This window comes from Niallia sp. WK069_GA_01, from assembly GCF_983173855.1.
In genome coordinates, this window is sequence record NZ_OZ470138.1 from 922742 (window position 1) to 1038084 (window position 115343).

Below are 115343 nucleotides of genomic sequence, written 5' to 3' on the forward strand. Positions count from 1 at the left end.
TCGATCGATTGTTTTTCCTTTAGGCGTGTGTATTGTATCGATGAGTTTTTGGGTTGCTCCGAGCACAGCAGAACTTAATGAACTTTTTGCTCTTACAGATCCGTTTTATGTTACAAGCTTTATGACTATTATCCCGTTCGTCCTTTTGATTATGGCCATAATTAGAAAAAAGAAAACAACATTAACACAAAGAATTGATAAAAAAATCTTAAACAAATAAAAAAGCGAAATGAACTTTCAATGAGTAGAAAAAACGAGGGGAAGAGAATGAATAAACAAATTAAAATTTCAGCTTTTCAGATGATGTTTCTTCTCACGATGACCATTTTGTCAACGGCTATTCTAAGTATACCGGCAGTTACTGCTAACCGTGCAGGACGTGATATGTGGATCTCTCCCTTTTTTGCGAGCATGAGTGGAATATTTACTGCCTTCATTATTTATCGACTTCACAAAAAGTATCCAAATGAAACTATTTTTCAGTACAGTAAGCATATTGTTGGTGTTTTTTTAGCTAAATGTATCGGTTTTATTTATTTGACCTATCTGCTATTAGTAACAAGTATCATTGTAAGAGAATATGCAGACTTTATTAGAGTATCTTTTTTGCACTTAACGCCGTTATTTGTCGTGGTAGGAAGCATGATTATCGTTTGTGCTTTTTCTGTACGTGCGGGATTAGAGGTTATTGCAAGAGCGGCTCAAATATTTTTTCCGATTTATATTCTTCCGTTATTAATATTGCTGCTTCTTATTTCAGACTTTAAATGGGATAATATGTTTCCCATTTTAGAGCATGGATGGCAAGTGCCATTAAAAGGAGCTATTCAGCCAGCACTTTGGTTTAATCAAATTTTTATCATGGGAATGCTGCTTCCCTATTTAACAGATAAATCAAAAGGAAAAAAGATGGGGTATGTCACGATTATTTTTAATTTAATTTGTATGGTTTTTATTAATTTTGTTTGTTTATTTGTTTTTGGTGAAGGGGTGAGTTCATATACCTATCCAGTTTTTACTGCTTTTCGCTATATTTATATACCGCCATTTTTTGAACGATTTGAGTCGGTGGTTATTGTGGTCTGGGTATTAGGAGTATTTATAAAGCTGGCACTATTTTATAATGTGCTTGTTATCGGAACAGCGCAATGGCTGGAAATAAAAAATCCTAAATCCTTTATTTTTCCATATGGATTATTCATTATTGTGCTTGCCATATGGGTTAGTCCAAATATGGCTATTTTATCTAAATTTATTGAGCAAATAGTGCCAATTCTTGAAGTCACCTTATATGTTTGTATACCAGTTGGATTATTAATAATAGCACTGTTTCGGGGGAAAAGCAGAATGGAAGAAAAATAATGGAAGGGGAAAAGGGTGGTGGCTTGAACATCCTTTTCCCCTCCATGGATAGATAGTTTTAGAATGGCTTAAATGTATATTTTCCCTCACCAATCATAATCGTTTTTTCTTGAAGGCCCTTATTATCGGTTTTAAAGATTAAGTCGGTAAACTGATTTTTAGAACCTTGTTGAAATTGAAAGCTTTTATCTCCAATGGAAAGAGTAGCAGTTGTTTCTGTTGTAGATGAGAGCGTTAATCCAAACAAGTTTTGCCAGTGTTTCGCTGCCTCTATTGGATTTTTTACGGTGAAAACAGCTTCGTTGATCACCGTTTTTCCAGCGGGATGTGATTGGATGACCCCGCTATTTAATAGGTTTTGATAACGCTCATCATCTGTTCCTTTCCATTGGATGACAAATGGATAAATAAGTCCTTGAAAATCGCCAGCAATTGTTAGCATTTTCCACTCAATTAATTGACCTTTATTATCTAGGCGCTTTCCAGCCATTATTGGAGAGATTTCCAGTCCAGCAGCTTCTAAGTTCGCTGCAACTTCTTCAATATCATCCGTTCTTAAGGCGACGCGACTAAGCGCTTCATGTTCTGGCAGAGTGGTAAGGGAATCTTTCACAACAGCATTTGGATCTTTTACCGTTGCAACTAACTCACGATCTTCAATTCCTAAAAATTCAATATAGGTTAAATCAAAATAGCTTAAGGCATTATAGGTGCCCCATTGTTTATGTGAACCACCTCTAAAAGCAATTAGACCATTCTCTTGGAAAATTTCGATTGATTTGTCTAAGTCATTTACGTAGTGAACGACATGATCCCAAATGATTTTCGTCATTATTTTTCTCCTCCTAATTCGGTTGTTCTTTTTACTGCTTTTAGCACACTTCGTTGTAATCCAGCTGCAAAGTCACTGTTGTTCAGTTCGTATAATGCATTAATGCCAACACCTGCTGGAGAATTATTAATATCTAATAATTGTCGGGGATGTAATTGCGTTTTCTGCAGCATTGCTACTGCACCTGCAGTGTTTTCTAAGGCGATTTTCCATGCCTGTTCTCGTGGTAAACCTGCCAAAACTCCTGCATCTGCTAACGATTCAATAAAATAATAGACATAGTTTGGTCCTGCAACCCCATATCCAGTAAAAATATCGATAAGTGATTCATCAATATATTCTACTTTTCCAAATCCAGTTAAAAAGGAAGCTGCTTGTTCTTTGTTTGCATATTTATTTAAGGCGACGCCACTATATCCTAGTCCTGTATCTGTTAATGTATTTGGAATCACACGGATAATAGAGCGAGTTTCGCCAAGATAGGAAGATAGTTTCTTAATGGTCACCCCTGCAACAATGGAAACGATCACTGCGTCCTGTGAAGATTCTTCTGTGATATATTGACATATTGTTTCTATATCGTCTTGAGGGCGAACAGCTAGTACAATAAGATCTGCTGAAGCTAGTTTTTCTTTCGGAGAGGTTGTTGTAATAATACTATATTTTGATTGAAGAAGTTCACAGCGAGCATTATTTACATCAAATACACTGATTTGTTCATTTATGTATACTTCATTGGTTAACAAGGCACGAATAATTGCTTCTGCCATTTGGCCTCCGCCGATAAAATGTAGATTACTCATACATCACCATTCCTTTTTATTTTTGTCTGTTTCATTTCGGTTGTTGTTATGTAACGCACCATTTTATTTTTTGAAAAGGACTGCCAGCAATCCGTTGTTTTTCTGTTCGTTAGACGATGCTAAAAAACGGAGGAGTGCTGATCATTCTGAAAAATTTCTTATTAGGATCTTTATTTATAAAGTGATTCTTCCATTAGTGGAGGATTTCGCCTCTACTGATAGAAGGTTGAACTTATCGGATTTACGGTCCGATTTTTGCCACTAGCTTCCTCGGTTTCAAAGCATCCCCAAGTTGAAGGGATGCTGCCTGTTAAGAGTGGGACAAACTAAATTATTTCCAAGAATCCAACAAAATAAATCCATCATATTTTCCTTCAGATTCAATATATGATTTAAATTTATCAGATTCATAGGCTGCTTTTAAATCTTTTGCCCATTGTGTATTTTTGTCTGCTTCATTGATGGAAACAATGATGCGATGCTGTTCAGGTGTATTTTCGATTTGAAGGGCATCGGTAATTTTTTGACCAGCATTTGCAATATAGTTTCCGTTCACAACACCAAAATCAACATCTTGCAAAGAAACTAAAATTTGTGCAGGATCTAAGATTTTAAAATCGATTTTGTATTTATCTGGTGTTACACTTTTTAAATTGAAATCAGTTGTACCAGCGTCTTTTGCTACTTTTACCCATCCAAGGTCTTCTAAAATGCGAACTGCGCGTTCTTGGTTAACAGGATCATTAGGAAGAGCAACAGTTGAACCATCTTTCACTTCATCAAGAGATGTATGTTTTTTTGAATATAGACCTTGAGGTGCACTTGGAACAAATGTAAGGCCAGTCATTTTCGTATTTAGTTCTTTATTGATTCCTTCCATATAGGCAGTACTTTGGAAGATACTTGCATCAATGGAGCCTTCTTTCATTGCTGGGTTTACTTGCATGTTTTGGCTGAATGTTTTTACAGTAACTTTGTATCCTTCATCTTCTAAAATAGGCAGGATTCCTTTGCGAAATTGATCTTCATATGTTCCGACACCAAAGCCAACGGTGATTTCTTTTTTATCCTCACCTGCTTTTTTATCATTTCCACAAGCTCCTAAAACAAAGATAAGTCCAATGATTGCTAAAAATAAGATTTTTTTCATTAGTTTGTCTCCTTTTCTAATATAGAATCATAAAATGCTTGTAATGCTTTATCTTTTACGGTAAGAGGGATAGCACAGTTTGGAGCTAAAATAAAAGGCTCGTTTTCCATTTGTTTTAATGCTTTTTCCGCCTCATTTGTGATGGTTTGAACATTATCTCCTGCAAATAGGTGATGATCGACTCCACCAACCTTTGTTGCTTTTACGTCAGCATGTAAGTCTGGATTTCCATCTGCCTTTGTATCCCAGCTGATTCCTTCTATTGGATAATCATTGAACCTTTCTGGAAGGGCATATGGACCGCAAGTATGAAGAATTCTTTTTCCGCCTTGTGCAGCATCTAAAACAATGGAATCATATGGTCGTGAAAATTCATTAAAGGCTGCTTCATCAAAAAGCTGCGGATGAGCTGTTCCAGTAACAGCATAGAAAAGTCCATCTATTCCAACCTTGTATAATTCTGCTACATAATCAGCCAAGGTCAGCGAAATAGAGTGTAAAGCATGATGGACTGCTGCTCGATTCTCTGTAAATAAGCTTTCTAAACTGACAGGGTTTTTAATGCCAAATACTGTTTCATATACATAAGCAGATCTTCCCGCTATAAAAAGCAAAACAGTTAACGGCGAGAAAATGGTTTGTGTAAGTGGGGTATCAGGCAAACCTTGGCGTATCGCTTTGGCTGCTTGCAATTGTTCCACTAATGGTGCAGAAGCAAGCGCTTTTTTTACTTCAATATTCCATATATCTGCTGGATTTGGAATAGCTGTTGTCAGCTGTTTCGGAAAAACGGTTTGATACGTTTGAAAGTCATATGAATTTCCCCAAATCTCTGCTAAATAAGTGGCTCTTGGATTAATTTTTACCCAATCCCAATTGAATTTTTTTGTAAAATTAATCGTTGTTTCTGCTAAATCTTCTGCATTTTGTTCCTTTTCAATAAAATGCCGCCATGCACTTACGATTGGACGATCAGCTTTTTCTCCAGATAATAAAGCATTAAATCTTTCTTGTTTCGTCCATGAGCCCATTTTTTTACCTCCTATTTAATCTCTATTCTATATTCTTCATGCTAAAGAGGGAAGGTTTTCCTTCTTCAGACTGCCGACAAATATCTTAAAATATTGCCTGCACTCTGAAGAAGGAAATTCCCTCTTTTAGTTCCGTCTTACTTTTCTTGCTAGATAGTTTCCAAGTGATTGCATTCCTTGGACAAAAATGATCAGAACGATGACGGTAGCTATCATGACAATGGTATCAAATCGCTGGTATCCGTATGAAATGGCTAAATCACCAACACCACCTCCACCAACTGTACCAGCCATTGCGGTAGCTCCAATTAGACCGACAGTAGCAGTTGTTAAAGTTAGGATTAACGATCCAAAAGCTTCAGGCAATAGAAAATGCCAAATGACTTGAAATGGAGTGGCACCCATTGATTCTGCTGCTTCTAATATCCCAGGATTTACATCCAATAAGGAGTTTTCTACTAATCTTCCAATATAGGGAGCTATATAAATAATAAGTGGTACGATAGCTGCTGCAGTCCCGATTGATGTTTGGACAATTAATCGTGTAAAAGGAATGATAGCAACTAATAAAATAATAAATGGAAGAGAGCGGACAATATTAATAATTGGGTTTAATAGATTGTATAAAATCTTATTTTCCAGTACGCCTCCACTTCTTGTAACTACCAATAAAATACCAAGTGGAATTCCAATTAAACTTCCTATTAAGAGGGAGAATCCCACCATGTAAATCGTATCAATAATTGCTTGGAAAAATTGATCTAATGAAATGGTTGTACTAATCATTATTCTGTAACCTCCTCAATGAAGACACCCTGTGATTTTAGATAAGCAAGTGCTTCTGTTATTGCTGAAGCATCCCCGTTAAACTGGACAATCATGTTCCCTAAAGCTGTTCCTTGAATTTCTGTCATATTGGCAAAAAGAATATTAAGCTTAATTTTATATTGGTGAATAAGTTCATAAATAATCGGCTCTGATGCAGATTCTCCAACAAACTCCAATTTATAGCGACTTCCTGAAAGCTCGTTTGCTTTTTTCTGAATCGTACTTGGAATATTAGTATTGATGACGGTTTTAACAAAATTCTTCGTTGTAGGATGCTGTGGTTTGCCGAAAACTTCTAAAACCGATCCTTGTTCAATAATTTTTCCTTGCTCCATTACAGCAACTTTATTGCATATTTCCTGAATAACGGCCATTTCATGTGTGATAATCATAACAGTAATGTTATACTCAGCATTTATTTTTTTTAACAACTGCAATATGGATTGTGTTGTTTGAGGATCCAATGCAGATGTTGCCTCATCACATAATAGAATGGACGGGTTGGAAGCAAGTGCTCTTGCAATGCCTACACGTTGTTTTTGCCCGCCTGATAATTCATTTGGATAACTGCTTGCTTTATCGCTTAAACCAACAAATTCTAATAATTCTTTTACACGTTTTTCTATTTCGTCTTTCTTTTTTCTTTGAAGGACAAGAGGAATGGCGACATTATCAAATACTTTTTTTGATTCTAATAAATTAAAGTGTTGAAAAATCATCCCTATTTTCTTTTTTGTAGCACGAAGTTGTTTCTCACTATAGCTGGCAAGGGAGACGCCGTTAACAAATACTTCCCCTTTTGTTGGTTTTTCCAGATAGTTTACTAAACGAATCAGTGTACTTTTCCCCGCTCCACTATATCCAATTACTCCGAAAATATCTCCTTCTTCTACCTTTACATTAATTCCCTTAAGTGCATCATTGGAAATGCCTTTTCGGTGATAAGTTTTGTATATGTCTCTTAGCTCAATCATTGGCATATCTTTTCCCCCTGTTTGTATACTCTATATTTAAGTGGAATATTCTACTAATTAATAATGGGTAATATACATCAATTCCTATTAAACCTATAGGTAATAAAATACCTCTCAAATCGATAGATATAAATAGGTAAAAAGAACTATTTATACATATTCGTTATTTTTTGTGGCATGGAATATGCTGTTAACGCTTGTTCAATATCATCGATAATATCTTCTGCATCCTCTAATCCTAGGGAAATACGGATTAATTCATCGGATATGTTGAATTTAATTTTTTCTTTTGTTGGGATAGAAGCATGAGTCATAGATGCTGGATGCTGAACTAGTGTTTCTGGATCTCCTAAGCTAAAGGAAATATAAGCCAGTTTCAGTGCATTCATAAAAGTTGTGGCGGTATGGTAATCTCCTTTTATTTCAAAAGATACGATACCCCCCATTAATTTCATCTGCTTTTTTGCAAGTTCATGTTGAGGGTGGGAAGGAAGACCGGGATAATAGACTTGTTTAACAGCTGGGTGGGATTCTAGGAATTGGGCAACTTTCCATGCATTGTCACAATGTCTTTGCATTCGCAATGCCATTGTTTTTAATCCTCTTAAAATTAAATAAGCGTCAAAGGCATTTAAATTTTGCCCCAAATTCCCCATTAATGTTTTTCTCATATAATGAATAGTCTGTTGATTTCCAACAATAAAGCCTGCAAGCACATCTCCATGTCCGTTGATATATTTTGTTGCACTATGGACGACAATAGTTGCCCCGTCTTCCAAAGGTTTCTGCAGGTAGGGTGTCATAAATGTGTTGTCCACAATAAGTGGAAGGTTATTAGACTTACAGATTTCAGCTATCTCCTTTATATCAAGGATGGTTAATAAAGGATTAGAAGGGGTTTCGATATAAATTGCTTTTGTATTTTGTTTAATTGCTTGTTTAATAGAATGGATGTCCGTACAATCTACATAATCAAACTGAATACCGTATCGAATGGCAATAGAAGCTAAAAAGCTGTAAGTTCCTCCATAAACATCTTTTGTAACAAGTACATGATCATCTTTTTTTACATATGCGAGAAGGGCGGTAGCAATAGCAGCCATTCCGCTTGCAACCCCTAGGGCAGCTTCTCCTCCTTCTAAAGAAGCAATTTTTTTCTCTAATTTTGCTAAAGTTGGATTTCCATAGCGCCCGTAAAATGTACCTTCTTCTTCACCAGCGACTACTGCGGCGGCAGTTTGTACATCTGGAAAAGCATAAGCAACGGCTGGTGTAATACTTGTAGAAATTGCTCTTGTTTCTGAATCTGGCATTTGGTTTTCATGAATAACTTTTGTATCAATTCTCCATGTACTATTCTTCATCTATATCCAACCTTTCTATTCTTTCCATTGCAGTTGCTAAGCTGCTAAATATATGATCTTTCATCGCATTTTCCGCTGCGTCAGGATTCTTCTCGATTATTTTTTGCAAGATTAAGCTGTGTTCCTCATCTGCTTGAGCATTCCAATCGCCATTGGCAGAAACAAGGAGGCAATAACGGAGAGAATGATCTCTAAGCATATTTAATATTTTTTCAAAAGTAGTTAGTCCACTAATTTTTCCTAAATAATCATGAAATTCAAATCCATAGGAAACAAACTCATGATTGGATTGCTGCAGAAAAGAGGATTTAATTTTTTCTAATAGATTGGTTAAATTAATAATATCGTGTTCAGTTGCAAGTAATGCTGCACTTTTAGCAATACTCCCTTCTAACATACTTCTTATTAGAAATATTTCTTTCATTTCTTTTTTATTAACAGAAGCCACTTTTAAACGGCCGTTTGTCTGTCTCACTAGAAAATCTTCTAATTCTAATCGTTGAATGGCTTCTCGTAATGGAGTTCTGCTTATTTCCAACATAGCAGCCAACTGTTCTTCTCGAACAATTTCATCTGGTTTTAAAATGCCTTCTATAATTTTTTGTTTTAACACCGAATAAGCATGATCTTTTGTTAATCGGCGGCTATGTACACTATTCATATTTTCCTCCTAATTTATACAATTGAATAACTGTATAATTGTATACAATTATGACGATAGTTTTTTCACTACCAATATAAAGTCTATTTCTTCTGCTTAAATTTGTTTAATAGATTCACGAAGAATGTCCAACTAACTATGTTATGTCAACTGTAACTGGTTTCGTTGATTGTTGTATAATTGTATACATTTATTTATTTGAAGAATTTAAATTTTCTGACTACTTTATGATAGTAGTATACTAGCTCCTTTTTTTATCGTCAATATGTTTTTTTTAAAAATACATAAATGAAGAATGCCACATCTAGCGGATCTCAGCTTACTCTGTCGATTAATAAGGGCGCTTACGCTTTTCTATTAGTAGGATGGAAAAGCGCAAAGAGGGTTTTTAAAAGTATTTTAAGGAGAGTTTATTAAATAAGAACCAATGTGTAAGCATTTCTTTTATGAAAAGGATACCAACAATACAAAATGATAGTATATTAAGTGATTATATTTCGTTTTGAAATTTAAATATTAAAATTATTTACCAATGGAAAAAATAGTTTGTTAGATTATCTGACGAGTTTCATTTTAAAAAAAACTATACATGATATGATTGTCTCAACTTTTGCGATTCCTTATACAGAAAATTATTCCTTTCTAATTGTAGGGTTATGTGTATATGGTCTTCTTGGGAAATTAGCCCTTGATCCTGTTTTAATTTCTTATATGGCTGATATTACACCGCAATCAATGTATTCTAAAGTATATGGTTTCTTCAATTTCAGTGGAATGCTTTCATCCATTTTTGCACCATATATTACAGGATATTTTGCAGATAAAACTGGTAGTCTTGAATTTGGATTCTATTTAGCAGGAGGATTATTAGTGATTGGTGCAGTATTATTCTTGTTTACTAGTGATGAAAATGAGACAGAAGGAAAACAATTAAATACTTTTGGCATAATGAAAAAGGAGGAAACAACAGTTTGAATAAAGTAATAGTTGGGACCACTTCGATGGTAGTTAGTCCACATTATTTAGCATCTCAAGCAGGGGAAAGAATATTAGAAAAAGGCGGAAATGCATTTGATGCAGCTGTTGCAGTAAGTGCTTGTTTAGCCGTGGTTTACCCACATATGACTGGACTTGGAGGTGATTCCTTTTGGTTAACATATAATGTTGCAGAAGGAAATGTCCGCTCCTATAATGGCAGTGGAAAATCTGGTGCAAATATAACACGAAATAATTATGCTGGAAAAGAGTCCATTCCATTTCGTGGGATAGAGAGTGTTATTACAGTGCCTGGCATGGTAGACAGCTGGGATGCAATCATAAAGGAATATGGGAATATGTCCCTTGCGGAGGTTTTAGCTCCGGCGTTGGAATATGCAGAAAAAGGTTTCCCTCTTTCGAATGACCAATATGAAAATACAGTGAAAAATGTAGAGCTTTTACAGGCGGTTAAAGAAACAGCAGAGATTTTTTTGCCAGAAGGAAAAATTCCAAATAAATTTTCAAGATTCGTCCAGAAGGATTTAGCTGCTACTTTAAAACGTTTAGCTGCACATGGAAGAGATGATTTTTACAAAGGTGAATTGGCAAAGGAGATAATTAATAGTCTAGAGGAACAAGGGGGCCAGTTAATCTTAGCTGATTTTGCCGCACATCAAGGAGAATGGAGCGAACCATTATCGAGCACTTATCGTGAATATACGATGTATCAAGTACCGCCAAACTCGCAAGGATTTGTTGGCTTGATGATCTTAAATATCTTGGAGAATTTTGACTTATCATCGATTCCTTATGGTTCTTATGAATATTACCATCTGTTAGTAGAAGCAGTGAAAAGAAGCTTTCAAGACCGAAATGAATATTTAACAGATCCTGACTTTAATAATATTCCGTTAGATCGATTATTAAGTAAAGACTATGCAAAGGAAATGGCAGAGTCCATTTCTTTTAAACGTACCAATGATTTAGTTTCTCGTCCTGTTGGCAATGACACAGCATATGCAGCGGTTGTTGATAAAGATGGGAATGCTGTTTCTTTTATTCAAAGCTTATATTTTGAATTTGGTTCGGGGATAGTTGCGGGGAATACAGGCATTACGATGCAAAATAGGGGATCATTTTTTTCGCTTGATCCAGACCATGTGAATACATTGGAGCCGGAGAAAAGAACTTTTCATACATTAATGCCAGCAATGGCGTTTAAATGCGACAAACCATATGTGTTATACGGAACACAAGGTGGGGAGGGACAGTCGCAAACGCAGACATTAATGGTAACACGGATGCTGGATTACGGATTTGATCCCCAGGAAGCGATAAGTGAACCAAGATTTGTATGGGGACGAACTTGGGGTGAGAAAATACAAGAGTTAAAAATCGAGGGAAGAGTGTCACAGGAAGTATTGGAAAAATTACAAAAAGCTGGTCATATAGTAAACCGTGTAGAAGCATTTGATGGGATAATGGGACACGCTAACGCTATTTTAATGGATGAACAAGGTGTTTTATATGGCGGTGTGGATCCAAGAAGTGATGGAGCAGCAGTAGGTAGATAAAAACTGTATCGGCGATATAAAGATGAAAAGTGAACTTTTTCTTTTGGAAGGTTCACTTTTTTTACTGTTTAGCAAAGGATAAATAAGAAAAGCACCAGTTTAGTGCTCCCATCCAACATCCTCACGATTTAAATTCATTTCTATATAATGTGATTAATCGATATATCTTCTGAAAATTAAAAAGTAAGCGTATACAAATAAGAGGATTGTCGTTATTATTAAGGTATATCGTATTAGTCACTGCCTAAACTAGTATTATGTACTGATTTTAAATTTGGATCTATAAGAAAAGTAGAATAGAATTTTATTGTAGTGAACAAAACGGAGGAACTCTATGAAACCAAAAATTAAAGATGTGGCAAAACTGGCCGGTGTTTCACCAACAACAGTTTCCCGTGTTCTAAATAATCGTGGCTATATTGGAGAAAAAACGAAAGAAAATGTATATAAAGCAATGAAAGAGTTAAATTATTATCCAAATGAACTTGCCAGGTCCTTATATAATAAGCGAACAAATGTAATTGGTCTTATTATCCCAACAACAACGAATCCATTTTTTGGCGAACTTACGTTTGAAATTGAAAATATATGTGCTTCCATTGATTATAAAGTGCTGCTTTGCAATAGTTTAAATGATATAGAAAAAGAAGAGAAATATTTAGATATGCTAATGCGCAATCAAGTAGATGGAATTATTGTAGGAACACATAATCAAGGAATTCTTGACTATCAAAAGCAGCACTTAGCGGTGGTAGCGATTGACCGTACCTTATCAGAAAATATTCCGATTGTCAGTTCTGATAATTATGAAGGGGGAAAACTGGCAACTGAACTGTTAATTTCAAAAGGTTGTAAACGAATCGTTCATATTAATGGACCAGTGAATTTTGCAACTCCGGCTATGCTCAGAAGAAAAGCATATGAGGATGTGATGGAAAGCAACGGGCTAGTGTCTATTACATATGAAATACATGAAACTTTTAATCCACAAAGTCAATTGGAGGTTATGAAGAAAATTTTAGAGGAGGCTCCAGATGTTGATGGGGTTTTTGCCAGCAATGATATTTTTGCTGCTTCTTTTATAAGAGAAGCAGAAGCAAGCGGGAAAAAAATCCCTCAAGATATAAAAGTTATTGGTTATGATGGAACAGAAACTACTCAAAGTTTATTTCCTAACTTAACAACGATTCAACAACCGATTAGGCTGTTGGCAGAATCAGCGATAGAGATTTTGCTCAAGCAAATGGATGGAGAATTTAGTGAAATACCGTTGCAAGTGAATCATCCTGTAAAGCTTCTTATCGGAAAAACAATTTAATAAAGAAGAGGTAATTTCAGATAAATGGAATGCAGCTGGATTATAGAAGGAATATATATTTCATCGATCCTAGCCACATTCCATTGCTGCTTTAGGAGCTTTACCTCTGTAACCCTTTTAAAAGTAGAGAAAACGAACCGGTACAAGCTTTGTTTTCTAGTGAAAAAGTATGGTTTTACAAAAATATGAAACCGGTTGACATAAAAGTGTTGACTTATGAAACCGGTTGACATAAAATAAAATTGTAAGCGATTTCAAGTGATTTAGTGAATGATAATAATCTTAAAAAAGGAGTAATCACTATGAAAAGTTCAAGGACTCTGTATTGGAAACTTAGTGCGTATTTTTTCTTTTTCTTTTTTACTTGGTCATCTAGCTATTCCTTATTTTCTATTTGGTTAGGACAGGAAATAAATTTAAATGGAGCCGAAACTGGTTTAATCTTTTCTGTAAACGCTATCTTCGCCTTGTGTATGCAACCGCTTTATGGATTTATCTCGGATAAAATTGGATTGAAAAAACATATATTATTTGCGATTAGCATCCTGCTTGTGTTGGTTGGTCCGTTTTATATTTATGTTTATGGTCCATTATTGCAATATAATGTAATATTAGGTGCCCTTGTTGGTGGGTTATATCTTGGCGTCTCCTTTTTAGCTGGAATCGGTGCAATTGAATCTTATATTGAAAAAGTAAGTCGAAAATATGAATTTGAATATGGTAAATCAAGAATGTGGGGCTCCTTAGGGTGGGCAGCAGCGACTTTTTTTGCAGGACAATTATTTAATATAAATCCAACTATTAATTTCTGGGTTGCCTCTGTCTCAGCTGTGATATTGGTAGCTATTATTCTATCGGTTAGAATTGAAATGACAGAACAAGAAATTTTGAAAGCGGATTCTATTACGTTAAAAGATGTAGGCAAGCTATTTCTTTTAAAACATTTCTGGTTTTTAATGTTATATGTTATTGGAGTAACATGTGTTTATAGTGTGTATGATCAGCAATTTCCTATCTATTATTCTTCTTTATTTCCATCAGAAGCAGTAGGAAATCAAGTGTTTGGCTATTTGAACTCTTTTCAAGTATTTTTGGAAGCAGGTATGATGTTCCTAGCGCCTTATGTGGTAAATAAAGTAGGGGCGAAAAACAGCTTAATTCTAGCAGGTATGTTAATGGCATTCCGTATTATTGGCTCAGGTATTGTCGTTGGTCCAGTTGGTATTTCTACGATGAAATTAATTCATGCATTAGAATTGCCAATTATGCTGATTGCCATTTTTAAATATTTAGCAGCAAATTTTGATACACGATTATCGTCTGTTCTTTATTTAGTAGGTTTCCAATTTGCTTCACAAGTTGGAGCATCTATTCTATCACCAATTGCCGGGGGACTTTACGATAGCATTGGTTTCCGTCATACTTATTTAGTAATGGGGATACTTGTTCTTGTCTTCACGACTATCTCTATGTTTACATTGCTTAATGAACGGAAAAATACAAAAAATGCCCGTCGAAAAGACGTTATGATAAAAACCATTTAGGGGGAAAATATATGTTGCAGACAAATAGTTTAAAAAAAGCAGAAGAAGCGATGAAAGAAACAGTAAAGAAAATGAACAAACAGTATCGACTAGGCTATCATATTATGGCCCCTGCTAATTGGATTAATGATCCAAACGGATTAGTTCAGTTTAATGGGGAGTATCATGTGTTTTTCCAGCATCATCCGTATGATGAAAATTGGGGACCGATGCATTGGGGTCATGTAAAATCGAAGGATCTTGTTCAATGGGAGCATTTACCGATTGCGTTGGCTCCAGGGGATGCTTGTGATAAAGATGGATGTTTTTCCGGAAGTGCGGTTGATAATAATGGAGAATTAACGCTGATTTATACAGGACATCATTATACAGATAAAGAGAAGGATATATTCTTTCAAAATCAAAATATCGCTGTAAGTAAGGATGGCATTTCTTTTGAAAAAGTCGGAGAAAATCCAGTTATCGCAGAGCCGCCAGCGGATAGCTCTCACCATTTTCGTGATCCAAAGGTTTGGAAGCATAATAACGAATGGTATATGATTCTCGGAAATGCTACTAGAGAAGAGACTGGCAGAGTTATTTTATATAAATCTGCTGACTTAAGAAAATGGGAGTATATTGGTGTGCTTGCCGAAAGCGATGGAACGCTTGGTTTTATGTGGGAATGTCCTGATTTCTTTGAATTAGATGGGAAGTATGTATTGCTTTTCTCTCCACAAGGAATGGAAGCGGAAGAAGAACGTTATCAAAATCTTTTCCAAACAGGCTCTTTAATCGGTGAGTACAATTATGAAAACAACGAGTTTGTTTATGGAGAGTTTACAGAGTTGGATCATGGGCATGACTTCTATGCAGTTCAAACTTTATTAGATGATAAAGGACGCCGAATAGCTATTGGCTGGATGGACATGTGGGAAGCTGATATGCCAACGAAAAAAGATGGATGGGCTGGTGCTCTTACATTGCCTAGGATTTTAACGTTAAGTGAAGATGGAAAGCTTTTGATGAATCCTGTGGAAGAACTGATCCAATTGCGTGAAACTGCTTATCCTGCTTTACAAAATAAATCAGTAGCAGATCAGTATTTTTATGAAATAAATGAAGCATTGCTAGAAGTGAAGGCTGTCTTTGACTTAAACAGCACAGCAGCTGAATCTATTTGTTTAAACCTTATGGGAAGCAGCAGTGAAGCTTTAAAAATTCGCTATAACAAAAATACTCAAAAGTTAACACTTGATTGTTCTGCTTATGGAAAAATAAAGGATGGGGTAAGAACGGTAAAATTATCTGCTTCTGAAGAACTTTCTTTGCGTATATTTATTGATCGTTCATCTATCGAACTATTTGTTAATGATGGAGAAGCAACAATGACAAGTCGGATCTATCCGAAAGAGGAAAGAGCGGGGATAGAAATTGTCGCTGAAAATGGTGTGGCTGAGGTAACAGAGTTTACTGCTTGGCAGTTGAAAGACTGCTGGGAATAGGGAAAGAATACGATTATAGGTCATCTTGAAAAACGGGGCCTGCGGGTGGAATACATTTTGCTTTCCTGTGGGACTCATCTACGAGGGCTGCAGGGGCTCGTCTATCCCGCAAATTTTGTGTATTCTGACTGTTCCCTGCTTCAAGGAAATCTGTTTCTTTTCATGTACCATGGTGTAAATTTGTTTGCAAGGCTGTCTTTTTAGTGCTTTGATAAATCAAATAAGGTCTTTCTTTCATTTAAAAATTTCTTATGTAGATCCGGTGTGTTCTATATAATTGAATTTATGATGGGGGAGGATCTTTTTTTGTATAAATAAAATCTATTTTCGTAACAGGATGTTCGTTATAATGAAATTTATTAGTATATGATTCGAAAGGATAGAATAGAATAAACCATTTTCATGCGCATAACTTTAATGTTTTAGGTGATTTTTCTCACTTTTTATTATAAAATTAAATTGACTAGATACTTTGCAAGTGATAAAATGTTCTTAAATAAGAACATTTTAGGTAGTGAACAACAATATTAATTAAGTGATTTTTTTTTTTTTTTTTGAATCATTTGTTCTTTAAAAAGAACAAGTGGTGGTCTAAAAAGAATGAAGGTTAAAAATAATCAACAAAAAATATGCGGAAGATGGTGAAGTACTTGTCGGTTGTAGCAGAACAAGAAAAAGGTAGTATTTCCTTTTTTAGTATGCCTGGTGTAAAAAAATCTTATATGAAGCCAAGAATTATCGCATTGATTCCTGCTCATAATGAAGAAAGGTCTATACGTGATTGTTTAGCAGGCTTAAATGATCAATTGCTCCCAAAAGGAGTAGAGATGGATGTTTATGTTATTGCCGATAATTGTACAGATCGCACGGAAGAAAAAGCAATCAATGCTGGTGAAGAGTTTAATTTAAACTTAAAGGTAATTGTGACAGAAAATAATAAACTTCGAAAAGTTGGCGCATTAAATTCCGGTTGGAAACTGCTATATGGGGATTTGCTGGATATTTACGATAATCATCCGTTAACAGAGCATCAGGAATTATATAAACAAAGCATTAAAGCTGTTTTAGGAATGGATGCAGATAGTCGACTTGCGCCAAATTGTTTGAAATATTTATGGGAGGGATTAATGAGCGCCCGTAATATTGGCGGAGTAATGGCAAAGTATACAATGCGTATGCCAAAAAAGAAAAGCCTTCTTTCTAAACATGATGTGTATTATGAGGAGAAAATTGAGAGTGGTGAATATGGTGGTCCTATTACACGTTGGTGGACACATCAGCAAAAACAGGATATGGCAAGCTGGCTTCTTGATCTTCAATATCATGGTGGAAGCACATACGTACTTGGCGGCCAGGCGACACTATTTAGGCCAGAAGCATTGCAGGAGGTAGTCAATCATAATAAACTAGACGGTCCATGGCAAAATGATAGTGATGTGGAAGATATGTTATTAACATGGCAGTTGCAAAAATCTGGATGGAAAACGCTGATAAGTCCTAAAGGGCGATGCTTTGTAGATGCGATGAGATCATATCATACTTTCCGAGAGCAACGTAATAAGTGGAATTCTGGAACCGTAGATTTGCTTACAAATAAAGATTTAAGTGTACAAACAAGACATAAAGGGAAAATATGGAGAAACCAAATGAAGCTGTTGTCAGATTTAGTCATACGTGTCCTGTTTTTTTCCTTGTTAACGGTGGCTCTTGCAACCAACCAATTTTTTTGGTCATGGATTTGGCTAATTCCAATAGGGCTAGCATCTGTATTAAATATAATTCTTGCTATTAAAACACCTATGCACCGAACAATTGATGTGATTTTAGCAGGACTGCTGATTAGTCCTGAATTGTATTTATGGGTTAATTTAATGACTTTCGGCCAAGTCTGGCTTGGTAAACTATCTGCAAATAAAAAAGATGGCTGGGCTAATCAATATGCCGCGGAAGCAGGTAAGACAAGAAGTAAATTAACACAAGGAATTTTATTTGCTATCATCCTTCTATTAGTAGCCGCTTATTCCAGCATTCACTTCCAAGATTTTTTAACAAGCATAAAGGTTCAGCAAGCTATTAGTCCCTATTTAATGGCTGGTTGGATTACGCTCACCTATTTAACAATTTTTAAATCGTTGATGATGGTATATCAAATATGGACATTACGCGGAAGACATACTGCTTAAGGTGTTTATCATGAATTTAGTGGAGCTGGGACATAAGTATTCCAGCCGAAGATAAACCCGAACCATGATACGAAGATGTAAAAATATTTCGTATCATGGTTTGGGTTTTTTATTTATGTAAAAAAGAAGGTTTGTGGTAATCACCCGCAGCCTGCATACACTTCGCTTTCCGTGGGGCTCGGCTTTAGCCGCTTCGGCCCTTGGCCTGCAGGGTCTCAGCTGTCTCGATAATCCCACAGGAGTCTCGCACCTTCCACTCCAATCAAGCCGTTTTGCTCCATTAGTTGCTGTCGTTGAACTGGTAAAAAAAACCACTTTATTGAATAGACTAAAAGCGACACATTTTAGTAGAATAACGCTGAATAATAACATAAAAAAAACAACGCTACTATGGTTTAGCAATCCTACCTTGTAATGAAATTCGAAGACAAGAACTTATTCTAAAACAGGTTGCTTGTAACGGAGGGTGCGAAGACTCCTGCGGGAAATGTGGGAAGGCTGAGACCCCGCAAGGCAACGCCGAGGAGGCTCAGCTCCCACCCCGCGGAAAGCGAAGCAACCCGTAGTGGAAAGCAACCCCCACACTAAAAAACGAGGCCACTGAAAAACTGATTGTTTTTGAAAAAATATCGAATTATTGTCTATATACAGCTGATAAATATCTTTGGAATTCTATATATAGTAGGTGAGTCGCTTCTTTTTCTTTCTTTATGGACTTTTTCAGTGGCCTCCTAAAAAACAAGCCTCCCATTTTGTTGTTCTTAAACCGAGTAATATCAAGACTTGCAAGCGAATTTAACGGTGCGAAGTTTGAGTTAACTAGATTAAAAAACATAAATAACCAGTATAGGGAAGTAACCATTTACGTGCTAAATTAGAGCATGTTCGTCTTTACCTATTATTTATTTAGTTATGTCTCAGCCTTTTTTTGTCTTTAAAATAATATTCTCAGATTTAATCTGATTGGTAATTGAAACTCTCTGATACAAAACTCCCATGGAGACTCGTCCCTCGTATCCACCATCTAACATGGAAAATGCAGAACCAAACCTAATAAAGGCGGTGTGAGTGGAGAAACTCCTCTATTCATTCGTATAAAAAACAAAGTATTGCATACGGAACCGTGTTTATTTCTATTTAAATCACGTAGCTCCGCCCCTTTTCCATACAAAATAAGGAGTAAAAAGGGGAAATAGTAGTTAAAGCATGAAAACTGAAGAGAAACAAAAAGTTTCATCTTGGCAGAAAAAGAGAATGATAAGAATAGTATGTTTTGCTAATAATAAGAAGAAAATAATGGAGGGATAGTATGTGGAATGCTGCTATGTGGGGAGGAATTTCCGGGTCTGCTGTTTTATTAGGTGCTATTGCAGCAATATTCCTGCCAATTAAGAAACGATTTATTGGATTTATTATGGCATTTGGAACAGGTGTTTTAATTGGTGCTTCTACATATGAGCTACTTGAAGATTCAGTAGAAAGCGGCGGTTTGTTTTCTACTGCATTAGGGTTTTTAGCAGGTGCGATTGTTTTTTCTATTTTGGATATTGTTATTTCAAAAAGAGGAGCACAAAATAGAAAAAGATCAGCAGGAAATAATGAGGGAAATCAATCCGGCCTTGCTATCTTTATAGGAACAGTAATGGATGCAATTCCAGAATCTATTATGATTGGCGCTAGCTTAATTGGAAAGCAAAGTGTTAGTATGCTGCTTGTTATTGCTATTTTTATCAGTAATATTCCTGAAGGATTATCCAGTACTTCTGGATTGATTAACAGCAATTATTCTAAAAAGAAAATTTTTTCCTTATGGATTACGGTACTAATCATCTCTACTTTAAGTTCCTTTTTGGGATATTTATTTTTAGATCATGCTTCTAATCAAATAATGGCAGCGATTGGAGCTTTTGCTGGCGGAGGAATTATAGCTATGGTTGGATCTACGATGATGCCAGAAGCATATGAAGAAGGAGGTTCCATTACAGGTCTCTTGACAGCACTTGGTTTGTTGACCTCTTTAGTGTTGGATCATTTTTCTTAAAAACGCTAATAAAAAATGAAGATGGAAACGTGCTCCTCATTTCCATCTTATAAACTATCTATTTCAATAAATGAGTAAACAAGATAAGAAGCATGGTTACAAGTTTATTACGATGTAGCATAGAATAAGCTAAGTTGAAATTATCCCCATTCTTTGAAAACATTTAGATCCTTAATAAAAATTTGTTTGTTTCCTATTAATGTTATTAATCCTAATTCGGCAAATTTACTCAGCTTGCGGCTGATTGTTTCCCTTGTTAGGCCTAAATAACTGGAAATTTCTTCTCTAGTAATAGGTAAATCAATTAATGTTCCGTTCTCTTTAGTTGACCCAAATTTTTCACAGAATTCGACTAGTAGATAGGCGATTCTAATTTCTGGATCTTTAGTAGCTAATAATTGGGCTAAATCTTCTGTATGGGATAATCTTTTTGTAATGGTTTTTAATAATTTAACGGAGATATCAGGATTTGCCATCATCATCTTGTCAATATCTTTTTTTGTCAGTAAACAAATTTTAGTGTCTTCCATTGCAAAAGCACTGAAATTATTTGCTTCTTCTTCATGAAAAAGATTCATTTCACCAAAAAAATCTCCGTTAGTTAATAAGTGAAGTATTTGTTCTTTACCATAGATGGTTAATTTGGATAATTTTACTTTTCCGCTATGAATGATAAATAATGTATCAGACTTTTCCCCTTCATGTAAAAGCGGTTGTCCCTTTTTAAAATGTTTATGTTTTACCATATTGGTTACTTTTTTAATTTCTTCTTCAGATAACGAATGGAAAATGGGAACTCTTTTTGCACAGTGATCAAGCAAGGCAGTTGTCTCCATTGTATTCACCTCTATAAATATGTTCAATTATTCACAATTAATAACATGAAAATCTATTAAAAGTATAGCATAGAAAATGAAAAAATGTGATTTGAATCCTATTTAGGTTTCTTTTCTCTCCGTATACTAAGGATATTCTAAGAAAAGGAGCTGTTATAAATGAGTATTATTTTTCATGAAATGATGAAAACCGGGGATATTGTGACCAAATTTCCAGCTGCAAGCAAGCTTTTTAAACAATATAAAATTGATTTTTGTTGTGGAGGAAACCGTCCAATCGGTGAAGTATTACAGGAGCAGCAATTGGAAAAGGAAGATGTATTAACACAAATTAACTCCTTGTATAAAATCTATAATCAAGCAGACGACACGGATTGGATGAGCAGACCGTTAACAGAACTTGTTGACCATATTACGGTAAAGTATCATCAAACGACAAGAGAAGTGTTAGATGAATTAAGCGTGTATGTAGAAAAAGTTTATCGGGTGCATGGTGAGAGAGATGCTCACCTAAAAGACGTTTATGTTAACTTCTTTCTATTAAAGGATGAGTTGGAACAGCATTTATTAGATGAGGAACGAGCAATTTTCCCAAATATTAAGGCATATGAACAAACTTCTTCAACAGAATCCTTATTAAAAGCCAAAGAGGAAATAGACCACTTAGAAGAAGAGCATGATGCAGCCGGGGAATTGTTGAAGAAAATCCGCACAGCAACAACGGATTACACGCTTCCTCCTAATGCCTGCAACACATATGCATTAACATATTTAAAATTAGAAGAACTAGAATCTATGACATTTGATCATATTCATTTAGAGAATAATATTTTATTTAAACGACTTTAATGATAAGGGATCTGTTTTAATTAGAAACAGATCCCTTTGGTGTGCCGGTCATGTTCATTAACTAAGCGGTGAAAGTTTGCTTGGGCATTAGTTGAAAGTAAAAGTGTCTGTGGTAACGTGCCTCCTATTCGATTCTAAAGGGAGACTGCATTCTTTTTTCCATTAAATGAACCAGTTTCTTCACATTATTTTAGTAGAATAATCGGAAAGGTAATTTCTATTATATATGGAACCAAATATGCTATTCTTATAGTTGGGTAATAATATAGGAAAGGATGGGATTTTAGATGAAAATAGGCTGGATTGGACTAGGAAATATGGGAAGACCAATCGCTACAAATCTGATAAAAGCTGGCTTTGCAGTGAATGTTTATAATCGCACTGCTGCTAAAGGAGAAGCGCTTGTTAAACAAGGAGCGACACAAGCAGAAAATCTGCAAGAATTAGTGAAAAAAAGCGATGTTATTTTTACAATGGTTTCAGATGATGCGGCAGTTAAAAGTTTGTATGTCGATAATAATCTTTTTGAAATGGCAGAGTCAGGAAAAATCTTTATAGATATGAGTACCGTTTCTCCTAAAACATCCAATGAATTATTTGAAGCTGCCAAAAAAGCGGATCTATCCTTTTTAGATGCCCCCGTTTCAGGCAGTGTGCAGCCTGCAAAAGAAGGGAATTTAATTGTATTGGTCGGTGGAGAAGAAGAAACCTATCAACAAGTGAAAGCTTTATTTGAACCAATGAGTAAGTTATCCCTCTATCTAGGAGAAACGGGTTCTGGAAGCAATGCGAAATTAGCGATTAATTTATTATTAGGCATTACAGTGCAGGGGATAGCAGAGTCTGTCTTATTTGCACAAAATCAAGGCATAAAAACAGAGGATATGCTAACCATTATTTCTGAGAGTGCGGTCGGAACAGCTATTTCAAAAATGAAGACACCAAGTATATTGCATAATGAATTTCCCGCTGCTTTTGCATTAAAGCATATGGCAAAAGATTTGCGTCTTGCCAGCGAAGCAGATGCATTATTACCAATCGGAGAATCCGCCAATAAAACGTTTCAAGATGCATTTGCAAACAATTTAGGTGATAAAGATGTTATGGCAGTAATAGAGCAGTTACAGAAAAAATAATAATGGAAGAGCATAAACACGCTTGCTGCCTGTTTCTGAAAAATAATGTGTAGATAAAAACGCTTGGGAAAAATGTCCAAGCGTTTTTTAGATGGGTAGAATTAGGATGAACGCTAGTTAGCCTATCATAAGCGGAAGATAAGCCAATGAAGAAATTCGACTTGTCCTTTTTACAGGATTTTTTGAACAGCTTCTATTAGAATGCTCCTGAACCTCCGCCGCCTCCACCTACACCGCCACCACCGCCACCGGTGTAAGAACTAGAGTCACCACTGCCACTGCTATTGTTCAGTGTTTTATCTACTAGTTTATTGGCATCATAAAAATTAGTGGAAGCAAGCGTACCAAAGTAATAGATTGTGAAGATATCCATACTAAAATAATTTGTAGTTGGTTGTGATAGATTTATTTTTGGAAATGCAACTGATTTACCTAATGCTTCATTTTTGCGAGTAATGTCTTTATCGTTTAAGCCAAGTCCATAAATATATATACGAATTCGCTCATCCTCTGAAAGCTTTTCCCATTCGCTTTTTGTTATTTGATTAAAATTATTTTGCAAAGCTTTCCATTGATACAAAAGTTCTAATCCCTTATAAGTTTTGGGACGATAGAAAAGGGAAAAAGCAAGAGCTACAATGATGAATAGGATTGCTGCAAATAATAAACCGAATAATTTATAACTAGGAAAATAGTATAAAAACGGTAGCACAGGAAGCAGCATGAAAACAAAAAAACAATTAATTTTTGTGTTTTTTTCATATAATGCATGTTCGGTAAGTTCCTGTTTGATTGCATGCTTCCATTTTATTTGATGGAAATGATAGTTTTGATGATTTTGCTCTTTATTAATATATAGCTTTAAATCGTTAAAGTTAAATATTCCTTTTTTACCAACCTTGAAAAACAAAAAATCGATTAATAGTTGTTCGTGTTTTTTTAAATTCTTTTGTTGATTAACTAATCGAAAGGAATTTTCTTCTGTTTTTTCGATAATCCCTTTTCTTAATAAGTCTAATAAAGCAGCTCCCATTGCTTCAGCAGGCAACTGACTTTGATTAGTATAAAAAATGGTGGCAGGGAGAGTCATGATTTGGTTGGGAACAGTGAAAGAGGTAGATATATTCCGCAAAATATCTGCTTTTTTATTTCGCTGCTTTAAAAAGAGAAGATACATGGAACCAAAAAGAATGATAAATAAAACGGAAAGTCCTATATTTCCAAACAAGGAAGTTCTCTCTTGTTCTTTTTTGTAAAGCGCTGCATCCTCTATCATTTTATTTTTTTCGGAAAGGAAACTCTCCTTCATTGATTTTTGCTGAATATTTTGTGAGGCAGGAAATAAATTAGCATCATAAGCCACACGAATATCACCGTTTTCCTCTGAAGGAACTTCTCCTAGGTTAAATAAGACAGAACCATTAGGCATTACTTTTTCTGTACCAAAAGCTTGGTCATACCCTAATGCAATCACATCGTTTGTTGCAGAAGGGGGATGAATGGTTATGGAAAGGTTATCGTAAGTGGATTGATTTCTGTTATCAAAAAATGGCCAATAAAACTCGGCAGTATCTGAATACACATCGACGCCGTTTTTTATTGTATAAAAAAGATTAATAACAATTACTTCATCAGATCCTTTTCGATAAATGCGGTACACATTTTTATCTTTTTCCACCTTTAACGATTTTCCGTTTTCTTCTGCTCGGAAATTGGCAATAGAAGTTCCGTTCTTCGCAAAAATCTCTCTTGTTATTCCATTAAAATCACCATTGAAAGAATAGGTTTGCGTTTCCTGTACTTCTACATTTCCATCTTTTTGTAAATTAGCTTTGATTTTCATATCGTTAATTGAATATTCCACGGCCAGTCCGGTCTTTGGAAAAAGAAGAAAAATCATAAGTATTGCTAATGGAATGAAGATGAATTTTTTCATTTTCTAACACCTCCTATTAACCATATACGCAAATAGACAGGAAAAGTTTCAAAATTTCCTCTGTTTTCCTTTTTCAGCTAATGGGATTTTAGAAGAAGGCAGGGCGATTATGTAGAAAGCGGTGGAAGTTAGAAGAACAAGGTAAAAAGAAAGCATGTTTACAAAAAGGAAGAAAACTCCATTGATGTAAACCATGCTTTCATCATAAAAATCTTTGTTAATCATTCTTAGAAGAGGATTCATTTTTCTCTTGGTAAGGAAAAAGGGAATGAACGATGATGCTTTTACGCCAATTGCTGCTCGGCGAATTCCCGATAAAGGTCATGTGATTGAATTAATGTGTGGTGTGTACCTATTCCTGTCACTTCGCCTTTTTCAATAAAAATAATTTTGTCCGCATCGACGATAGTTGATAAGCGATGGGCAATGACAAATGTTGTTCTACCTTGCATTAAACGACTTAACGCCTGCTGTACAATGCCTTCTGATTGACTGTCCAAGCTTGCAGTTGCTTCATCCATCATCAAAATTTTTGGATCTCGTAAAAAAGCTCGTGCAATGGCAATCCGCTGTCTTTGTCCGCCGGAAAGCTTCACACCTCTTTCGCCAACTTCTGTATCCATGCCTTTTGCAAAGGAGCGGATAAATCCATCGGCATATGCCATTTCAGCAACTTCCCATAATCTCTCATCAGTGATGGTATGCAAATTTTGCAGTCCGTAGCATAAATTTTCTCGAATAGTACCTGCCATCATGGCGCTTTCTTGTGATACATAACCGATTTGACTGCGCCAAGATGCAAGCGACAGTTGATTAATAGGAGTGTCGCCAATTTTTATTTCGCCATTAGTAGGTTCGTAAAATCTTTCTAATAATCCAAACATAGTCGTTTTTCCACCACCGCTTGGACCTGCAAATGCAATCATTTCACCAGGGTGGGCATCGAATGAAATGTTTTTTAAAACAGATTCATCCTCCTCATATCCAAAAGAAACATTTGCTACAGTAATAGGCTCATTTGCTATATTGACATCTAAGCCTTCTTGTCCTTTTTCTAACGGCAGTTCCAATATGCTGATCATACGCTCTGTAGCACCTTTTGCTTTTTGCAATTGGGTAAAAAACATGGCAAAGGATGTAATAGGAAAAATAATCTGAAATAAATACAGTAAAAACGCAATAAGGGTTCCGGTTGACATTTCTCCATTTGCGACCCGTATTCCGCCATATCCGATAATAACTACAATCACAATCATGACGACAAAATACATGGTAGGAGCAACCATCGCAAAAATTCTGGATTCTTTTAATCCGTAACCCAACAGTTTGTTAATCCCATTCATTCCTTTTGCTTCTTCAACTGATTCCGCAGTTGATGCTTTCATTAAGCGGATTTCAGAAAGGGTTTGTTGTGTATCTCCTGTGAAATTGGCTGTTTCATCCTGTAAACTACGGGAGATTTTTGCCATTTTTTTGCCGAGTGGAATCATGACCGCCATGGTAATAGGAACAGAGATTAACATGAGCAATGTCATTTTCCAATCCATAATAAATAAAATAATAAGAGCCCCAATGATAGATATCAACCCGGAAATAAACTGGGGGAAGTGTTGGGAAATTAAATCTTTTACAATGCCAGTGTCATTGACAATTCTGCTGACGGATTCTCCGCTTTGCTGTTTATCAAAGTAGCTAACTGGAAGGCGAATGAGTTTCAGCCACATTTTTTCTCGTAGATGAGCTACGATTTTTTGACCAGCGGCTGCAAGTAAATAGGTGGACACCCCACTAATAAGTGCTTGTGCAATAAAAACGGATCCAATTAGAATCATAAAGGGAATGCTTAGGGATGCTACTGAAAATCCATCAACTAGATTTTTTGTAAGCAAAGGGATGGACAGTCCAACTAATGTGGTGATAATGCTTGTGAGTAAGCCGATCGTAATTGTTAGTTTAGGAATGTTTGCTGATAATAGTAGTGCAATGAATGCTTTGAGTCCTGTTTGTTGTTTTTTCAAAAATGTAATTCTCCTTTAGTTTTTGTATTGGCTACCCTGAAAAGAGGCTTTGGCTCTTTCGAATAGTCCACAGCCGGAATACACTTCGCTTTCCATGGGGCGGGCGCCGAGCCTGTCCCGCAAATCCCATAGGAGTCTCCGGCTGCTCCCTGCTTATAAACTTAAGAAACTTGCTTGTTCTCATGGGCAATAGTGCAAATTTGTTTGCATGGGTGGCTACCCTGAAAAGAGGGTTCCTTACACTCTCAATTAGTCCGCAGTCAGAATACACTTCGCTTTCCTGCGGGCGAGCGACGAGCCTCCTCGCTGCGCTGCGGGGTCTCGTCTTTCTCGCATTCCCTATTTGTGGAATAGGGTGTATTCTCTTATCATTGTGTTATCTGAAAATAATTGTATAGGGTCTTATGTGTTGTTTCAACTGAGAGCATAGGTAAAAGGAATAATAAATTTTTTGCTTCTTTTTATGAAAGAATGTTTTTGGAAAGATATATGTCTTTACGGTTTAGATGAAGGTTGTATCTATCTTTAATAAGAGGCATTTCTACTATGTTTATAGGGTGATTTGATTCTTTTGACCGCTCTAAATTTAATTGTTACTATGAGAGCGAGGTGAAGAGAATGAATACTACATTTCAAGCTGTAGTTGTAGATAAAATAGAAGATAATTTTTCTGTAAAGCTAAAAGAGGTAACGATAGATGATTTATCGGAGGGAGAGGTGGTAATAAAAGTCCATTATTCTGGCATTAACTATAAGGATGGGCTTGCTAGTACGGAAAATGGAAGAATAGTAAGATCTTATCCACATATTCCTGGCATTGATTTAGCAGGAGTGGTTGTGTCTTCTGAAGATGAACGTTTTAAAGAAGGAGATAAAGTTCTCGCAACAAGCTATGAAATTGGCGTGTCTCATAGTGGTGGCTATAGCGAATATGCACGGATTCCTGCTGATTGGATTGTGCCATTGCCAGAGGGACTATCTTTAAAGGAAGCAATGATATTTGGAACAGCAGGATTTACAGCTGCTCTGTCTGTGCAACGACTAGAGGATAATGGGTTAACACCTGAAAAAGGAAAAGTACTTGTAACCGGATCTACTGGTGGTGTGGGCAGCTTTGGTGTTGCTATGCTTTCGAAACTAGGATTCAATGTTGTGGCAAGCACAGGAAAAAAAGATGAAGATTATTTAACAAAACTTGGGGCAAAAGAAATTATTTCAAGAGATGATGTGTATAATGGAACAGTAAAAGCGCTGGGCAAGCAGCTCTGGGCAGGGGCAATTGATCCTGTTGGAGGTAAGTCTTTGGCAGCTATAATTAGTAAAATAAACTATAAAGGATCGGTTGCAGTCAGTGGATTAACTGGTGGAGGAGAAGTGCCTACAAGTGTATTCCCATTTATATTGCGCGGGGTAAATTTGCTTGGAGTGGATTCAGTTTATTGTCCCATGGAAGATCGCAAGAAAATATGGGAACGGTTAGCTGCTGATTTGAAGCCAGCTGATTTATCTGACTTTGTATATCAAGAAGTATCACTAGTTGAATTGCCAGATGCACTGCCAGTTATTTTAACCGGTAAAGTAAGAGGCAGAACGATTGTATCTCTTTAAAAATAGTGCTGGAAATGTAAGAACCCTCTTTTTAAAAAGGGGGTATTTTCTTACGTACCTTTTTCAGGAGACAAAGTTGTTTTCTTTTTGAGTAAAGGAATATGTGAAAAGAGATTATTGTAATTAGATTTGTAGTAAGTTGGAGAAACGTTTTGAAAATAATTTGGTATACAAAAAACACTCAAAATATTATAATAAGAAAAAAATAGACTGATGGTGATAAATTGTTTAATTATTTGCTTATAGTAACTTTATTTATGTATTTGATCTCGGTTATTTGCCCTTGGCTTCCATTAGGTTTGATTTTATCTTGTATTTGTTTAGGAATTATTCTGTTTACTTTTTTTACTGTCAGCCGTTTTGTTCGCTTATTAGGAAGTATATTTTTATTATTAGGAGTAGTCATGTTATGGAGGAGCCAAGCTTCATTTTTTGAATATATCACTTCCTTTGGATCCATGCTTCAACTTCTAGCTTTATTTGGGTTAGTTCCTATTTTGGCTTTTCCTATTAAACTTGGAGATTATGCTTCTGGCATTCAAGACTTAATTCAGCGTCATGTGAAAAAATCAAAGCATCTGTATATGATGACATCAAGTATTTCCTATTTTTTAAGCATTTTTATGAATGTAGCAACAGTGCCAATGACTTATTATGCGATTAAGCCAGTTTTAGAATTTTATCCTTTACAAAATGAAAATAGATTTATAAGTAGAGCCATTACCCATGGATTTACGATGCCGCTAATGTGGTCACCTATAACACCAGTGGTGGGAGTTGCCTTAAGTCTCACAGGAGTAAGCTGGCTGTCTATTTTGCCATATGTTTTGCCATTAAGTCTTTTTGGTTTAGCACTTGATTGGTTTTTAGGAGCAAAGGTAGCAAAAAAAGCGCTTCATAAATCCAATCCAGCTGCCCTTTATAATCATGAATTAGCCGCCTCAATCGAGGAAAACAAACCAAAATCAACGAAGCGGATTTTACATATAGTGGTAGGGATTATTTTACTTAATGGTATTTTAATACTAGCAGAGCATTATTTTTCTCTCTCCTTTATTACAATCGTTTCCCTATTAGTTATTCCCTTTTCTTGTAGTTGGTGTTTATTAATTAATAAAGGAAAAGAATTTAGGAGCTCTTTAAAAGAATATGTTGGTTCTTTTTCTAACAAAATGAAAGAGCAATTTTTTATCTATTTAGCTGCCGGTTTTTTTATTTCCGCAATCCAGACTTCAAAGACGGATTTAGTTATTAATAGTTGGATGGTTAAAGCAGAAGATATGATAGGTGGAACGGCTTTTTTACTTATTATTCCTATTGTTCCTGTTATCTGTTCCTTTATCGGACTTCATCCTACGATTACCTTATCGTTAATGGCAGAGGCTTTAAATCCAAGTTTGTTAGGAATTTCAGCTAATGTTTTAACCGTTATTATGTTAATTGGTGCGGTATCTGCCTTTTTAGTTGGACCATTTAATACAACGATTGGATTAATGTCAAGCATTGTGAAAGAGAGTTCATTCAAGGTATCAAATTGGAATATTGTCTATACACTTTCCTATTTATTTTGTGGAATTATTTATATCTTCCTTATTAAAATGATTTTGCAAGCATAGTTGTATAAGTTGCAGTCTGGTTCTCGTCTTTCTCACATAGGTATTCTGTTTGTGATGTGCTGCTAAAATAGTTAGTAATTTATTGGGAAAAATAGTCTAACTAAAAGGAGAAGTTCCGCTCGCTTCTCTAATAACAGCAAAAAAAGTTGATTCAAAAAACAATTGAATCAACCGTTAAAAATAGTCATTATTGCTGTACTGAACTGCTTAATAAAGCAAGCAAGCAAGCAATCGCCAATATTAGCTTGCAGCATTCTCTGATTTTATAAGTTTTGAGAATTTGGATTCCTCACTATTGCCAGAGGCACGAACAATTTCAAATAATTCTTCTCTGGCAGCTTCAACCGTTGAAAAGCTTTCAAAAAATTTCACGCGAATAAGATTTACATACTCTTTTCCCTCGTACTCTTCATATAATTTTATTTTAATTGAATCATCCAATACTTTAGCTATTGTATACTTCGCTTTTAATTCATTAAAAAAATAAAAATTATAAGTTTCGACTGCTTCTAATCCTTTTCCCTCTATTAATGTTTGAAAGGTGTTTTTATTTGTTAGAACAATATATTGATTCATTCTCACTCACTCCTCTTTTATTATTACTGCTACATAAAAAGATTACTGAATACAGGAACTAGTAATTTCTGGTGATTGGAAAAGAATAAACAAACCTCCTTTTGTTTATTGTATACCAAATTTACTTATTAGTTTATCCTATCTGTGTAGAAAAAACAATATTTTTTCTAAATATTTAATATTTTCAGTTAACATAGGTTTTTTTAGATAATATGACTTGATTTTCAGAGAAAAAAAACCAAGTCATATTATCTGACAATTTAGAAGATTAATTGAAACTCCTGTGTATAATGAAACTTAATATTCATCATGAATATGTTGTAAACTTCGAGTAAAGCTCCAAGTAGAGAAAGGAGAGAATGTAGCAATTGTGAAAGTGTGAAAAAGCTAGAGCGAATTAGTAGAGTGCCAATCTATCCATGCGCCAGTAGAGCATCTGAAAGTCACGCTGGGAATCTTTTCTACAGATTGCGAAACATAATACGTAACAACAGGGGTGAGGATATGCCAAATGTAAAGCTTTATGTTAATGGGAAAGTGATCGAGCAAGAAGTAAAAGACAATGCTAATTTAGTTGTTTTAGCAGGGATAAGACAGCTTCCAGAATTAAAGTTTGGCTGTGGAATGGGAAGATGTACAAAGTGTGCTTGTAAAATAATTAAAGGTCAGAAACATTTAGGTGAACCTAACTGGAAAGAAAAAAAGATGCTTGGAGATAAGCTGGAGGAAGGGTTTCGTCTTGCTTGTCAAATGACGATTCAGCATGATATTGAACTATCGCAAGAAGAAACAGTTTTGGTAAAAAGGAGGAGAGAACAGGAAGTAAAGCAGGGGTAATTTTTTTGGAGAATAATGGTATACAAAAAACCTATTAAGAAGAGTACATGATAAGGGGGATAATATTTATGTCCTTATATGATTTAAATGAAATGACATGGGAAGAGGTAGGGGAAGCATTAAAAACAGTTCAGCTGGCAATCATACCAGTTGGAGCCCACGAGCAGCATGGTCCTCATATGGTGGAAAGTTGTGATGCAGTTCTAGCATCCGAGATGGCTAAAAGACTTTCGGAAAAGCTGTATCCATATGTGATAAAGACTCCTACAGTTAATTTTGGTGTTTCTCAACATCATAGCAATTTTCCCGGAACGATTACACTTCAGCCAACCACCTTACTAGCAATATTGAGAGATATGGTCGTTTCTTTAAAGCGTCATGGAATTACCCAGTTTCTTTTTCTAAATGCCCATGGAGGAAATCAATCCACATTAAATGTGGCGTCCACTACTCTTTCAGCAGAATTACATGTGAAAATCTATTATGCAAAAACAACGGCATCGGCAAAAAACGCCATTTCTACTGGCATTCACTCCACTCTTTTTGGACACAGTTGTGAAAGAGAGGTATCAGAGGCTCTTTTTTTGGCACCACAATTGATACGAACTGATCGAATAGCAAAAGGAGAAATTAATACAGGTGGGAAATGGGAGCTTCTTAGACCTGGAAAAGCGATTCAAGGGTTTTATCCCTATGAAGAAATGACAGAAAATGGATGTATTGGTGATGCTAGGATGGCAAGTAAAGAACTTGGAGAGAGGATTGTAAAAGAAGCTCTTGGAAATTTAGCTGACGATCTATGTAGATTATTGCAGATAGAGAGAGTAATCAATTGATAAGAAACTGGTGGAAATGATAACCATAAGTATTTTCCAATAGTAAAAGGTGGAATTCGGACTTAAGATAAAGGATAGGCCTTGGTTTAGCGTTACCAAAAGAGGGGGATGGGAAAATGATCGAATTAACTGCAGCACATTGGATATATGCTATTGTTACCATACTTGTAATTGTGACAATGCTTTTACAGAGGGGTGTAGTACTACCTACCATTGTTGGAACCTTTCTTGTTGCTATGATCTATAAGTCATCCTTAGTAGGAGGGTTTCAAGCAGTTTTTAATGCTAGTTTAATTGCTGCAAAAGAGCTGTTTAATATCTTTTTAATTATTACCGTGATGGTTGCCCTATTAAAATCCTTAAAGGATATTGGAGCAGATCAAAAAATGGTCGCTCCGATAGAGAGAGTAATGAAAAATGGTTATATTTCGTTTTTCTCCATTGCTATCACGACTTATGTCATCTCGCTATTTTTCTGGCCAACACCTGCTGTACCGTTAATTTGTACTTTATTGCTTCCGGCTGCTATTCGGTCTGGATTACCACCAATGTTTGTTGCCATGACGGTTTCTATTGCTGGACAAGGAATGGCATTATCTTCGGATTATATTATGAAGGTTGCCCCGATGCTTACTGCAAAAGCAGCTGGGATTGACACAAATCTAGTGGCGGATAAAGTATTAGTATTATCCTTAATTACAGGAATATCTGCTCTGACTATCGCATTTGTTGCGAATCGGAAAACATTTTACAAGCCAAAAAGTATAGAGGCATTAGAGACATTTAAACATTTCGAACGGAATCAAAGCAGCTCTAATTCCATAGAAGAGGAAGTTGCTGCAAGCTTAGAAGATGGAGTAGCGATTCCTAATAAGGAGAGATGGGGGAAAGTATTTGCCATATTGGTTCCTGCATCTTTGCTTGCTGTGATGATTTTTATGTTTACCGCCTCATCAGATGGACGCTTTGCTGGTGGAGATGGTGCTGCATTTATTGGCGGTGTAGGAGCCATTTTGCTTGCTCTTGCTTCGACTGCTTATCATCGAATGAATGCTTTGGATAAAATTAGTGAACATTTAGTAGAAGGATTTGTATTTGCTTTTAAAGCGATGGGGCCGGTTATTCCAATTGCTGGATTCTTTTTTCTAGGGAGTTCTGACTTTACAGGATCTATTCTATCACTTCCAGAGGATGCAGCAAAACCTGCTTTTTTAGTGGATCTTATCGTAAGTGCTGAATCCTATATCCCTGATAATATGGTAATCTCAGCATTCGGTTTATTATTGGTAGGAATGATTTCTGGAATTGAAGGATCAGGTTTTTCTGGGCTTCCGCTTGTAGGAGGGCTTTCAGGAGCAATGGCCCATTCTTCTGGTCTAGATGCCAGTACACTTGGGGCAATCGGACAAATGGGATCTGTATGGACTGGAGGTGGAACCATAATTGCGTGGTCGTCATTGGTTGCTGTTGCAGGATTCTGTGGTGTATCGGTTATTGAGTTAGCAAGAAAAAACTTTTTACCAGTTGTAGGCGGGTTAGTTTTATCCACTATATTGGCAATTATAATTTGGTAGAGTGAGCATATTTATATTATTAGTAATTTAAATATTTAAAAAATTAAAAATTATTAGTAAAAAACATTTACAAGTTGGAAAAGTTGTTATAATATGAGTATATGGTATACCAAATACAATATTTATTTTAGCTTAGTAGATTTTATTAGCATAAAAATTCTAGACACTCTTGCTAAAATATTTTTTTGATAATTTTTGGTATACAATGAACAATAATTAAACATATTTGAGAGGAGATCTTACTATGACTGAATTATTATCAAAGGATGAATTTCGAAAAGAACTAGAAGAGGCAATTAAAGGCAATCATAGTCAAAAAGCTCCATTCACAGTTGCTTGGGCGGAGGGGAAGCTTGAGAGAAAACATTTTGCTAGCTGGGCAGAAAACCATTACCATTATGTTGGACCATTCGCCGACTATTTAGCTTATATTTATCATAATACTCCTAATCTAGCAAAGTTTGAGTCTGCGAAAGATTTTACTTTACAAAATATGTATGAAGAAGAAATTGCGGCGGATCGACATACAGATCTATTAATACGCTTTGCTGAATCATGTGGAACAACTCGTGAAAGAATTGTTAATCCAGCAAATATGGCGCCGACTACATTAGGGTTGCAAAGCTGGTGTTATGCGGTTGCTCAAAGAGAAAATTTTGTTGTTGCAACAGCAGCATTAGTAGTTGGTCTTGAATCGCAAGTACCGGATATTTATCGTAAACAAACCCCAGTTCTTCGGGAAAAATATGGTTTTACAGATGAAGAAATTGAATTCTTTGATTTACACATTGTTTCAGATGAAATTCATGGAGAACGTGGATACAAAATTGTCTTAGATCATGCCGATACACCAGAATTACAACAAGCGTGCTTAGAAATTGTTCGAACTGGTGCAAAAATGAGACGTATGTATATGGATGGATTGTATAAAGAGTATTTGGAAAAAGATCTTGGATCTCTTGTACAAGCATAATCACAGCAAAAAAGAAGTTTAAATATTTTTGATTTAAAATTCATATGGGGACTTATCCTTCGTCTCTATTATATAAATACGCAAGAAGCAGAAACAAATGGAATAAAGGCGGCGCGAGGGAAGCTAATATCACAACATCCTATGATAAAAAAAACAAACTACTGAACAGAAAGTTTGTTTACTTCCAGACAAGCAGGCGTGTTCCGCCCCATTTTCCATAAAATGATACTCCTCACTATATAGAAAAATCAACAGCAGTTTCCTTATTTGGAAGCTGCTCTCTTTTTAAAATGGTGCTTGTCGATATTATCTTTAAAATAATAATTAGAAAAAGAAAGGATGATGGTCTTGTTAACAATGAAGGTTGATACATATAAGAACTATATTAACGGTGTTTTTATGGAATCAACAAGCAAGCAAACATTCGAAAGCAGGAACCCTTCTAATAAAGAAGATATTGTTGGAGTATTTCAATCCTCCACTCGAGTAGATGCAATGGTAGCAATTGAAGCAGCAAAAGCAGCTTTTCCAGCTTGGACAATGGTTCCACCTTCGAAAAGAGCAGCTATATTAAATAAGGCAGCGGCTATATTAGAAAGCAATATCGAACAGCTTGCGGCTGAATTAACCCGCGAAGAAGGAAAAACATTTGGAGATGCTAGAAATGAAGTGGCTAGGTCTGCACAAACGATTCGTTATTATGCAGTGGAAGGGCAAAGTCTGTCAGGGGAAACTTTCCCAAATGATGACGTGGCTATGAAGGTATCGAGTGAAAGAGAACCTTTAGGCGTTGTATCGGTAATCACACCATGGAATTTTCCATTGTCCATTCCAGTCCGAAAAATTGCACCTGCCCTAATTACTGGAAATACAGTCGTATTTAAACCATCATCTGATACACCGTTAATCGCATATCGTTTGGTGGAGGCCTTTCATTTGGCTGGTATTCCAAAGGGAGTAATTAATTTTGTAACCGGAAGTGCTTCTGCAATTGGGGATATTTTAGTAGACCATCCTGCTATTAAAGCAGTTACGTTCACAGGATCTACAAAAGCTGGTGAACATATTCATCGCCATACTTCTTTTACTACCAGAACCCAAATGGAGCTAGGCGGGAAAAACCCAATTATCATTATGGACGATGCTGATTTAGAAAAGGCTGCGACATTAACAGTAAATGGAGGATTTTCCCTTACTGGCCAAGCATGTACAGGCACAAGTCGAGTGATTGTACTAAGCCGTATAAAAGAAGCTTTTATAGAAAAGTTAATCGAAAAAACGAAAGCACTTAAAATGGGGGATGGATTTGAAGAAGGCGTGAAAATTGGTCCATTAGCGAATGAAAAGCAGTGGAACAATGTTTTACATTATATAGAGGTCGGAAAGTCAGAAGGCGCCCAGCTTCGTTTTGGAGGGGAACCTGTCATACATGACCAATATGCAAACGGCTATTTTGTCCAGCCAACGATTTTTACAGAGGTGACTACTTCTATGCGCATTGCAAAAGAAGAAATATTTGGTCCTGTCATTGCCGTGATGGAAGCCGAGGACTATGATGAAGCCATTAAAATAGCAAATGATGTGGAATATGGTTTGTCTGCTGCTATTGTGACGAATAATTTAGAAATTGCACAGAAGTTTACGAATGATATTCAAGCAGGAACGGTTAAAGTAAATCGAACCACCACTGGAAACTTAATCAATGCTCCATTTGGTGGATTGAAAAAATCAAGCACATCCACTTTTCGTGAATCTGGAAGGGTAGGATTAGAATTTTTTACACAGTTAAAAACAGTTTATATTGGTTATTAAAGGAGTGATTATTCTTGAAAAAGGTATTGAAATTGGAAATAGAAGAGTCAAAAGTGATGATCGAAGCGGCTGTTCAGAAGGCGAAGGAGATAGCAGTGTTAGAAACGATAGCCATTGTGGATGATGGGGGCTACTTAGTTGCCTTGGAGCGTATGAATGGAGCACGTATTACTGGACCAGAAATTGCAACAGCCAAGGCTTTTACTGCTGCTGGACATAAACGGTCCACTCATTTATTTAATCAGGAGCCTAATGGTCCAGCACTTCCTGGAAACGAAGCATATGGAATCCAATTAATGATGCCAGGAAAGTTTGCCGTTTTTGTTGGCGGTTTTCCGATTGTCGTAGATGGGGAAGTTATTGGAGGAATAGGCATTAGCGGTGGTAACGGAGAACAAGATACTGCGGTCGGAACAGCGGCACTAGAAGCATTAGCAGAATTTTTATTTAAAGAAGGCTTAAGCGTTCTTACTGGTCCAGATATCAAAAAGTAACGAAAGCATTTATTGTACTCTAAACGGGCTGTAAAACTCCCATTTTTAGAAGTTTACTTTATGATTTTTTGGATAAAGGGGAAATCAAGAATTCCTAGTTTATGCACCTCAAAACTCGTAATGTATTTTACGCGTTTTGAGGTTTTTTTTATGATTAGAGAATCAATTTTACCTTTTATAAAGGAAAAACAGGAAAAAGGATGTTACTTTTTGCGAAATGTTTGATAAACTCAGCAAGAGAAGCAATTTTATGAAAGAAGCAGGTGACCTTATGGAATGGAAGGAAGATTCGTTTTTATCTATTCGTGAACATGTATATAGATTTATTAAACAACTCATATTAGAAGGAGAATATAAGCCAGGAGATCGTTTGATTGAAAGAGAATTGGCAACGAAGCTTAATATAAGCCGTACACCAATCAGGGAAGCATTATTCCGTCTCGAATCACAAGGTTTTGTAAAAACGCTGCCTCGAAAAGGAGTAATTGTTTCCGATGTATCAGAAAATGATGTGATTGAAGTATTCACCATTCTATCTTCATTAGAGGTTTTAGCAGCAAAGCTGGCAGCTCAACGAATGAACGAAGAGATGATGTCGAGGTTTGATGAAAAAATAGCAGAACTGGAATCATTTGAATCACAGTCAGAGGAAGAAGTCGAAAAGAAACATTCAGAAACAAATTATTTGATTTATCAAGCAGCTAAAAGTACCAAACTATCGGATATCCTTTCTGGTTTAATCGATTATATTCATATGTCTGCAAATATGGGATACGAAACACCAGGGAGACGTGTAGAGTCGATACGTGAACATATTGATATTCTAAAAGCTATCCGGAATGGTGAAGGAGAAATGGCGGAATATTTAACAAAGATTCATATCGAAAATTCGAAAAAGGCATATATTAATTTTGTAGAGAAATTAAAAGAAAAACAAAAAAAGAGTCAAAACTAGGCAGCCTAAAGCTAGCCTAGTTTTTTTGAAACGTTGTTTTTATAATATTTGCTGTGGGGTAACCCGCAACATGACAGCACTTCGATTTGCATGGGCGAGTGCCGAGTAGCTTCTTACTTTGTAGATTTCGTCTGTCCTACATTCCCGTTGAAGTCTAGGTGAATTCAGGCTTCTTGTACGGAAAATAGTTATTATTTCGTTGAGAAAAACATATGAAAAACATATTTTTAGAAAGCGGTAGTTATTAAAATGGAATAGTTCTAAATTCCAATAATTAAAGGGGAAGTTAAATTTTTTAATACTTTACAAATACTCATGGCAACAATATAGCCTGTTTTAGGGTTATCTTCAGAGGGTCTGTTTTGGATGTTTATTTCCATTTTTCCAAAATATCCTTCTGCAATAATTTGGTGAGTATTGTTTTGGATAAAAGGATCGACATATACTTGTACCTTTGTTTGTTCCAATCCAAGTCCAGCAATGCCTACTGCTGCAGAAACATTGGTGCTTTCCGGAAATAATTGTGCAGATTCTTTCGCATTCCCTTCAAAAAGGAGAAAAGGTTCTATGAGTGAATCTAAATCTACCATTTGTTCAGATGGTGTCCCTTTCCATGCTTTAGGCGGCTTTTTTGTTAATAGAGTAACTTTCTCCAATCCGTTTACAGCAGCGGCACTAAGCCGATCTAATCCCCCAATTGCCGCAGAAGGGATGATTAATTTCTGTTTATTCTGTTTGGCGGCTTCTTTTACTCGCTGAAAAAATTCCTGATTGGAGAATGCACCTATTGAGACGACAAGGAAATCGCTGCCGGATGATAATGATTTCTCCGCATATTGATACACTGCTTGATGACCAGCGTTTTCAATAATAATATCTAAATCTTTGTTAAAAAATTCTTCTTCTTTATCAAAGAAAAGAGGTGTTTGATCTAAATCAGCATACTTTTGTTTATTTCTTACAAGAATAGCTGCTAATGTAGCTTCTCCAGCCTTTTTTTCATTAATATATGCTGCTACATCTTTCCCGATTGCACCAAATCCGATTAAACCTACTTTTACCATGATAATCCTCCTATCTGTTTTAAAAAATAACCATTATTGTATTTGGTATACAAAAAGTATATAACAAAACCAGAAAAAATAACGTTATAATATTAAAAAATAGATAAATAACGTTAAAATAGTATAAATGAGTTGTCTGAAATTTTAAAATATGGTATATTGTATACCAAGAAGATTAATTAAACAAATACATACGAAAAGAGGAGATGCGTAAAATGGCAAATATAAAATTCTTAACAAGTGGAAAGGAATTTGAAGTTCCCGACAATTCTAATATTTTACGAGTTTCCTTGAGGTATGATGGAGATTTACCGAATAGATGCGGCGGTGGAATCTGTGGTTCCTGCGTATTTAAAGCGGAAGCAGGTGGAGAATTTCTTGATAATGTGAAAATTCAAGAACGAAGAAAACTAGGAGAAGAATGGCTGGCAAAAGGGTACCGATTAGGATGCCAAGCTTTTGTTACAGAAGGAGATGTCACTATTTCCTGGGAAGAGGAAGTAATAAACGAAGTGAAGAGAAGAAAGCCAGATCGATATGAAAAAGTAAAATAGGCATACGAATAATTGTAACTTAAAATTTCAGAATATTTTAAAAAAGGAGAGATAGTGAATGTGGGTTTGTAAATCACATGTAAAGGAAGCATTAGCCAATTTTAATGCCCCCCATTTTTACCGAGCACCAAAAGACTTTGGAATCAAATGCAAATTTTGTAACAGTCCAGCCGTTGCCAACATGTATTACGCACACAAACCCATATTTAAAAGGGAGCATCAAAGGAATGAAGTGCTCCATGAATTAAACAGAGAAAGAAGGAAAGAAAGGCTGGGGTAAAAATCGAATTGCACAGAAAAATTTCACATAATAGGAAGCCATCGACCTTTCATTATAGGATGATGGCTTCCTATTAGTATAGTCTTGTAGATTTTGTCCGTTTTATGTATGGAGCAGCTATACTGGAAAAACTGAAACAACATCGGTGAAAACTGAAACAATATCGACAAAAAGGAATGGACTAGCAGTCATAAATGCTAATCAAAAGGTGAGAGGATAACGTATTCCATCATGTTTGACAAAAAACTCAAAATCACGATCATTCCTTAGATTTTCGAGTTCTTTTTCGCTGTAATTTTGATATATCGACTCGAGTGAAAGGGAATATAGATAACCACTGCTTGTTTCTTTCATGAGACGTAATGATTGGATCGGCCCTAAAGATTTTTTTAGATAAGAGTGAGGAATGATTTCAAATTCATAGGAAGAAGAAGCTTCAGTTGGAATTTTTTCATTAGAGCGTAATAAAATTTCATATCTTATTCCTTTAAGGGAAGTATTAGCGGTATCGTCAAGTTTCAATACGCTGCTATTTATTTCTTCCATTTTAAAAGGAACTGTATAACTTTCAGGTGTCTTAGTATGTATGTTTTCCGAAACTCTTTCTTTTGAACAGCCAAATAATAGTAATAATCCTCCTAATACTGCTGAATAGGTAAATATTTTTTTCATTTTAGACTCCTTATTAAGCAATAGAACTTTAAATGAATCATGATTCCTCTTTTCTAGTATAACATGGTACTATTTTTGCAACATTGATTGTTTGAAAAGCAACATCCATGCGAAAAAGGCAAACATATAAAACAACAAAATAAGAAGCTAATTTAATTTTTATAAAAAACAACGTTACATTTTCTTACAAATTAAATGTACAGGGCAGTAAAATATGGTATTCTCAAATAAATAGAATATTCTTAAAGTTACATAATGCAATATGCATTGGTGATTATATCAATTGTTCATTGGGGGTGATAATGATTATTGTCCATCAGCTGCCACGAACATTAGGAGAATTAAAGCAGGCAATTATGAAAGAAAATAATCAAGTGAACCAGGCAATATTTAAAGTTGGCTTGATTGAACAGCAAATTAGCATTGTAGATAGTAAAATTATCATTCTTGCTAAGCATAAACGAATTCCTGTTTTAGAGATTATAGAGAGTTCAAGTGATAACCTTGCGGAGATCATTGATCGTCTATTAATTGAAAAATACAAGAGTTTATTGCAAAAGAATTTAACGGAAAGATTGCATTTTACGATTGAACTAATTTTAAAAGACTATGATTCTATTAAAGAGATTAGTGGAACCATCATTATTTTAAATAAAAAAATTGAAGAGTATTTGGCTGGTTAATTGAACTCATAAGCGTGAGAGCAGGACAACCGTCAGAATGAAATAAAGAAGTGTTCTACTTCTTATTTGTTCTGGCGGTTGTTTTTTTGTTGGGAAATACGAGCGCTTATGCTTTAAAAAAGACGAAAAGGAGTGAAATTATGTACAAATTAGAGATTAAGCATACGAATAAAATTTTTAAAAAAGAGGGGAAGGAAATATTTGCTTTAAAGGATGCCAATATGCAGATAGAAGAAGGTAGATTTGTAAGCATTATAGGACCGAGCGGCTGTGGAAAGTCCACTTTATTTAATATTATTGCCGGCTTATTAACTCCTACTACTGGAAGTATATTGCTTGATGGCAATGATATTGTTGGGAAAAACGGCAATGTTGGTTATATGCTACAAAAAGATTTGCTTCTGCCGTGGCGAACGATTTTGCAAAATGTCATTTTAGGATTAGAAATAAAAGGTGTAACCCAAAAAGAAGCAGTGAAACGTGCTCTTCCATTATTACACAAGTATGGGCTTGGTGGATTCGAGCATCATTATCCTAATGAATTATCTGGAGGAATGAGGCAAAGGGCGGCTTTGCTCCGCACACTGCTTTATGATCAAGATATTATTTTATTGGATGAACCATTTGGTGCATTAGATGCTCAAACCCGGCTGTTAATGCAAACATGGTTGCTGCAAATATGGACCGATTTTAAAAAGACTGTCTTATTTGTCACACATGATATTGATGAAGCGATTTATTTATCGGATGAAATTTATGTATTGTCTCCGCGTCCAGGCAGAATAAAAGAAAAAGTCAACGTCCATTTACCTCGGCCGCGGAATGAAAATACCTTATTGCAGCCAGAATTTATTGCATTAAAGCAGAATTTATTAGCGTTGTTAAAAGAAGATGGCCATGAGATTAAAAGCAATAATTTATACGAAAACAGCCCTATTTAAAAAAGGAGATGAAAAAATGGCAGGAGAATCTAATCCTATCGTATTGCCGCAACAGCCTATTGAAACGGTTTCGGTTTTACCAATAATAGAAGATGAAGAGGCAAAGGAGAAAAGAATAAAAAGAATAACGCTAATGGGGCAGCTATTCATTGGGGTACTATTCATTGTGTTATGGGAATTGCTTACAAAGTTAAAAATTTTAGATGCTTACTATTGGAGCAGTCCATCTATTATATGGAAAACGGCTGGAACAGCTTTTCAAGAAGGCACATTACTGGATGATCTTCTGTACACATCTGGTGCGACGATTATTGGCTTTATTTTAGGTACATTTTTTGGTGCATTATTAGGTTTATCTTTTTGGTGGTCCTCCTTTTATTCAAGAATAGCAGAGCCTTATTTAATTGCTTTTAATGCGGTGCCGAAATTGGCTCTTGCTCCTGTGCTTGTCATTTTATTTGGAATCGGGTTTAGTTCAAAAATCGTGCTGGCTCTAATGATGACGATTATTGTCACAGCAATAGCTGCACATAGCGGTGTAAAGAGTGTCGATCCGGATTTGGAAAAGATGCTTTTCTCATTAGGTGCAAAACGACGCCATGTCTTCGCAAAAGTTGTCATCCCAACTGCGATGCCTTGGATTGTCAGCAGTTTGAAAATAAATATTGCATTAGCATTAGCTGGGACTATTGTTGGAGAGTTTATTAGCTCAAGGCAAGGAATCGGCAGAATGATCCTGTATGCAGGGCAGATTATGAATATTAACTTAGTATGGGTTGGTGTTGTTGTCCTGTCAATCCTATCGATCGTCATGTATTTGGGAACGGTTTGGCTTGAAAAAATTCTGCTAAAAGGAAGAAAAATGGGATAAATGAAGTGAGTTTTATGGAGAACTGAAGCAGATCGACAGTAGCGATGCCGGTTTATATAAAAAGGGGGATATTATGAAAAAAATAAAACTATTATCACTTATTTCTATTATCTTTTTACTTTTACTTTCTGCGTGTTCTACTGAAAGTGCCAAATCAAACGGTGAAGCGAAGGGGGGATTGAAAAAAATTGTGATTGCAGAGCCTGTACATTTAATTGGCTATCTTCCATTATATGTTGCAATGAAAGAGGGATATTTTAAGGACGAAGGTTTGGATGTAGAAGTGATTACTGCAACTGGCGGAGCACATGTTACCTCTGTGGTAAGTGGAGATGCCTGGGGAAATATTGGAGGACCGGAATCAAACCAAATGGCGAACAGCGGCAGTTCTGATCCAATTCAATCGGTTGTAAATGTCGTAAATCGTGCAAATGTTTATTTAATGGCGGATACAAAGCAAACATTAACAGATACTAGTAAAGAAGGCTTGGCTGCTTTTTTGAAAAATAAAACGATTGCAGCTGGCCGCTTTGGAGGAAGTCCGAACCTGCTAACTCGCTGGCTGATTATGGATTTAGGTTTAAATCCAGACAAAGATGTGAAGTTAGAGGAGCCAGCAGATGCAAGTGCGGTTGTACCGCTTGTTGAATCAGGCAAAGCTGATATGGCAAATGGAGCTGAACCGCAAATAACAGAAGGCGTTAAAAAAGGTGTTTGGGGTGAACCATTTTACAGCTTTACTAGTCTTGGTGACTATCCATATTCTGTGCTTAGTGTGAAAAAATCAACCATCGATAAAGATCCCGAAACGGTCAAAGGCTTTGTGAAAGCTATGTTGAAAGCGTTGAAAACAGTAGATGAGGATCATGAATTGGCAATGAAAGTCTTAAAAGAAGAGTTCCCTTCAACTGCGGAAGATAGTCTGAAAGCTGCCCTTGACCGTGCCTATGCTGATAATTTATGGAGTAAAGATGGGATTATTACGGAAGAGTCTGTTGCAAAGCCGATGGATGTTGTGGAGAAAACTGGTGTTTATACAAAAGGTTATAAATATGAAGATTTAATTAATATGCAATTTGTAAAGGAACTCTCTAAATAGGCTATCTTGAAAAGAGGGTCTGGTTCTCTCAATGGGTCCGCAGCCGGAATACACTTCGGCTACGCTTGTATTTGAGTGAGTGTCTTAGTGGATATGGGGGAGAAATTAAACGTTCTCGAATTTTTTAAAAGGAAGAGGTGGATGGGATGAATGCAGCTTGGAATCTGGATAAAAGTGCTTTAATTATTGTGGATGTTCAAAATGATTTTTGTCATATGGAAGGTAGCTTGGCGAGACAAGGTATGGATGTTGGCATGGTCGATCAAATGCTCCCTTCCTTAAAAAAGCTAATTATAGAGCTAAAGGAATTACATATTCCCATCATTTATATCCAAACGATACATGAAGATTGTACTGATTCTGTGACTTGGACAAAACGCTTAAAAGATAAAAGCCAAGCAAATGTTTGTCGAAAAGATACTTGGGGAGCAGACTTTTATGAAATAGCTCCAGATGATAAGGATATTGTTGTAATTAAGCATCGATATAGTGCGTTTATTCATACAAAATTAGAATCTGTGCTTCGTTCGATGAATATTGAGACCTTATTGATGGCGGGTGTCAGTACGAATGTTTGTGTGGAATCCACTGCTAGAGATGGGTTCATGCTTGATTATGATATTATTTTTTTAGCTGATTGTACTGCTGCTTTTTCGAAAGAAGCACATGATATGACGTTAAAGAATATCGATCAATTTTTCGGAATGGTGGCGGACTCCGAGGATGTAATTTTTGATGCAAAGCAGAATAAGAAGTTAAGTAATCAAGTATAGCTGCTGGCGTATAAATAGTAAGGAGTAGGCGGCGTGGATGTTGTTGAGTAAGGCTACTCTGAAAAAAGGTAGTACAGACTCTCAACGAGTCCGCAGCCGTAATACACTTTGCTACGCTTGAGCCTCTGCGGAGCAGACTTTTGCTGGGGGAATTAGCGTGATTGTCTGTATAGTTGGAATAACAACAAAGATAGTTATATACTCAAACAAATAAGGTGATGAGCATGAAAAAAGTGGATTTTTACAATTATGTATCGGCAAACAGTATGGGGAGGGGAGAAGAAGAGAAATCACATTCTCATCTCCTGCTTCTTTCTGTTTGTGCAGGCGCTTTTTTATCTCACTTTTCAGCAGGTTTTGTTAATATTGCGCTTACAGATATTTCGATTTATTTTTCTTCTTCTCTAGCAGTGACACAATGGATTATAAACGGATATTTGCTTTCTATTATGCTTTTTTTGCCTTTTATGGGGAAATTAGCAGATCAATACGGAAAAAAGAAAATACATAATATTGGCTATCTAGTTTTTGCAATCGGAGCAGGTGCTTCGGCTTTTTCTTCTTCGATTTTGTTATTAATTTTTTGCAGAATTGTGCAAGGAATCGGAGCAGCGATGCTTCAGGCCGTAAATATGGCAATTCTTACGGATGCTTATCCCGAAAAACATAGGGGAAAGGCATTAGGCATTATTAGCACAGCTGTTGGAATGGGAGCATTATTAGGACCATCTGTTGGAGGCTTTATCATTAGTGCATTTTCTTGGCATATGCTTTTCTGGACGATTGTACCGATAAGCATTAGTGCTTTTTTTCTGGCGCAGCGTTTTATTCCGATTGATCAAAAGGGAAAGCAATCCTCCTTTGATTATATTGGCAGCCTATTATTTGGGTTAAGCATTGTTTCCTTTGTTTATGTAGTAAACAGCATTGGAGAAGGAACTGTCTATACGAATTTGTTCTTTATTTTGCTTCTTAGCATAGGCAGTTTTTTCGGATTTCTCTTATGGAGTAAGCGGGTAGAGCATCCGTTTATTCATCCGAAGATTTTCTCTTCTGCCATGGTGCGGGCAGGTGGCTTTATTTTGATAATCAGCTATTGTGTGACTTTTGCTTCTATGGTGATCCTGCCATTTTATTTACGCGGTGTGCTTGGATATTCAGCCGATCATTCAGGAATATTATTAATGTGCTATCCATTATTATTAGCGTTATTTGGACCAGTTAGCGGTTCTTTATCCGATCGATATGGAAGTATTAAAGTGGTTTTAATAGGGTTAGTTTTATTGAGTGCAAGTATGTTCGGATTGTGGTTGTTATCGAAAAACACTACATTACCAATACTGCTGCTTGTTTTAAGCTTACTTGGTTTTGCGATGGGGATTTTAACGTCTCCTAACTACAGTATTATGATGTTTTATGTTCCTCTGCCGTTTTTAGGTATGATGAGCAGCACCATTGCTCTTTTAAGGAATATCGGGATGGTGCTTGGTACGGCTATCAGTATTACTTTTATGAATAATTGGTTAAGTATATCAATGGAAGAATGGATGAAAAATCCACAAACTACTGATACGCAACAAGTGATGTCAGGTATTCATTTTTTGTTTTTATTCTTATTAGGGCTAGTAATTACTGTTGGAGTGTATTTTGTTTGGAGCATATGGAAGGCAATTCGGCTTGAGAAGAGATTAGAATAGAGGCAATTGAATAAAGTCTGTTTTTTATAGCATAGATATTTAATCGGCAGCCTTAATCGACTTTGCATTCTTGGGAAGCGAAGTCGATTCGGGTTGCTTTACTGTGTCAAAAATTTGGATTGTTTAGAGCACAGTCTCTATAAATAGATTAGAAATATTATACTTTAAATCTTCCAACGAGTTCAGTAAGTTCTTCTGCCATTTTTGCGAGTGCTTCAGCTGAAGCGTTAATCTCTTGCATAGAAGCTAATTGTTCTTCTGTTGATGCAGCTACTTCATCTGTTGCGCTGGCATTTTGTTTTGACAAGGAAACAATTTCTTTGGCCGTAGAATCCACTTCTTTTATATTGTCGGTAATACTTGATAAAGTTTCGGTTACTTCGGCTAGTTTAGGCGTAACATTTTTTGTGCTGCTTAGTATTTCTGAAAAAGATTGAGCGGTTTCATTCGATAATTCGACTCCATTTTGAACAGTACTGGTTGTTTCATGAAGAATCGATACAGATTCTGCTGTTTCCTTTTGAATGGCTGCAATTAAATCGGCAATGCTTTTAGCGGATGTTTGTGATTGTTCTGCTAACTTGCGGACTTCATCTGCAACAATGGAAAATCCTTTGCCATGTTCTCCGGCTCTCGCAGCTTCAATCGCCGCATTTAATGCTAAAAGATTGGTTTGTTCTGCAATGCTGCTGATAATAGTTAAAATGGTATCAATTTCCTTTGAGCGTTCAGAAAGAGAGGTAATGACAGAATTGATACGAGCAACTGATTCTTGAATAAATTGCATTTGCGATAAATTATGCTCAACAGAAGCTGCTCCTTTTTCTGCTTTATTTGTTGCTGCTTCCGACAATTCTGAAACAATCTTAGCGTCATTTGAGATTTTTAAAATGTTTTCTAAAATACATGCAATACTTTGAGAATTTGTTTGGATGCTAGAATCGGTAAATTCATTGCTGCTTGCAATTTGTTGAATCGATGATGCAATTGTCTCGGATGCTTTACTTGATTGCTCTGCACTTGCATTTAATTGTTCCGCAGATGCAGCGACATGATCAGAGTTTGCTGCAATTCCTTGAATCATATCAATTAGATTCTCTTTCATTTGATTAAAAGATTGATTTAATTCATATAGTTCGTCTTTTTGTGTGATGGTGATAGGATCAATGTTTAAATTTCCGTTAGCTACTTTTTTGGTTCCTTCTTTTAGTTTATTTAACGTCCTTGATAGGAATAGAGATTGACTTAGACCAATAATGACGGCTAAAACAGTAGTAAAAGCACTTATAATAAGCATATACATGATGCGAGTGTCAGAATCTTTTTTTGCTTGGGCAATTGCTGGGTCCAATCTTTCTTTTTTAATCCATGTTTTAAAAGAGTCTGCTTTATTTGTTAAATTATTTGTGATTAGATTAATTTGTTCTAAGTCTTTTTGAAGCTTCTCTTTATTATTTGATGATAGATTCATACTTGAATTGGCTGCTTGGGCAAACTGAGTATTTAATTCCTCTATTTCTGTTAAGCGATCAATGGTTTCTTGAACAGTTGCCACCATTTTCCCTTTTTCTACTAAGTTCTTAATATTAGCATTTGCACCATTTAAGCGATTTTTATAGTCAGAATCGCTATATAGCAAAAATCCTCGATAATAACCTGTCTGCAACGCAATATTTTTTTCAATTTGTTCGGTAATAGAGCGCATTTCAGTAACAGTGTTAATTACATATTGGTAGGTTTCGTTTGTTTGTTTTGCATTTGTATAGGAATAATAGGAAGCAATCCCGAAAAGCAGGGAAATTAATACAAAACTTCCGATTAATTTTTGTTTAATGCTAAGATGCATCAATACTCATCTCCTTTGATAATTTAGTTTTGGGAAAATTTAGTTCGTAAATAAAGTCCAATCTATTATATCGACTGTCTTGTTGACAAATGAAGGATATAAAAAATAGTCAGAATTAATAGAAAGTAATTGTTTTTTTGTTTTTCTATAAGAAGATATGCTGATATATTATTATTTCTTTTCTATCTATCAAGAGTGCCGAGGAGCATTTACCATAAATAGTAGTGTATAGCCGAAGAATAATTTTATTAAAATGGGGGTAAGGAGAAATAGACAAGAAAGTGGGGAGTTTATATGACAAAACCAGATGTAACACTTTTATATTTCGAACAAAATGGATTTATACCGAATAATCCATACTTGCCTGTTCTACATTATAAAAAGGTATTAAAAAACAACGAAGATAAAATAGAAAAAATTTTCTTGGCGAATAAGTGGGGCAATACATGGATTAACGGTATTTTTGATTATCATCATTATCACAGTAATTCACATGAGGTTCTGGGTGTGATAAAAGGATCTGCTCTTCTTTTGTTAGGGGGAGAAACTGGAACAAAGGTAATTATTAATAGTGGAGATATCATATTGCTTCCGGCAGGAACAGGTCATAAAATGCTATCAGCATCACCAGATTTCCAAGTAGTTGGAGCATATCCAAATGGACAATCATTTAATGTGAAAAAAAATACAAAAGAAGACTTAGAAGGTGCAGAAAAAGAGATTCAAAATACTGCCTTTCCAGAAGCAGATCCTATTTACGAAGAACGAGGACCACTAGCAAAAATGTGGCGGAAAGTTGGAGAGTGAATCATGTTCTTAACATCAGTGGGGATAAGGAATTCCTAAATCTGCTGGCTGTTCAGGAAAATTGGATTGCAAATTTAGATAATACATGAAAAAAGCAGTATTCTTGAATTTATAAGCAGAGAGCAGCCAGAATACACGAAGACTCCTATGGGAATTGCGGGAAAGATAAGAGCCCACAACAAGTAGCACGAGGAGGTTCGAAGCTTGCCTACAAGTGTATTCCGGCTGCGGACTAATAGAGGGTGCAATCCTTTTTTCAGGGTAGCACAGCAGAAAAAATTTAAAGCGCTTAAAGCTTTACTTTTACGCAAGAGGAACTGCATAATAAAGCGGTTGCTTATCAACACATAGACATATCCATATGATGCAAGCAATCACTAAAAAAGCTTTACTTATATACAAAATTTAGGTAATGTTAAACTAGTTAAAATAAAAATATAAAAGGTGGGCAACCGGGAATATGGTTTATAAAAATATTGTTGAAAAATGGACTAACTTTTCAGATTTAGAACCCAACTTAAAAGCTAAATTAATAGAATTACAGCAGTCTGAGAAATTATTGGAAGATAGTTTTTATAAACATCTAGAATTTGGAACAGGCGGTATGCGTGGTGAATTAGGTCCTGGAATTAACCGTATGAATATTTATACGATTCGCAAAGCGGCAGAAGGGCTTGGAAAGTACATAGTAGAACAAGGTCAAGACGCAATGAATCGTGGTGTAGCAATTGCCTATGATTCTCGTCACCAATCTCCTGAATTTGCTTTAGAAGTAGCAAAAGTAGTAGGAAACCTTGGAGTAAAATCCTACTTATTTGAAGAATTACGTCCAACCCCATTATTATCCTTTGCTGTCCGCTATTTAAATACATTTGCAGGAGTAGTTATTACGGCAAGTCATAATCCTCCAGAGTATAATGGCTTTAAAGCATATGGAGAAGATGGTGGTCAACTTCCTCCAGAAGCGGCAGATACGATTATTAAGTATGTTAATGCAGTAGAAAATGAATTAACGATTGAAGTGCTAGAAGAGAAAGAACTGGTTGAAAAGGGCTTATTAACATATATTGGTGCAGAAGTAGATGCAGCATATGTGGAAAAAGTAAAAACGATTCAACTAAATGGCGATTTGCCAGAAGTAAAGGATTTAAAAATTGTGTTTACTCCATTACATGGAACAGCAAATAAGCCAGTTCGCGATGGTTTAAAAGCATTTGGTTTTGAAAATGTAACCGTTGTTAAAGAGCAAGAGCTTCCAGATGCTAATTTTTCCACTGTAAAATCACCGAACCCTGAAGAGCATGCGGCATTTGAAATTGCGATTCGTTATGGGAAAGAAATAGATGCAGATATCTTGCTTGGAACAGACCCTGATGCTGATCGTCTTGGAGTTGCAGTAAAGGATTTGAATGGTCAATACACTGTTCTAACAGGAAACCAGCTTGGCGCATTAATGCTTGAATACTTATTATTAGAGAAGCAAGAAAAAGGGATATTGCCTGAAAACGGTGCGGTAATCAAAACCATCGTAACGTCTGAAATTGGCAGAACGATTGCAAAAGCATATGGCATTCCAACAATAGACACATTAACTGGCTTTAAATTTATCGGTGAGAAAATTAAGGAATTCGAACAAACTGGTCAGCATACTTTTCTTTTTGGGTATGAAGAAAGCTATGGCTATTTAATCGGTGACTTTGTACGTGATAAAGATGCTGTTCAATCTGCTATATTTGCAGCAGAAGTTGCAGCTTATTATAAATCAAAAGGATTAACTTTATATGAAGGTTTAATAGAAATTTTCGGTAAATATGGTTTTTATCAAGAAGGGTTAGAATCTCTGACTTTAAAAGGGAAAGATGGAGCAGAGCAGATAACTTATATTATGGATACTTTCCGCAAAGAACCAATTACAGCAGTTAATGGCTTAAAAGTAGTTTCAGTTGAAGACTATTTAACAAGCAAAAAACTTGCTGGATTAACAGAGTCAATCATTAATCTTCCAAAATCAAATGTTATTAAATACCATTTAGAGGATGGATCTTGGTTCTGCTTACGCCCATCAGGCACAGAACCAAAAGCAAAATTCTATTTCAGTGTAACTAGTCCTTCATTAGAAGAGAGCTCTTCTAAATTAGCAGCAATTAAAGAAGATGTAATGAAGCAAGTTAACACGGTAATTGATGGTTATAACAAATAAAAAACAAAAAGATTCCCTGCAGGCAAAGGGGATCTTTTTTGTTTTTATTCACTCAAACTTCGCACCATTACATTCGTTTGCGAGTCTTGATATTACTCGGTTTAAGAACAATAAAAATGGGAGGTTTGTTTTTTATTGTGGGGATTGCTTTCCACTACGGGTTGCTACGCTTGAGCCTCCTGAAACGGAAAGCAAGCCCCTATTTATAAGGAATGAATTTCATTATTTCTCTATAATTCTAACAGAATACTTTTCCTCCTCCTTACTAGTGTTTTTTGCAGCGTGTTTAATTAGGCTGCGTTGGAAAATCAAATTTTTTTATAAAAAAATTAAAAAAGTGTTAATTTTGGCGAAATCGACGAAAAATGGCTTGAAAATTCAAAAATGGCCTAGAGAAAAATGAGAATTCAGCGTGTTAGCTATTTGAAAACTTAATTTTCGCTATTTTCCTTTAGAAATTTTTTTTAGTATCATAAAAACATCCCCATCAGAAAGGAGGAAAACATGATTAATCAAGTCACATTGGTTGGTAGATTGACCCGTGATCCCGAACTAAGGGTAACGCAAGATGGAGTATCTGTTACAAATGTAACGGTTGCTGTTGGCCGCAACTTTCGCAATCAAGCTGGTGAATACGAAACAGATTTTGTACAATGTACCTTTTGGAAAAAATCCGCAGAGAATACGGTCCATTATTGCAGAAAGGGTTCGTTAATTGGCATTGTTGGTAGAATTCAAACAAGGAATTATGAAAATCAAGAAGGAAAAAGAATCTATGTAACCGAAGTGATTGCGGAACATGTGAAATTTTTAGATTCCAAAAGAGCCGAACAGACTATTCCATAAATCAATAAAAGGGGGATGTCAATGAACACTGTACCCAATATAAATGATTTGCTTGCTGCACTCATTATTATGCAAGGGAAAAACAATGAAAAAATAGCACAATATCAAACAAGAATAACGCAATTAGAGCAGATGATTCAATCAGAAATATGGCCCTATTTACCTTCTTTGTCTTCCACATAACTTTAATCATCAAAATGAAAACAAACCCAATTATTTCTTATCCTCCCTGTTAAAAAAATCTTTTTTAAACAAAAGTCCTCCTAAAAAAAATCAATTAAAACTCCTAATATCCTTCCTTTTTTACAGCGTGAATAATTTGCGCTGTTTTTTGTCATTTAGCAAAAAGAGCAATTGCTTCACAGAAGTCAACACATCCTTCTGCAATAACGTTAATCTCATTTCATTTTTTTCTTTCTTTGTTTATTTTCTTGCTGAACTGTATGAAAAGTAGTTGTGGAATAATCATCAATATACTGGTGAAAAGTAGCAGCTGTTCAGGTGATAAAGGTTTAAAATAACCACTACTATTCATGTCTTTATTCCAATTAACAATAAAGTAGTAAGAAATAAGAATAGATAGGATATTGCCGACGATTATTGAAAAAAGGTTGTTTGTATGTTTTCCTACAAAAGCAGCAATCGAGAAAATAATAAGCATCCAAACATAACCAGCCATAGAACCATTAGTTAAATCCTTATACATGGACATATATACGTATGGATAACAGTATAAAGAAAGAAGAACTAGGCTTGTGGGAATCGTAAAAATCAATTTTTGTTTGTTATTTTGTTGAAAAAAGACAATCCACCATAATAATAAACAGAAGGAACAGGCAATAATGCTGTAAGGCCAAAGTTCTCGATTGGATAATGCCGTAATCATATAATCTAATTCGGTTCCTTCTTCTCTTGCAATGGTATGAATAAAGCTGATGATTGGGAGTAAGAGAGAGGCTATTATCGTAATAATAGAAAATTTGCTATTTTTCTTTTGAATTAGCTTAAAAATACAGAAAATTAGTGTTATTGTTATAATAAGATAATAAATAAGCCAAATCCAATGTGGTAATGTTTCGCCGCTCATAATCCATCCTCCAATAATAAAATATTCAATATAAGTGTAATTATATACTTATGTTGAATAATTACAATAATTTCCGAAAAGAAATTTTAGAATAATCACACAGTTAAGAATAATAAGGGTTGGCTTTTTTGATAATGGATAGGAGTGATGCATGGAAAAGGAAAGGGAGGATAAAGAAGAGATACAGCAATAGCAGAAAGAAAACTGTGAAAGGATATAGAAAAGAATGACTTACATAAAAGGTATATTTACTCAATTTATTAGTATTTTATTTATTTTTGTGTTGGCTGCATTTCCGCTTGTGTTTTCTCCAACTGGAGAGAATATAACATTCACTTTACATACTATATATAGTTTAATAGAACAATTTGTAACAGGATTATTTACGGGAGATTCCTATTATTACATACAAGGAGACAGAACAAATTTTTTATTTGCCGATATGGGAAGTTACTTTTTAGCTTCTTTTCTTTATTTGCTTGTTGCCGGTTTGATTATTCTGGTGCTGGGTTTTGTTTTGGGCATCTGGTTATGGAAAAATAGTGAACGTTTTTTTAATAAAATAATTGGCTTTTTAGGAATTTTGCCAGACTTTGTTTTCATTTTATTAATGCAATTATTAATAACGTTTATTTATCAGCAAACAGGTATTAAAGTAGCAAAAGTGGCATCCTTTAGCAATGATGAGCCTGCGATGCTTTTACCTTTGTTATCTCTTATTGTTATTCCGCTTCTGTATATAATAAAAATGTTAAATGAAAAAACAAAGGATGTTCTGACACAAGATTATATTCTTACTGCCATTTCAAAGGGATTAAGCAAAAAACAAATATATACATATCATGTCACTACAAATGTAACCCCGTTTTTCAAAGCAGATCTACATAAGATTGTCTCTATTATGATCAGCAATTTGTTTATAGTAGAATACTTATTTAATTTACGGGGAATGACTTCCTTGCTTTTTCAAACGGCAAAAACATTTGGTTATCAATACAATCTTGTGATTTTTTGTTTATTGGCAATATTTTTTTTGTATGGTTCGATTTTTTTTCTATTGAAAATGACAATACGTTTTGTAGAAAGGATTATCGCCCATGCTTAAAAAACTAAATTATAAACTGTTTTTAGGACTAGTACTGTTAATGTTTTTTCTTTTGATTAGTTTTTTCGGACCGTATTTGGCACCATATGCAGAAGATTTTTCACTAAAGGTGGGCTATATTCAAACAGATAAGGGCGAGGAATTAGTAGCACCTCCACTTCCTCCGTCGAAAGAATTTTTATTTGGGACAGATAAATGGGGATACGATATTTTAACCCATATGTTATACGGCGCGAAGTATACAATATTCACCATCATTATCGTCGCCGCTTTAAGGCTGATAATTGGAACGGTATTAGGAATTACACATGCTTTAACAGGAAAAAGAATTTCTCCTAAAAAAAGTAAAATAACAATCTTAAACAGCATACCACCAGTTGTAATTATTTATTTTATTATGCTGCCAATTAATATTAACTCAAGTATGTCGAGTATATCGTTAGTATGGATTCAAGCTTTTTTAATGACAGTATTAGGTGTTTCGGGAGTATATGATGTGGTATACGCTAAAACTTGTGAAACAAACAAAAGTTTATATGTAATGGCTTCAGAAACATTAGGAGGAAGAAAATGGCATATAATGAAGAAGCATATTTTTCCAGAATTAAAAGGGAATCTTTCTATATTATTTTTAAATGAAACGATTCAAGTTCTTCATCTTATCGGACAATTGGGCATATTTAGTTTATTTTTTGGAGGTACTATATTTCAACCTGATTCAAGAATCTATCTTTCCATTACACATGAATGGTCTGGTTTAATTGGCCAATCCCGATCCTTTTTTAATCATACACAATGGATTGTCCTTTTTCCGTTAATAGGTTATTTGCTGTTATTAGTTTCGTTTTACCTTATTTCAGCAGGATTTAGGGAATATGAAAGAAAAAGAATGAGAAAAAATATGTACTTATAGCAAAACGAAGCTGGGACATAAGTATTCCAGCCGAAGATAAACCCGAACCATGATACGAAGATGTAAAAAATATTTCGCATCATGGTTTGGGTTTTTTATTCATGTGAAAAAAAGGTTTATGGTAACCACCCGCATCCTGCATACACTTCGCTTTCCGTGAGGCTCGACTTTAGCCGCTTCGGCCCTCTTGCCTGCAGGGTCTCAGCTTCCTCGCTAATCCCATCGGAGTCTAGGTGTATGCAGGCTGCTCCATTTTCCAATCTATTTCATTTTTTTCTTGGTAAAAGAATTAGGTATTAGAAAATAGCCTTTAAAAACGAAGTGGAATGAAGCGGAAGACACTCTACTTCCCGCGGAAAACGAGTGTTTGTAGCGCAATGGAACAACATAGTTTTTATACTTAACTCAAACTTCGCAGTTATAAATTCCTCTTCATGTATTAGCATAACTTGGTTTAGAGTAATTAGAAAAGGATGATGGATTATGGGTGTTTTTTTGCAAACATTATTCCTTATAAATAGGGGCAAGATTCTCGTTTCAGGATGCTCGCTTTCCGTGGGGCGTGCGATGAGCCTCCTCAGCGCAAGCGCCTGCTTAGGTCTCATCTAACCCGCTAATCCCACAGGAGTCTCGCACCTTCCACTTCAATCAAGCTGTTTGATCCATTAGTTGTTGTTGAATTGGTAAAAACATCTATGTTATAGAAATAGACTCAAGCGGCACATTTTGGTAGAACAACGTTGAATAACAACATAAAAAAATCAACGCTAATATGTTTGCAATCATATCTTGTCATAAAATTCGAAGACAAGAACTTATTCTAAAACAGGTTGCTTGTAACGGAGGGTGCGAAGACTCCTGCGGGAAATGTGGGAAGGCTGAGACCCCGCAAGGCAACGCCGAGGAGGCTCAGGTCCCACCCCGCGGAAAGCGAAGCAACCCGTAGTGGAAAGCAACCCCCACAGTAAAAAACAAGCCTCCCATTTTATTGTTCTTAAACTGAGTAATATCAAGACTTGCAAACGAATTTGAAGGTGCGAAGTTTGAGTTAACTCTAATAAAAAAAATAAATAACCAGTATAGAGAAGTAACCATTTACGTGCTAAATTAGAGAATGTTTTTCTTTACCTATTATCTATTTAGATATGTCTCAGCCTCTTTTTTGTTTTATCGGAAATGATAAACGAAAGGAAGGAAGGGTTAACTTAAACTAGTACAAAAATCGATAAAACTCCCCAACAAGAACTTCATCAGATCACATATATATGGAGAAGAAAGGGGGTGTTTGTCGACAGGTAGGAGCGGAAATGCTAGAATATCTTTACATAAAATGGTTTTAGGTTAAAATAAGGTAGTCATCATCTTGTTAAATAAGTTTTGCGTTATGGAAACTGTTTTTCTAATTTTTTTCGAAAGCAGAGTTGACGGATTTTTTGCGTATTAATTTTGGATAAATTATATGGAAACATTATTTTGAATAGTTGAATAAACTAATGATTGAAGCTATTATTTAAATCATGCACGGATAAAAAGGAGGAGTTTTAGGGTGGATTTTTATGCCCAAGTAATAAGTGGATTAAAGGATATGAATACTGCTTCATATGAACTTGATCGAAAAGAAAAAATAATAGGATTAACAAAAAATATTGTTATTCTTTTTATCCTAACAACCATTCTGTATGGAATAAGCTCCTTTTTAGGTATTGGAAATGAGGTTGTTTCAAGAGAATTAGAACAGTACAATGCTCATGACTTTGAATTGAATAAATTATTATTTGCGATTGGACAAGTTAGCTGGGCATGGGTATTTTTGTCTATTAACCTATTTTTAGTGCCTTTATATTTTTATGTTTTTACTGAAATAGATTATCAAAAACTGCTGCATATTCAGCTTTTAGCTGCTTTTGTTTTGCTTTTAGAGAAGCTGTTGCTGATTCCTTTACAGCTGTTTTTTGGCTTAACATCCTTATCGTCCATTTTTTCATTTGGAATTATTGTACAAGCTTTAACAACAAAACAAATCTTCTATTATATTGGTGCGGAGATTACGTTATTTAAAATATGGATGATCTATATCCAATATAAATATTTAAGCATTCTTTCGGGGAAAAGCCGTCGATTCATCTTCTTAATTGTAATAGTTCTTTATGTATTTTTTCTTCTGATAGCGGTATTAACTCAATATTGGAAATTAGAAGAATTACTATAGAAGGGAGGGATATGTATGGGATGGAAAAAATACACACTATGTATTGTTATTCTTTTGTTTATTGCTTGTAATATTGGAGTGTTAATCAAATCGAAACATTCTTTCGACAGAAGTATATATGCACATAAATGGACAAAAGTAGCCGAAAGAGATTTGCTGCAAAAGATGAACAAAAAAGGGATAAGCACAGCCTTAGAAAAACAGACAGTATATTTGGATGATAATAAAGGGAATTTTAGTGGATTTTTAGTGCAAAAAGGAGAAATGGTACAGGCGAATACACCATTGCTTGCATATACCAATTACAATGCCAAACAAATGACGGATGGGCTGCAACTGGAAATAAATCAACTAATAAAGGAAAAAAGCAGTTTGCAAACACAAATAAATGAATTATCTCGTTTGCAAACAAATTTATCACTATCGACGAATACTGGTGAAATAAACACGAACTTTAATACAAACACAAATACAAACATAAATACAGACACAAATACAAATACAAATACAAATACAGGCACAAACACTGACCAAGTAATGAAGACATCCATTCAACAGCAAATTTTAGACAAAGAACAAGAAATGGCAAAAATAGATGCAGTAATGGAAAAGAATCAGCTGCTGATTCAGCAAAATGAAGAAGCACTGGGTAATTCAACGGAAAAAAGTACTATTTCAGGCTATGTTGCATCCATAAAAGAGGATTTAGCCAATCCTATTATAACAATCGTATCAGAGGAACAGAAGGTAGAAGGAATAGTAACGGAGTCAGAAAGAACGAAGATAAAAAAAGGAATGGAAGTAATAGTAAAAGATAAAAATAAAAAAGTATATTCAGGCACGGTAGATTTTGTCTCAGCTCTCCCAAAGGATAAGGCATCGATAAAAAAAGACAGTCTGTATCCTTTTACACTTACTTTAAATGAGCAGCCAAAAGAATTTGTTAGCGGAACACATGTTGATGTGCAGGTTATTACTGAAAAAGTGCTAAACGCTATCACAATTCCGAAAAAAAGCATTTTAAATAAAAAGGGAACAAATAAAATATACATTATTGAAAATGGAAACATACAAGAAAATGAAGTAACAACTGGGTTGGCGGTTGATGGTTATCAGCAAATTAGCGAAGGAGCCAAAAAAGGAGAGATTGCAATCATTCCATCTATAAATAAAAAGATGAATAGTCATTTTTTTATTACACCAATCAAGGTAAAGGAATTTCCTAATATAACGTTGGAGAACAGACGTAAAAAAGAGTTGCTTCGTTATTTCATAAAGGGTTTTCTATAGTTGAAAAAGACAGTACCAATTTTGGTACTGTCTTTTTTTGACCAAAAAAAAGGAAAAAGAAATAGAATGAATAAGTGGTGAAAAATTAAGACGGTTTTAATAGGTAAAGCGATTTCATAAATGTATTTAGTGAAAATTATTTTTGCAAAAGGAAAGAACGTATTTGTTCCGGTGTTAAGCCTAATCGTTTGGCCTCAACTATTAGCTGTATCCAATCAGGATCTAAATTTTTTGAAATGAGTAGATCGGTAGGAAACAAATTTATCACGGTAATAAACCTCCTTATATATATAAGGTGGCCCAGCCATCCTAGTAATGTAATATATTTACCTTAGACCTGAAGCTTTGCGTCCCATCTTTTCAGATGGTTTGCCTTTATCTTGGATAATTTGAGTACAAACATAATTAAGCATTTAGGGATGAAATATTAGTGGAATTAAAATTATTTTACCATTATAGACTATAAGAGAAAACATTTACTATTCTTTTAATTTCGACAAAAATCAGCAAATACAACGTTTTGCTTTGGGAGTAAGATTGTATCCATTTCATTTTTTTTATATAATATACCCACACAGAATTGCTTAATAGGAGAATCGATTTGTAATGGAAAAAAGATGGCTTGGAAATATTCATGTTAATATCACAAATACAGAAGAAGTAATTCATTATATTGATAATTGTTTAATGGAGAAAAAATCTACTGATTTATATTTCTTAAATGATCATTGTTATAATCTTGCTCAAGAAGATAGCAAGTATCGAGATATAATTAATAATAGTCATCTATTATTAAATGATGGAATTGGCATTGAAATTGGTGCAAAGCTTTACGGCTTTCAATTTAAAGAGAATTTAAATGGCACGGATTTTATTCCTGCACTGTTTCAGCATTTAAATAGTCAAAATCAAACATTTCGTATCTTTCTTCTAGGGGCAAAACAAGGAATTGCAAAAGCTGCACTTGAAAATTTGCAGCAGCAGTATAAACAATTAGAATTTGTTGGAGAGCATCATGGCTATTATAATCACGATGATTCTGAATCTATTATAGAGGAAATTACGAATAAAAAAACGGATATTTTATTAGTAGGTTTTGGAATGCCGCTGCAGGAAAAGTGGATTGCTGAAAATCGCTCCAAATTACATTGTACGCTTATTATGGCTGTAGGTGCTTTTATTGATTTTTCATCTGGAAATGTAAATAGAGCCCCGGCAATCTTTCGAAAACTGCGGTTAGAGTGGCTGTATCGAATGGTGAAGGAGCCAAAAAGATTATGGAAGAGAAACCTAGTTGGCCATTTTGCTTTTTTTTATTATATTCTAAAACAAAAATCGAAGAAAAAGGCTGCGGCTAATAAGTTTGGTTCTTAATGATCGTATTGAGGGGGGATGTTACTACTATTATGTGGCATCTTCTTTTTTTATGGATGAGCTACCCTGAAAAGTGGCTGCTTCTTGGTTTCTACTTTAATGTATTCTGACTGCAGACTTATCGAGAACACAATTCTTTTTTCAGGACAGACAACTATGCAAATAAAATTTGCATCATGGTACATAATTGGCTAATTTTGAAGCAAAGAGCAGCCGGAATACTATGGGATTTGCGGGACAAGCGAGACCGCGCAGGAGTTTACTCCGAGGAGGCTCGGCGCCCGCCCCATGGAAAGCGAAGTGTATTCCGGCTGCGGACACATTGAGAGAGACAACCCCTCATGTCAGGATAGACACTCATGCAAGCAAAATTAGCACCGTAGCGCGACGGGGCTATTTGAGGTTACACTATAATAAAATGCTAAGGTTTGATTTAAAAGGGAGAAATGAGGATTTAAATTGGGGAAATGGTCTAAATTATCGATTAGTATGCAACGGACGATACTTTTTCTGTTTGTTTTTAGTGTGATGCTAACTAGCTATATGCTGATTGTTGAAAAAAGGGAAACTGATAATAAAAGAGATAATATAAAAGAGGTAACAGTTGGAAATCCAGTAACAGATAATAAAGGAAAGATAGAGGATATTTCAGATACAGAAATCAATATTTCAGGTGTAAAGTATGAGTATGCAGTGACTTTACGAGCTATATTAAGAGCGGAAAATAAGATGGTTTTAAAGCAGGCTGAAGTCGAATTCACAGTAAACAATAATAAAATCGATCATATAAACCGTATTCAACTGCAATCAAGCGGTGCTTCATCTACTGTGAAGGCAGCTAATTATCTTGTTCTTAGCGGTGACAATAAGGAGTTTAATGGAGATATAGTAGTGAATGCTGATTACATAATGATTAGAGATATAAATATAAATGGAAATTTTACAAGTACGGATCAAAATAACCATTTTCTTTATTTGGACAATGTACAGGTGGAAGATCAAACATTGATTGCAAGTAAAGGGCAGGTTTTTTTAAAAGATACACATCTGAATAAAGTATCTAATGAAGCCAATCTTGTATTAAGAGCTAAGTCAGAAGTGGAAGAGTTGAAGCAAACAAAAGAGGCGACAGTTATTGTAGAGAAGCAGGCTGTGATAAACAAATATATTCCAATTGTTAATAACAGCACTTTATCTTTGTATGGAGAAATAAAGACAATAGAGGCAGATACAAGTTTTTTATTAACAGGAACCGGGACTATAAGACAGCTGCTTCTTGAAAAACACAGCTCATTATCCAGTATTTTTACAGGAGAAATAACCAATCTTTTGTTGCCAAACGGGAAAAGTCCGCAATTATTACTAGTTGATTATGATGAATTAATAGAATCTATTGAAAAAGTGAATGGGAAATTAGTAGATAATAATTCAACAGTTTCAGAATTTTATAAACACCAAAAAAGCGAAGCGCTAAAAGTACCTGAGAATAATGGGATAAAATCTCCTGATATAAAGAAGCCTGTGCAACCAAGCAAAACGGATACGGAGTAAGTAAATTTATCCATATTATCTAAAAGTATGTTAAAATATAAATGGTAAATTTTTCATTCGGTATTTGATAGTAGTTATGTTTGATTGTGATAATTAGTATAAATCCGATAGAAATAAAAATATTTATGCAAGAATGAGACAGTTCTAAAGTTATTGAATATATCATAACTTATTTCTTTTAATCGTTAGGTATAGAATGCATTAGTTGATTCGTTACTAAAGGAAGGTGCATAAGTTGTTGAAAGTGAAAAGGATTCATCATATTGCCATTATTTGTAGTGATTACGAAAAATCGAAACATTTTTATGTGGATATATTAGGATTTACGCCGTCATTAGAAGTTTTCCGTGAAGAAAGACAATCATATAAACTCGACCTTAAAGTAAACGATGTGTATCAAATTGAACTATTTTCCTTTCCTAACCCGAAAGAAAGGCCGAGTTATCCTGAAGCTGCCGGCTTGCGCCATATTGCTTTTGAAGTGGAAAATATAGACGAGACAGTAAGTTATTTAAAAGAATATTTTATTGAAGCGGAAGCAATAAGAACAGATCCTTTTACACATAAAAAATATACATTTTTTGCAGATCCAGATGGACTTCCAATTGAACTCTATGAGATGTAGGGATCTAAGAAGTGATCGAATAGGGAATGATTAATTGGTTCTTCCTTTGAATTTTGATAAGCTGCTAACAGTCTGCAGAATAAATTGTTTATCTTGAGCACTTAATAATCTCCAACTACCTGCTTTGATTTTCATTATTTATCCATCCCTTCGATTTTATTTTATTAGGAAAAGGAATAACACTAGAAGAAGTTATTGTATATATAACATATACCGCAATATGCCAAAGAAAAAACCAAAAACATATCAACAAAACACGACATATTATTTCCCGAGAAATGTCGGGGAATGTTTTAAATAAAAGTGGTAGATATATATAATGAAAAAAACCTTTCCCTGTTTAAGCTAAAAAGGGAAAGGATTTTTTTTATTCAAATCAGATTTTTGTCTAGCTCTAAAGTATAGATGCCGATGCTGTAAATCTAGTGAATCTTCCTTTATCTGTGCTTAGGATCAACTTCTTGATTGAAATTTCACTTTATTTCTAATTGTTTTTTCATTTCGTTTTGAATTTTTTCTTTTTCACTCTCAGGAACTACTAAATACCAAACTTTATTAATGGTTTGCCCGGAACCTGTAATCGTCTCTTGTGTAATGTTATTAGCTGCATTTTTGTAATGCTGTTGAATTTCTACCATTTCATCAAAGGTTAGATTCGTTTTAATATTTTTACTTAATGCATTAAATATATCACCGAAATTAGCTAGTGAATTTAAGCTTGCACCTTCTTTTATAACCGCTTGAATGATTTCTCGCTGTCTTAACTGACGGCCATAATCACCACGAGGATCATCATAACGCATACGAGAAAATTTTAGAGCCTTTTCCCCATCTAAATTGATAGATCCTTTCGGAAAGTGTACTCCTTCATATGTGAAATCTAAGTCGTTGTTAACCGTTACTCCACCAACAGAGTTGACGATATCTTTAAACCCGTCCATATTAATCTGCATATAATAGTCAATTGGGATATCAAGAAAATTTTCTACAGTGTCCATGGACATAGCAACACCACCAAATGCATAGGCATGGTTTATTTTATCCGTTGTACCATGTCCAATGATTTCCGTTCTTGTGTCACGAGGAATGCTCAGCATCTTAACAGAGTTGTTGTTTGGATTTACCGACAATACGATCATTGTATCAGAGCGTCCACTATCCCCATCTCGTTCATCTACACCTAGCATTAAAATAGAAAAAGGCTCTTTATTCTTTAATTCTATGGTTTCAACCCGTTTGCTTGTTGTTCTTTCAACAGGCTGATGCATCGTATCGACTGCATCTGTTAAAGATTTATAGACAGTAACTACATATGCTCCTACAGCAAGTATTACTAATAGTAAGATACTGAGTGTTATTCTTAGCCATACCCGTTTTTTCTTCTTTGGCTTATTAGACTCCATTCAATAAAATCCTCCACATCTTTACAAAATTTGATAAACTACATAAAGAATAGCAAAAAAAGGACTTGTTGCATAGCTGGGTTAGAAAAGGGTATTCTAGATGGTTTTCCGTCTGTTTCGATAGGGTAGCTTGAAATTCATAAGGTTTAGACACATTTTATCAACAAGTGATAAAATATTAAAAATAGTCGAATAAAAAAGGAGAATTTAATGAAAAAAACTTTATTTTTGTGGATGCCTATTCTTCTTATTCTTGCCATTATTTTTGCATTTTCTTCACAGCCATATAAGGATCAAGATATTACACCATGGCTTCAGGCCTTGGAAGAAAGTAATTTCCTGCATTCCTTTCTTTCTCCGGTATCCTTTATTTATGCTGGGAAAGAAATAAGTGTACAGGCTTTGGGGGTTGCACATTTTATTGAATTTTTTATAAGGAAGGCATCTCATTTAACGATCTTTTTTATCCTTGCATTTTTTACGATACGAGCGGTGAGAAACTATATAAATTCTACAGTTAAGGCGATAGTGATTAGTTTCTTGTTTGTGATGATCTATGCTATATTAGATGAGACGCATCAGTTATTTACAAATGGACGAACTCCCCTTAAATCGGATGTTGTTGTAGATTGTGTTGGAGGATGCTTAGGTCTGTTATTTTATAAGATCAGAAAGTATAAAATTTTTCAACTTAGATGAGTGTCTAGCTCCAGCGCCTAGCCCCTGTGAAAGATAACCTCTTGCCTCTAAAAGTAAAGAACACTTTTTGAGTCAAGAGAACATTTTTCTTCGGGGCTGAGCAAGGGCGCTTGCGCTTTTCTTATTTCGGATTGAGAAAATTACATACAAGTGCGTGTTCAAAAAGAAGTACTAAAAGGACCAAGAAGTTCAAGGAGGCTTAATTTGAGCAACTGTCTTCCACAGGGTGTGGTGCCTCACCGCTGCTCACAGGACGTGAGCGTTTTAGACATTAAATGGGTCTATTATCTTGATATGTTTAAGTTGGTTGATAATAAGTGTATAATATAAAATGGTATTTTTATGGAATGATAAAAAATAAAAGTGTAACAGAAAGACGGTGTTAAAGATTGTCTAATACTTACAATAAATCCAGTTTTGAAAAACAAAATAATATAAACTACAATAGTGATGGATACTTTATCTTTAATAAAAAAGCAAGTATCTTTAATGTTTTAAAAAAGAAAAAAAACAGAGCAGTAACGGTGGTAACACCTGTTTATAATGCAGAAAAATATTTAACAAAAACGATTGATTCGGTCGTCAATCAAACATTAAATTTTAGTGAGATTGAATACATTTTAGTAGATGACGGTTCTACTGATATGTCTCGCCCGATGCTGTTAGAGTATGCGAAGAAGTATGCGAATATTGTTGTTGTGTTTTTAGAGAAAAATACCGGGACACCTGCACAGCCAAGGAATTTAGGAATTGAATTAGCTACCTCTCCTTACATTACGTTTTTAGATGCAGATGACTGGTTGGAGCAAGATGGATTAGAAGCATTGTATCAAATATTAGAAGAGTCTAAAGATGATTACGTAGTAGGGAAAACAATTCAAGTAGAATCTAAATCAAGCAAAATTGTTGGAGAACATGAATCATGTATGGAAAGAAGAGGAGTTCTTGCCACTTCTATTCCTCATATTTTTCAACATTTAGGACCACGTTCAAGAATGATGAAAACAAGTTTATTAAAGGATAATAATATAAGATATCCAGAAATGAAATATGCGGAAGATAAACAGTTTTTTATTGATGTATTAACTAATGCTAAAACAATATCAACTACACAGAAAACGATTTATTATTTGAATAGATTAGATGATAATGATGCTTCCTTAACAAAACAAACATCTATTATGCAAAAAATGGATACGAATATTAAGGTTATTAATTACGTAAAAAGTAAAAAATTAGATGTGAAAACAGAAAAAATGATTTTAAATCGTTTATATGAATTTGATTGCATCACAAGATTTTTTAATAGACAGCATTTTTTCAAAAGTAAAGATAAACAAGCTTATTTTGATAAATTTAATGAAGTGGTTGAGACAACAAAAGATCTAGATTATTCTATTGATGATCAATTTTTTCATCCTATCAATAAGGTGATTTATCATATGTTCTTAAATGGAGAACTGGATAAAATTGCTCCTTTGTTTATGTGGGATAAAAAAGAAAAAGTCAAGAAAATTGAAGTGATCGATGATTTACCTTATATGGTTACGCCGTTTGAGGAAAATATGCATATACGTGTGTCAATGGCAGGTTTTTATAAAGAGGGAATATTTGAAGAGAATCAGTATAAATTGAATTTTTCCGTGTATGGTGATTTTATATCTGAGGTGAATGATTTGATTCTCCGTGATAGAAATGATCCGGAAAATCAATATTCATTTGAAGTTACCCAAAAAGATGATCATCTTTTTGAGTTGGTTATTCCAATGTCTGTATTAAGTGAGTTCAAAAAAGCAGGATATGCGATTTTCCTTCGATATAATGATTATCAAAAAATCAGCTTAATACGTGTGGAAAATAATCAAAAAATATTCAAAAAAAGAACGTACCAATTTTATTCTACTATTAATTCTAATTTAGGGTTTACCATTAAATGATTTATCGATAGTCAACACGAAAAAGGAGTAGGCAGAAAAACTGCCTACTCCTCTTTTATCCAATTTAATAATAAATCTACTGTATTAGAACTGGAATGTCCATCTGAATATTCGTTCCACTCTTGATGAAATTTCTTCATTTTATCTTTATCTATATGTAGAGATTGACTGTTGATAATATTAATGATTTCAGCTGTATTTGCCACGATTGGGCCAGGAACAAGCTCGGTATACTCTTCCCAAAATCCTCTTGAAGCTGTATATTCTGCTAAATCATAAGGAAAAAAGATCATCGGTTTCTCTAAAAAGGAGAATTCAAACGGAATAGATGAATAATCAGTGATTAAGTAATCCGTTATTAATAATAATTCATTTAAATTTGCAAGGTTCGTTAAGTCATATACAAAACCCTGGTAGTTATCCAAGTTTAGTGTATTGGTTATATGGGGATGAAGTTTTAATACGAGACAATACTCTTCTTGCAGCGTTTCCTTCATTAAGGAAAGATCTAACGGGAGAGTATAGCCTGTTTCACCATCCCTGTATGTAGGTGCGTATAAAATTATTTTTTTATGCTTTAATTGTGGATAAACAGCATAAAGTTGTTCTTGAATTACTTTTTTTGTATCGGTATGAAAAAAAAGATCGGTTCTGGGAATCCCTAATGGGAGCATTTGATCTGGACTCGCCCCAAAGGCTTCCTGAAAGATAATCGACATTTTTTCTGAACCAGTTAAAATATAATGGAATTGCTTGTATACTTTTTGAAATCGAATTTTTGCAGCATTTGACCTTGTTTTAATGGAAGGATCCTTCCGGCCAAATTGTTTAATGGCACCTGCTGCATGCCAAATTTGCAGGCATTTTACATTTTTTTTGAATGATATTTTTGATAAAAATCCATAATAATTATCGACGACTACTACTTTAGCAGTTGCAAGATGGTAGATGCCTGTAAAAAAAGAAAACCATTTAACTGGGGAAAATAATAAAACAATATCCCTACTTTGTTTATGATTAATTAAATTACTAAAAGTTCGCTTTTCTGTTAGAAAAATACATTTAATGTCAGGTTGTTGTTTTTTTAATTCTTTATAAAGATAGAGATTATTTTCAGCAAAAGAGACGCAAAAAACTATTTTCTTTTGCTGTGGAAATAGTTTTGCTATCCTGAACAGAAAAGAAAATAGTAATAAATAAGAAGAAATGGCTAGTTCTCTAGCCATTTACTTTAAAAAGATCTTTTTTAATTTGCGAAGTGGAAATTCCAACTGTACGAGGTAAATAAATAACTTCACAATGATCCTTTAAGAAGTCGAATTTTCCTTCCCAGTCGTCTCCCATAACAAATATATCAATATCATTATCAACTACGTCTCTTACTTTTTGATCCCAATCATTTTCAGGTATTACTTTATCTACATAGCGAATGGCTTCCAATATCATTTTGCGATTATCATAACTATGGTAGGCTTCTTTATTTTTAATGGCATTAAATTCGTCAGTAGAAATAGCAACCGTTAAATGGTCGCCTAATTCTTTAGCACGTTTCAAAATATTAATATGGCCCCAGTGCAATAAATCGAAGGTTCCATAAGTAATTACTTTTTTCATTTTTTTCCTCCAGAAAAATAATGTATTCGAATAAAGAAATCAAGCTGATTTTGTGCACATTGATTATATTTGTTTGTATATAATAGGTGTATATTCATTATACTTTCCTAATTATTTTATTTTAAAACTTTTATTTGCTTCTGACAAGTATTAGTATACACGGATAGTGCAATTGTATGAAGATTCGACATACAAAACTCAAAGGATACCTTGTTCTTCCACTCTAAATGAGCTTTTTTGTATTGTCGAGAACTTCGCTTTTCATAGAAAGGCGAGCGCGTCGGAGCGATGGATGAAAGCTTTCTACTTGTAGTCAGAAAAAATAATGACCGGATCTTAAGGTGTTTTCTCGGAATATTTGCCAATAAGTACTACATAATAAGAAGCATTTATGTGTAGTCTAAATATAGACAATTATCGAAGAAAACTTTAGAATATAGGTAGAAGAGGAATTTTTTGGAGGTAGTTATGACAAGAGTAAGAAAAGCTATTATACCTGCTGCTGGATTAGGAACAAGATTTTTGCCTGCAACAAAAGCAATGCCAAAAGAAATGCTGCCGATTGTTGATAAACCAACCATACAATATATTGTAGAAGAAGCAATTGCTTCTGGGATTGAAGATATCATTATTGTAACCGGAAAAGGCAAAAGAGCAATTGAAGATCATTTTGATCATGCTTGGGAATTGGAAGAAAATCTTGTTAGTAAAGAGAAATTTGAATTATTAGAAAAAGTCAAGGAATCATCTAATGTAGATATTCATTATATACGACAAAAAGAACCAAAAGGACTTGGTCATGCTGTATGGTGTGCACGCAAGTTTATTGGTGATGAACCTTTTGCTGTTTTATTAGGCGATGATATTGTGGATAACGATAAAAAGCCATGCTTAGGGCAGTTAATTCATGAGTATGAACAGACATTATCATCTGTTATTGGTGTTCAAGTGGTTCCAGATTCTGAAACACATCGATACGGTATTGTAGATCCTATTGAAGATTATGGAAATAGACGCTACCAAGTCAAACAGTTTGTTGAGAAGCCTGCACAAGGAACTGCGCCATCAAACTTGGCGATTATTGGACGATATATTTTCACACCAGAAATCTTTAAATATCTAAAAGAGCAGGAAGTTGGAGCTGGCGGAGAAATACAGCTAACAGATGCGATTGAAAAACTAAATAAAATTCAACGAGTATTTGCATACGAATTTGAAGGAAATCGTTATGATGTAGGCGAACAATTTGGTTTTATTCAAACAACGATTGAATTAGCGTTAAAACGCGATGATATTCGAGATTCTTTGAAACCATATTTAATAGAACTGGCTAAATCTCTTTCAGAAAAAACAGTTAAATAATAGATAATTTTGATGCTCTATACACGTTGATGTATAGAGTTTTTTTATTGTAAAAAAGAGAGGATTTTAGCTAAATATGCTATTTTTTGTTAATAATTTTGTAGAAATTTAGTGAAAATAGGAAGAAATGTCTAGTTTTTTTCTAGAAACTAGCTTAACATTTGTACTAGATTCTTCGATAATAGAAAAGAAGAGATATATTTTTGGGGGTGTAACAAATCAATAAAGAAAGTAATGCCAAGAAGTTTATTAATATTTTAATGCTTGTTATCTGTTTTTATTTTTTATTTTCTATAAATGATAGAGCAAGTGCACAAGGTCAATGGTCAGGAAGTTTTTATAATAACAAGCAATTATCAGGGAAAGCTGTTGTAAGTTCGTCTGAAGCAATTAAATTTAATTGGGGAAATCAAGCACCAATTAAAAATATTAACGCAAATAATTTTTCTGCAAAATTTGAAAAAAGCATCGATGTGAACGAGCAGAAAGATTATTTCTTAAGTGCGTTTGCTGATGATGGAATTAGAATGTTTGTAGATAACCAAGTGCAAATAAATAGCTGGAGCAATTCAGGAGGAAAGTATTTTACAAAGGCTTTGCCTAATTTAGAGACAGGCTCCCATACTGTTCGCAGTGAATATTATGAGAATACAGGTAATGCATCCTTGTTTTCTGAAATTCTGCCTTTTAATAGTTGGATAGGCTATTATTTTAATAATACAAGTTTAAAAGGTGCTCCACAAGATTCGTTAATATGGAATGAAAATAACGGTAAATTATCTTTTAATCATGGTAACAAAAGTCCTGGTGCTAAAAATATTGGGAAAGATAATTATTCAGTTAAGTTATCTACTTATAAACGATTACCTGCAGGTGATTATGTTATTCAAACGAATGTTGACGATTCTTTAAAAATTTATATAGATGGAAAAAAAATCATCGATCAACCGAAAAAAGGTTCAAATTCTATTAAAATTAAAATAGCGGATACAAAGACTGCTAAAGAAATACATGAAATCCGACTGGAATATGTAGAGAAAACAGGTAAAAGTTTTCTCGATTTTACCATTAAACCATTTCAAGAGGAATTATCATATGATCATTGGGTATCTTCCTATTATAATAATCAAAATTTAGCAGGACTAGCAAATGTAGTTGGAGGAAATAGCGCTGCTGAGAAGCAAAATGGTTTATTTTTTAACTGGGACTACTCTAGTCCGCATGCAAAAATAAATAATGACAATTTTTCAGCATCCTATTATAAGCTGTTAAAGCAAAATGATTATTTTGTACATGCGATTGCCGATGATGGAGCAAAAGCTAGCATCAATGGACAAAGCCTTTTCAGCAGATGGTCTGGTTCTGGGGGCAAGGAAAATAAAGCTTTAATAACAGGTTTAACCAATGATGATAATACAATTCAGTTCGACTATTTGGAGAAAACAAAAAAAGCATTCTTCACAGCAGATGCAGTTCCTTTTGGAAACTGGCTGGCTTATTATTATCCAAATACGACATTAACTGGCAAGCCTAAAACAAAAACAATTATCAGCGGAAATGAAAATGGAAATCTTTCTTTTGATTTAGGATATGGTGCACCAATAGAAGGTATTGCTACTAATAATTATTCTGCAAAATTTATGACGGCGATGAGATTACCAGCAGGTAAATACATGATTCAAAACGTTGCAGATGACGGTGTGAAAGTATATGTTGACGATAAATTGGTCATCAACAGATGGGGAAAAGGAAACTCTATTGAGAACAAATTACTACTAAATATTGAAGACCGCAATAATGAGGAAAATGATAAAAAAGATGTTCACTGGATCCGAATAGAATATTTAGAGAAAACAGGAAAATCTAAATTGAATTTTACGATTAAACCTATTAATGATTTAATTTCTTCTACAGATTGGTTAGGCATGTCGTTTCCAACTAGCAATCTATCAGGAGATGGATCTGTATTTCAGACAAATAGTATTCATTACAACTGGGGGAAAGAAGCAGGATTCGCCAACACAGGAAAAGACGGGTTTTCGGCTTCCTTTATTAAAAATATATCTGGGGTAAATGATTATTTTGTTTATACATTTGCAGATGATGGAATTAAAGTAAAAGTGGACGATAAAGAGCTTATTTCAAGATGGAAAAATTCAGGTGGACGCTTAAATAGTGCACTTATTAAAAACTTAAGCGATGAAGATCACAAAGTGCAAGTTGATTATTTTGAAAATACGGGCAAGGCTACATTAGCGGCAGATGTGCTGCCACTGGGAGATTGGCTTGCTTACTATTATAATAATAAAGAATTAACTGGTCATCCTGCAGCAGTCCGAACTTTTAGTACGGATAATAGCATGACATTGGAACAAGACTTTGGCTACAATGCACCTGCTGATGGAATTAATAGCGATATGTTCTCCGCAAAATATGTAACGGCTAAAAGAATAGAAGCAGGAGAATATATTTTAAGAGGCTTGTCTGATGATGGGGTGCAAGTATTAATTGATGGTAAAGTAGTTATTGATCAATGGAAAAATGGCAAATATCGTGAAAAAGCAACAAAAATAAAAATAGACGATAATAATAATGATAATATTCACTGGGTGGAAGTTCGTTATTATGATAATACGAAAGCAGCTAAATTTAAGTTATCACTTGCAAAATATGAAGAAGGAAATGAAGTCGATTCTTCAGGATGGCTTGCTCAATATTATGCCGGCAAGATTGATGTAGACAATCCTCCAACTTACAATGTATATGATGCGCATAAATCTATTATTGTTGGTGGGAAAAATTCGTATAACAAGGTAACAGATATTCAATACAATTGGCAGAATGGATCACCAGATAGTGCTATACCAAATGATCAATTTACGGCCATATATAAAAAAGTGATTCAGGTCAGTGAAAATACAAACTATAATTTTGCGATTACAGCTGACGATGGAGTTATTTTGGAAATTGACGGTAATAGAGTGATTGATTCATGGAATAATAGTGAGGGAGAAAGACGCGAACTTTTAGGACATTATTTAACAAAAGGCGATCATACCATTGTTTTGAAATACTATGAAGATACGGGAAATGCCTTCCTTCAGTTTGAAATGAACAAATCAAAGGATGTTTTTTCTAACTATTTTTATTTAAATAAAACACTGGATCAACATGTAGATAATCAAATGGTCTTAAACCCTCAAACAGATAAAAATTATCAAGCCTACATTATGGAAGACGCTGTAACATTATTAAGTAATGGTACACAGGCAGTTGTTAAGACTGCTGAAAATGGAAAGAGCGGAAAATGGAATGTTCGTGGAGGTCCTAGTGTAGACTTTTGGAGTATTGGAACATTAACAACGAACGATAAAATAGATATAATTTCAAAAACGGAGAAAGATAGTTTCGGTAAAAGTTGGTATGAGATCAACTATTCGAGATACTATGTTCCATCTAAGTATTTGGAAGGTGTTCCACTTACGTATAAGACGGCTTATCATACATGGGTAAATGCAAGTCCTTATGATGTTAAGTATTATTTGGATCCGAATAATTTTATCAATGATGCAAAGCAAAGGCTGCAGTTTTTAGATTTGTCTAGCAGCGCTAATCTAAGTGATTCAGAAGTGAATGAGAAGATTTTATGGAACAAAAACATATTCATCGGCAAAGCAGAAGCGTTTTTGCAAGCTGGTGAGATATACGGTGTTAATGAAATCTATTTAATTTCACATGCTATGCTGGAAACAGGAAATGGGAAATCACAATTGGCAACAGGGGTTCTTGTATCAAAAGTAGATGGAAAAGATGTAGAACCAAAAATGGTCTACAATATGTATGGAATTGGAGCTTATGATAGTTCTCCTCTTCAAAGTGGCTCTGAGTATGCCTACAAAGAAGGCTGGTTTACGCCTGAACAGGCTATTATTGGCGGAGCAAAATTTATAGGGGAAAAATACATTAATAATCCAACCTATAAACAAAATACTTTATATGAAATGCGCTGGAATCCTAATCTGTCTGATATAGTGCAATATGGTAGAGTTAGTTCACACCAGTATGCAACAGATATTGGCTGGGCAAGCAAGCAGGTAAGTACTATGTATAATATGTACAGTTTATTAAGTTCTTATCGCATGCAATTAGATTTACCTGCCTTTAAATAAGTAGAAGAGCTGACGCAAATGTTGTATGACAACTTTTGCTGTCAGCTTTTTTAACGTGCTGAATCTGAAAATTGGGTGTTTGGTAAACTGAATGTTGGCATTTTCCTTTTTGTGTAGTTGTGATTAAATTGAGTTTTCTTTTTCTAGATGGCATGTTTAAAAAAGAAATTTTCGCGAAAGATTAAAGTAAGAAGAGTATTTTTAGGAGAAGGCTACCCTGAAAAGAGGGTTTGGTGCTCTCGAATAGTCCGCAGTCAAAATACACTTAGCTTTCCATGGGGCGAGCGGTGAGTCTCCTCGGAATAAACTCCTGCGGGGCCTCACCTGTCTCGCAAATCCCATAGGAGTCTTCTACGTGTATTCTGACTGCTCCCTGCTAATAAATTTAAGAAACCTGCTTCTGTTCATGGGCCATGGTGCCAAATTTGTTTGCATGGGTGTCTACCCTGAAAAAAGGATTTGGCTCTCTCAATGTGTCCGCAGTCAGAATACACTTCGCTTTCCATAGTGGTCTTCGTGTATTCTACTGCTCCTTGCTTTAAACATGGAACAGATGGAATCCATAGGTAGGTTTGAAAGTGATTTGAAAAAAATAGAATGTTTGGCAAGGGTTGATATTTAGTTTGAAATACTTTTAAGTAACCGATATAATGTTTGATAGATTCAAAAAGCTGATAAGAAAGAAAATAGTTTACATGCAGCAAGTTCGTATAGCGATGAGCAAGGCGCTTGCGCTTTTCTTATGAGGTGAGAGGAGTAACAGAATGAGTGAATCTGGATTTGTACATAAACAAATACAAAAGATTGCCATTGATAATAATCAATTATATATAAAATTTTGTTTTAAACATGCTCTATTAGAAGGTCAACAAGCATCATTGGATTTCTTGCAAAGAAATACGGGGCGGCCAATAAAGTATCCGTTTGAACAAGTAGCTGTGCAGGAAGACTACGGGATGTATGAAACTACTATTCCTTTAAAAGAAAGTGATAACATTTTTAATCAAAAAGCAGTTTGGGATTTGTATGTGTCGCTTGAGTCTTCAGAAGAGGAAGAGGAAGAGGCACAAAAATATCGTTTAAAAAGTAATGGCGCAGAATTAGAATTATATTTTTGTTTATTTCCTAAAGAGGAAACGATGTTTTTTCCATATACAACGAATAAAGGAAATCTTTCTTTTAAAACAACCAAACAAAAAATAATTGCCAATATAGAAGAGGCCTATTTATCAAAAGAAGGTTCTATTCGTATTTCTGGGTATGGTCTAGATCCTGCTTGGGGAAGCAATGTACCCGTTAATCAAGTGAAGAATTTAATTATTACAAATAATTTAAATGAAGAGCAGCATAAGGTATTGTTAGAATCGAATACACGAAATGATTTAACGGAAATGTATGGTACAAGCAATCATGATTTTGATTTAATCGGCTTTGAAGGTACTATTGATTTAAGCAAGTACTTAAATAATGATCCGTTAATCTATTATCGTTTTTATTTAGAAATAATCTATATAGTTAACGGTGAGACAAAAAGGTTGCTTAGTCCACGCCTAAAGTTTCAATCTTATAATCCTAAATATAGAAAACAAAAAGTAATTGTACCTAGTATGTATGGAAAGAAAAGATATTTTCTTAAATCAACGGTTAAAAAGCAATTTTTATCGATAAGAATATCAGATTATAACGTGAAGCAAGAGCTGAAATCGAGAATTAAAGGAAAGCTACAAAGAATGAAACGAAGCAAGAAGGCAAAACTGTTATATAAAGTAGCATTTAAAGTGTTAGGTAAATTGCCTTCTAAAAAAAATACAGTTGTTTTTGAGAGCTTTTTAGGAAAACAATATAGCTGTAATCCAAGAGCGATATATGAGTATATTAAGGAAAATCATCCAGAGTATAGGCTTTATTGGAGTGTAGATAAACGGTTTATCCAAAATTTTGAAAACAGAGGGATTGATATTGTGCCAAGATTCTCTGTTCGCTGGTTGCTGACGATGTCTAGAGCGCAGTATTGGGTAAGCAACAGCCGCTTGCCATTATGGATACCAAAACCAAAGAATACAACATATTTGCAAACATGGCATGGCACACCGTTGAAAAGGCTTGCTGCTGATATGGATGAAGTGCATATGCCTGGTACGAATACGGAGAAATATAAAAGAAATTTCTTAAAGGAATCCAGCAATTGGGATTATTTAATTTCTCCTAATAACTATTCAAGTGAAATCTTCGCTCGTGCATTTGGATTTACGAAAACAATGATTGAGTCAGGTTATCCACGAAACGATGCATTGTTTAATGATAATACAAAGGAAAACATAACGGCTTTAAAGGAAAAATTCGGTTTGCCATTAGAGAAAAAAATTATCTTATATGCTCCTACATGGAGAGATGATCAATTTTATGGTAAAGGCAAATATAAATTTGATTTAGAGTTAGATTTAAAAAGATTAAAAGAAGAATTAGGCGATGAGTATATTATTGTGCTAAGAATGCATTATTTAGTGGCAGAAAATCTCGATCTGACACCATATAGTGGATTTGCCTACGATTTTTCTAATTATGAAGATATTAGAGAACTATATCTAATCTCAGACTTGTTGATAACAGACTACTCTTCTGTATTTTTTGATTATGGAAATTTGAGACGACCTATGATCTTTTTTGTTTATGATATCGACAGTTATCGAGATAAACTACGTGGTTTCTATTTTGATTTTGAGAAAATGGCTCCTGGTCCCCTTGCGAAAACAAACGATGAAGTAATTGATTATATTAAACAAGCTAGCACAATGCCGTTAAATGATCAGTTCGATCAATTTTATAATATGTTTTGTTATTTAGAAGATGGGGAAGCTTCTAAAAGGGTAGTAGAGGAAGTATTTTTGAAATAAATAGGTGTGTGAATTTTTATTAGAGTAGCCTATTGATATTCAATAGGCTAAAGGAAGGATACATGATTTATGGGTTCCGTATTTAAAGTTCTTAAAGAACAATACGATAATTTTCATTTGATTAGAAGATTATCATTTTATGAATTAAAAAGTGCTAATAATAACAATTATTTAGGTATTTTTTGGGAAATGTTTAATCCGGGGATTCAAATTGCGATTTATTGGTTCGTATTTGGGTTTGTTCAAGAGAGAAAAGATGTAACCTATCCACATGGAGGAGGACAATATCACTATTTCTCCTGGATGCTGGCAGGCATACTAATTTGGTTCTTTATTTACCCATCCATTACGCAAGGTTCGAAGTCAATCTATTCGAGATTGAAAATGGTATCGCGAATGAACTTTCCATTAAGTGCGATTCCATCTTATGTTATTTTATCTAAGCTATATCCTCAGCTTTTATTGATGATTGCAACGATTATTGCGTTTCAATTTATGGGACTTCCAATTAGCATTTATTATATTCAGCTTCCGTATTTCTTGTTTGCAACGATTATTTTTCTGTTTTCTTTATCGCTAATTACATCGACAATCGCAACAATTGTACGAGATTTTCAAATGTTAATTCAATCATTGATGAGAGTGCTGCTGTACGTCACACCTATTCTTTGGCCGTCAGACCATTTTGCACCTATGTTTCAATTTATAATGCGATTGAATCCATTTTATTATTTAGTAGAAGGATATCGATATGCGCTATTAGGAGAAGGTTGGTTTATTGTAGAACATTGGCATACTACTGTTTATTTTTGGGTGATTGTATTAATTATGCTTTCTTTAGGTTCTTATTTACATGTAAGGTTCAGAAGACACTTTATTGATTTCTTGTAATGGAAGTGATGACATGAAAAAATCAGTTATTGTTAAAAATTTAACGAAACGATACAAATTATATAATAGCAATAAAGAACGATTATTTGATATATTCTCACCTAAAAGCTATGGAGAACCCTTTTATGCATTAAGAGATGTAAGCTTTGAAGCAGATAAAGGAGATACGATTGGGTTTGTGGGCATTAACGGATCTGGTAAGTCCACTCTTTCCAATATTATCGCAGGTATTGTTCCGGAAACCTCAGGATCGGTTGAAATAGACGGACAAGCATCATTAATTGCAGTTGCAGCAGGTTTAAATAATCAGCTGACTGGACGAGAAAATATTGAATTAAAATGTTTAATGCTTGGCTTCAGCAAAGAAAAGATTTATCGTTTAGAGCCCGAAATTATTGAATTTGCGGAGTTGGGCAAGTTTATCGATCAACCTGTTAAATCCTACAGCAGTGGGATGCGATCAAGATTAGGCTTTTCCATTTCTGTTCATACAGACCCTGATGTATTGATTATTGATGAGGCGTTATCTGTTGGGGATAAAGCATTTGGTGAAAAATGTTTTGAAAAAATGCGCGAATTTAAAACAAATGGAAAAACCATGTTTTTTGTGAGTCACTCTATTGGCCAGATGAAGCAATTTTGTGAAAAGGCAATATGGTTAGAATATGGTAAAGTGAAAATGGAGGGAAGCATTAAAGAAGTAATCCCTGCATATGAAAAATTTCTGGATGATTATAAAAAAATGTCCAATAAAGAAAAGAAAAAGTATCGAGAAGAAGCTGCTAAAGGACAAAGTGAAGAAAATGTTGCAGCATTAAGTTAATCGAAAATAAAAAAATGATGCGGCGGTATTTCTCTATAAAGAAATACCGCTGTTTTTTATAAGAAAGATGACATTTGTCCATACTAAAAATGCAACTTTTTTATTTTTTATTCGTCTATATAGTATAGAACATTAAATTATGATGAAGAAAACATATTAATTTTGTAATATAAATGTAAAATAAGGAAGAGAAATTATGCACCAAGCCTGTATGGAATGTGCTATAATAAATTCCGATATATGCTTGGAGAATAGAATGTTTACAAAAAAAATATTTTAATACCTGCAGGCTGATAAAACGTATGTTGGCAGCCTAGGAAAAGACATATGCCTAGAAATGTATGTATAGTGGGGCAGAGGGAGGCTCTCAATGATTTATGTAATGCTTGTAATATGTTTTTTTGGTTCCATCTTACTTACTCCACTAGTTAAAAAACTTGCATTTAAACTAGGAGCAATGGATAAACCAGAACAAAGAAAAGTACATCAAAAAATTATGCCTCGTATGGGCGGATTAGCAATATATATTAGTTTTATTATCGGGGCTTTAATAATAAACCCTGATAAATCGTATCACTATCCAATTTTAGTAGGAAGTGTCATTATTATTATTACTGGTATGCTGGATGATATTTACAATCTTTCTGCGAAAATAAAATTTGGAGCACAAACGATTGCAGCTACTGTAGTAGTACTTTGGGGAGGAGTGCAAGTTGAGTTTATCAATCTTCCATTCGGTGGACAGCTCCAATTTGGCTTTTTAGATATCCCAATTACGATATTATGGATTGTTGGCATCACAAATGCAATTAATCTAATTGACGGTTTAGACGGATTAGCAGCAGGTGTTTCATCGATTGCATTGTTCACCATGACAGGCATGGCAATGATCATGGGAAATGGATATGTTATCGCTATTTCTTCCATCGCTTTAGCAAGCACATTAGGCTTTTTATTCTTTAATTTTTATCCGGCGAAAATTTTTATGGGAGATACGGGGGCATTGTTTCTTGGTTATATTATCGGTGTGATGTCCTTATTAGGTTTTAAAAATGTAACGTTAATTTCCTTTGTTATACCTGTTATTATATTAGGTGTACCAATTTCGGATACTTTTTTTGCTATTATACGCCGCTTAATTAATAAGCAGCCATTATCAGCACCGGATAAATCTCATCTGCATCATTGTCTTTTAAATATCGGGTTTACTCATCGTCAAACAGTGATTATCATTTATGCAATGGCTACATTTTTTGGACTTGTTGCTGTCATTTTCTCTCAAGCAAAAGTGTGGGGAGCAATTTTACTTATTGCGATTATGCTGTTAATTATTGAGTTGTTTGTTGAGAAAATCGGATTGGTTGGGAAAAATTACAAACCGATCTTGAAATTTATTAATGATTTACGCTATTCAACTGAAAAAAAATAACAGAAAGGAGCTGTTCTGAAAGGGACAGCTCCTTTATTATGTTATGGTAAAGTTGTTATTAAGTTTAATTTTTGGGGCTCTCGAATAGTCCGCAGTCAGAATACACTTCGCTTTCCATGGGGCGAGCGGTGAGCCTCCTCGGAGTAAACTCCTGCGGGGTCTCACCTGTCTCGCAAATCCCATAGGAGTCTTCGTGTATTCTGACTGCTCCCTGGTTTAAATTAAACTCAGATCATAAAAAATGGAATGCTGCTTCTATTCATGGGCTGCGGGGTCTTTGTTAAACAATGCTGGTATTCAAGAGAGTCATGATATGGCAAAATAAAAACACTTGAGAGGTCTCAAGTGTTTTTATTATTAACTGCCGCTACTTGTTGTTATTTCAGTAGTTGCATCTGATGTTGTGTCTGTTGTTGTTTCGTTATTATCTGTTGCAAGATTGTTGTTGCCGACTCCTAGATGGTTTTGCAGGATGGCTTTTGTTTCTTCTAGTGCCGTTTCATCTAGCTGATAGATGTACTTTCCATTGGCATCTGTGCCATCATTACCTGTTAACGTTAAACTATCAATTTGAAGGCCGTTTTCCGCTGTTGCATACGCCAGGAAGGATTGAATATCGCTAAAGGATAAGTCTGTTGTCATATTGTCGCCGACTGCCTCCATCAAACTAGAGTACTTTGTAATGGCTTTTGCTGAAACTGCTTTATTCATCACTGCTTTTAATATAAGCTGCTGACGTTTTCCGCGTTCAATATCATTATCAATTTTACGTGTTCTCGCAAGTGCCAATGCTTGTTCGCCGTCTAGTGTTTGCAGACCTTTTTCTAGATGGATAGCTCCTTTTTTGTCTTTGGAGTTCTGTTCCGTAAAGCTGACAGGCACATCGACTTCAATTCCATCAAGTGCTTCTACCGTATCCATAAAGGCGTCAAAATTCATTTTTACATAATAATCAACTGGTATATCCAATAATCCCTCTACTGTTTCAATCGTCGAACTGACCCCTCCAAAATAATGGGCATGTGTGATTTTGTCACTGTACCCTCTTTCTGGAATATATACATAAGAATCACGGGGAATACTTAGTAATTTAACGGATTTTTCTTTTTCATTTAAAGTTGCGAGCATTAATGCATCAGATCTTGCACGAGTTGTTCCTGATTTGGATGATCTTTTTTCGCTATCATCCACGCCGATAAATAGAATCGAAACATCATCAATATTCGGATCTACTTTTGCTTCTCGTTTTGATTCTCTATCAATCGGTTCGTAGGAATTGTTCATGACAGATTTTGCTTTTGTATAAAGAAAGGTGCCATAGCCAATCCCGCTCACAGCCAACAAAAGCAATGGGAGTAGAATGAAGGTGACAATTCTTTTCTTTCGTTTACGTTTCTTATTATCATATAAATAAGATTCTCTATTCGAAGCCATTTAGTTCTCCTTTAAAAAAAATAGATTTTTGTCGAAGGTAGTCATTATTCTATATTCTACTATTCAATAGCTAATTCGTAAATTAGTGACTTGTTTCTTTATAGGGAATATTTTGGGAATAATGTAAAATTATCATAAGAGATTTTCTAAATACACTTCTTCTTTTTCAATTATTTTTCCTTGCCCATTGGTTAAATCAGTTGCCCAATCTTTAAATGCTTGGATGTTTTCTATTTCAATAAAAGTTTCTATTTCCACTTCTTCTAAATAATGGATATTTTTTATTTGATAAGGAGAGGATCTCAACTCATTCTCCATTTTTCCTAGAAAGGTATAATCAATACTTGTTCCAATAATCTTCATTAATTTTCTTTCTACGACACCAGTAGCTCCTATTCCCTCTGAAGTGGCTTTTCCATAAGCCCGAATTAAACCGCCTGCACCTAATTTAATTCCTCCAAAGTAGCGCGTGACAACAACTGCTGTATCTTTTAATTGCTTTTTCTTTAGAACCTCCAGAATGGGCACACCAGCAGTTCCACTAGGTTCTCCGTCATCATTTGCTTTTTGAATTTGATCATGCTCGCCAATTAAATAGGCAGAACAATTATGTGTTGCAGCTTTATGCTTTTTTTTAATCTCTTGAATAAATTCCTGTGCTTCTTCTTCTGTTTCGACTCTTTGGATATGTGCAATAAAACGTGATTTTTGAATAATCAGTTCATGTTCACCGTACCCTTGTACAGTATGATAGCAAGGAAGCATCAACAATCGCTCCTTTCGGTAAGACAGGTTGTTATATTGCTTTTTGTAAAAAAAATATTGTAGAATAATAAAAACATTACTTTAGTAACGCTAGAAAAATATTTTGTTATCTATTTCACTTTACAGCCTTATTTCATTATAATTCGACAAGCACTATTGTTCAATTATTGTTGTGTTTGTAATGAAATCTTAATATTGCAGTAGATGTCTCGTGTTATAATAAAAAAAACTCCATACTCAAAAAGTCCTCATTTTACCTAAAAGAGAAAAAAACCTTTATATAAAAGAAAGCGTTTTGATGAGTATGGTTGATTATCCTGAACTCCTTAGTATTCTTATAACAAAGAGATTTTTGCACATAAAAAAATGTACTAAGCGAATATTTTTTTATAATCATTCATCATATATCCATTAAGGTTCTTTAGACATCTTTTTTATGGATAATAAAAACAAAAATCGGGATATAAGTCTTGAATAAATTGGGAAAGATATGTGAAAATATAACGATTTTTTAATATTTTTTTAATCAATTATATATATTTTTTGCTTTCACGCTAAAATAAGAATGGATACAGGAAGGGTTTTCAACCTTTTGGAGGAATTATATATGCTAATAAAGAAATTTGACACAAAAACGCTGGATTTTATTTTAGAGACAATGATCGAAACGGTCGGCTCTAGTAAGGATGAAATCTTTCGAATTGGAGAACAGTGTCGACAAGATTATGAAACCTTGACAGAAGAGTTGAAAGAGATAAGAACATTAGTATTGCAGACAATTGAACAAGGTGACAAGCTGGAGATACAATCTCGTTTTGCTCGAAAACGTTTATCGGAAGTCAGCAAACATTTTAATGAGTATTCTGAGTTGGAAGTACGAGAAGCATATGAAAAGGCTCATAGTCTGCAGATGGAATTAAGCATGAATCGCCACCTGGAGAAGCAATATCGTGATCGTCGGGATGATATTGAAAGACGACTGGTCGGATTGGATGAAACGATTGAACGGGCAGATCATCTTGTAACGCAAATTGCCGTTGTGATGAATTATTTAATAAGTGATTTAAAGCAGGTTGGTGAAGTGTTAGAGGATGCGAAGCAAAAGCAGGATTTCGGTCTGAAAATTATTGGGGCACAAGAAGAAGAAAGAAAACGGCTTTCAAGAGAAATTCATGATGGGCCGGCCCAAATGATGGCAAATGTAATGATGAGGTCTGATTTAATTGAAAGAATATATAAAGAGAACGGTGCTGACGAAGCTTTTCAGGAAATAAAAAATCTTAAAGTAATGGTGCGCAGTGCTTTGTATGAGGTACGAAGAATTATATATGATCTTCGCCCCATGGCTCTTGATGATTTAGGACTAGTTCCTACTTTAAAAAAATACTTACAAACGATTGAAGACTACCATCATTCCACAAATATTGTTTTTTCAACGATTGGGAAAGAAACAAGGCTGCCAAGTAAATATGAAGTTGCATTATTCCGACTGGTTCAAGAATCTGTACAAAATGCATTAAAGCATGCTCAAGCAGAAGTAATTAATGTTCGCTTAGAAATGTTGAGAGACCAAGTAATTGTGCTAATAAAGGATGACGGAAAAGGATTTAAAAAAGAAGAAAAAAAGCAAGAATCTTTTGGATTGATCGGGATGAGAGAAAGAGTAGAGCTGCTTAAAGGCGAGTTAACGATTGATACAAAATTGGGGAAAGGAACAATCGTCATGATAAATGTTCCTATACAAGAGTAAAGAAGAGAGATAAGGGGAGGCGAAACAATTGGCTACAAAAATTGTCATTATAGATGATCATCAATTGTTCAGAGAAGGAGTAAAACGTATTTTAGATTTTGAATCAAGTTTTGAGGTAGTTGCAGAAGGCAGTGACGGCACGCAAGCAATCGAATTGGTGGAAAAATTCCAGCCAGATGTAACCATTATGGATATCAATATGCCAACAACAAATGGTGTAGAAGCAACAAAGCTTCTTTTAGATAAATTTCCAGAAACAAAAGTAATTATTTTATCAATTCATGATGATGAAAATTACGTTACCCATGCTTTAAAAACAGGTGCGAGCGGCTACTTGTTAAAAGAAATGGATGCGGATGCATTAGTAGAAGCGGTTAAAGTAGTTGCAGATGGTGGATCTTATTTGCATCCGAAAGTAACCCATAACCTAGTAAATGAATATCGCCGTTTAGCATTAGAAGAAACGGGACATAACGAACATTATGTGCAAACAATAGAAATCAGACGCCCTCTTCATTTATTAACACGACGTGAGTGTGAAGTACTACAGCTTCTTGCAGACGGAAAAAGCAATAGAGGAATTGGCGAGGCATTAATTATAAGTGAAAAGACAGTTAAAAACCATGTAAGTAATATTTTACAAAAAATGAATGTAAATGACCGTACACAGGCAGTTGTTGTTGCAATAAAAAATGGCTGGGTAGAGGTTCGATAAAAAGAATGACGAAGAGAAACGCTTAGGATGCAGTTTAGACCTAAGCGTTTTTTCTATTTTCTATATAAGTGGAACAGTTTATTATGGTAAATTCTATGCCATAATAAAGCAAAGGTTAACGATAATTTGGAAAAGGTCTTACAAATTATGCTATTTGTATCTTGAATAACATGGGAAAATAACAGAAAATTCCAAAAAAGGTAATAAAGAACTATGAAATCATTTTGCAATATTCTTTATTTTAAGGCAAACTATTCTTAACTATCGGAATAGGAGTGATAATGATGAGTGGAATAAAAAGTTTATCAAATGCAGAACTAATGCATGCTTATCACCTAGCTATCTCCTTAAAGTTAGAAACAGAATTTATTGAAATTTTGCTGCAAGAAATAAAACGAAGAAATAGGAATATAATAAAAAAACAAGATATTAACTAATTGAGTTAAGATATAGTTCTACACATAATTGATGGAATAGTCCATTTAATTATATGAATTACCTTTTTGAGCATTCTCTGTGTAAAAAAGTTAAATATAATGCAAAACATCTTATTATTGGTTAAAATAAACATATCCCGAAAAAGATGAGGCAGGTAATTAGTTGAATGAAAACAGCTATTGTCACAGATAGTACAGCATATATTCCAAAAGAAATAAGAATGCTATTCAATATACATATTATTCCTTTAACTGTCGTATTAGGAAATGAAATTTATGAAGAAGAAATTGATTTGAAGGCAGATCAGTTTTATGAACTAGTGAAAACAAAAGGTCTTCCCACAACCTCACAGCCGCCAATCGGCAAGTTTGTTGAGTTATTTGAACAACTCTCTGCAGGTTATGATGAAGTGATTAGCATCCATTTATCAAGCGGCATTAGCGGCACCTATCAAGGAGCGGTTTCAGCCGGAAACATGGTCGATGGAATAAAGGTTTATGCTTTTGATAGTGAAATAAGCTGCATGATCCAAGGTTTTTTTACCATGGAAGCAGCGAAATTAGCACAAGCGGGAAAATCTGCTGCTGAAATTATGCGGATATTGGAAGAATTAAAGAAGACAAGCCATGCTTATTTTATGGTGGATGATTTAAGTTATCTGCAGCGGGGAGGCAGGCTTTCCAGTGCTCAAGCATTAATTGGAAGCCTTCTGCAGGTGAAGCCGCTTCTTCATTTTTCCGATAAAGTAATTGTTCCTTTTGAAAAAATCCGCACGAAAAAAAGAGCGATGAAACGAATGGAAGAATTAGTGGCAGAAGCAACGAACGGAGAAAATTATCAAGCCACAATTATCCATGCAAACCGTAGAGAAGAAGCTGAAGTCTGGCTGACAGAACTTGCTGCTACTTTCCCTAATGTAGATTTTTCGATTAGCTATTTTGGCCCCGTCGTCGGAACACATTTAGGTGAAGGTGCAATGGGAATAGGCTGGGTGAAGAAGCTTTGAATAAGAGGAGAACCTGCGCATCGTGCGGCAGGTTCTTTTTTTGTCGAATAATCGCCGAATTGGAAAAATTGAAACAATAAAGTTGAAAACTGAAACAATATTAGTCAAAACTGAAACAATATCAGTTAAAAATGAAACAATATCCTCGAAAACTGAAACAATCATCAGTCGAGCAAAAAAAATTCGTATAAAAAGAGGGTTTAATAGCATGATGGAGAATATTTTTAGGGAGAAAATGATATAGGAGTGATGGAATGATTGTAAAAAGCCTGGAAATACCTCTTCATATTTCCAAAATAGAAGCATTATTAAAAAGATTACCCCCCACACACGAAAAAATTTCCCTTATTCAATCCGATTTAAAGAAAATAGTAGCAGGATATCATGGCGAAAAATCTTTAGATTATCCATTTTGTTTTTTACCAGAAAAAGAATATTATATATTACATGATTTACGCTTATTTGATGGGAAAAACTATTTTCAAATAGACGTACTAATTCTTTCAACCAAGTATTTTCTTCTATTGGAAGTGAAAAATATAGCTGGGGAACTATACTTTGATACAGATTTCAACCAATTAATCCGGACAAAAGAAGGCAAAAAAAATGCTTTTTCAGATCCTCTGATACAAGTGAAAAGACTAGAGTTGCAATTTAAAAAGTGGTTAAAGCTAGAAACCTCTGTTCCAATCTACGGTTTAGTAGTCATTAGTAATCCAGCCTCCTTCATCCACACAAATGATTCGAAATTATCCAAGTCTAAGAAAATTATTCATCGTGATTCTCTTCCATTCCGAATGGAACAAATTGCCCATTCTATTCCAAATCCTTCTATGGATGAAGCAACAATAAAAAAATGGATAAAAGAATTAAAAAAGAAACATACACCATTAAACATAGATATTACAACGAAATACCATTTAAAAAGAGCGGAAATCCAAAAAGGAGCATTCCTGTTAGAAGGATTTTCGGGGACTTGAACAAAAAAGAGCCCTCTTGGTATGATACGGGGTGTCAAATCGTGGACCGAAATGACCCCTAACTTAGTTAACCAAGGAGGACTCCAAAATGGATTTTAAACAAAATCAGAAAATAAATCAAGTCACCGAAAAAACACTCGTAGTCGGAATCGATATTGCCAAGCGGACCCATTACGCTTGCTTTGTGGATGACCGTGGACGTGTGCTCCAAAAATCGTTCTCTGTTTCTCAAGCTAGAGACGGGTTCGAGCTTTTCTATCAACGTATTCTGGTAGCCATGAAAGAAAATGAAAAAACGGAAGTCATTGTCGGGATTGAACCTACGGGACACTACTGGCTCAATTTGGCCTACTACCTTGAGGACCGGGGCATTCCCTTGGCCATGGTTAACCCTATGCATGTTAAGCGTTCAAAAGAGTTGGACGACAATCTGCCAACCAAGCATGACAGAAAAGATGCACTTGTGATCGCTCGACTTTTAAAAGACGGACGGTTCAGTTATCCCCGTATCCTAAAAGGTATGGAGGCCGAACTTCGCGTTGGGTCAACGTTTAGAAGTAAATTGACTGAGGAACTAGGGTCTGTCAAAAACATGATTATTCGTTGGTTAGATCGCTATTTTCCAGAGTTTACTCAGGTGTTTCCGTCATTCGGAAAAATGGCTTTGGCAGTACTTGAATGTACCCCATTTCCGAATGATCTTCACCAAAAACAACCCGATGAAGTTTTATCTCTTTATCGGAAGGTTGAGGGGCTCAAATCCCCCCAAAGACCCAAAGCATTGCGTCTTATTGAAGTCGCAGCTAACTCTATCGGAGTAACAGAAGGACGTGAGATGGCCCGTATTGAAATTACCACGCTCGTTCGCCGTTACCATCAGTTAGAACAAGATATCGAAAGCCTTACTCAACATCTAGTTGACCTTGTAAAAACGTCTGTAGAGTACGAATGGCTATCAACGGTTCCGGGACTCGGAGATACAACGATTGTCGATCTATTAGCTGAAATCGGAAGCTTTTCACACTACGAAGATCCACGCCAACTAATTAAACTCGCGGGATTAACGTTACGTGAAAATTCCTCTGGTCAGCACAAGGGGCAAAAACGCATCTCCAAACGGGGGAGAAGAAAGCTTCGCGCCCTTCTGTTCCGAGTAATGATGCCGATGATCCGTCACAATGAAGCCTTTCGAAAGCTACATGAGTATTACACAAATCGTATGGTTAATCCATTACGCAAGAAGCAATCCATCGTGGTTCTATGCGGTAAGCTATTAAAAGTATTACATGGAATTAGCACTAAGCACAAAGCGTTTGACGCACAGCGAATGATGAGGGATATTCCTAGTCTCGTAGAGGCTGCATAAGACCCTTCATCCCCTTAAATAGACCTAGACAACAGGATGACACGGAGAAGCTGGCACTATTTTTTCCATTCGACCTTGAGTCCCTAAAGGAGCTTCGCTAGCCTCTGCCTTATGACTAGACCGAACGAAGGAATGTAGGCACTTAGATGCCCAGAGACATGGGAGGGTACGTCATCATAAGTTACGCAGAGATCCATTGTGCATCGCATAATTTCCTATCACTACTTTCCACCATTATCCAGTAGTGACCGCGTAGCGTACCCATGTATTGGAATAGTTTCACATATTTTAAAAATATTGTTAGGGATTGTGTCGAAAAATATTTTTTTGATACCCCAACAACGGGTCAAACCGTTGATAGATCAACATTTATAGAGGGAGTTATTTGTGATAATTGTGGTAATTTGCCAATGACTAGAATTAATGCAAATTGGTATTGTCCAATATGTGATAAGAAAAGTAAAAAAGCGCATTTGCATGCATTAAAAGATTATTATTATCTAGTTGGTGAGATGATTACCAATAAGGAAGTTCGAGATTTTTTACAAATTGATTGCGCTGTCTTAGCGACAAGAATCATCCAATCAGCAACGACGAAAAGCTGCAGCAAGGGAAAGTTTAACGAATATTATTTGTCAATAAAATACCTAAATAAACTACTAGGAGGCCACTAAATGCGATTCACCATGCAAAACAATCTACTCACCCCAACAAAAACAGCCGTCCCTAACTCCACTAGAATCAGCGACATCCCAACTCTGCCCGTGCAACCCACAAATCCCGATTACCAATTCAACCCTAATCTTCAATCCCACCTCCAAGGCAAACAGCTTCTACTCGAAGAAATTCCTTTCCCATTAGAAGAAATCCAGCAGCATTATTTACATGGCTACTGTTCTTATAACAAAGGGGCCGAGAAACAAAAATCGATATACCACTGCAATCGCTGCGGCAATCATCACCTCCACCTTTTTGCTTCCTTCCACTGTGCCCGCTGCCAAGAAACATGCTTCTATTGTCGAAACTGTATTATGATGGGGCGGATTAGCGAGTGCACCCCGCTTATCAGCTGGACGGGACCACTAATGATTCAAAATACCGCTTCCATCAAACTGGACTGGGAAGGTATATTATCCCCTGGACAGCAGAAAGCATCTGATAAACTGGAACACACTATCGACGAACAAGGAGATCTCCTAGTCTGGGCAGTTTGCGGAGCTGGAAAAACAGAAGTGCTTTTTAAAGGCATCGAAAAGGCCTTGCAGCAAAATAAACGTGTATGCATCACTACTCCCCGCACAGATGTTGTCCTAGAATTGGCACCAAGACTGCAGGAAGTATTCCCTGCTATAACGGTGCTTCCAGTATATGGAGGCAGTGAAGACCGCCATTCATACAGTCCACTGACAATCAGCACGACCCATCAGCTTTTTCGCTTCCATCAAGCTTTTGATCTTGTGATACTAGATGAAATGGACGCCTTCCCTTATTCCATCGATCATTCTCTTCAAACCGCTGTCCAAAAAGCAAGGAAACCAAACTCCACGATGATTTATTTAACCGCCACCCCGGACGCCAGCTGGAAAAAGAAATGCCAGCAAAACAAAATAAACTATGTAACGATTCCTGCACGGTTTCATCAGCATCCCCTGCCAGTACCAGAGTTCTGTTGGTGTGGAAACTGGGAGAAGCGGCTCCAAAAAGGCAAGCTTCCTCAAATGGTTTTAGAGTGGGTAGCGAGACGCCTTCACTCCAACAAACAAGTTCTTCTGTTTATCCCCAAGATTGCCTATATGAAAAATATAAGTTCTGTCTTTGAACAACTTACCAATAAATTAGAAACCGTTCATGCCGAAGATCCTGAAAGAAAGGAGAAAGTCCAAAAAATGCGCAACAAAGAATTGGATATGCTGATTACAACAACTATTTTAGAACGGGGAGTGACTTTTTCCAATATTGATGTTGCGGTTATTGGAGCAGAGAATCAAATTTTCACCGAAAGCGCTCTTGTACAAATTGCTGGCAGGGTTGGCAGAAAAAAAGACTATCCAACTGGGACGATTACTTTTTTCCATTATGGAAAAACAAACAGTATGGTCGCTGCCAAAAAACAGATTATGCAAAGTAATAAAGAGGCGGAAGAAAAAGGCATGCTGATTGGAAAGGAAGGATAAGATGAATTGCGTGATTTGTTTAGCAGATGTGACGCCTGATTTTAATTGGAATTATCTTTTCTCACCAGAACCTACTTATTATATATGTGATGATTGCAAACAGAAGTTAGCCTTCATAGAAGGGGAGCGCTGCACAAGATGCAGTCGTCCCCTTGCTGATTTAGATGCTGCTTTTATAAAAGACAATCGATGTCAAGATTGCTGCAGATGGGAAGAGAATCCAAAATGGGCAGGCGTTTTAGAGCAGAATACCTCATTGTTTTTATATAATGATTTTTTAAAAGAAACGATTGCCCGCTTTAAGTATCGTGGTGATTACGAAATAGCGGGAGCATTTTCTTTATTTTTACGAAAAGAAATAGTGGCGAATAAAGTGATGGTTCCGATCCCTCTTAGTGATATACGCCGCTATGAAAGAGGGTTCAATCAAGCGGAAGCGATTTTAACTTGTGCAGGGCTTAAAGCGACGGACTGTCTTGCAAGAGTACATAGTGAAAAGCAATCGAAAAAATCAAGAAAAGAGCGGTTGGAAAGCGTACCTATCTTTAAAGTTGAGGCAGATGAGCAGATAATCGCTCAAAATATTCTCTTAGTGGACGATATATATACTACAGGAGCAACGCTGTGTTATGCAGCAAAGGTGTTAAAGGAAGCAGGCGCAAAATCGGTCTCGTCCTTTACAGTTGCACGGTAAAAAGTACGAAGGTGGGGAATGAGGTAATGGCTGAATTGGCTAATTGCCCAAAATGCGGCGATTTATATGTAGTAAATAATTTAAGAGATATATGTCCAAAATGCTGGAAACAAGAAGAAGCTGACTATGAAAAGGTATCCCAGTTTATTCGTAAAAAACAAAATAGAACGGCATTAATGGATGAAGTAGTTGAAGCAACGGGTGTTGAACGTTCGTTGATATATAAATTCATAAAAAAAGGCAGAATCAAACTGGCTCAATTTCCAAACCTAGGGTATCCATGCGCAAAATGCGGTACGCAGATTAGAGAGGGAAAGTTATGTTCCAGCTGCTTAGCGGAAGTGCGGACTGGCTTAAAAAGCTTGGAAGAGGAAGAAGAACGAAAACAGGAAATAACGAAAAGAAACAGAACGTATTTTACAGATAAATAAAAGAATGAACGTTACAGAAAGTTATTCAGGCTATTTGAGTGTAAATGTAAGGTCATCCTTAAATAGTCCTAAATCAGCTTAATCCCTCTGTCTGTATTTAGTAATTTTGACGTATTTTAAGAAAATAAGAAGGAAATGTTTAAACAAAGCGCTAATCATCCGATACTAGGAGTAATGATTATGGTACGGAAAAGAAAGCGAGGAATACAAAGTGAAGATTAATAATTATGGAACACAAGGTATTAATCCATACAAAAAGCAAATCAATAAGCTGGACCAAGCCAATAAAACAGCAGGTCAAGGAACCGATAAAGTAGAAATTTCCGCAGCTGCGAAAGAACTGCAGCAAGTTTCGCAAGTATCTCCTGAAAGAGCGGAAAAAATCGATGCATTAAAAAAACAAGTGCAAAGCGGCAACTATGAAATAAATCCGCAGGACGTAGCGAAGAGCATCTTGAATTTTTATTCGAAAAATTAACAGCATCCAATCGAAAGGAGGGATTCTATGCTCAAACAGCAATTAATCCATTCACTTGAACAACTAGAGAATCTGCACCGGAATTTATTGCAGCTTGCAGAAAAGAAAACGGATATCTTGAAAAAAGGGGATATGGAATCTCTCAAGGAGATTATGAAGGATGAACAGTATTATCTAGGACAGATTGATACATTGGAAGCGGAACGGACGGAAGCCGCTAAAGCATTGCTGCCTAACTTGACGGAACCAAAACTGCACGAAATTTTGCCGTTATTAAGTGAGGAAGAACAATTAAAAGTGACCAAAGCAAAAAACAACCTAGAAGATATATTGTTACAGCTGAAGGAATTTAATATGCTGAATCAGCAGCTAATCTATCAATCGATGCAAATATTAAACTCAACACTTAGTCTATTAAGACCAACAAACAAGGCTTATAACTATTCGTATCCAGGAGCAAAAACGGATCAGAAAGAAACACCTCGTTTGTTTAATGGCGAGGCATAATAAAGGCGGCGTGAGCGAAATTGCAACAGGCTGTTTTCGTATAGATTTGCTTTGAAACTCGCAGCCTGCATACACTTCGCTTTCCATGGGCGAGCGTCGAGCCTCCTCGTCGCTACGCTCCTGTGGGGTCTCGTCTTTCTCGCATTCCCATAGGAGTCTACGTGTATGCAGGCTGCTAAGTATTCTGCTCTCATTATTTTTTTGTAAAAACAAATAGTTTTGAGAAAACAGCTTACGTATAAACTATTACGCGTTTTTATAAGAATCTGTTAAATTAGTCTGTTGATTGCAGCGAGAGACGTTCTTTTTTGCTCCAATTAACAGCTTTCCATATAAACAAGCTTTAACATAGTTTTGATAAAAGTAGCGCAGTTCTGCACTCTATCCGAAAAAACAAAAATAGAGGGGAAGAACAAAAGAAATAAAGGCGGCGCGAGCGAAGCCAACCAAACCTACATAGAATTAAAAAACAAACTACTAAGCACCACCTATTGTTTATTTTCCATAAAGTTAGGCGTAGCTCCGCCCCTTAACCATAAAGGAGGTATTATAGATGGGTTCCACATTTATGGGCTTAGAAACTGCCCGCCGTGCATTAAATACTCAACAAAGTGCTTTATATACAACTGGACATAATATTGCCAATGCCAACACACTTGGCTATACTCGGCAGCGTGTGAATTTTGAAGAGGAAAGTCCGTATCCTGCTCCAGGTATGAACCGTCCGCAAATCCCTGGCCAAATGGGAACTGGGGTGAAAGCAGGTTCTGTTCAAAGAGTAAGAGAAAGCTTTTTAGACGATCAATATCGTACTCAATCTAGCAAACTAGGATACTGGGAAGCTCGTTCTGATGCTCTTTCGAAAATGGAACAGGTCATGAACGAACCAACTGATTCTGGATTGGCAAACACAATGGATCAGTTCTGGCAGTCCTTGCAGGATTTAGCAGTTGATCCGCAAAATACTGGTGCACGTTCGGTTGTACGCCAAAGAGGTATTGCTGTAGCGGAAACCTTTAATTATTTAAATGATACATTAACAGCAGAAAAAAATAATATGAAGACAGAAGTCGGTGTTGCGCAAAAAGAGGTCAACTCTCTTCTAAACCAAATTTCGAGTGTAAATGATCAGATTTCCAGTGTAGAACCACATGGCTATTTGCCCAATGATTTATATGATGAAAGAGACCGTCTGATTGATCAGTTATCAAGCCTTGTATCTGTTAAGGTTGATTATGTAAAGTCTGGCGGAAATGCAAGTGCACTGGCAGAAGGAAAAGCGGTTATTTCCCTTGTTAATGATAAGGGAACAGAACAGGCAAAGCTTGTGACAGAAACTGGCTATAATGAGCTGAAAATTAATTATAATGGAACAGGAGAAACTGTTTCTTCGATTACGATTGATGGCAGTGATATCAATTTCAACGATTTTAAATCAAGCGGAAAATTAAAAAGTTTAGTAGAGTCATATGGATATCAAGGAACGGATGGCAAAGCAAAGGGACTGTATTCCGATATGCTGTCAGAACTCGATAATTTAGCGTATACCTTTGCAACTGAATTTAATAAAATTCATAGCGATGGAATGAGTCCAAATGAAATAAAAAATAAACAAAATAGTAAGATTAATTTCTTTGCTGATACAGACACCACGACTATTTCAGATCGAACTGGCTTTTCCGGTAGAATCGGAATTTCCCAGGATATTTATAATAGTTTAGATAATATTGCAACAGCAGATGGAACCAATCCAGAATCGGCAGCACTTGGAGATTCAACGATTGCATTAAAGCTGGCAGACGTTATTAACCAAAACTATGATTATCGCGGCGATACAAGCAATCCGCAATCATCTAATTTTAAAAACTATTTTGAAGGGGTCATTGGTGCAATGGCAATCGATGCTCAAGAAGCAAATCGCATGACAAGCAATTCTACGACATTAAAGCAGGCAGTAGATGACAAAAGACTGTCAACTAGCTCTGTTTCATTGGATGAAGAAATGACAAATATGATTCAGTTCCAGCAAGCATACAACGCTGCTGCCAGAATGATTACCATTCAAGACGAACTGTTGGAAAAAATCATCGGCATGGGCGTTGGAGGAAGATAGGTGAATAAAAGATGAGAGTGACACAATCAATGCTGTCCGCAAACTCCTTGCGCAATATCAGCAACGGCTATGAAAAATTGGGCAAATATCAAGATCAAATCTCGACAGGAAAAAAAATTACCAAACCGTCTGATGATCCAGTTGTCGCCATGAAAGGCATGTACTACCGCACCGGATTAACAGAGATTGATCAATATAAACGCAATCTTTCTGAGCTGTATGTATGGATGGATAATTCAGAAGCAGGTGTCGAGCAGACAAATGATAGCTTGCAACGGGTAAGAGAATTAACTCTGCAAGCAAAAAATGATACAAACACTCCAGAAGATCGACAAGCGATTGCTAAGGAAATGGAACAAATTAAAGAGGATATAGTAAATGTTGCAAATACACAAGTAAATGGACGGTATATTTTCCATGGAACAGATGTATCTAATCCTCCAGTAACAAATGGAAAGAATGGACAAGCACCACAAGTGGCAGATAATATAAAAAATAACAGTGCTGCAATCGATAACTATAATGTGGAAGTATCCAGAGGAGTTTCTTTAAAAGCAAATATCAGTCCTGGAACAGTATTTAGTCAGGATTTATTTGATACATTACAAGGAATCCAATCAAGTTTAGAAAGTGGCGATTCATCGGAATTAGACTCTTTTTTAACGAAACTGGATGGCTCGATTGATTCTATTAATGCAGAAAGATCGGAGCTAGGTGCTCGTTATAACCGTCTAGAGATGGTGGAATCTCGTATTGATCAGCAGCAAGTTGTTGCATCCAAAATCCTATCTGATAATGAAGATATTGATATGGAACAAGCAATCACTGATTTGACGGTACAAGAAAGTGTGCACCGTGCAGCACTTAGTGTAGGAGCAAGAATTATGCAAACAAGCTTAATGGATTTTTTACGATAAGAGCGTGTTCAAAAAGGAGGATAAAAAGGACCGAGAAGTTCGAGGCGGCTTAACTTTGAGCACCGGAACGTATGCTGTTAATACGTGAGAAGCGGAAAAGTAAGACAACGAAGAAATTCGATGTGTTATTTTTACCGGACTTTTTGAACAACCTTGATAAGAAAAAGAAGGTCTGATTTCAATCAATTGAAGTCCGGCCTTTTGTTTTAAGGAGGGACAATTATGTTTCCACAAATTCGTTTGCAATCTACCTTTGCACAAATTGAAATGACGACAAGTCCTGGAAAGCTAGAAATGGAACAGCCAGCAGCCGATTTACGAATAGAACAACCAGCTGCTGAAATGACGATAGAACGAACACCTTCAAAGCTGACAATTGATCAAACAAAAGCTAGAGAAGATGTTGATTTAAAAAGTGTACGAGTAAGAATAGGCGAAGCAGCACAATTAGGAAAACAGGCTGTGTTGGAAGGAATCTCCCGTCGGATTCAAGATGGAGATGAATTAATGAGAATTGAAAATGGCGGCAACCCAATCAAAACGCAGGCAAAACGAAATAGCGAAGGTCCAACAAAACAATTTGGGTTGGCATGGATTCCATCAGCGGGAAGTGTAAAAGAGGAGTATGATCCGGGAAATGTGGAGATAGATTGGAAGACACATGATCCAATTATAGAAAACCACAGCAATAAACTATCTATTGATTATCAGCCAAGCCAAGTGCAAATAAATATGAAAAACTATGCTTCACTAAAGGTCGACTTTGACCATTTAAAATACGTTGGCATTAATTATGAACAGTCTATTTAAAGGAATGATGAAATGAATATACAAACAAAATATCATGGTGAAATAGAAATACAAAATGAAGAAATTCTGATTTTTAACAAAGGAATCCCTGGTTTTCCCGAAGAAAAAGAGTTTGTAACCATCCCTTTTTCAGATGATGGAGAATTTTTAGCGCTACAGTCATTAACCACTTCCGCTTTAGCGTTTATAATCGCCAATCCTTTTTCATTCGATCCTACCTATGATGTTTTCTTAGAAGACCATGTGGTGGATACATTGGGAATTACGGAAGAAAAGGATGTAGTCGTATATAGTATTTTAACGGTTCAAGATCCGTTTGAAGATACAACAGCCAATTTCCAGGCGCCTCTTATTATCAACACAAAAAATAGACAAGCAATGCAAGTGATCTTAAATCAAAAAGATTATACAACGAAACACCCTGTTTTTAAAAATAAACCGACAATCAGTACAAAGGGGTGAGCCAATGCTTGTATTAACACGAAAACAAGGAGAAGTTATCAAAATCGGAGACGATATCGAAATAACGATAATTGCCAACAAAGGAGAACAAGTGAAAATCGGCATCCAAGCACCAAAAGATATTCAAATTCTCCGCAAAGAAATATATGATCAGACACTAGCAGAAAACCAAGAAGCATCACAAGATATAACCACCATCCTGCCATTTCTAAAAAATATGGAAAAAAAATAAAAAAACTATTAAACTTTCTATCACCATGACGATAAAAACAATAGAGACAGGAAGGGCGGCCGACCTTCCTCGATCCAAATAAAAACTTGTTCACAAGGACGTGAACACCAACTTCAAGGAGGAAAAATAGAATGAGAATTAATCATAATATTGCGGCGTTGAATACGTACCGTCAATTGAACAGTGCTAATGGAGCACAATCTAAATCAATGGAGAAATTATCTTCAGGTCTTCGGATCAATCGTGCAGGTGATGATGCAGCTGGTCTTGCAATCTCAGAAAAAATGCGTGGACAGATTCGTGGATTGGATCAGGCATCTCGTAATGCTCAAGATGGTATTTCATTAATTCAAACCGCTGAAGGTGCACTGAATGAAACACATGATATTCTTCAACGTATGCGTGAACTAGCAGTTCAATCATCAAATGAAACAAACACGGATGATGACCGTGGAGCCCTTGATAAAGAATTTCAACAATTAAAAAGTGAAGTAACTAGAATTGCTGATCAAACTCAATTTAATACTAATACATTATTAAAAGGTGGTTTTGGTGCTACCTCTACAGCTGGTGCAGATATTATTGCTGCTAAGGGAGTAACTGATTATAATGTTGGTGGCTCAGGTGTAGGAAATATTGTGTTAAAATCAGAAACTAGTGGAGCTAACTTAAAATTAACTGCAACATTCACAGATGCAGGTGGAAATTCAACTTCTCAAGTACTAGATGATGTAGTTGCTCCTACCGGTACAAACTCTAAAACTATTAATTTTGATAAACTTGGATTCTCTTTCACCGCTAATAATGCTTTAGCTGCAGGAAGTTTTGGAGATAATGCTGATAGTACAATTGCAGTAACAGCATCTGCTGCAAAATTCCAAATTGGTGCAAACAAGGATCAAACAATTGAACTTTCTATCAGTAACATGGATGCAAATGCACTAGGAATTAACGGAAGTGATATCTTAGATAAGACTAAATCACAAACTGCTACTGAATCTTTAGATAATGCAATCAAATCTGTGTCAACAGAAAGAGCAAACCTAGGTTCTGTACAAAACCGTCTAGAACACACTATCAACAATTTGAATACTTCCTCAGAGAATCTAACTGCTGCGGAATCACGTGTTCGTGACGTTGATTATGCTTTAGTTGCTTAATAGCAGTGACAAGCACAGTCGTCCTAGCTGGTAACAGCTAGAGATTACTATCGGGTGAATTGCTGGAAACCCCTTAGAGCTTTCTTCCCCACAACGGAGCTGGAAACGGCAGACGTGAAGGGTTTAAAAAGAAGAATGATATGGGCAATCAGCAGCCAAGCTCCTGTCTTGAAAAAGTGGAGACGGTTCAACGACTAGGATAGACCATCTAAGGCGAAAGCTATGATGATGAAATCCATAGGTGAAACAATGTACATCAGCATTGTGAATCCGAAGTGCCCGACCCCTACTAGAAAACTAGAGGGTGAAGATATAGTCTAGTCATTTATGAAAGTAAATGTTCGCACGATGGCGAAAGAAATGATGAACCAAACAAAGAATTCTATACTTTCTCAAGCAGCACAAGCAATGTTGGCTCAATCTAATCAGTTGCCTCAAGGGGTTTTACAACTTTTGAGATAATGATTAAAGGGCGTCTAGCTTGGTAACGAGCTAGAGTATAACTGGGTGAATTGCTGGAACTTCCTAAAGCTTTATCCACCACAACGTAATTAGAAATGATAAGCGTGAAGGTATGAAAAGGATGAGGATGAAACAATGGATAATCAGCAGCCAAGCTCCTGTGAGGAAACTCTGGAGAAGGTTCAACGACTAGAGAAAACGGTCTAAGGCGAAACAAAAGCTATGATTATGAATCTCGTAGGGCAGCAAAGCTGTTCGAAGTGCCCAGCTCCATGAAAAACATGGATGAAGATATAGTCTATTCTATGATCGAAAGACATAGTCGCAAAGCAAGCGAACCAACAACCACAAGGGGTATTACAACTTCTTCGTTAATATGCAAAACAAAGCACGGACTGAGCAATCAGCCGTGTTTTTTGAAAGATAAGAAAGTATAAAATTTTGGGGTACCACAAACGTTGATACTGTGGTATTTTTTGTATATGGAAACGAATATTTTAAGGCGTATTTTCTTTGATGAAAATCAACATTGGGAACAATTTAAAATTAAATATGGAAAAAAGATTCGTCCAATCGTAATAAAAGAAGTAGAAAAGTTTCGTGATTGTGGAAATCCTAAAAACGGTTTTAAACTATTTGTTTGTGAAGGTTGTCATGACGTGCGCCATGTTCCTTATCGCTGTAAAGGACGTTTTTGTACAACCTGTTCTGTTGGAGAAAGCGAGGAATGGAGTAGATTACTGACAGAAGATGTACTACAGGTTAATCATCGCCATGTAATTTTTACGATTGATGAAGGATTACGAGATGTGTTCTTACTTCACCGACACTTACTTAAGTGTCTAATGGATGAAGCAGCTAAGTTAATCACAGAATTCTTCCAAACAAAAGCCAAAGTAACTCCTGGAATTATCGCAGGTCTACATACGTTTGGGTCAAGAGTTAATTATAATCCTCATGTCCATATGTTAGTGACCATGGGAGGATTAACAGAAAAAGGGGAATGGAAGCAGTATGATTTTCTACCGTTTTCATTACTTCGAAAGCAATGGCAGACAGTAGTATTGAAGTTGATAAGAAGAGGTGTAACAGAAAAAGAGAAGAAAAAAATTCAACCTAGATTACAAAAGGCGTTCTCTAAAAATGGAGAGGGCTTCTATGTGCATGCCCCAAAACAGAAAGGAAAGGTAAAAGAACAACTACGCTATATTGGTCGTTATATTCGTCGACCTGCGATTGGTATTAATCGGATCGAGGCATATGACGGTCAGTTTGTGACGTTCAAATACAAGGATAAAACAGATGGAAAAGAGAAGAATGAAACAGTAAGTGTGGAAGAGTTCATTTCTCGTTTAATTCGACATATACCAGACGAACAATTTAAAACGATTAGACATTATGGAATGTATTCAAGACGATCTAAAAATTTGTGTAAAAAAATACTAAGTGAATGGCAACAAAAAGCAAGACGCTGGGTTGTAAAAGTAAAGAAGACCTTACGTCGTCAGACGTGGCGTGAGAGAATAATTGCGAATGGAAAGAAAGACCCTCTTGTCTGCCCGCATTGTGAATTTTACTACGAATATAAGGAAGAAGTCTGTCTTGAAAATGGTAAACTAGAAATTAAGGTAGCTTTGTGTGCTACTACTAAAGCTTATTTAGAAAGGGTGATTAACAATTTCACCAGTATCAAAACACCGCAAAAAAGGGAAGAAAAAAAAGAAAAACACAAAACAATCAAATCAGAGCGTCAGCTATGTTTGTTTAGTGTGTCATGAAAAAGAAGAAATTCCTTTAAATGTAGTAAAAGATTTTGATTTAATGGATGATGGAGACACTACAACTCCACCTATGTTCTCCTGTGAAAAATGTGGGGGAGAAATGTATCCTGAGTATTATAAAGGGGTACATGGTATAGAGTACAAATTATCGGATATTCGCTAAACAAAAAAGGACCGGGCGGTTTTTGCCCGGTTTTTCTTATTTGGAACCTTATTTAAATGAACTAACCATTTCAGTGGAAGAATTAATATCCATCGTCTATTTAGATTTCATCTCTTCTATCGCTCAGCAGGGGAATTCAACAAAAATCCAATCGTCCATTGTTCATTCGTTGAAAAAATAGGGGAGTATCTACTGTGGGATAGACAAAATACTACCCTTTTTTCTTTTTTAAAGGGGATGGAACGTATTATTTCAGATCGTGTAATTACGGAATAATATGTGGATCAGGTATACAAGAGGTGCGCAAGCTAGCGCCATTCTTTATAGTAATAATAAATTAAAGGACCAAATAATTTTGGGCCTTTAATTTTAACTAGTCGAGTATTTAATTCCGAGGTTTAACTAAAATGGTATTAAAGAACCAAAATAACAATGCGGAAAGAATTCCAAAAATCACATATGTTCCATTATCTATAAAAGGATAATAAAATATATTAATCACAACCTCCAAAATGACGATTATCATGATGGCGCATAGAATATACAAAGATAAGGAGGCCAATTTATTAAACTTCTTTTTTAATGAAATGTAATCTAATAAATATGATAGGGGTAGTGCAAAAACTAAATTTCCAATGAAAGAGAAGACAAAAACTATAATTGATACAGAATAGCCCGAATTCTCTAATTGGTGATCGTAAATTATTGATTTTAAGTCCATGATAACAGTTAAAGCTAAGTATAATAAAGCACTGGTAAGTGCTACAATACATACGACTAAAAATTTTTTTAACAACATATTTTTTCTCCTATTTAATAAAACTATTTAAGGTATTGCTAATATTCGTTGAGACAGTTGTCCCAATTGTATATATATTATCGGGATAGCTGTCTTGGATATAGTATTTAACTGAATCATCTAATGTATCGGGGTTAGTCACTAAAACTTGATAATCTTTTAATGCTCCTAAAGTACTTCCAATAATACCCGAGCTAAAATCATTTACAACAATAAATGATTTTGGTTTCATATAGAAAAATTGAGCAACATTTGGACCTAAATCGAAACGATTAGTATTATCTATTCGACTAACATCTCCGAATTGAGCAAGTTGATCTGCAACTTCTGAACTTAAATTACTCTCATTTCCAATAAAATAAAACTACTAATTTGTGTATGACTTTTTAAAAAATCTTGTACTGAGCTTGTTAATGTTTCCCCATTAGTTAATAAAATTGGTAGTTCATTTCTAACAGCTACGCTAGCAATGTCCATCATATATGTTTCACTGAAACCATTAACTATTACTGCTGTGACATTAATATTCTTATTTGGTGCGTCACTTATAATTCCTTCACCGGATGCTGTTTTCTCTGGAAGAATTGTATTAGCTACCGCAGTTGCTGTGCTGTATCGTGTATCACCTGAATAACGTTGGATTGTAGTAACATTTAAGCTTTTTAATTTTTCTTCGATTATAGTTGAAACTTTTGGCGTTCCACCAACTATTATTGCTTTTGTTGGCTTTAGCCTATTAATTTCATTTTGAACAACAGTTGGAATGGTGTCCTTCTCAGTCAATAACAGGCTACAATAACAGGCTATGGGGTCTGACCCCTAAAAAAGACAGATTGTAAGATTTGTCTTTTTAGGAAGGACAATGAATAATGAGGAAATAGGGGAAACTATGTTTTTTATATGGTCTTGATTCCGGATTCTGCCCCCGGTAATGCTTTAGCGCACTGAGGGTCAGACGTCTAAGAAGGCACTTATTTTCTGTTCCACCTTTTACTCTTCCTATATCAATTGCTTCAATGGCTATGGGGAACATCCCCATAGCCATCAAGTTAAGCATTTTTAAAGATAATCCTCCTATATTCCTTTATAATCCTTTCTGATGAAACATTTCTTATGGAGAGGGTTATTTTTCTGAATAGAGATTTAGGTGTAGAAAAAGAATTTCTGTTACTAGCACGTGAGCTTAAAACCTGTTTTTCGACGGAACAAATTCAAGAATGGGCAAAAGAGACGCACTTTATGAAAAGAAAAGCAAAATTAAAACCGGAATATTTTCTTTTATTGTGTTCTTTATTGGGAGAACAGAATGAAAAAGAAAGTCTAATGCACCCTCTCTTCACAAAAAAATATTTCCACAAATATTTACGTAACGAATATACCACAAACGGAATGAAAAAAAGAAGACATTTATTCTCTTTATTCCTTGAGGTGGCAAATTGAAATTTTATTCAAAACGTGGAAATCCTTATTTTCTATTCACCGGGTAAAGAAAAGGAAAAAAGAAAGGTTTGAATGTCATTTATACGGTACCCTTATTCGTATCCTCCTTTGTTCTACCCTTGCATTCCAAATAAGAAGATGTCTGTATGAAAAGAAGCAGATGGAAACAAGTGAGTATAAAGCAATCAGAATGGTAAAAAAAGGAATAGAAGGGATAGCCAATATGATCATTCATGCTTTTCTAAGTTGGGAAGAGATTATATCTAGATTGTACGAGAGTGTGAAAATAAACGGAGGAAAAGCTCGTCGATATAAAAAACAAACCGTATTCGATATCTTACATATTGCTTATGAACAACATTTCTCACTAGTAGCTTAATAACCTTACATAATATGTAAATAAGAAGTCTTTGACAAAAGGCTTATTTCGTTATGCCCTTTAAAGAATAATGGAGATAGGAGGAAATAAAAAAGCTAACGAAAGAAGAAAATGGACAGAATCCTTTCGTTAGCTTGATGGCTATGGGGGCAGACCCTATATATATGCCCCCCATTACGGTAAAGAAGAATTCTGTTTTGTATGTCTTGTAAATAAGTAAAATAATGATAAAATAAAATTAACAAATAAGTTAAGTTATCATATATGTTAATAAAATGAGTATACTGGTTGATAAGGAGAAAATAATGATGCACTTTAATGAAGATGGATTATTACCAGCGCAGGATTATGCATTAACTTTAAATGAGTTAAGAGAATCTGTATTAGTTAGAGGGCCAGAAAATCAGAAACCATGGGATGTTAAATGGAGGTTATTTCTTATTGATCAATTAGAGGCGTTGGTTCAACAATTATGGGATATAGGAATTGATCAAATTTATATTGATGGTTCTTTTGTAGAGGAAAAAGCACATCCTAATGATATAGATGGCTATTTTGAATGTGATTTAATGGAATTGGCTAGTGGGCAATTGGAAAGGAAGCTAAATGCTTTAGACCCTTATAAAATATGGACATGGGAGAGTAGCAGTAGAAAACCTTATCGAGGTTATACAAAAAAAGCAACTTCCAATGTGGCACCGCTATCGTGTTGAGTTATATCCACATTTTGGTCAACCATCAGGGATTATGGATGAATATGGTCACCAACAACAATTTCCAGCTGCATTTAGAAAAACAAGAGATACGTTCTTACCTAAAGGGATTGTAAAAATTATTAAATAGAGGTGAGTTATACATGATAAAAACAGAAGCTGCTTATCAAAAAGCATTAGATAAATTACAAGAAGATAAGCTATTTATTAGCGACCCAAAAAAGATATTAGTGGAAATGGGCTTGAGTATAGAACAAGTAGAAAAGGCATTACAACCATCCATCACATTTCATGAACAGTTAAAGGAAGAGGTTATTTACTATGAACGGATAAAAAGAGGCGAATTTGATACGATAATCAATCTTCATCAACTGGGGAAAACGCTTATTGCTTATCGAATTTATTTAGGATTAAGCCAACAAGATTTAGCGGATCTTTTAGGTGTATCTCCTTCACAAGTATCAAGAGATGAGCGTAATGAGTATTACGGGGCTACATTGGAGAGAATTCAACAGGTTATGGATGCAATGGAGATGATATCAAAAACAGAGGTCCAATCAAAGGATTTATTATTAGCTTAGGTGGTCCTCTTTTAGAAAAATCAATTCTGGAGCCTGACCCCCATTTTTGGGATCAGGCACCAAAAATCATCGATACGACCAAAACCAACCTTTATATAATTCGATGTATTTAAAATTGCTGTTTTTTTCATCCAAGGTCATGCTGGCTAACGGCAGTATTACTTTTTCTCTCTCTATTTGGCACTCGACAATAATGCCATATTTTTCATCAACTTTCATTTTTTGATCTAAATGAATACAGTTGATTTCGTATTCTGCGACTTCTAAAGAACTAATCTCCTCTTCATATAACGCATGAAAAGGGAATGTTAGATGCTGTTGTAGGTATTCATAAAAACGCATTAAACTTTCTTCCTTTACATGGAGTGATTGGTACAGATAACTTTCTTTATATTTTTGACCTCTTACTAAACCACTAATTCCTACTATTTGTGCAACTTGAATTTCCCATTCTTCGACATCGACTTGCTTTTCATTCAACCTATCTTGAGGGACGAGCAATCCATTAACTGTAGAAAGATTATGAAATGGGCTACTTTGTTCAACAGATGCTATCGAGAAATTACCGTCAAAATAAGTCATTTTAAACATATCTCTAATTTTCTTCGATTTTTGCGAAGTTGTACTTTGTTTTGTATTAAAATACTCATAAATGTCTGTTGCTGACAGATATGGTTGAGTAGATTTATCGAATAAAAAATTAACCGTACCCAAGGCGTGGATTACTGCCCCAGCCCAAATTTCAATACGGCCTGACACAAAGGGAACATCTCTTTTCCTAGCCAATTTGTTTATCAATTTTTCAATTACTTTCTCATATTCTTCATTTAAAAATTTCCTGCTAAACTCCATTGTTAACGCTAGTAATTCTACTTTCTTTTCCTGCACTTTTTCTTTTGCGCTAGTCATCCTCCATAACCCCCACCATATTAATTGCTCTTCGCATGAATTATTTTTTTAATAAAATAACTCATCATCCTTTTCTCTACGACACTTTTTACATCTTTTCGGATACGTAAAGCCCTTTTTCTTATAAAATTGCTGCTCTCAATATAACCTTTATTTCTTCATCAGATAATCGATTAGCCTTAGATTTCATCAAAATGGTAAGTCCTCATCATCCCACCACTCAGAAACAATCGGTTTTTCTAGTTTTTTGACTTTTTTGGTGTGCTTATCTATTAAAACCCTACCAAACTTCTCTTGATAGAGCTCACGAATCCAAACTTTCACTGGTGCTTTCCAATGCTGATTTGGTTCAGGGATCACTTTAATTAAACCCTTTGGTGTTATCCCCAACTCCTTAGCCATTTGTATTTCAGCTTCATTCAGACGGCATCGTTTTTTTGCCTCTGCCCAATCCTTTGAATTCCATTTTTTCACCATCAATATGTCTCCCTTATTGCTATTCAGTGATTTTTCGTATTATTATATTGTACTAGTTATACCCCAACATTTTCAATGACATTGGGTCAGATTTCTTAAAAGTGTGTGTTCAAAAAGGAGGATAAAAAGGACCGAGAAGTTTGAGGCGGTTTAGCTTTGTGAGCATCGGCCTTCCACGGGATGTGGTGACTTCAACGTTGCTCACAGGACGTGAGCGATTTTAGTTGAAGAACCGCTAGTTGAATACGTGAGAACAGAGAAATTCGATATGTCGTTTTTCCCAGATTTAGATAGGTTGGAAGTGTAATAGCTATAACAATCGGTCTGATCTCAAAAAGGACATTTGTCTTTTTGGATAGGACGTGTCGATTAAAAATGATTTGTTTAGGAGGAAGCTCATGTTTGAATTTTGAGGACCCAGTGGACTTTATAAGTGAAGATAATACACAAAGAGAGAGTTAATTTTCGATGTTTTAGGTACTAGATTGAGCCACAGCACATAGTTAACAAAACTAATTGGTTTGAGTTGGAGTACGCAACTCTTGAAAGCACAGGCTTTTCTGTGAATAGGAGAAAGAGAAAGGGTTTAAACCTTTGGATCAATCATAAGGAGTCTTATTAATGAAGATATACTCAACAAATTACAAAAATGGAGAGAGAAGTATGAAGCATTAATTATTGCTCTAGCTATTTATTTACTTTGCCTAATGATTAATAGTTAAATGGAATACTATTTTCTATTTCTTCACAAATTACATAGGTTATTGCAAAATCATATTTTCTCCCGAATTTAGGAATCCAATAGCGCCCATGTGCTAGCCAATGTCGGTAATTAAGGGATTGGATATAGTTACTAATTAAATTCTTATGTTCAGGATGATGTGTCTTCCAACCATTAAGTATATCTTCTTCTAAACTCGCTCTTCTGCCTTTTTCTCTATAAATGTCCCTAAAATCTCTACTTAATGTATCTTTTAATCTGTTAGTGGCTCTTATAATATAATCCATTCGAAACTTTGCCTCAATTGCTGCAATAGCACTTAAACTAAAGGAGGTTTCAACTTCTTTAGTTAGTGTATCGAAATATTCGATTACTCCTACCGCCGTCATACCTATAAATTGTTCAGGCACATAATCTTCAGAACGCAATGAGCCAAGGATGGTTCCTTTGTATTTCTCAATAGCACTCGTATTCAGTTGATACCAGTTAACAATATTGGAGATATCCTGATTTTGACCTGAAAACAGGTGACCACTTTTAGCCATTTCTAATAACCCGCAATAAGGCATCTGAGAATGTCTCTTCATTCAATGAAATATATTGAACATTTGGTGGTTGTGTCATAATTTTCCATTCGTATTCTGGTTTTCTAGGTTCTTTTGCAGGATCTTTCCCTTGTGCTTTTTCTAGGTATTTTGCGAACTCTTTTTCAGTATATATATTTGCAGTTACTTTAGGCTTAGTTAGTTGCTTATCAACTAATATTAATTTTACCGTTCCATTTGCGCCTATTAAATCTATTCGTCCTTTAGCAGCGATAATCATTGTTCCAATTGGTTGTAGAAATGCCCTTTGACTTTTTAATTCAAAAATCATTCGTTGGACTTCATAATCTCCAACCTCTTCTTCATTCAAAACTATTGTATCCATAGTAATCTTAAAATTTGGGTTTGTTTTGAGTGGTTCGAGCCAAGTACTCACATCACTGTATAACTTATTAATGGAACTTAACCACATCTTTTTTTCTTGTTTCCAATCAATTGTAGATTCTTCCGTTTGATTTTCATCACTTAGAAATTCTTCCAAGTCTTTTAAACTCAAATTTAAAACCCCCTTACAGCTATTTTCTTATTTTTATTCTACCCTCTAAATTAAATGATGAAAAGAAGCCATCTTCCTAATGTTTGTGTCTATGTAAAATATATACATATTATATTGATGCAAAATTAAGTTGTGAAATAAACTTGTGGTTACTGTGACCACTCGAAATTAAAAGAATAATATTTCGCCTTTTTGGAAAAAATATGAAATAAATGGGTAGGTTATTGCTTTTAAAATAAATGCATTTTATTGGTTTAATTAAAATTGTAAAATGCATTCTTCACAATAGTCCACATCACATATAAATAAATTTTCAACATCCACTTTTTTTGTATAATAACAGTATACTGAAAATTAAATAATACCGTTAATAGAGGGACTACAATGAAAAATCTTGAGCGTCAGCTGCAACAAACAATGAAAGAATGTGAAAGATTAACTCAGGAAAATCGTCGATTAAAGAAACTTTTAAAAGCTCATAATATTGAATTTTGTCAAAAGGATTCTCGAACAAATTCAACTTTACATAAGTCCAAACAGGAGAAATTAAAAGAAAGAATTTTGATATTTAAAAATTTATTTAGAGGAAGAACTGATGTCTATGCCCTACGTTGGCAATCCAAAAATGGAAAGTCGGGCTATTCTCCAGCTTGTGAACATGAATGGAAGCCAATTATGTGCCAAAAGCCAACTATTAAATGTGTTGATTGTCAGCATCGAACATTTCTCCCTTTAACAGATCAAGTAATTTATGATCATCTTATTGGTAAACGTACGATAGGTATTTATCCATTATTACAAGATGAAACTTGTTGGTTTTTAGCCGTTGATTTCGATAAGAAAAATTGGCAAGAGGATGTGCGTGCTTTTGTGGATACCTGCAAAGAGTTGAATGTCCCAGCATGTGTGGAGCGTTCTAGATCAGGAAATGGATGTCATGTTTGGATTTTCTTTCAGCAAGCAATTCCGTCCTCCTTAGCTCGAAAATTCGGTAGTGTATTATTATCACATACGTTGGAAAAGCGATATCAAGTAGGCATGGATTCGTTTGACCTTTTATTTCCTAATCAAGATACATTACCAAAAGGTGGATTTGGCAATTTAATCGCATTGCCATTACAGAAAGAGCCAAGAAAAAATGAAAATAGTGTGTTCGTTGATGAAAACTTTGTGCCATATGCAGATCAGTGGATGTATTTAGATGGTGTGAAGAAAATAAAATTGGACGATGTGAAAAAGGTAATTAATATAGCAAATAAGAGTAATGAGAATTCTCAGATTGTTAAGGAAATAAAGGAGCAGGTACCGAGTAAAAAGCAAATCAATATTCCAGACAAATTAACTATCTTTGAAAAGAATGGATTATATATTGAAAAAGAAAATCTTCCCTCATCCTTTATTCAAAAACTCATTCAGTTATCAACGTTTAAAAATCCAGAATTTTTTAAAGCACAGGCAAAGCGTTTATCCACTTATGGTATACCAAGAAATATTATTTGTTATGACGAGTTAGATAGTTTTTTAATTTTACCCCGTGGTTGTAAAGATGATTTGATAACATTACTGAACAAATATTCGATTAATTATAATTTTCATGACCAAACAAATGCTGGAGCGAATTTATCATTAAGTTTTGAGGGGAATTTAAGAGTCGAACAGGAACAAGCGGCAATAAAATTATTAGAAAGGCCAATAGGCGTTTTATCAGCAACCACTGGATTTGGAAAAACAGTCATTGCCGCTGCATTAATAGCTAAAAGAAATGTAAATACACTTATAATTGTTCATAGGAAACAACTAATTAACCAGTGGAAAGGACGTCTGTCTACGTTTTTGAATGTGGAAGATCATCAAATCGGTCAAATTGGTGGAGGGAAAAATAAACAGACAGGAATCATCGATATTGCAACCATCCAAAGTCTTAATTATAAAGGGGAAATTAAAGAGCAAGTCACACAATATGGTCAAATCATTGTAGATGAGTGTCATCATATCTCTGCATATAGCTTTGAGTGTGTTTTAAAAAAAGCAGATGCTACTTATATTCATGGATTAACTGCCACTCCTACTCGAAAAGATGGATTACAGCCTATTATGACAATGCAATTAGGACCGATTCGATATAAAGTAAATGCACAAGCGCAAGCAAAGGTTCGGCCATTTGAACATATACTATTGTCTAGGCATACTAACTTTCAAAGTGCAAAAACGGAAGACAAGAAAGATATCCAATCACTATTTAAAGAAATTATAAAAGATAAAGATCGTAATCAAATGATTTTTGATGATGTTCTTAAAGAATTAGAAAATGGATCGATCCCGCTAATTTTAACCGAAAGAGTTGAGCATGTTCATGAATTAGCATTAAGGTTTAAAGGCTTTGCAAAAAATATTCTTGTATTAACAGGAGGAATGAGTAAGCAAGCAGAAAAAGAAAAACTAAAAAGACTAGAAGAATTGCCTGACAATGAAGAAAGGTTAATTATTGCTACAGGAAAATATATTGGCGAAGGATTTGATCATGAACGACTAGATACTTTATTCTTAGTTATGCCCTTGTCTTGGAAAGGCACATTACAGCAATACGTGGGAAGATTGCATCGTATCCACGATTTTAAAACAAATGTTAAGGTCTTTGATTATGTTGATGATAAAGAACCTGTTTTAAAAGCAATGTTTGATAAACGATTAAAAGGTTACCATTCGATGGGGTATAAATTAGTAGATAGTGAATCGCTTAGTCAGACTAAATTGGAACAAATGAAGCTTTTTTAATTTTAGAATATACTACAGCAACGTCTCCATATATGCAGGAACAAAAAACATATTCATTTTACGGTTTTCATGGTACTGCAGAAAGCTGTGCCATAAAAATAGACGAAACAAAATACTTTGAACCTGGTGAACCGAGAGATGGTCACTGGCCAATAATTCTACCAACAATGAATATTGTTTCTATGAATGATGAAAATCAGTTTATTGAAAGTCCAGTTTGAATTATGGAACCTGATTCCCGTTACAGTAATACTTTAATGCACTGGAGGTCAGGCCCCGGAAATGCGTAACCCTATTTTTAACCCTTTTTGTCTGCTTATGGCTTCCGCACGTTTTAAGGCGGATTTTTCTCCAGTTTGAAACCCACCCATAATCCACGGGTGGGTTTTATTAGTATCTATTTCAACAAGTAGCTTTAACACTACTTCTCTCCAAAACCTCTTTAAGTTCACGTTCCTCTTCCTGATTCAAAGGAACCAATGGCAAGCGAACGTCACCAACTTGTATACCGTTTAGATTTAATGCTGCTTTTACTGGTGAAGGGCTTGGTGCAGTAAATAATGCTCTCATCGCTGGGAGAAGATTGTGATGTAGAGCAGCAGCATTTTGAATATCGCCTTTTTTAAAGGTATTGATCATTTCTTGCATGTCATTGCCAATGATGTGAGAGGCAACGGAAACAACTCCTGCTCCTCCAATGGATAACACGGGTAATGTTAATCCATCATCTCCACTATATAGGGTGAAATTAGTAGGAGTTTGGCTGATGATTTCTGCCATTGCATTTAAATTGCCGCTTGCATCTTTAAGTGACACAATATTTGGAATCGATGAAAGGCGTACAATTGTTTCGACAGAGATATTCACTACACTGCGTCCTGGAATGTTATAAAGCATAACTGGCAAAGAAGTGGATTCAGCTATTGCTTTAAAATGTTGATACATTCCTTCTTGAGATGGTTTATTGTAGTATGGTGCAACTAGCAAGATACCATCGACTCCTGCTTCCTCAGCATGTTTGGTTAAGTTAATGGAAGCCCTTGTGTTGTTGGATCCAGTTCCAGCGATGACTGGAATTCTTCCATTAACAGCGTTTACGACATATTTAAATAATTCGATTTTTTCTTCGGTGGTTAATGTTGGAGATTCTCCAGTTGTACCAGCGACAACTAAAGTATCTGTTCCATTTGCAATTAAATATTCAATCAATTCTTTTGTTGCATAAAAATCAATTTCACCTTTATGATCAAACGGAGTAACCATTGCTGTTAATACTTGGCCAAAATTCATAAACGTACACGCCCTTTTTAAATTTTTTTAATTAGAGGTGGTCGGGCCATTTTTTGAACGCAAAAAGCAGCAACGAGGCAATCGTTGCTGCAATAGAATCAGGATAAATAAAAAATCGTTCCTATGCGTAAGATAGCCCTCCATATAGTTTCCTATACGACAGTTCTGTATTTATTCAACAGCAGAACCAGCTTCAAGAACATGAGATTCTTTCGACTTCGGCAAATACCCCTTTTCACAATTATCAATGGATCTCATTCTCCTCCAATTGTGTACTTATGATCTTTGCACCTCTATCCTCACTTCAAAAAAAGTTTGAAATAAGAAAGTATTTAGTTGTTTGTAATATAACAGGAAATGGCTTTATATGCAAGGAATTTCAATATTAATAGATTCTTCACAGAGGCTACCCTGAAAAGTGGTTTTGGGTTCTCTCAATAAGTCCGCAGTCGGAATACACTTCGCTTTCCATGGGGCGGGCGCCGAGCCTCCTCGCTGTGCTGCGGGGTCTCGGCTGTCCCGCGAATCCCATAGGAATCTTCGTGTATTCCACTTGCTCTCTGCATTAACCTATCAATGAACTTAATCAAACTGCCTATTTTCATTGTTCATGGTGCAAAGTTTGTTTGCATGAGTGTCTATCCGGAAAAGTGGTGCTCTCAAATAAGTTCGCAGTCAGAATACACTTCGCTTTCCTGTGGGCGAGCGCCGAGCCTCCTCGCTGCGCTGCGGGGTCTCGTCTTTCTCGCATTCCCACGGGAGTCTTCGTGTATTCTGACTGCTCTGTGTTAAAAATCACTTCTTTTCATGTGCTAGGTGCAAAATTGGTTGCACGGATGTATACCCAGAAAAGTGGTGCTCTTAAATGGGTCCGCAGCCGGAATACACTTCGCTTTCCATGGGGCGGGCGCCGAGCCTCCTCGCTGCGCTTGCGGGGTCTCGCCTGTCCCGCAAATCCCATAGGAGTCTTCGTGTATTCCGGCTGCTCTCTGCATTAACCTATCAATGAACTTAATCAAACTGCCTATTTTCATTGTTCATGGTGCAAAGTTTGTTTGCATGAGTGTCTATCCGGAAAAGTGGTGCTCTCAAATAAGCCCGCAGTCAGAATACACTTCGCTTTCCTGTGGGCGAGCGCCGAGCCGCTTCGTCGCTATGCTCCTGCAGGGTCTCGTCTTTCTCGCATTCCCACGGGAGTCTTCGTGTATTCTGACTGCTCTGTGCTGAAAATCACTTCTTTTCGTGTGGCAGATGCAACATTTGTTGCATGAATTCTACCCAAAAAAGCTAGTTTTAAAAGATGTTTTACAGAATGCTTGTTGGAACTATCTAAATATTGGATATTGGCACTGAATCGATAAGATGATAAACTGGTAGGATTGCTGAACAATAGTAGCGTTGATTTTTTTTATGTAACTATTCGACGTTGTTCTACCAAAATGTGTAACTCGAGTTTATTTCTATAAAGTGGATGTTTTTACCAGTTTGGCGGCAGCAACTAATTGATCGAACAGCTTGATTGTAGTGGAAGGTGCGAGACTCCTGTGGGATTAGCGGGTTAGATGAGACCCCACAGGCGTAAGCGCCGAGGAGGCTCATCGCACGCCCCACGGAAAGCGAGCATCCTGAAACGGAAAGCAAGCCCCTAAGTTATGGAAACACATGAAGAGTAATATATAACTGTGAAGTTCAAGTTAGTAAAAACTAAAGTCGATGAACTTTTTCCACTTAAATATACTCGAAAGTAAAAATTTTACTAGTTAAAGGAATGATTGTTAGTAATACGATAAAGTCTTCCATAAAAGGACCTTTTTATTTAAAAATAATTACCCATATAGTATGACAGCAAAACGAATCAAAGTACCCATCCCCATAAAAATTTTATTAAATACTCGAAAAACATTGTCATAAAGCCAGCGAATCAACAACCACAAGCAGCCGGATAAATAACCAATATTTTTAAGCGAAATTTGTTGACAAAATAATTAAAACGAGCGGTATTGACTATCATCTGAAAATACGATTATATAGTGTAATACACAATATATTGACATGAATTATCTGAAATTATCTGTATTTAGTATTTCTTGTATAAAACAGGGGTATTGATAAATATAGATTATTTTCTTTTTTTTAAGATAAGAAAGGTTAAAATTTTACAACTTAGATTAGTGTCTAGCTCTAGCGCCTAGCTCTTGTGAGTATTGCCCCATGCCTCTAAAAGTAAAAAACACTTTTTGAGTCATGTGAACATTTTTCTTCAGAGCTGTTCAAAGGCGCTTGCGCTTTTCTTATTTATAGCCTCTAGGGAGGGATCAAGTTTGCTTATCGTTTTTGACAGCAAGACGGGAAATGTGCGTCGATTTGTTCATAAATTAGGATTTTTAGAAAATAAAGTGATAGAATTAAAGGCTGGATTAAAAGTTTATGAGCCTTATATATTATTAACTTATACAACTGGTATGGGACAAGTCCCTCAAACAACTATAGATTTCCTTAAATTAAACCCAAACAACCTGCATGCTGTAGCTGCTAGTGGGAATAAAAATTGGGGACAAAATTTCGCTTTAAGTGCTAATAAAATATCAACAATGTACGGGGTACCTATCTTACATAAATTTGAGATGAGTGGCATGCCCGAAGATGTAGAGATAGTGAGAGAAAGGGTGCAAAATATTAACGATGAGACATATAGAATTAAACAACGAAGTGACACAGCTTAACGAAAATGGCTTCTTCCGCCTTGAAAAAGACAAAGAAGCTGTGGCTGAATTTTTAGAATCAGAAATTAAGCCAAAATTGATTCGTTTTGACTCTGTTGCACAAAAATTCACATACATGTTAGAAGAAGATTTCTATTACCCGCAGGTTTTGGACCAATACAAGATTTCTGATCTGGAAGAAATTACAAAGCTGGTTTATGACTATCATTTTGAATTCCAATCATATATGGCTATCTCAAAATTTTATAAAGATTATGCCTTAAAAACGAATGATAAGAAAAACTATCTTGAAACATACGAGGATCGCATTATCATCGTTGCTTTATTTTTGGGGCAAGGAGATTTTGACAAAGCGAAGAAAACGGCAATTGCGATGATCGAACAGCGTTATCAGCCTGCAACGCCTACTTTCTTAAATGCTGGAAGAAGCCGCCGCGGGGAGATGGTTTCCTGTTTCTTATTGGAAATGGATGATTCTTTAAATTCGATTTTCCATAATATCAATACATCTGGTCAGTTATCGAAAATAGGGGGCGGTGTAGCTCTTAACCTTTCCAAGCTTCGTTCCCGCAATGAGCAGATTAAAGGGATTGATAATGCTGCATCTGGTGTCGTGCCTGTTATGAAGCTGTTGGAAGACACATTCTCTTATGCAAACCAGCTTGGTCAGCGTAAAGGCGCAGGAGCTGCTTATTTGAATATCTTC

General features: G+C 35.4%; 99 protein-coding genes, 4 pseudogenes and 2 riboswitches (2 of these 105 running past the window's edge). Of the genes and pseudogenes, 74 read left to right on the plus strand and 29 right to left on the minus strand.

Annotated elements, in window-relative coordinates; translation table 11 throughout:
* Both AC5LWL_RS04470 and AC5LWL_RS04475 read left to right on the plus strand, forming a co-directional pair.
* Positions 1 to 220, plus strand: the 3' portion of a protein-coding gene (locus AC5LWL_RS04470) for a GerAB/ArcD/ProY family transporter (RefSeq protein ID WP_493433197.1). It extends 902 nt beyond the left edge of the window; 220 of the gene's 1122 nt are visible here — the last part of the coding sequence; the start codon falls outside the window, past its left edge; the stop codon is at positions 218 to 220.
* 47 nt (positions 221 to 267) lie between these two features.
* Positions 268 to 1362 (plus strand): GerAB/ArcD/ProY family transporter, encoded by a 1095-nt coding sequence (locus tag AC5LWL_RS04475; protein WP_493433198.1) that lies wholly within the window; start codon positions 268 to 270, stop codon positions 1360 to 1362.
* A 58-nt stretch (positions 1363 to 1420) separates the two neighbouring features.
* Here the strand turns inward: AC5LWL_RS04475 and AC5LWL_RS04480 are convergent, their stop codons facing one another.
* The 8 genes from AC5LWL_RS04480 to AC5LWL_RS04515 form a co-directional block, all read right to left on the minus strand.
* A complete protein-coding gene (locus AC5LWL_RS04480; RefSeq protein ID WP_493433199.1) occupies positions 1421 to 2194 on the minus strand; it encodes a VOC family protein in 774 nt (257 codons plus the stop codon).
* Complete coding sequence (gene proC / locus AC5LWL_RS04485; RefSeq protein ID WP_493433200.1) at positions 2194 to 2997, minus strand: pyrroline-5-carboxylate reductase; 804 nt, start codon at positions 2995 to 2997, stop codon at positions 2194 to 2196. The genes AC5LWL_RS04480 and proC overlap by 1 nt, the downstream gene beginning before the upstream one ends.
* Before the next feature lie 331 nt (positions 2998 to 3328).
* Positions 3329 to 4147, minus strand: a complete 819-nt coding sequence (locus tag AC5LWL_RS04490) for a MetQ/NlpA family ABC transporter substrate-binding protein (RefSeq protein ID WP_493433201.1) — start codon at positions 4145 to 4147, stop codon at positions 3329 to 3331.
* Positions 4147 to 5178 (minus strand): uroporphyrinogen decarboxylase family protein, encoded by a 1032-nt coding sequence (locus tag AC5LWL_RS04495; protein WP_493433202.1) that lies wholly within the window; start codon positions 5176 to 5178, stop codon positions 4147 to 4149. The genes AC5LWL_RS04490 and AC5LWL_RS04495 overlap by 1 nt, the downstream gene beginning before the upstream one ends.
* A 126-nt stretch (positions 5179 to 5304) precedes the next feature.
* Positions 5305 to 5964 carry a methionine ABC transporter permease gene (locus AC5LWL_RS04500; RefSeq protein WP_493433203.1) on the minus strand — a complete coding sequence of 220 codons (660 nt, stop codon included), beginning with the start codon at positions 5962 to 5964 and terminating at the stop codon, positions 5305 to 5307.
* Positions 5964 to 6980 carry a methionine ABC transporter ATP-binding protein gene (locus tag AC5LWL_RS04505; RefSeq protein ID WP_493436542.1) on the minus strand — a complete coding sequence of 339 codons (1017 nt, stop codon included), beginning with the start codon at positions 6978 to 6980 and terminating at the stop codon, positions 5964 to 5966. The genes AC5LWL_RS04500 and AC5LWL_RS04505 overlap by 1 nt, the downstream gene beginning before the upstream one ends.
* A gap of 146 nt (positions 6981 to 7126) precedes the next feature.
* Positions 7127 to 8344, minus strand: coding sequence for a trans-sulfuration enzyme family protein (locus AC5LWL_RS04510; RefSeq protein ID WP_493433204.1), 1218 nt, complete (start codon positions 8342 to 8344; stop codon positions 7127 to 7129).
* On the minus strand, positions 8334 to 9005 hold the full coding sequence (locus tag AC5LWL_RS04515; RefSeq protein ID WP_493433205.1) for a GntR family transcriptional regulator: 672 nt from the start codon (positions 9003 to 9005) through the stop codon (positions 8334 to 8336). The genes AC5LWL_RS04510 and AC5LWL_RS04515 overlap by 11 nt, the downstream gene beginning before the upstream one ends.
* Before the next feature lie 609 nt (positions 9006 to 9614).
* On the opposite strand from AC5LWL_RS04515, the pseudogene AC5LWL_RS04520 reads away from it, so the two are divergent.
* The 7 genes and pseudogenes from AC5LWL_RS04520 to AC5LWL_RS04550 all read left to right on the plus strand — a co-directional run.
* Positions 9615 to 9980, plus strand: a pseudogene (locus tag AC5LWL_RS04520) (MFS transporter); the annotation flags it as partial.
* A complete protein-coding gene (gene ggt, locus AC5LWL_RS04525) occupies positions 9977 to 11557 on the plus strand; it encodes a gamma-glutamyltransferase (RefSeq protein WP_493433206.1) in 1581 nt (526 codons plus the stop codon). The pseudogene AC5LWL_RS04520 and the gene ggt, both read left to right, overlap by 4 nt.
* A gap of 334 nt (positions 11558 to 11891) precedes the next feature.
* Positions 11892 to 12875 (plus strand): LacI family DNA-binding transcriptional regulator, encoded by a 984-nt coding sequence (locus tag AC5LWL_RS04530; protein ID WP_493433207.1) that lies wholly within the window; start codon positions 11892 to 11894, stop codon positions 12873 to 12875.
* A 302-nt stretch (positions 12876 to 13177) separates the two neighbouring features.
* Positions 13178 to 14419 carry an MFS transporter gene (locus tag AC5LWL_RS04535; RefSeq protein WP_493433208.1) on the plus strand — a complete coding sequence of 414 codons (1242 nt, stop codon included), beginning with the start codon at positions 13178 to 13180 and terminating at the stop codon, positions 14417 to 14419.
* Positions 14420 to 14430: 11 nt separating this feature from the next.
* On the plus strand, positions 14431 to 15903 hold the full coding sequence (locus AC5LWL_RS04540; protein WP_493433209.1) for a glycoside hydrolase family 32 protein: 1473 nt from the start codon (positions 14431 to 14433) through the stop codon (positions 15901 to 15903).
* Between the two features lie 698 nt (positions 15904 to 16601).
* Positions 16602 to 18086, plus strand: coding sequence for a glycosyltransferase family 2 protein (locus AC5LWL_RS04545; protein ID WP_493436543.1), 1485 nt, complete (start codon positions 16602 to 16604; stop codon positions 18084 to 18086).
* A gap of 1309 nt (positions 18087 to 19395) precedes the next feature.
* Positions 19396 to 20127: a ZIP family metal transporter gene (locus tag AC5LWL_RS04550; protein WP_493433210.1), complete on the plus strand. Its 732-nt coding sequence runs from the start codon at positions 19396 to 19398 to the stop codon at positions 20125 to 20127.
* A gap of 140 nt (positions 20128 to 20267) precedes the next feature.
* Here AC5LWL_RS04550 and AC5LWL_RS04555 read toward each other — a convergent pair whose 3' ends face one another.
* On the minus strand, positions 20268 to 20963 hold the full coding sequence (locus AC5LWL_RS04555; RefSeq protein WP_493433211.1) for a Crp/Fnr family transcriptional regulator: 696 nt from the start codon (positions 20961 to 20963) through the stop codon (positions 20268 to 20270).
* 159 nt (positions 20964 to 21122) lie between these two features.
* Between AC5LWL_RS04555 and ric the strand changes: the two genes are divergently transcribed.
* Both ric and AC5LWL_RS04565 read left to right on the plus strand, forming a co-directional pair.
* A complete protein-coding gene (ric, locus tag AC5LWL_RS04560) occupies positions 21123 to 21812 on the plus strand; it encodes an iron-sulfur cluster repair di-iron protein (protein WP_493433212.1) in 690 nt (229 codons plus the stop codon).
* Positions 21813 to 22099: 287 nt separating this feature from the next.
* Positions 22100 to 22948, plus strand: coding sequence for an NAD(P)-dependent oxidoreductase (locus AC5LWL_RS04565; protein WP_493433213.1), 849 nt, complete (start codon positions 22100 to 22102; stop codon positions 22946 to 22948).
* Positions 22949 to 23144: 196 nt separating this feature from the next.
* Here AC5LWL_RS04565 and AC5LWL_RS04570 read toward each other — a convergent pair whose 3' ends face one another.
* Entirely contained in the window at positions 23145 to 24884 is a 1740-nt protein-coding gene (locus AC5LWL_RS04570; RefSeq protein WP_493433214.1) for a DUF2207 domain-containing protein, read from the minus strand.
* A gap of 284 nt (positions 24885 to 25168) precedes the next feature.
* On the minus strand, positions 25169 to 26902 hold the full coding sequence (locus AC5LWL_RS04575) for an ABC transporter ATP-binding protein (protein ID WP_493433215.1): 1734 nt from the start codon (positions 26900 to 26902) through the stop codon (positions 25169 to 25171).
* A gap of 618 nt (positions 26903 to 27520) precedes the next feature.
* Here AC5LWL_RS04575 and AC5LWL_RS04580 point away from each other — a divergent pair.
* Entirely contained in the window at positions 27521 to 28510 is a 990-nt protein-coding gene (locus AC5LWL_RS04580) for an NADPH:quinone oxidoreductase family protein (protein ID WP_493433216.1), read from the plus strand.
* A 224-nt stretch (positions 28511 to 28734) separates the two neighbouring features.
* Positions 28735 to 30126, plus strand: a complete 1392-nt coding sequence (locus AC5LWL_RS04585; protein ID WP_493433217.1) for a hypothetical protein — start codon at positions 28735 to 28737, stop codon at positions 30124 to 30126.
* A gap of 240 nt (positions 30127 to 30366) precedes the next feature.
* Here the strand turns inward: AC5LWL_RS04585 and AC5LWL_RS04590 are convergent, their stop codons facing one another.
* Positions 30367 to 30702 carry a hypothetical protein gene (locus tag AC5LWL_RS04590; RefSeq protein WP_493433218.1) on the minus strand — a complete coding sequence of 112 codons (336 nt, stop codon included), beginning with the start codon at positions 30700 to 30702 and terminating at the stop codon, positions 30367 to 30369.
* Positions 30703 to 31206: 504 nt separating this feature from the next.
* Here AC5LWL_RS04590 and AC5LWL_RS04595 point away from each other — a divergent pair.
* The 7 genes from AC5LWL_RS04595 (at position 31207) to AC5LWL_RS04625 (ending at position 38183) form a co-directional block, all read left to right on the plus strand.
* Complete coding sequence (locus AC5LWL_RS04595) at positions 31207 to 31539, plus strand: 2Fe-2S iron-sulfur cluster-binding protein (RefSeq protein WP_493433219.1); 333 nt, start codon at positions 31207 to 31209, stop codon at positions 31537 to 31539.
* 68 nt (positions 31540 to 31607) lie between these two features.
* On the plus strand, positions 31608 to 32375 hold the full coding sequence (locus AC5LWL_RS04600) for a creatininase family protein (RefSeq protein WP_493433220.1): 768 nt from the start codon (positions 31608 to 31610) through the stop codon (positions 32373 to 32375).
* A gap of 116 nt (positions 32376 to 32491) precedes the next feature.
* Positions 32492 to 33949, plus strand: a complete 1458-nt coding sequence (locus tag AC5LWL_RS04605) for a hypothetical protein (RefSeq protein ID WP_493433221.1) — start codon at positions 32492 to 32494, stop codon at positions 33947 to 33949.
* 244 nt (positions 33950 to 34193) lie between these two features.
* Complete coding sequence (locus AC5LWL_RS04610; protein ID WP_493433222.1) at positions 34194 to 34922, plus strand: iron-containing redox enzyme family protein; 729 nt, start codon at positions 34194 to 34196, stop codon at positions 34920 to 34922.
* A gap of 339 nt (positions 34923 to 35261) precedes the next feature.
* Entirely contained in the window at positions 35262 to 36734 is a 1473-nt protein-coding gene (locus AC5LWL_RS04615; RefSeq protein ID WP_493433223.1) for an aldehyde dehydrogenase family protein, read from the plus strand.
* A gap of 14 nt (positions 36735 to 36748) precedes the next feature.
* A complete protein-coding gene (locus AC5LWL_RS04620) occupies positions 36749 to 37228 on the plus strand; it encodes a GlcG/HbpS family heme-binding protein (RefSeq protein ID WP_493433224.1) in 480 nt (159 codons plus the stop codon).
* A gap of 271 nt (positions 37229 to 37499) precedes the next feature.
* Positions 37500 to 38183: a GntR family transcriptional regulator gene (locus AC5LWL_RS04625; RefSeq protein ID WP_493433225.1), complete on the plus strand. Its 684-nt coding sequence runs from the start codon at positions 37500 to 37502 to the stop codon at positions 38181 to 38183.
* A 260-nt stretch (positions 38184 to 38443) separates the two neighbouring features.
* Here AC5LWL_RS04625 and AC5LWL_RS04630 read toward each other — a convergent pair whose 3' ends face one another.
* Positions 38444 to 39247 (minus strand): aspartate dehydrogenase, encoded by an 804-nt coding sequence (locus tag AC5LWL_RS04630; protein WP_493433226.1) that lies wholly within the window; start codon positions 39245 to 39247, stop codon positions 38444 to 38446.
* Between the two features lie 215 nt (positions 39248 to 39462).
* Here AC5LWL_RS04630 and AC5LWL_RS04635 point away from each other — a divergent pair, with 215 nt between their 5' ends.
* Positions 39463 to 39801, plus strand: coding sequence for a 2Fe-2S iron-sulfur cluster-binding protein (locus AC5LWL_RS04635; protein WP_493433227.1), 339 nt, complete (start codon positions 39463 to 39465; stop codon positions 39799 to 39801).
* A 481-nt stretch (positions 39802 to 40282) separates the two neighbouring features.
* On the opposite strand, the gene AC5LWL_RS04640 is transcribed toward AC5LWL_RS04635, so the two are convergent.
* Complete coding sequence (locus AC5LWL_RS04640; protein WP_493433228.1) at positions 40283 to 40753, minus strand: hypothetical protein; 471 nt, start codon at positions 40751 to 40753, stop codon at positions 40283 to 40285.
* Between the two features lie 302 nt (positions 40754 to 41055).
* Here AC5LWL_RS04640 and AC5LWL_RS04645 point away from each other — a divergent pair, with 302 nt between their 5' ends.
* From AC5LWL_RS04645 to AC5LWL_RS04670, 6 genes are all read left to right on the plus strand, one after another.
* The gene (locus AC5LWL_RS04645; RefSeq protein ID WP_493433229.1) at positions 41056 to 41436 is read left to right on the plus strand and encodes a DUF2294 domain-containing protein; all 381 of its coding nucleotides are present in this window, start codon (positions 41056 to 41058) and stop codon (positions 41434 to 41436) included.
* A 140-nt stretch (positions 41437 to 41576) separates the two neighbouring features.
* Positions 41577 to 42377, plus strand: a complete 801-nt coding sequence (locus AC5LWL_RS04650; protein ID WP_493433230.1) for an ABC transporter ATP-binding protein — start codon at positions 41577 to 41579, stop codon at positions 42375 to 42377.
* A gap of 16 nt (positions 42378 to 42393) precedes the next feature.
* Entirely contained in the window at positions 42394 to 43248 is an 855-nt protein-coding gene (locus AC5LWL_RS04655; protein ID WP_493433231.1) for an ABC transporter permease, read from the plus strand.
* A gap of 73 nt (positions 43249 to 43321) precedes the next feature.
* A complete protein-coding gene (locus tag AC5LWL_RS04660) occupies positions 43322 to 44347 on the plus strand; it encodes an ABC transporter substrate-binding protein (RefSeq protein ID WP_493433232.1) in 1026 nt (341 codons plus the stop codon).
* A 146-nt stretch (positions 44348 to 44493) separates the two neighbouring features.
* The gene (locus AC5LWL_RS04665; protein WP_493433233.1) at positions 44494 to 45120 is read left to right on the plus strand and encodes a cysteine hydrolase family protein; all 627 of its coding nucleotides are present in this window, start codon (positions 44494 to 44496) and stop codon (positions 45118 to 45120) included.
* 224 nt (positions 45121 to 45344) lie between these two features.
* Positions 45345 to 46817: an MFS transporter gene (locus AC5LWL_RS04670; RefSeq protein ID WP_493433234.1), complete on the plus strand. Its 1473-nt coding sequence runs from the start codon at positions 45345 to 45347 to the stop codon at positions 46815 to 46817.
* Positions 46818 to 46974: 157 nt separating this feature from the next.
* Here the strand turns inward: AC5LWL_RS04670 and AC5LWL_RS04675 are convergent, their stop codons facing one another.
* Positions 46975 to 48663 (minus strand): methyl-accepting chemotaxis protein, encoded by a 1689-nt coding sequence (locus tag AC5LWL_RS04675; protein ID WP_493433235.1) that lies wholly within the window; start codon positions 48661 to 48663, stop codon positions 46975 to 46977.
* 294 nt (positions 48664 to 48957) lie between these two features.
* On the opposite strand from AC5LWL_RS04675, the gene AC5LWL_RS04680 reads away from it, so the two are divergent.
* From AC5LWL_RS04680 to AC5LWL_RS04695, 4 genes are all read left to right on the plus strand, one after another.
* Entirely contained in the window at positions 48958 to 49470 is a 513-nt protein-coding gene (locus AC5LWL_RS04680) for a cupin domain-containing protein (protein WP_493433236.1), read from the plus strand.
* 460 nt (positions 49471 to 49930) lie between these two features.
* Positions 49931 to 51670, plus strand: a complete 1740-nt coding sequence (locus AC5LWL_RS04685; protein WP_493433237.1) for a phospho-sugar mutase — start codon at positions 49931 to 49933, stop codon at positions 51668 to 51670.
* 504 nt (positions 51671 to 52174) lie between these two features.
* Positions 52175 to 52516 (plus strand): single-stranded DNA-binding protein, encoded by a 342-nt coding sequence (gene ssb / locus AC5LWL_RS04690; RefSeq protein WP_493433238.1) that lies wholly within the window; start codon positions 52175 to 52177, stop codon positions 52514 to 52516.
* A 21-nt stretch (positions 52517 to 52537) separates the two neighbouring features.
* Entirely contained in the window at positions 52538 to 52699 is a 162-nt protein-coding gene (locus AC5LWL_RS04695) for a hypothetical protein (RefSeq protein ID WP_493433239.1), read from the plus strand.
* Between the two features lie 220 nt (positions 52700 to 52919).
* On the opposite strand, the gene AC5LWL_RS04700 is transcribed toward AC5LWL_RS04695, so the two are convergent.
* Positions 52920 to 53603, minus strand: a complete 684-nt coding sequence (locus AC5LWL_RS04700) for a hypothetical protein (protein ID WP_493433240.1) — start codon at positions 53601 to 53603, stop codon at positions 52920 to 52922.
* Between the two features lie 226 nt (positions 53604 to 53829).
* Between AC5LWL_RS04700 and AC5LWL_RS04705 the strand changes: the two genes are divergently transcribed.
* The 4 genes from AC5LWL_RS04705 (at position 53830) to AC5LWL_RS04720 (ending at position 59120) form a co-directional block, all read left to right on the plus strand.
* Complete coding sequence (locus tag AC5LWL_RS04705; RefSeq protein WP_493433241.1) at positions 53830 to 54708, plus strand: ABC transporter permease subunit; 879 nt, start codon at positions 53830 to 53832, stop codon at positions 54706 to 54708.
* Positions 54701 to 55621, plus strand: coding sequence for an ABC transporter permease (locus tag AC5LWL_RS04710; RefSeq protein ID WP_493433242.1), 921 nt, complete (start codon positions 54701 to 54703; stop codon positions 55619 to 55621). Before AC5LWL_RS04705 ends, AC5LWL_RS04710 begins: the two co-directional genes overlap by 8 nt.
* Positions 55622 to 57167: 1546 nt before the next feature.
* Positions 57168 to 57830, plus strand: coding sequence for a hypothetical protein (locus AC5LWL_RS04715; protein WP_493433243.1), 663 nt, complete (start codon positions 57168 to 57170; stop codon positions 57828 to 57830).
* A gap of 15 nt (positions 57831 to 57845) precedes the next feature.
* Positions 57846 to 59120, plus strand: a complete 1275-nt coding sequence (locus AC5LWL_RS04720) for an efflux RND transporter periplasmic adaptor subunit (RefSeq protein ID WP_493433244.1) — start codon at positions 57846 to 57848, stop codon at positions 59118 to 59120.
* 136 nt (positions 59121 to 59256) lie between these two features.
* Here the strand turns inward: AC5LWL_RS04720 and AC5LWL_RS04725 are convergent, their stop codons facing one another.
* Positions 59257 to 59388: an anti-repressor SinI family protein gene (locus AC5LWL_RS04725; protein WP_493433245.1), complete on the minus strand. Its 132-nt coding sequence runs from the start codon at positions 59386 to 59388 to the stop codon at positions 59257 to 59259.
* Between the two features lie 23 nt (positions 59389 to 59411).
* Positions 59412 to 59504, minus strand: a riboswitch (cyclic di-GMP riboswitch).
* Between the two features lie 222 nt (positions 59505 to 59726).
* On the opposite strand from AC5LWL_RS04725, the gene AC5LWL_RS04730 reads away from it, so the two are divergent.
* From AC5LWL_RS04730 to gloA2, 3 genes are all read left to right on the plus strand, one after another.
* On the plus strand, positions 59727 to 60494 hold the full coding sequence (locus AC5LWL_RS04730) for a WecB/TagA/CpsF family glycosyltransferase (RefSeq protein WP_493433246.1): 768 nt from the start codon (positions 59727 to 59729) through the stop codon (positions 60492 to 60494).
* 459 nt (positions 60495 to 60953) lie between these two features.
* Positions 60954 to 62045, plus strand: coding sequence for a hypothetical protein (locus AC5LWL_RS04735; protein WP_493433247.1), 1092 nt, complete (start codon positions 60954 to 60956; stop codon positions 62043 to 62045).
* A gap of 238 nt (positions 62046 to 62283) precedes the next feature.
* Entirely contained in the window at positions 62284 to 62670 is a 387-nt protein-coding gene (gene gloA2, locus AC5LWL_RS04740; protein ID WP_493433248.1) for an SMU1112c/YaeR family gloxylase I-like metalloprotein, read from the plus strand.
* A gap of 473 nt (positions 62671 to 63143) precedes the next feature.
* Here gloA2 and tagU read toward each other — a convergent pair whose 3' ends face one another.
* On the minus strand, positions 63144 to 64073 hold the full coding sequence (tagU, locus tag AC5LWL_RS04745) for a polyisoprenyl-teichoic acid--peptidoglycan teichoic acid transferase TagU (protein ID WP_493433249.1): 930 nt from the start codon (positions 64071 to 64073) through the stop codon (positions 63144 to 63146).
* Positions 64074 to 64283: 210 nt separating this feature from the next.
* On the opposite strand from tagU, the gene AC5LWL_RS04750 reads away from it, so the two are divergent.
* Both AC5LWL_RS04750 and AC5LWL_RS04755 read left to right on the plus strand, forming a co-directional pair.
* Positions 64284 to 64772, plus strand: a complete 489-nt coding sequence (locus tag AC5LWL_RS04750; RefSeq protein ID WP_493433250.1) for a VanZ family protein — start codon at positions 64284 to 64286, stop codon at positions 64770 to 64772.
* Between the two features lie 389 nt (positions 64773 to 65161).
* Positions 65162 to 66709, plus strand: a complete 1548-nt coding sequence (locus AC5LWL_RS04755; RefSeq protein ID WP_493433251.1) for a glycosyltransferase family 2 protein — start codon at positions 65162 to 65164, stop codon at positions 66707 to 66709.
* A gap of 44 nt (positions 66710 to 66753) precedes the next feature.
* On the opposite strand, the gene AC5LWL_RS04760 is transcribed toward AC5LWL_RS04755, so the two are convergent.
* Positions 66754 to 67935 carry a CDP-glycerol glycerophosphotransferase family protein gene (locus AC5LWL_RS04760; RefSeq protein WP_493433252.1) on the minus strand — a complete coding sequence of 394 codons (1182 nt, stop codon included), beginning with the start codon at positions 67933 to 67935 and terminating at the stop codon, positions 66754 to 66756.
* Positions 67928 to 68323 (minus strand): glycerol-3-phosphate cytidylyltransferase, encoded by a 396-nt coding sequence (tagD, locus tag AC5LWL_RS04765; RefSeq protein ID WP_493433253.1) that lies wholly within the window; start codon positions 68321 to 68323, stop codon positions 67928 to 67930. The genes AC5LWL_RS04760 and tagD overlap by 8 nt, the downstream gene beginning before the upstream one ends.
* A gap of 468 nt (positions 68324 to 68791) precedes the next feature.
* On the opposite strand from tagD, the gene galU reads away from it, so the two are divergent.
* From galU to AC5LWL_RS04795, 6 genes are all read left to right on the plus strand, one after another.
* On the plus strand, positions 68792 to 69685 hold the full coding sequence (gene galU / locus AC5LWL_RS04770; protein ID WP_493433254.1) for a UTP--glucose-1-phosphate uridylyltransferase GalU: 894 nt from the start codon (positions 68792 to 68794) through the stop codon (positions 69683 to 69685).
* Between the two features lie 260 nt (positions 69686 to 69945).
* Positions 69946 to 73854: a PA14 domain-containing protein gene (locus tag AC5LWL_RS04775; protein WP_493433255.1), complete on the plus strand. Its 3909-nt coding sequence runs from the start codon at positions 69946 to 69948 to the stop codon at positions 73852 to 73854.
* Positions 73855 to 74618: 764 nt separating this feature from the next.
* Positions 74619 to 76748, plus strand: coding sequence for a CDP-glycerol glycerophosphotransferase family protein (locus AC5LWL_RS04780; protein WP_493433256.1), 2130 nt, complete (start codon positions 74619 to 74621; stop codon positions 76746 to 76748).
* 69 nt (positions 76749 to 76817) lie between these two features.
* Positions 76818 to 77639 (plus strand): ABC transporter permease, encoded by an 822-nt coding sequence (locus AC5LWL_RS04785; RefSeq protein ID WP_493433257.1) that lies wholly within the window; start codon positions 76818 to 76820, stop codon positions 77637 to 77639.
* Between the two features lie 13 nt (positions 77640 to 77652).
* Positions 77653 to 78462 carry a teichoic acids export ABC transporter ATP-binding subunit TagH gene (tagH, locus tag AC5LWL_RS04790; protein ID WP_493433258.1) on the plus strand — a complete coding sequence of 270 codons (810 nt, stop codon included), beginning with the start codon at positions 77653 to 77655 and terminating at the stop codon, positions 78460 to 78462.
* Between the two features lie 370 nt (positions 78463 to 78832).
* Positions 78833 to 79891: a glycosyltransferase family 4 protein gene (locus AC5LWL_RS04795; protein WP_493433259.1), complete on the plus strand. Its 1059-nt coding sequence runs from the start codon at positions 78833 to 78835 to the stop codon at positions 79889 to 79891.
* A gap of 357 nt (positions 79892 to 80248) precedes the next feature.
* Here AC5LWL_RS04795 and AC5LWL_RS04800 read toward each other — a convergent pair whose 3' ends face one another.
* On the minus strand, positions 80249 to 81325 hold the full coding sequence (locus AC5LWL_RS04800; protein WP_493433260.1) for an LCP family protein: 1077 nt from the start codon (positions 81323 to 81325) through the stop codon (positions 80249 to 80251).
* A gap of 132 nt (positions 81326 to 81457) precedes the next feature.
* Positions 81458 to 82090 (minus strand): YigZ family protein, encoded by a 633-nt coding sequence (locus tag AC5LWL_RS04805; RefSeq protein WP_493433261.1) that lies wholly within the window; start codon positions 82088 to 82090, stop codon positions 81458 to 81460.
* A 607-nt stretch (positions 82091 to 82697) separates the two neighbouring features.
* Between AC5LWL_RS04805 and AC5LWL_RS04810 the strand changes: the two genes are divergently transcribed.
* The 20 genes and pseudogenes from AC5LWL_RS04810 (at position 82698) to AC5LWL_RS04905 (ending at position 100563) form a co-directional block, all read left to right on the plus strand.
* Positions 82698 to 83840 (plus strand): sensor histidine kinase, encoded by a 1143-nt coding sequence (locus tag AC5LWL_RS04810; protein ID WP_493433262.1) that lies wholly within the window; start codon positions 82698 to 82700, stop codon positions 83838 to 83840.
* Between the two features lie 28 nt (positions 83841 to 83868).
* Positions 83869 to 84555 carry a response regulator gene (locus AC5LWL_RS04815; RefSeq protein ID WP_493433263.1) on the plus strand — a complete coding sequence of 229 codons (687 nt, stop codon included), beginning with the start codon at positions 83869 to 83871 and terminating at the stop codon, positions 84553 to 84555.
* Positions 84556 to 84839: 284 nt separating this feature from the next.
* The gene (gene sda, locus AC5LWL_RS04820) at positions 84840 to 84992 is read left to right on the plus strand and encodes a sporulation histidine kinase inhibitor Sda (RefSeq protein ID WP_493433264.1); all 153 of its coding nucleotides are present in this window, start codon (positions 84840 to 84842) and stop codon (positions 84990 to 84992) included.
* Between the two features lie 167 nt (positions 84993 to 85159).
* Positions 85160 to 85999, plus strand: a complete 840-nt coding sequence (locus tag AC5LWL_RS04825) for a DegV family protein (protein WP_493433265.1) — start codon at positions 85160 to 85162, stop codon at positions 85997 to 85999.
* A 254-nt stretch (positions 86000 to 86253) separates the two neighbouring features.
* A complete protein-coding gene (locus AC5LWL_RS04830) occupies positions 86254 to 86979 on the plus strand; it encodes a nuclease-related domain-containing protein (protein WP_493433266.1) in 726 nt (241 codons plus the stop codon).
* A gap of 88 nt (positions 86980 to 87067) precedes the next feature.
* Positions 87068 to 88345: an IS110 family RNA-guided transposase gene (locus AC5LWL_RS04835; protein WP_493432641.1), complete on the plus strand. Its 1278-nt coding sequence runs from the start codon at positions 87068 to 87070 to the stop codon at positions 88343 to 88345.
* 410 nt (positions 88346 to 88755) lie between these two features.
* On the plus strand, positions 88756 to 89019 hold the full coding sequence (locus AC5LWL_RS04840; RefSeq protein WP_493433267.1) for a hypothetical protein: 264 nt from the start codon (positions 88756 to 88758) through the stop codon (positions 89017 to 89019).
* A complete protein-coding gene (locus tag AC5LWL_RS04845) occupies positions 89020 to 90519 on the plus strand; it encodes an ATP-dependent helicase ComFA (protein ID WP_493433268.1) in 1500 nt (499 codons plus the stop codon). It begins immediately after the preceding gene.
* A 1-nt stretch (position 90520) separates the two neighbouring features.
* Positions 90521 to 91213: a ComFC family protein gene (locus AC5LWL_RS04850; protein WP_493433269.1), complete on the plus strand. Its 693-nt coding sequence runs from the start codon at positions 90521 to 90523 to the stop codon at positions 91211 to 91213.
* Positions 91214 to 91239: 26 nt separating this feature from the next.
* Positions 91240 to 91644 carry a TIGR03826 family flagellar region protein gene (locus AC5LWL_RS04855; RefSeq protein ID WP_493433270.1) on the plus strand — a complete coding sequence of 135 codons (405 nt, stop codon included), beginning with the start codon at positions 91240 to 91242 and terminating at the stop codon, positions 91642 to 91644.
* 211 nt (positions 91645 to 91855) lie between these two features.
* A complete protein-coding gene (gene flgM, locus AC5LWL_RS04860) occupies positions 91856 to 92122 on the plus strand; it encodes a flagellar biosynthesis anti-sigma factor FlgM (RefSeq protein WP_493433271.1) in 267 nt (88 codons plus the stop codon).
* 27 nt (positions 92123 to 92149) lie between these two features.
* The gene (locus tag AC5LWL_RS04865) at positions 92150 to 92629 is read left to right on the plus strand and encodes a flagellar protein FlgN (protein ID WP_493433272.1); all 480 of its coding nucleotides are present in this window, start codon (positions 92150 to 92152) and stop codon (positions 92627 to 92629) included.
* Between the two features lie 553 nt (positions 92630 to 93182).
* Positions 93183 to 94742: a flagellar hook-associated protein FlgK gene (gene flgK, locus AC5LWL_RS04870; protein ID WP_493433273.1), complete on the plus strand. Its 1560-nt coding sequence runs from the start codon at positions 93183 to 93185 to the stop codon at positions 94740 to 94742.
* Between the two features lie 11 nt (positions 94743 to 94753).
* Entirely contained in the window at positions 94754 to 95659 is a 906-nt protein-coding gene (gene flgL / locus AC5LWL_RS04875; RefSeq protein WP_493433274.1) for a flagellar hook-associated protein FlgL, read from the plus strand.
* Positions 95660 to 95881: 222 nt separating this feature from the next.
* Positions 95882 to 96469, plus strand: coding sequence for a DUF6470 family protein (locus tag AC5LWL_RS04880; protein WP_493433275.1), 588 nt, complete (start codon positions 95882 to 95884; stop codon positions 96467 to 96469).
* 12 nt (positions 96470 to 96481) lie between these two features.
* On the plus strand, positions 96482 to 96931 hold the full coding sequence (gene fliW / locus AC5LWL_RS04885) for a flagellar assembly protein FliW (protein ID WP_493433276.1): 450 nt from the start codon (positions 96482 to 96484) through the stop codon (positions 96929 to 96931).
* Positions 96932 to 96935: 4 nt separating this feature from the next.
* Positions 96936 to 97163 carry a carbon storage regulator CsrA gene (gene csrA, locus AC5LWL_RS04890; RefSeq protein ID WP_493433277.1) on the plus strand — a complete coding sequence of 76 codons (228 nt, stop codon included), beginning with the start codon at positions 96936 to 96938 and terminating at the stop codon, positions 97161 to 97163.
* Between the two features lie 131 nt (positions 97164 to 97294).
* Positions 97295 to 98323, plus strand: coding sequence for a flagellin N-terminal helical domain-containing protein (locus tag AC5LWL_RS04895; RefSeq protein WP_493433278.1), 1029 nt, complete (start codon positions 97295 to 97297; stop codon positions 98321 to 98323).
* 348 nt (positions 98324 to 98671) lie between these two features.
* Positions 98672 to 98785, plus strand: a pseudogene (locus tag AC5LWL_RS04900) (flagellin); the annotation flags it as partial.
* A gap of 482 nt (positions 98786 to 99267) precedes the next feature.
* Positions 99268 to 100563, plus strand: coding sequence for an IS91 family transposase (locus AC5LWL_RS04905; RefSeq protein WP_493433279.1), 1296 nt, complete (start codon positions 99268 to 99270; stop codon positions 100561 to 100563).
* A gap of 1298 nt (positions 100564 to 101861) precedes the next feature.
* Here the strand turns inward: AC5LWL_RS04905 and AC5LWL_RS04910 are convergent.
* A complete protein-coding gene (locus AC5LWL_RS04910) occupies positions 101862 to 102311 on the minus strand; it encodes a cell wall-binding repeat-containing protein (RefSeq protein ID WP_493433280.1) in 450 nt (149 codons plus the stop codon).
* 577 nt (positions 102312 to 102888) lie between these two features.
* Between AC5LWL_RS04910 and AC5LWL_RS04915 the strand changes: the two are divergent.
* The 4 genes and pseudogenes from AC5LWL_RS04915 to AC5LWL_RS04930 form a co-directional block, all read left to right on the plus strand.
* Positions 102889 to 103159: pseudogene (locus AC5LWL_RS04915) on the plus strand (transposase); the annotation flags it as partial.
* Positions 103160 to 103652: 493 nt separating this feature from the next.
* Complete coding sequence (locus AC5LWL_RS04920; RefSeq protein WP_493433281.1) at positions 103653 to 104060, plus strand: DUF6932 family protein; 408 nt, start codon at positions 103653 to 103655, stop codon at positions 104058 to 104060.
* Positions 104038 to 104190, plus strand: a complete 153-nt coding sequence (locus tag AC5LWL_RS04925; protein ID WP_493433282.1) for a DUF6932 family protein — start codon at positions 104038 to 104040, stop codon at positions 104188 to 104190. Before AC5LWL_RS04920 ends, AC5LWL_RS04925 begins: the two co-directional genes overlap by 23 nt.
* A gap of 13 nt (positions 104191 to 104203) precedes the next feature.
* Complete coding sequence (locus tag AC5LWL_RS04930; RefSeq protein ID WP_493433283.1) at positions 104204 to 104641, plus strand: helix-turn-helix domain-containing protein; 438 nt, start codon at positions 104204 to 104206, stop codon at positions 104639 to 104641.
* Between the two features lie 66 nt (positions 104642 to 104707).
* On the opposite strand, the gene AC5LWL_RS04935 is transcribed toward AC5LWL_RS04930, so the two are convergent.
* From AC5LWL_RS04935 to AC5LWL_RS04955, 5 genes and pseudogenes are all read right to left on the minus strand, one after another.
* The gene (locus AC5LWL_RS04935; RefSeq protein ID WP_493433284.1) at positions 104708 to 105550 is read right to left on the minus strand and encodes a DUF6398 domain-containing protein; all 843 of its coding nucleotides are present in this window, start codon (positions 105548 to 105550) and stop codon (positions 104708 to 104710) included.
* Positions 105551 to 105598: 48 nt separating this feature from the next.
* A pseudogene (locus AC5LWL_RS04940) lies at positions 105599 to 105679 on the minus strand (hypothetical protein); the annotation flags it as partial.
* Between the two features lie 60 nt (positions 105680 to 105739).
* A complete protein-coding gene (locus tag AC5LWL_RS04945; RefSeq protein ID WP_493433285.1) occupies positions 105740 to 106027 on the minus strand; it encodes a hypothetical protein in 288 nt (95 codons plus the stop codon).
* A gap of 711 nt (positions 106028 to 106738) precedes the next feature.
* Complete coding sequence (locus AC5LWL_RS04950) at positions 106739 to 107293, minus strand: hypothetical protein (protein ID WP_493433286.1); 555 nt, start codon at positions 107291 to 107293, stop codon at positions 106739 to 106741.
* Positions 107286 to 107849 (minus strand): hypothetical protein, encoded by a 564-nt coding sequence (locus AC5LWL_RS04955; RefSeq protein ID WP_493433287.1) that lies wholly within the window; start codon positions 107847 to 107849, stop codon positions 107286 to 107288. Before AC5LWL_RS04955 ends, AC5LWL_RS04950 begins: the two co-directional genes overlap by 8 nt.
* A gap of 384 nt (positions 107850 to 108233) precedes the next feature.
* Between AC5LWL_RS04955 and AC5LWL_RS04960 the strand changes: the two genes are divergently transcribed.
* Both AC5LWL_RS04960 and AC5LWL_RS04965 read left to right on the plus strand, forming a co-directional pair.
* On the plus strand, positions 108234 to 110624 hold the full coding sequence (locus AC5LWL_RS04960) for a TOTE conflict system archaeo-eukaryotic primase domain-containing protein (protein ID WP_493433288.1): 2391 nt from the start codon (positions 108234 to 108236) through the stop codon (positions 110622 to 110624).
* Positions 110625 to 110656: 32 nt separating this feature from the next.
* A complete protein-coding gene (locus AC5LWL_RS04965; protein ID WP_493433289.1) occupies positions 110657 to 110845 on the plus strand; it encodes a hypothetical protein in 189 nt (62 codons plus the stop codon).
* A gap of 181 nt (positions 110846 to 111026) precedes the next feature.
* Here AC5LWL_RS04965 and dapA read toward each other — a convergent pair whose 3' ends face one another.
* The gene (dapA, locus tag AC5LWL_RS04970) at positions 111027 to 111914 is read right to left on the minus strand and encodes a 4-hydroxy-tetrahydrodipicolinate synthase (RefSeq protein WP_493433290.1); all 888 of its coding nucleotides are present in this window, start codon (positions 111912 to 111914) and stop codon (positions 111027 to 111029) included.
* A 125-nt stretch (positions 111915 to 112039) separates the two neighbouring features.
* Positions 112040 to 112218, minus strand: a riboswitch (Lysine riboswitch).
* A 2017-nt stretch (positions 112219 to 114235) separates the two neighbouring features.
* Between dapA and nrdI the strand changes: the two genes are divergently transcribed.
* Both nrdI and nrdE read left to right on the plus strand, forming a co-directional pair.
* Positions 114236 to 114637, plus strand: a complete 402-nt coding sequence (nrdI, locus tag AC5LWL_RS04975) for a class Ib ribonucleoside-diphosphate reductase assembly flavoprotein NrdI (protein WP_493433291.1) — start codon at positions 114236 to 114238, stop codon at positions 114635 to 114637.
* On the plus strand, positions 114597 to 115343 hold the 5' end (the start) of the coding sequence (nrdE, locus tag AC5LWL_RS04980) for a class 1b ribonucleoside-diphosphate reductase subunit alpha (protein WP_493433292.1). It continues 1347 nt past the right edge of the window; the window shows 747 of its 2094 coding nt (coding positions 1-747); the start codon lies at positions 114597 to 114599; the stop codon falls past the right edge of the window. The genes nrdI and nrdE overlap by 41 nt, the downstream gene beginning before the upstream one ends.

Excerpts from the sequence above, each read along its gene's own strand:
- AC5LWL_RS04475 (WP_493433198.1), top strand. The coding sequence starts at position 268 with ATGAATAAACAAATTAAAATTTCAGCTTTTCAGATGATGTTTCTTCTC.
- AC5LWL_RS04480 (WP_493433199.1), bottom strand. The coding sequence starts at position 2,194 with ATGACGAAAATCATTTGGGATCATGTCGTTCACTACGTAAATGACTTA.
- proC (WP_493433200.1), bottom strand. The coding sequence starts at position 2,997 with ATGAGTAATCTACATTTTATCGGCGGAGGCCAAATGGCAGAAGCAATT.
- AC5LWL_RS04490 (WP_493433201.1), bottom strand. The coding sequence starts at position 4,147 with ATGAAAAAAATCTTATTTTTAGCAATCATTGGACTTATCTTTGTTTTA.
- AC5LWL_RS04495 (WP_493433202.1), bottom strand. The coding sequence starts at position 5,178 with ATGGGCTCATGGACGAAACAAGAAAGATTTAATGCTTTATTATCTGGA.
- AC5LWL_RS04500 (WP_493433203.1), bottom strand. The coding sequence starts at position 5,964 with ATGATTAGTACAACCATTTCATTAGATCAATTTTTCCAAGCAATTATT.
- AC5LWL_RS04505 (WP_493436542.1), bottom strand. The coding sequence starts at position 6,980 with ATGATTGAGCTAAGAGACATATACAAAACTTATCACCGAAAAGGCATT.
- AC5LWL_RS04510 (WP_493433204.1), bottom strand. The coding sequence starts at position 8,344 with ATGAAGAATAGTACATGGAGAATTGATACAAAAGTTATTCATGAAAAC.
- AC5LWL_RS04515 (WP_493433205.1), bottom strand. The coding sequence starts at position 9,005 with ATGAATAGTGTACATAGCCGCCGATTAACAAAAGATCATGCTTATTCG.
- AC5LWL_RS04530 (WP_493433207.1), top strand. The coding sequence starts at position 11,892 with ATGAAACCAAAAATTAAAGATGTGGCAAAACTGGCCGGTGTTTCACCA.
- AC5LWL_RS04535 (WP_493433208.1), top strand. The coding sequence starts at position 13,178 with ATGAAAAGTTCAAGGACTCTGTATTGGAAACTTAGTGCGTATTTTTTC.
- AC5LWL_RS04540 (WP_493433209.1), top strand. The coding sequence starts at position 14,431 with ATGTTGCAGACAAATAGTTTAAAAAAAGCAGAAGAAGCGATGAAAGAA.
- AC5LWL_RS04545 (WP_493436543.1), top strand. The coding sequence starts at position 16,602 with ATGCCTGGTGTAAAAAAATCTTATATGAAGCCAAGAATTATCGCATTG.
- AC5LWL_RS04550 (WP_493433210.1), top strand. The coding sequence starts at position 19,396 with ATGTGGAATGCTGCTATGTGGGGAGGAATTTCCGGGTCTGCTGTTTTA.
- AC5LWL_RS04555 (WP_493433211.1), bottom strand. The coding sequence starts at position 20,963 with ATGGAGACAACTGCCTTGCTTGATCACTGTGCAAAAAGAGTTCCCATT.
- ric (WP_493433212.1), top strand. The coding sequence starts at position 21,123 with ATGAGTATTATTTTTCATGAAATGATGAAAACCGGGGATATTGTGACC.
- AC5LWL_RS04565 (WP_493433213.1), top strand. The coding sequence starts at position 22,100 with ATGAAAATAGGCTGGATTGGACTAGGAAATATGGGAAGACCAATCGCT.
- AC5LWL_RS04570 (WP_493433214.1), bottom strand. The coding sequence starts at position 24,884 with ATGAAAAAATTCATCTTCATTCCATTAGCAATACTTATGATTTTTCTT.
- AC5LWL_RS04580 (WP_493433216.1), top strand. The coding sequence starts at position 27,521 with ATGAATACTACATTTCAAGCTGTAGTTGTAGATAAAATAGAAGATAAT.
- AC5LWL_RS04590 (WP_493433218.1), bottom strand. The coding sequence starts at position 30,702 with ATGAATCAATATATTGTTCTAACAAATAAAAACACCTTTCAAACATTA.
- AC5LWL_RS04595 (WP_493433219.1), top strand. The coding sequence starts at position 31,207 with ATGCCAAATGTAAAGCTTTATGTTAATGGGAAAGTGATCGAGCAAGAA.
- AC5LWL_RS04600 (WP_493433220.1), top strand. The coding sequence starts at position 31,608 with ATGTCCTTATATGATTTAAATGAAATGACATGGGAAGAGGTAGGGGAA.
- AC5LWL_RS04605 (WP_493433221.1), top strand. The coding sequence starts at position 32,492 with ATGATCGAATTAACTGCAGCACATTGGATATATGCTATTGTTACCATA.
- AC5LWL_RS04610 (WP_493433222.1), top strand. The coding sequence starts at position 34,194 with ATGACTGAATTATTATCAAAGGATGAATTTCGAAAAGAACTAGAAGAG.
- AC5LWL_RS04615 (WP_493433223.1), top strand. The coding sequence starts at position 35,262 with ATGATGGTCTTGTTAACAATGAAGGTTGATACATATAAGAACTATATT.
- AC5LWL_RS04625 (WP_493433225.1), top strand. The coding sequence starts at position 37,500 with ATGGAATGGAAGGAAGATTCGTTTTTATCTATTCGTGAACATGTATAT.
- AC5LWL_RS04630 (WP_493433226.1), bottom strand. The coding sequence starts at position 39,247 with ATGGTAAAAGTAGGTTTAATCGGATTTGGTGCAATCGGGAAAGATGTA.
- AC5LWL_RS04635 (WP_493433227.1), top strand. The coding sequence starts at position 39,463 with ATGGCAAATATAAAATTCTTAACAAGTGGAAAGGAATTTGAAGTTCCC.
- AC5LWL_RS04640 (WP_493433228.1), bottom strand. The coding sequence starts at position 40,753 with ATGAAAAAAATATTTACCTATTCAGCAGTATTAGGAGGATTATTACTA.
- AC5LWL_RS04645 (WP_493433229.1), top strand. The coding sequence starts at position 41,056 with ATGATTATTGTCCATCAGCTGCCACGAACATTAGGAGAATTAAAGCAG.
- AC5LWL_RS04650 (WP_493433230.1), top strand. The coding sequence starts at position 41,577 with ATGTACAAATTAGAGATTAAGCATACGAATAAAATTTTTAAAAAAGAG.
- AC5LWL_RS04655 (WP_493433231.1), top strand. The coding sequence starts at position 42,394 with ATGGCAGGAGAATCTAATCCTATCGTATTGCCGCAACAGCCTATTGAA.
- AC5LWL_RS04660 (WP_493433232.1), top strand. The coding sequence starts at position 43,322 with ATGAAAAAAATAAAACTATTATCACTTATTTCTATTATCTTTTTACTT.
- AC5LWL_RS04665 (WP_493433233.1), top strand. The coding sequence starts at position 44,494 with ATGAATGCAGCTTGGAATCTGGATAAAAGTGCTTTAATTATTGTGGAT.
- AC5LWL_RS04670 (WP_493433234.1), top strand. The coding sequence starts at position 45,345 with ATGAAAAAAGTGGATTTTTACAATTATGTATCGGCAAACAGTATGGGG.
- AC5LWL_RS04675 (WP_493433235.1), bottom strand. The coding sequence starts at position 48,663 with ATGCATCTTAGCATTAAACAAAAATTAATCGGAAGTTTTGTATTAATT.
- AC5LWL_RS04680 (WP_493433236.1), top strand. The coding sequence starts at position 48,958 with ATGACAAAACCAGATGTAACACTTTTATATTTCGAACAAAATGGATTT.
- AC5LWL_RS04685 (WP_493433237.1), top strand. The coding sequence starts at position 49,931 with ATGGTTTATAAAAATATTGTTGAAAAATGGACTAACTTTTCAGATTTA.
- ssb (WP_493433238.1), top strand. The coding sequence starts at position 52,175 with ATGATTAATCAAGTCACATTGGTTGGTAGATTGACCCGTGATCCCGAA.
- AC5LWL_RS04695 (WP_493433239.1), top strand. The coding sequence starts at position 52,538 with ATGAACACTGTACCCAATATAAATGATTTGCTTGCTGCACTCATTATT.
- AC5LWL_RS04700 (WP_493433240.1), bottom strand. The coding sequence starts at position 53,603 with ATGAGCGGCGAAACATTACCACATTGGATTTGGCTTATTTATTATCTT.
- AC5LWL_RS04705 (WP_493433241.1), top strand. The coding sequence starts at position 53,830 with ATGACTTACATAAAAGGTATATTTACTCAATTTATTAGTATTTTATTT.
- AC5LWL_RS04710 (WP_493433242.1), top strand. The coding sequence starts at position 54,701 with ATGCTTAAAAAACTAAATTATAAACTGTTTTTAGGACTAGTACTGTTA.
- AC5LWL_RS04720 (WP_493433244.1), top strand. The coding sequence starts at position 57,846 with ATGGGATGGAAAAAATACACACTATGTATTGTTATTCTTTTGTTTATT.
- AC5LWL_RS04730 (WP_493433246.1), top strand. The coding sequence starts at position 59,727 with ATGGAAAAAAGATGGCTTGGAAATATTCATGTTAATATCACAAATACA.
- tagU (WP_493433249.1), bottom strand. The coding sequence starts at position 64,073 with ATGGAGTCTAATAAGCCAAAGAAGAAAAAACGGGTATGGCTAAGAATA.
- AC5LWL_RS04750 (WP_493433250.1), top strand. The coding sequence starts at position 64,284 with ATGAAAAAAACTTTATTTTTGTGGATGCCTATTCTTCTTATTCTTGCC.
- AC5LWL_RS04760 (WP_493433252.1), bottom strand. The coding sequence starts at position 67,935 with ATGGCTAGAGAACTAGCCATTTCTTCTTATTTATTACTATTTTCTTTT.
- tagD (WP_493433253.1), bottom strand. The coding sequence starts at position 68,323 with ATGAAAAAAGTAATTACTTATGGAACCTTCGATTTATTGCACTGGGGC.
- galU (WP_493433254.1), top strand. The coding sequence starts at position 68,792 with ATGACAAGAGTAAGAAAAGCTATTATACCTGCTGCTGGATTAGGAACA.
- AC5LWL_RS04775 (WP_493433255.1), top strand. The coding sequence starts at position 69,946 with ATGCTTGTTATCTGTTTTTATTTTTTATTTTCTATAAATGATAGAGCA.
- AC5LWL_RS04780 (WP_493433256.1), top strand. The coding sequence starts at position 74,619 with ATGAGTGAATCTGGATTTGTACATAAACAAATACAAAAGATTGCCATT.
- AC5LWL_RS04785 (WP_493433257.1), top strand. The coding sequence starts at position 76,818 with ATGGGTTCCGTATTTAAAGTTCTTAAAGAACAATACGATAATTTTCAT.
- tagH (WP_493433258.1), top strand. The coding sequence starts at position 77,653 with ATGAAAAAATCAGTTATTGTTAAAAATTTAACGAAACGATACAAATTA.
- AC5LWL_RS04795 (WP_493433259.1), top strand. The coding sequence starts at position 78,833 with ATGATTTATGTAATGCTTGTAATATGTTTTTTTGGTTCCATCTTACTT.
- AC5LWL_RS04800 (WP_493433260.1), bottom strand. The coding sequence starts at position 81,325 with ATGGCTTCGAATAGAGAATCTTATTTATATGATAATAAGAAACGTAAA.
- AC5LWL_RS04805 (WP_493433261.1), bottom strand. The coding sequence starts at position 82,090 with ATGCTTCCTTGCTATCATACTGTACAAGGGTACGGTGAACATGAACTG.
- AC5LWL_RS04810 (WP_493433262.1), top strand. The coding sequence starts at position 82,698 with ATGCTAATAAAGAAATTTGACACAAAAACGCTGGATTTTATTTTAGAG.
- sda (WP_493433264.1), top strand. The coding sequence starts at position 84,840 with ATGAGTGGAATAAAAAGTTTATCAAATGCAGAACTAATGCATGCTTAT.
- AC5LWL_RS04825 (WP_493433265.1), top strand. The coding sequence starts at position 85,160 with ATGAAAACAGCTATTGTCACAGATAGTACAGCATATATTCCAAAAGAA.
- AC5LWL_RS04830 (WP_493433266.1), top strand. The coding sequence starts at position 86,254 with ATGATTGTAAAAAGCCTGGAAATACCTCTTCATATTTCCAAAATAGAA.
- AC5LWL_RS04835 (WP_493432641.1), top strand. The coding sequence starts at position 87,068 with ATGGATTTTAAACAAAATCAGAAAATAAATCAAGTCACCGAAAAAACA.
- AC5LWL_RS04840 (WP_493433267.1), top strand. The coding sequence starts at position 88,756 with ATGACTAGAATTAATGCAAATTGGTATTGTCCAATATGTGATAAGAAA.
- AC5LWL_RS04845 (WP_493433268.1), top strand. The coding sequence starts at position 89,020 with ATGCGATTCACCATGCAAAACAATCTACTCACCCCAACAAAAACAGCC.
- AC5LWL_RS04850 (WP_493433269.1), top strand. The coding sequence starts at position 90,521 with ATGAATTGCGTGATTTGTTTAGCAGATGTGACGCCTGATTTTAATTGG.
- AC5LWL_RS04855 (WP_493433270.1), top strand. The coding sequence starts at position 91,240 with ATGGCTGAATTGGCTAATTGCCCAAAATGCGGCGATTTATATGTAGTA.
- AC5LWL_RS04865 (WP_493433272.1), top strand. The coding sequence starts at position 92,150 with ATGCTCAAACAGCAATTAATCCATTCACTTGAACAACTAGAGAATCTG.
- flgK (WP_493433273.1), top strand. The coding sequence starts at position 93,183 with ATGGGTTCCACATTTATGGGCTTAGAAACTGCCCGCCGTGCATTAAAT.
- flgL (WP_493433274.1), top strand. The coding sequence starts at position 94,754 with ATGAGAGTGACACAATCAATGCTGTCCGCAAACTCCTTGCGCAATATC.
- AC5LWL_RS04880 (WP_493433275.1), top strand. The coding sequence starts at position 95,882 with ATGTTTCCACAAATTCGTTTGCAATCTACCTTTGCACAAATTGAAATG.
- fliW (WP_493433276.1), top strand. The coding sequence starts at position 96,482 with ATGAATATACAAACAAAATATCATGGTGAAATAGAAATACAAAATGAA.
- csrA (WP_493433277.1), top strand. The coding sequence starts at position 96,936 with ATGCTTGTATTAACACGAAAACAAGGAGAAGTTATCAAAATCGGAGAC.
- AC5LWL_RS04895 (WP_493433278.1), top strand. The coding sequence starts at position 97,295 with ATGAGAATTAATCATAATATTGCGGCGTTGAATACGTACCGTCAATTG.
- AC5LWL_RS04905 (WP_493433279.1), top strand. The coding sequence starts at position 99,268 with ATGGAAACGAATATTTTAAGGCGTATTTTCTTTGATGAAAATCAACAT.
- AC5LWL_RS04920 (WP_493433281.1), top strand. The coding sequence starts at position 103,653 with ATGATGCACTTTAATGAAGATGGATTATTACCAGCGCAGGATTATGCA.
- AC5LWL_RS04925 (WP_493433282.1), top strand. The coding sequence starts at position 104,038 with ATGTGGCACCGCTATCGTGTTGAGTTATATCCACATTTTGGTCAACCA.
- AC5LWL_RS04930 (WP_493433283.1), top strand. The coding sequence starts at position 104,204 with ATGATAAAAACAGAAGCTGCTTATCAAAAAGCATTAGATAAATTACAA.
- AC5LWL_RS04935 (WP_493433284.1), bottom strand. The coding sequence starts at position 105,550 with ATGACTAGCGCAAAAGAAAAAGTGCAGGAAAAGAAAGTAGAATTACTA.
- AC5LWL_RS04945 (WP_493433285.1), bottom strand. The coding sequence starts at position 106,027 with ATGGTGAAAAAATGGAATTCAAAGGATTGGGCAGAGGCAAAAAAACGA.
- AC5LWL_RS04950 (WP_493433286.1), bottom strand. The coding sequence starts at position 107,293 with ATGGCTAAAAGTGGTCACCTGTTTTCAGGTCAAAATCAGGATATCTCC.
- AC5LWL_RS04960 (WP_493433288.1), top strand. The coding sequence starts at position 108,234 with ATGAAAAATCTTGAGCGTCAGCTGCAACAAACAATGAAAGAATGTGAA.
- AC5LWL_RS04965 (WP_493433289.1), top strand. The coding sequence starts at position 110,657 with ATGCAGGAACAAAAAACATATTCATTTTACGGTTTTCATGGTACTGCA.
- dapA (WP_493433290.1), bottom strand. The coding sequence starts at position 111,914 with ATGAATTTTGGCCAAGTATTAACAGCAATGGTTACTCCGTTTGATCAT.